The following is a 113,876-nucleotide window of genomic DNA, read 5'->3' on the forward strand; positions in this document are numbered from 1 at the left end:
ACATCGCTGACGGAGATATGGGTTACATCAATGAGCCATCGGGCATGCGGGGCGGGCCGAGCCCTGGCCAGGGCGTCTGCTACCCTGGCTAGGTCGTCATCGCTAAGGCAATGCGCTAGCGTTCCGGCAATGTCCCGCTCCACTGCAAGTTGCTGGGCAAGGGTGTGGCGGCACTGGACTTCGTTCACTTCTGCCGCGAGCCTATCCGCGCTCATGCCTTCATCAAGCACGATGCCGGTCGCGTCTTCGGCCAGCAGGCACAGCCATTCTCTTCCATCGCCCGTCTCGCCGATTTGAGCATATCCACCTAGACGATAACGATCGGATGCCTCCGTGGGGCCAGCTTCGGGAGGGGGCCCCGACCATATGACAGTACCTGGGCGGCGGCGCAAGTCGGACAGTTGGCGGGCTACGTTGCCCTGATCCATGTGGAAAACTGGTAGCGAAGACGCTTGCATCCCGCTCGGGTGGAGCGCTCGCTTTCGTGGCACGTGTGTTTCGATCGCCGTCAGGAAGCGAGCTGCCACGGAAGACCAAGTAAAGTGCGACGCGCGCTCAAGCCCGCTGCGACGTAGCCGCTCGGAGAGCTCGGCATCGGTCAGGACTGCTTGGATTCTTGCCGACATCGAGCCGGGGTTCGCGGCGTCGAAGAGAGCCTCTGAGTTACCGACGACCTCCGGAAGGCTGCACGCATCGTTGGCCAAGGTCGGGGCCCCACAGGCCATCGCCTCGAGCACTGGGAGGCCGAATCCTTCACTCTCGGATGGGAAGACAAAAACGGCGCACGCCTGGTAAAGTTGGACCAGATCCTCGTCGCTGACGAAGCCGGTGAAAATGACTTCCTCCGGACGCAGCCGAAGCCTGGACATCTCGGCAACGAATCGCGCTTCCACCGGAGGATCGATACGTCCAACAACGACAAGCGAATGACGTCGACGCAAGTCGTCCGGAAGCGATGCATATGATTCCACGAGAGCGAGGACGTTCTTTCGCTCATCGAATCCACCGCTGTACATGACATAAGGTCGTTCAATGCCGAACCGCTCCGCAACCCACTCTGCGTGACTCGTCCCGGTGGCTGCGGGTATAAATCGCTGGTCTACGCCCGCGCCGATCGTAACAATCCTGTCGGGCTCGATACCAAGTCGTTCGATGGCATCGGATCGTACCCACTCGGAAATAGCCAGCAAAACGTCGCATTGTCTGAGCGTAGCAATTCTACGCATATACCAATCACGCGCTCGTGACTTGCCCAGTTTTGCGGGGTTGTGAAGGGGTATGAGGTCGTATAGCGTGGCGACGGTGAGCGCCTTCGGCATCGCGTGAGGCACCAAGGCGTCGCTCGAAAAGCCCTCGACCACGCTGCCAAGCCAGACGACATCTGCATCTTGAGCATCCAGCGCGAAGGTGTAGACACGCTCAGCCGCGAGTCGTCGAGTGTCGTTAGCGGCATTGTCGGACGAGGTATTACGGATCGGCCCGAAGGAGCGCCTTTCTACCTGGAGGCCGGCTTCGGCAAGCATGTCGACAGCCCGATCAACGCCGTCTAGAGCCGCGTTGAACATCAGGCTGATGTCGTGCGAGTGCCAGCCCGCCTCCAAAGTCGCTCTGGCGGCCGCCAGGCAGTAACGACCGATACCGCGATGACGGCTGTCGGTCTGCACGCCCTGCATGTCGATCAGTACCTTCATTGCGGCGATTGGTGACGCATGCGGTCATATGCGCGGCGGCTCGCATCGGGCAGTCGGTTCGCATCGACGTCGAGCACGGCCTCCGGATGATTCGCCTTGGAGGCCGCTGTGCGGAGCTTCGCGTCGAGTGCGGGCATGCGATAAATGGCATCGACGATTAGGCGTTTAAGGGCAGGGCGACGCCCTAAGAAGTGCAGCAGATACCGCAGCGCACGTTGTGCGGTGAGCTTCATGCAACTCCCCCCTCAAGCGCTCGGAGTAGCGCATGCAGAGCGCGCTCCGTGGAGAAATGGCGGCGCACGTTGTCGAGCCCTGCATCTGAAAGTCGGATCCAAAGCGCCTCATCATGATAGGCGCGGTTGATCGCCTCGGCCATGCCTTCGGCGTGGTCCTCGATAAGGGCGTCCACGCCGTCACGCAGGTGCATTCCCTCTGCGGCCAAAGTCGTCAGAACAACCGGCAACCCGCGGCTCATGGCTTGGTTAACCTTTCCCTTGACCCCCGCGCCAAAGCGAAGCGGCGCGACCGAGATTCGCGTTGAGGCAAGCAGTGGAGTGAGGTCTTCCACGCGACCGTGCACCTGCATACCGTCGCACTCGATGGCGCTTCGGGTGGTGTCGTCGATATCGCCGACCACATGGAAAATAATCGTTGGATCGTTCGCTCGCACAAGGGGAAGCACGTTCGCCGCGAACCACCGCACCGCATCCTCATTGGGTGGATGACCGAAGCCACCGACGAACAACAGGCCGCTGCGCGACGCGAACGGCATCGACCGCCCGGCGACATCGTGAATATTGCTGACCAGTTCGACGCGCGACTGCGGTGCCTCCGTCGCGAGGATGTCACGCTCGTCGCCGCTTACTACAAGCGTGACATCGGCCTGTTCCACCATCGCGAGTTCGCGCCGCCGTGACCGTGCGGCTTGCCGTGCGAGCGCGGGGTTGGACGTCAGCGTGGCTGCTCGTTGCTCGCGTATGAAATGCAGGTCGACGGTATCGAACACGGCGCGCGCACGGGGAGCAAGCTGGCGCGTCAGCGCCAGATACTGGTCAGCCACGGGAAGGCGGCACAGCATCACGGCGTCCAGGGTCGCTCCGTGGGTGCGCATCCAGGATGCCGCATTGCCGCGGTGGACCGCCACACCCAAGGCAGCGAGCCTCGCGATGTCTCGCGGGGTCGCATCGTTATCATCCGCCGTGAAGTCGATGTACCAGCCATCCGCATTGAGCAGCCGGAAGATCTGGCACAGTCGCATGGAGCCGGAATCGCGCGTGGGATCGGGCGTCATGGTCTCGATGACGAGTATCCGTCGTGCGGGTTTGCCGGGGGCGGGCGGTTTCAGGGTGGCTGGTATCGCGTCGTCCGCCACGCCCGCGTCGGCGCGGTTCCGGGCGAGCATCGCCCGGCGCACGGTGCCGCGCCATCCACGAATGGCAATGCTTCCCTTCAGGCGCCGCAGCACATGTCCGATCCGCCGCAATTTCCAGCCAATATCCATCAAAGATTCTGATAATTCGGCCCGGACCCGCCCTCAGGCGTCACCCAGGTAATGATCTGATACGGGTCCTTGATATCGCACGTCTTGCAATGCACGCAGTTCGCCGAATTGATCTGCAGCCGCCTGCCGCCCTCATCCTGCACCATCTCGTAAACTCCCGCCGGGCAGAACTTCTCGCAAGGATTGCCATACTCGGTCGTGCACCGGTCGATGCAGATCGAGGTGTCGGCCACCTTGAGATGCACCGGCTGGTCCTCATCGTGCTCGGTCGCCGCGAAATACACGCTGGCGAGCCGGTCTCGCGGTGCCAGTGTGCGGTCGACATAGTCCTTCTTCGGGGTCTCGTACTGGCCGAGCTTGCCCAGCGACGACCAGTCCGCGTGGTTCTTCAGCGTCCACGGCGAGCGGCCGCCGGTGACGGTTTCCCACGCGGCGTTGATCAGGCCGAACCACAGGCCCTTGTTGAAGCCAGGGCGGATGTTGCGCACCTTCTTCAGTTCGGCGACGACCGCCGAGTCACGCAACGCCGCATCCCAGCCGGCGGGCGAGAGCTGCGATGCCACGAGATGTTCCGCGGCGAGCATGCCCGAGGCGATCGCCTGGTGCGTGCCCTTGATCTTGGGCACGTTGACCAGACCGGCGGAGTCGCCGATGAGGATCGCGCCCGGCATCTCCACCTTCGGCAGGGACTGCGCGCCACCTTCGACGATGGCGCGTGCGCCGGCGGAGACGATCGTGCCGCCCTCGAGCAGGCTCTTCACGTTCGGGTGGTGCTTGAACTGCTGGAACGCCTCGAACGGCGAGAATTTGGGGTCCGGATAATCGAGGCCGACGACGAAGCCGATGGCCACGCGGTCGTTGTCGAGGTGATAGAGGAAGCTGCCGCCGTACGTGTCGTTGGCGAGCGGCCAGCCGGCGGTGTGCACCACCTTGCCGGCTTCGCCGCGGCCGGGCTGCAGCTGCCACAGCTCCTTGATGCCGATGCCGTAGGTCTGCGGGTCGCTGTCCTTATCGAGGTCGAAGTGCCTGATCAGCGCCTTGCTGATGTGTCCGCGACAGCCTTCGGCCAGCACCGTGACCTTCGCGCGGATGTCGATGCCTTCGGTATAGCCGGGTTTGTGCGTGCCATCGCGTGCCACGCCCATGTCGCCGATGCGCACGCCGTTCACCGCGCCGCTCTCGTCGAACAGCGCCTCGGCGGCCGCATAGCCGGGAAAAACGTCGACGCCCAGCGCTTCCGCCTGAGGCGCCAGCCACGCGCAGAGTGCGCCGAGGCTGACGATGACGTTGCCGTGGTTGTTCATCTGCGGCGGCGTCACCGGCAGCTTGCTGCCCGAGGCGTGGTCGCGCAGCAGCCAGAACTCGTCCTTCGTCACCGGCACGCAGACCGGCGGGGGCGCCTTGCGCCATTCCGGTAGCAGGCGGTCGAGGGGCGCCGTCTCGATCACCGCGCCAGAGAGAATCTGCGCGCCGATCGTGGATGCCTTCTCGATCACGCAGACGGTGATCTCCGGATTGAGTTGTTTCGTACGCATCGCGAACGCGAGACCGGCGGGGCCGGCCCCGACGACGACGAGGTCGTATTCCATGGTTTCGCGTTCGCTCATGGCTGGCTCACTCAAACTCGGCTGGCTGGGGAGGGTTGACCTGGCATTGTCCGTTTTCGCCGCCAGAGGGGCAAATGGCGCGTTTCAAACACATTCGCGTCATTAAGCCTTGCATCACTTTCACATATCGCGTTCATAATCGTCCCCAGCGCAAGGAGAGTTCATGAATACGATGCCGCCGGTCGCCGATAACGACATGCGCCGCGCCACGCTACTGCAGATTCTGCACTGGCTGGCTATTGGAAGGGTCCAGCCCCAGGCCCTGTCCGACGTTTACCAGGACGCGATCGAGCGTCTGAACCCGCGTCTGAATGCTTTTTCCGATTACAGCGTTTCCCTGATCCAGGAGCAGTCGCTGGCCGCCGACCGGCGTCGCCGGGACGGTGTGATCGGTCGCCTCGACGGCATGCCGATCGCGATCAAGGACAATTTCGACGTCGCCGGCGTGCCGACGCGCGCGGGTATGCGGCGCCGCACCGTCGTACCGGAGGAGGATGCGCATGTCGTGGCGCGCCTGCGTGCCTCAGGCGCGGTGCTGCTTGGCAAGACCAATATGGATGAAGGCGCGCTCGGCCTTACCACGAACAACCCGTTTCATGGCGCGACGCACAATCCGCACCGGCTCGGTTACACGGCGGGCGGTTCGTCCGGCGGTGCGGCCGCGGCGGTGGCCTCCGGCATGGCCGTAGCCGCCATCGGCTCGGACAGCCTCGGTTCGATCCGCGTTCCTGCGAGCTACTGCGGCATCTACGCCCTCAAGCCGACGCACGGCGAAATTTCCGCGCGAGGCCTGGTACCGGCCGCGCGGCGGCTCGATGCGGTGGGCCTGCTGGCGCGCGGCGTCGACGACCTGACGGTCCTGCTGCAGACGCTCGCCGGCTATGACGCGGACGATCCGCGCTCGCGTCGCCGTCGTGTCGCGTTCTCGCCGCCGGACTGGGAGCCGGGCAACCTGCGTGCCGGTTTCCTGCCCGATCTGGCGGCGGTGGGCGTCGAGCGTGACGTGATCGACGTGTTCGAGGCCGCGCTGGCGCGCCTGCAGGGCGAGCTCGGTGAACGTCGCAGTGTCGACTTCTCCGACTGGGATTTCGCGAAGACGCGTCGTGCCGGCCTGCTGCTGATGGAAGCGGAGATGATCAACACCTTCGCCGCCGAGCTGGCCGATGAGGCCTACCCGGTCTCGAACGCTTTCCGCGACATGGTCGGTTTTGCGACGAAGAAATCCGCCGCTGAATACGCGGCGGCCGATCTCGTCCTGGACGCGGCGACGCTGAAGATGCGCCGTCTGTTCGCTCAGGTCGACGTCCTGGTGCTTCCGACCACGCCGCAGGGCGCGTTCCCGCTGGATGGCCCGGTCCCGGCGTCGCAGGCGGATCTGTGCGGCTTCGCCAGCCTGGCCGGTTGCCCCGCTGTCAGTATCCCCATGGGTACGTTGCCCAACGGCCTGCCCATCGGCATGCAGCTGATCGGCGCACGCGGTTCCGACCTGCGTCTGCTCGAACTGGCCGCTGTCTGCGCGTCGTCGCTGGATGCCGAGCCCACGTACCCGGTGGAGCCCGCCTGATTCCGGACTGGCAGCGTATCGATCTGCCCGGCGCCGACGTGACGTTTGCGCCGGCCTGGCTGCCGCGCGAGGAAGCCGACGCGCTGCTCGATGAGCTGCGTGACCGTCTGCCCTGGGAGGTTCACCGTATCCGCATGTTCGGGCGGGTCGTGGACTCGCCGCGACTCAGTGCCTGGATCGGCGACGAAGCGGCGACGTACCGCTACTCGGGGACGCGCTTCGCGCCGCGGCCCTGGACGCCGGCGTTACTCGCGTTGCGCGATCGCGTGGCGGCGGCGTGCGATGCGCCGTTCAACAGCGTGCTGGCGAATCTCTATCGCGATGGATCCGACCGGATGGGCTGGCACAGCGATGACGAGCCGGAGCTTGGCGCGGCACCGGTGATCGCCTCGGTCAGCCTGGGAGCGGAGCGTACGTTTCGTTTCCGGGCGAAGGCAGGGGGCGAGCCTGTCGCCATCGCGCTGCCGCATGGCGGCCTCTTACGGATGGGCGGAGAGACCCAGCGGCTCTATAAGCACGAGCTGCCGGTCAGGAAGCGGGTCGCGGGGGCTCGGCTCAATCTGACCTTTCGGAACATTGCCTAGCGTCGCCAACCGGGTTACCGATGCTCCTGCTCCCGGGAGGCCAACGTCCAGCTCACCACGTCCCGTGACACCTTATCCATCGCCCGCCCGAACGCCTCGACCACCTGCGGCACTTCTTTCCCGCTGACCGGCTCGTGCACTTCGAACCGTCGCGACGCGACGATCTGATGCTTCCGCGTACTGGCGAGAATCGCATCGAAGCGAATCACCACTTCCGGCGCGCCACCGACATATTCGGTCTGGAACGCGGCGAGCGACCCGCCCAGTTCGACGTCCGCGCCCAGATTGCTGTCATCGGTACTGATGGCTGAAACACGCCCGCTGTCCCGGAACGCATCCGCGAAGCGATCGCGAACCAGATGCGGCACGCTGTCCGCCCAGCGCGCTCCCGCGTACACCGTAATGGTGTTCGCTTCGGGCACTACCGCGATGCGCGCATTGTCCAGCGCGCGCGGTGCATTGGGTGAGGCGATACGTAGCGACCAGCTGACTGGCGTCGCCGCCGAGGCGGCGGGTCGTGCGCCGGGCGCCGCGGGTAACGTATAGATACGTGGCGTTTCCGCCTTCGGCAGGATCGAGCAGCCGGCCAGCAGGGCGATGAGCAGTGGAGCGGCGAAGCGGGCACGGCTCATGGCGTGAACTCCTTGGTCTTCTCGCGGCCGAACAGGTAGCCGCTGGGGTTTTCGTCGAGACGGCGGGTGATCGAGCGCAGCGAACCCAGCGTGTCGCGCAGCTCACGCAATGCCGGAGCGAGGTCGCCCAGACTGGCGGCGCCGCCATTGATCGCATCGGCGTTGTCATTGAGCAGGCGATCGACCGAGGCCATCGAATGCTCCAGTGACGCCATCGCCCGCTGCGCGCTCTCCAGCGTCGCCTTGCCCTGGCCTTCGACCAGACCGTTGGCGTTGTGCACCAGCGTGCGGCTCTCGGCGAGGGTGGCGCTCGCTTCCTGCGTCGTCGTATTCAGCTGCCTGATCAGCGAGCGGATGTCCTCACGCTCGTCGGCGATGACCGCGGTGGTCTTGTCCAGATGATCCAGCGTGCGCTCGATGCGCTGCACGTTGTCCTTCGACAGCAGATCCTTGGCCTGCGCGGCGGCCTGACTGATGTTGGTGATCAGGTCCTCGCCGCCGGCGAGGAGTCGCGCGAGCGGGGAAGGGTCGGCCATGATGACCGGCACTTCGCCGTCATGACCCACCAGCAGCGGGCTGCCGGGCGAACCGCCGGAAAGCTGGATGATGGCCACACCGGTCACACCCGTGACGGCCAGCTTGGCGTGCGTGTCCTTGCGCAACGGTGTGTCGCCGGTCAGGCGGACACGGGCGAGCACACGGCGCGGGTCTTCGGGATCCAGACGCAGCTGCGTGACATCGCCGAGGCGGATGCCGTTGTACTGCACCGCGCCGCCCTTCGACAGGCCGGTGACCGCCTCGTTGAACACGATGTCGTAATAGTTCCACTCCTGATCGGAGTGCGCCTTGGCCAGCCAGACCCCGAAGGCCAGGCCGAACAAGACGACGAGGACCGCGAACAGTCCTATCAAGACGTGGTGGGCACGCGTTTCCATGACTCAGTCCTTGCCTCGGTGGGCGGCGAGGGTGGCCGCGCGACCGCGCGGTCCGTTGAAATAGGCCTGGACCCAGGCGTCGTCGGTGCGGGCGACCTCATCGATCGGCGCCGCGGCGAGCACGCGCCGCTGCGACAACACGGCGACGCGGTCGCAGGTCGAATACAAGGTGTCCAGATCGTGGGTGACCAGAAAAACGGTGAGACCCAGCGCGTCGCGCAGGGTGACGAGGAGGCTGTCGAACGCCGCCGCGCTGATCGGGTCGAGTCCCGCGGTCGGCTCGTCGAGAAACAGGATCTCGGGATCCAGCGCCAGCGCGCGGGCCAGTGCCGCGCGCTTGATCATGCCGCCCGACAGTTGCGAGGGATACTTACGCCCCGCATCCACCGGCAGTCCGGACAAGGCCAGCTTGACGCCCGCCAGCCGCTGCGCGTCCAGGCGGTCGAGACCGGCGTGTTCGACGAGCGGGAGCGCGACGTTCTCGGCGACCGTCAGCGACGAGAACAGCGCGCCACTCTGGAACAGCACGCCGAAACGACGCTCCACGAGCGACCGCTTTTCCGCCGACAGCGAGAGCAGGTCTTCCCCGAAGACCCGTACTTCACCAGCAACCGGTCGCACGAGACCGACGATGGTCCGCAGCAGGACCGACTTGCCGGTACCCGATCCGCCGACGACGCCGATGATCTCGCCCCGGTAGACATCGAGGTCGAGGTTCTCGTGCACGGTCTGCGCGCCGAAGCGATTGACCAGGCCACGCACTTCGATGACGGTCTCGCGCGCGCTCACCAGCCCATCTCCATATAGAAGAGGGCGGCGAGGGCATCGAGCAGGATCACCACGAAGATGGACTGCACCACCGCCGAGGTGGTGTGCTCGCCGACGGACTGCGCACTGCCCGATACCTTGAAGCCCTCCATGCAGCCGATCACCCCGATCATGAAAGCGAAGACGGGCGCCTTGGCGATGCCGACCAGAAACTGGGTCAGCGATATGTCGGCCTGGAACATCGACAGGAACATCGACGGCGACATCTTCAGCACCGCCATGCAGACCACGCCGCCGCCGACGATGCCGGCGATCATGGCGATGAAGGTGAGCAGGGGCAGGGCGATCAGCAGGGCGAGCACGCGAGGCAGGACGAGGAGTTGGACCGGGTCCAGTCCCAGCGTGCGGATGGCGTCGATCTCTTCCCGCGCCTTCATCGAACCGATCTGCGCGGTGAAGGCGCTCGCGGTCCGGCCGGCAAGCAGGATCGAGGTCAGCAGGACGCCGAACTCGCGCAGGAAGGCGAAGCCGATCAGATCGACGGTGAAGATGCTGGCGCCGTAGCTGGCCAGCGCGGTCGAGCCGAGGAAGGCGACCACCGCACCGACCATGAAGGAAAGCAACGCCAGGATCGGTACCGCATCCAGACCGGTCTGCTCGATGTGCGACACCAGTGAGGTGACCCGCCAGCGCTTCGGCTGCCAGACGGTGGCGAGAAATCCCTGCAGGGTGATGCCGATGAAAGCCAGCAGCTTCGCGGTCTGTTTCCAGGAACCTTCGAGCGACCTGCCGATCCGCTCCAGTGCTTCGACGAAGCCGGCGTTGCGCTTGCGCTTCACGCCCTTGCAGTAGGTGTCGATGGCGTCGCCCACGGTCTTCAGCAGCGCGCGCCGCGCAGCGGGCAGGTCCTCATGCTGGGCCAGTTGCTGGGTGCGTGCGCTGCCGAGCAGTTCGGCGATGACGAAGGCACCGGAGGTGTCCATCGCGCCGAGCCGCGCGATGTCGACGGCGACCTCCGCCCCGATCGATCCAGCCAGTTCGTTGGCGCGACGCTGCAGGGCGGGATAGTGGGCGAGCGTCCAGTCGCCCGAGATCGACAGTCGTTCGCCCGCCGCGTCGCGGGTCAGGGTGGCGGAGCCGGGGGCGGGTGCCGTCGTCATGGAAGGAAGGCTACCTTAGTCCGGACGTGTTGCGCTGCGATTGGCCTTATCTGTCGTCGGACCGGATAATGCGGGGCTGTATCCCACCGCCATCCCCCGCAAGGTACTCCGATGACCGAAAAGACCGAACTCAACGCCACCCACCGTGAACTCGGTGCCCGCATGGTCGACTTCGGCGGCTGGGACATGCCGATCGCCTACGGCTCGCAGATCGAAGAACACCACGCCGTCCGCAAGGACGCCGGCATGTTCGACGTGTCGCACATGACGGTCGTCGACCTGACCGGCGAGCAGGTCCGTCCCTTTCTTCGCAAGCTGGTCGCCAACAATGTCGACAAGCTGGCCAAATCGGGCAAGGCGCTCTACACCTGCATGCTCGACGAGAACGGCGGTGTCATCGACGACCTCATCGTCTACTTCCTGCGCGAGGATTTTTTCCGTCTGGTCGTCAATGCGGCGACGCGCGTCAAGGATCTCGCGTGGATCACGAAGCAGGCGGCGGCCTTCGACGTCACCGTCCGTGAGCGCCCCGAGTTCGGCATGATCGCGGTGCAGGGTCCGAACGCCCGACAGAAGCTGATCGCACTGCTGCCCGAGGACGTCCGCGAGAAGGCGACGAAGCTGGGCAAGTTCGCCGCCATCGAGGTCGAAGGTCCCAACGGCATGCCGTTGTTCCTCGCCCGCACCGGTTACACGGGTGAAGACGGCTTCGAAGTCGTCGTACCGAACAGCCGCGTGGTCGAGCTGTGGAACCTGCTGCGCGAGGCGGGCGTCGCCCCGGCGGGTCTGGGTGCGCGCGACACCCTGCGCCTCGAAGCCGGCATGAATCTCTACGGTCAGGACATGGACGAAACGGTCACGCCATGGGAGGCCGCGTTGGCCTGGACGATCTCGTTCGACGAAGGCCGCGACTTCATCGGCCGCGCCGCGCTGGAGTCGCAGAAGGCTGACGGGGTGTCACGTGTCATGGTCGGTCTGGTGATGGACGAGAAGGGCGTGCTCCGTCACGGCCAGAAAGTTCTCACGGCGATTGGCGAGGGCGAGATTCTTTCCGGCGGCTTCGCACCGACGCTCGGCAAGTCGGTCGCTTTCGCCCGCATTCCGGTCGGCGAGCACGGCGACGTGCGCGTGGACATCCGCGGTCGCGAGATTCCGGTGCGCGTGGTCAGGTTCCCGTTCGTCCGTGACGGCCAGCCCATGCCCGGCATCGCCGACTGACGTACACATATATATATGTCAGCGTGCGGACGCCGCGCCCGGCTCCAGTGACAGGACGGCGTTGCCCGCTGCGCCGTTCTGCAGCAGATATTTGCGTTGCGGCTGGATGACGTAGAAGGTATCCACATGCGCGACGTCCTCGCCGGACGTGCGGTCATAGATGTGCAGCGTGACGTAGCCGCCGGTGAAGCGGCGCCAGTCCACCAACGGATAGGACCTGTCATACCAGGTCCTATCCCGCTTGACCCAGGGCAGGGGATGGACTTCGGTCCGCGGCTTGCCGTCCTGACCGGTCCCGGAAACCACGACAAAAATCGATGCCTCGCCGAGCGAATCGGGATGTTTGTCGTCGCGAAGCAGGATGCGCCGCAGCATGGTGGTGGCTTCCGGGGTTGGCGAATGACCGGTCGTCACGGCACGCGCGGTCGACGGTACGCTCGCGACGACGGTCAGCAGGAAAAGAAGAAACGTCGTGCCTGGTGGCAGGTGCATCGTTTTGCTCCATGGGAAGAAAGGCCGGGATGGCGTGCCACCCCGGCCTTCTCGTCAACGCTGGCGGACCTCGTAGGGCGCCAGGACCATTTTCACTTCGCCGCGGGCGCCGATCAGCGGAGCGTTCTTGCTGCCGTAATCGTGCCCGCGCTCCAGCACGTAGAACGAATCGATGTAGTCCGTGCTGTTTTCGAACCACGAACTCTCCATCGCGCCGAGTATCTTCTGACCGATCCTGGAGATGCCCGCCACGATGAGCGCGGGCGGAGCCGCCGGCGACACGACCAGCGCGGTGTCGCCCACCGCCTCCGTCAGGGCGGACGCAAGCTTCTGGAAGTTGACGTTGCCGTCGTCTTCAAAGAACTGCACGTTGACGTAGTTGGTGCCGAACTGTGTCCAGTTGATCAGGTCCTGTCTCGGCGTATACCAGCGCTTGTCGTGGTCGAGCCAGGGCATGTCCTGGGTGACGACGACGGGTTTACCGGCGGCATCGACGCCGGACACGACAGCAAACACCTCGGCATCGCCCTGAATGTTGGGCTCGTGATCCTTCTCCAGATAGATTTCCTTGAGGATGGTCAGCAACTCGCCCTTCGTTTCGCCAGCGTCAGCCCGGGCGAAGGTCGTCAGTCGACGACTTGACGAATCGCCACGCGCCGCCTCATTGAGTACGGCCATGCCTGCCTGCACAGCGGCGGTACCGTCGGTTTCCACCAGGAGCATGGGGATGTCGGGTGCCTGGTCGATCGCGAAGCTGTGTCGCTTACCCTCGGGATCGAACGCGACGACCTGTTTCTTGCCGGTCGAACCGTCGCTGGTCACGGCGGCGGTCCAGAAGCCGCGAAGACTCCTGGGTTGCGGATGTGCGCCCAGACCGTGGACACGCACGCTGGCGATATGGCCGAGCCTGCCCTCGAGGCCGCGCAGGTGGACGGCCTGTCGGTCGAGGTCGAGCATGTCGTCCACGACGTCCTGCTTGCCATCGGCGACCGCGGTCTGGGCGTAGTCGTTGAGAATTTCCGCCAATGGGGCCTTGCCGTTACCCAGATGGTCACGGATGGCGGTATCGAGGGCGGGCTGGTGGAGGATCGAGGCGAGGTCGCGTGCCAGTGCGACGCGTGCGTCGCCGGGGGAGGAAACGTCCGTCGCCATCAGCGACGGCGAGAGCGCGACGGCGATGAGGGCTGCAAGGCAGGTCATCCTGGTTTTCCGTGTCATAAGGTTCTCCATGGGGAATGGGGCGGGCGACGTCGGAGGTCGCCTTCGTGGTTCAGCTCGATTGGCCGAGCTGGTTGTCAGCGTATGCCCGCGTGTTCGCTCGCGCTGCGAGCGAAGCCTTAGGTTCACGTAGGGGAGTTCGTAGCCAGAGGGCAGGCGAACGCCCGCAGCCGCGCATTGCGCCCGCGTTTCTCCCAGACGCTTTCGCGAAACGCGCGGACCGGCGACAATTGGCCGTCGCACCAACGCACCCCCCGTCCCGAGACAACGAGGAACACCCCATGAGCGAAATCCCCGGCGATCTGAAATTTGCAAAAACCCACGAGTGGGTCCGCGTCGAACAGGACGGTACGGTCACCGTCGGCATCTCCGACCATGCGCAGGGCGCACTGGGCGATCTGGTCTACGTCGAGTTGCCGGAAGTGGGCAGCAGCGTGCAGGCCGGTCACGGCACGGCGGTCGTCGAGTCGGTCAAGGCCGCCTCCGATATCTACGCGCCGGTGTCGGGCGAAGTGATCGAGGTGAACACGGTACTTTCCGACAAGCCGGAAACGATCAACGAAGATGCGTACGAGGGTGGCTGGATCTTCAAACTGAAGATCGAAGACAAGAGCGAACTCGACGAGCTGATGACCGCGGACGAGTACGCCGAGCACGCCGAGAACGACGACCACTGATCGACTCGCCGACGCTTCACCCCGATGCCGGTCGTCTTCGACCGGCATTTTTTTGTCCGGGAGGGGTCTTCGGCGAAATTTTTTTTTCGCCTCAGTCGTGTTCCGTTCATCCCCGAAATTCGCCTCCCGATGGATGGTGACCGGAGCGACGACGTGCGCTGTCGCGGTGCGATGCGATTGCGGCGTTTCTTTTGAACGAACAAAAAAACGCCTTTATTTAAGGTGTTTTTTGAACCGCATAAGAGATGCGGTGTGTTTTGAATGGAAGTCCATTAGTGCCTTGCTAATGCCGAAGGTGCGTCGGGGATAAACCCGGTGGACTTCCCGATCGTCCGGTATGTGTCCGCAACGTCTTCAATTTAGAGCCAAAATTTATTGACAGCGGAAATGTTCAGGAATAGCTTTTGCGTCAATTGACGGGGAACCCGGAAATGGAAACAGGAAAATTCGTCAGGCCGTATGTGGAGCATGGTTCGAAAGCGGGTGCGGTACGCAAGATCACCGTCTCGATTCCGCTGCACATTCTCCGCCTGCTATCCGATGAACGTACTCGCCGCCAGGTGAACAATTTGAGGCACGCTACGAACAGCGACCTGCTGGTCGAAGCGTTCCTCCACGCTTTTACTGGGCAACCACTGCCAACTGATGAGGAGCTGAAGAGAACTATGGCCACTGCCAAGAAAGCCACTGCCAAGAAGTCCGCCGCCAAGAAAGCGACGAAGAAGTCCACCGTAAAGAAGACGGCCGCGCGCAAGTCGCCGGCGAAGAAGGCTTCGACCCGTAAGGTCGCGGTCAAGAAGGCTGCGACCCGCAAGTCGCCGGCCAAGAAGGCCACCGCCAAGAAGGCTGCGGTCAAGAAGGTCGCCCGCAAGGCGTCCACCCGTAAGGTCGCTGCCAAGAAGGCAGTCAAGAAGGCTTCCGTAAAGAAGGCTTCCGTCAAGAAGACCGCTCGCAAGGCTGCTCCGCGTAAGGCTGCCGCCCCGCGTAAGGCTGCCTCGAAGAAGGTCGCCACGGCGAAGGTCGTTCGCGCGACCAAGACCGCCAGGGCACCCCGGGCCGCCAAGGCCAAGTAAGCGTTACCTTCCAATAAGAAAGTACGTTTCCGAATTATCTCCCCGCGGTGCCCAGCGCGGGGAGACACTTCGAAACCTTGACCCCGGCTTGCCGGGGTTATTCATTGATGGGGTTCGCAGAATATCTCCCCCGGAAAAGCTCCTAGGGCGTCGCGCTGGATTCACGCGGCCATTACGGTTACCTTGTCGCCACATCGCGCTGCGGGGGACGGGGGGTCCGCCGCGTCAAGCCATCAGGGGGCGCGCGCCTTGCGGAGTCGTACGACCGCCATGGATAACCGTCCACCCTTTATCGATCGCCGCCAGCGTGGCGCGGTCAGTCCCGTGACGCTCGCCGTCATCGGCATCGTCGTCGCGCTCGCCGTTGCGGCCTGGTTCCTGATCGTCAAGCCTTACCGCGACGCCCGCGCCGCGGAGACGCCCGCGCCGGTAGCGGTGCAGAAGGCTGCCGCGACCGGCGTGGCCCCGCCGGCCAACGTCGATGCACTCAGCGTCGACCAGCTGCTGGCCGAAGCGCGTACCGCCATGAACGAGCAGCGCCTCGTCGCCCCGGCGGGCAACAATGCCTTCGAGTTCTATATGAAGGTGCTGCAGAAGCAGCCCGGCAACCCGGTCGCCGCGGATGCGCTGCGCGAGACCTTCTCCTACGGCTCAGCCGCGACGGAGCAGACGATCAACCAGCGCGACTTCAATGAAGCGCAGCGCGAGATCGACCTGCTCGCCAAGGCCGATCCCGAGAACTACACCCTGACCATCCTGCGTTCGAAGCTCGATGCACAGCGCAAGACGCTGGACCGCGAGCAGCAGCAGGCGGTCGATGCGCAGAAGGCTCAGCAGGTCGCGCAGCAGAATGCCGCCGCCACCCAGCGTCAGCAGGCCGAACAGGCCGAACAGGCCGCCGCGGCCATCGAGGCGCAGCGCGCGCAGGCCGCACGCGAGCAGGCGGCTCGTGTCGCTCAGGCGCAGCAGGCGGTGCCCGTCGCCGCACCCGTCGCACGACCGGCCGCCGCGCCGGCTGCCTCAGAGGGCGGGGCCATCAGCGATGCCGTCCTTATCCGTCAGGTCAACCCGCGCTATCCGACCGCCGCGATGCGTGCGAATCAGGAAGGCTGGGTCGACGTCGAGCTGACCGTCGGTCCCGACGGTCGCGTTGCGAACGTCAACGTGGTCGACGCTCAGCCGAAGCATATCTTCGACCGCTCCGCGATCGACGCCGTCAGCCGCTGGGAGTACAAGGCCGCCACACGCAACGGCGAACCGATGACCGTCACCCTGCGCCGCCGCCTGCAGTTCAACCTCGGCCGGTAAGTCACCACACCAGCCGCGCAAAGAAGAAACGGCCCCTCGGGGCCGTTTCTTTTGGGCTATAGGTCGTATGAAAACGATCACGGTCGCCGTAACCTGGTGAAAGCCCGGAAGCTGGAACCTCGTTTACTCCGGCTTCTTCTTTTTCTTCACCGCCTTGACCGGTGCCGCCTTCTTCACTGGCGCCGCCTTGCCTTTCGCTTTGGTTTTCGTGGCAGGCGCCGCCTTGGCCACCGGCGCCGTGCGCACGCTTCCTTCCACACCCGCCCAGTCGACGTGGTTGAGCCCAAGCAGGCTGTCGAACACCATCGGCATCAGACCCGCCGGGACCGGACCCGCACCGTTCCACATGGTCACGACGCCGGCGTGATACTTGGGAAAGAAGCCGATCATCGTGCGATAGCCAGAGACCGCGCCCGCATGGAAGATCAGGTCTTCATTGGCGTACTTGAATACGCGCCAGCCCAGCGCGTAGTGCGCGTCGGTGACACGCGCGCGTCGCCAGGGCAGCGAGTGAACTTCCGACGGCGTGGCCACCTCGGGCGCGTGCAGTACGTCCAGCGATGGCGTCGGCAGGACGTCCGGACGTCCGCCCATCTGGGCCATCAGCCACTGTTCCATGTCGCGCAGGCTGGCGTTGACGCCGGCGGCGGGGGCGACACGGTAGTAACTGTCGTTGGGCTCGTAGGGAATCCAGTTGTGCGGACCGCCGCGATGCGGGCGTGCCCAGCTCTTGCTGGCTTCGAGCGCGTCGCGGCCGTAGCTGGCGGTGGTCATGCCCAGCGGGGCGAAGATGCGGCGTTCGACCTGTCGAAAGAAATAATCGCCGGTGGTGGCGTAGATGACGTCGCCGATCATGCTGAAGGCGACGTTCTGGTAGCCGTAGCACGCGCCCACCTTGCAGGAGAGGTCCACCTCGTCCAGTTTGCGGACGAGCTCCTCGTAGGGAGCGTCGGCCTCGAGCATGTTGTCGTACGTGTTGCGCGGCAGACCGAGGCGCTGGCCGAGGATGTCGCGCACGGTCGCCTGCTGCGCCGCCTCCATGTCCTTGAGCTTGAAATACGGAATGGTGTCGATCAGCTTGGTGTCCCAGCTGAGAAAGCCTTCACGGACCAGCACGGCGGTGACGCCCGTGGCGAAGGCTTTCGACAGCGACGCCAGGCGGAACACGGTTTCCGGTGTGGCGGCTTCTTTCGTCTTCGCGTTGGCGTAGCCGATGGCGCGCTCGTACACGACCTTGTCGTCGACGATAACGGCGGTGACGATCGCGGGGGCGGCGTCGCGGGCTTCGGCCGCGTCCATCCAGCGGTTGTAGTTCTCGATCGTTTCCTTCACGCGCTCCGCAGGCAGCTTTTCCGACGTCGGGTCGACATGGACGACCGGGGGTTTCTGCGGCGGCTTCTGCGGCGGCGGAGCGGCGAGGGCGAAGGGGGCGGTGGCGGCGCAGGCGAGCGCACAGGCCAGCAGGGAGGCGGATCGAAACGACATGCTATTCTCGCGAAAGCGAGGCGTGACGGACACGCCGAAGGGAGGGAAACGTCATGGGATGGATCGTTTTTCTGATCATCGTCGCGGTCATTGTCGTGTACTTCATCGCTGTCTACAACGGACGGCAGACTTCACACAAACGACGACCCGGTTCCCCTTCACGATCCGGTGCCCGCGGCGAGCCGTGCTAGGCTTCTCGCGCATCCCGCCGACCCCGGACCCACCGTGAACGAACGTCGACCCTTCGCCAGGGACGAAGCGAGGACCCTCACGCTCTCCGTCATCGCCTTCTTCTTCGTGATGACGTCGTACTACGTGCTCCGTCCGGTGCGCGATCAGCTCGCTGGCGCGGCCGGATCGCAGTCGTTGCCGCAGTTCTACGCGATCGTCTTCGTGGTGATGCTGGCGCTGACACCGGTCTTCGGCTGGCTGGTCTCGCGATTTCCGCGCAAGCTGGTGATCGGCAGCAGCTACGTCTTCTTCGCCGCTTCGATGCTCGCGTTCATCCCGGCCTTCGTCGCCCAGGACCGCATCGGCGCGGTGGCGCTGGGGCGGATCTTCTTCGTCTGGGTCAGTGTGTTCAATCTCTTTGTCGTGTCGCTCTTCTGGAGCTTCATGGCGGATGTCTACCGCAGCCAGCAGGCGCGGCTGATGTTCCCGTTCATCGCGGCCGGTGGCATGGCGGGCGCGCTGCTCGGCCCCTTACTGACACGGCTGCTCGTCCAGCGCCTCGGTGTGCCCGCGATGCTCGTCGTCTCCGCGGCGTTCCTGCTGCTGGCGCTGGGCGCACTGCTCGCGCTCTCGGCACGGCGTGACCTGAACGATGAAAGCGAAGGCGCGCCGGTCGGCGGTTCGATCCTGCAAGGCGCGAAGGCGGCGTTCTTGCAGCCGTTCCTGCGGTACATGCTCGTGCTGATGCTGCTTGGCGACGGCATCGCCACCATGGGCTACACGCTGATGGCGGATTACACCAAGGGACATTTCGCCGACAACGCGGCACGCACGGCCTTCTATGCCGATCTCGATCTGTGGACCAATTGCTTCGGTGCCTTGCTGCAGCTGACGCTCACCCCGCTGATCATGCGCGGGCTGGGCGTGGTCTGGGCCATGGTTCTGCCGGCGCTCGTCAACATGGCGCTGCTGCTCGGCCTGTCGGCACTCGGACTCATCGACCTGCACGTCTTCGGCTGGACGGTGCCGGTGATCGCGATCGTGCTGGTCGGCTCGCGCGGCATGACCTACGGCATGACCAAGCCGGCGTCCGACGCGCTGTACACCCGCACGCCGCGCGAAGTGCGCTACAAGGGCAAGAACTTCATCGAGACCGCTGTCTGGCGCTTCGGCGATTTGGTGGTGACGTCGGGACTCGTCGCCATACGTGGCGCGGGTGTGGGCATCACGGCGATCGGCCTGACCGCCGCGGGTCTCGCCTGCGTGGCGGCCGAGATGGGCCGGCGTGCGGCGAAATCGCCCGACCTGCTACCCGAGCAACGCGACGACGCGACCCGGTCTAGCTCGTGATGTAGCTCTCCAGCTGATTGATGGTCTCGCGCTGTTCTGAGATCACGGCTTTGACCAGATCGCCGATGGACACGACGCCCACGAGCCTCGTGCCGTCGAGCACGGGCAGGTGGCGAAGTCGTCCGTCGGTGCACAGCCGCATGCATTCATCGACCGTGGCGTCGCTGGCGACCGTGATGACGCTGGCCGTCATGATCTCGGCCACTGGCGTGTCGCGCGACGATCGGTCCTTCAGGATGACCTTGCGCGCATAGTCGCGCTCGGAAACGATGCCGACCAGTTCACTGCCCTTGATGACCACGAGCGCGCCGACGTTCTTATCGGCCATTTGCTGGATAGCCTCGTAGACCGAGGCATCGGGTGCCACGGCGTAGACGGCTTTGCCCTTGCCTTCCAGGAGGTGCTTGACCTGCTGCATGCTCGACTCTCCGCTGCCGCGCGGCGTGCCGCCGCCAGGAGATCAGTCTACGCCGGGTGCGCGCGGGCGAGGGTAACGATCAGGTGAAGAGGGCGCGCCGCGACGCGACTCGACGTAGTAGATCGGCCGGCGCTTGGATTCGGCGTAGGTACGGCCGATGTACTCGCCGATGACGCCCAGAGCCAGCAGCTGGGCGCCGCCCAGAAAGAGGATCACCACCAGCAGTGTGGGGTAGCCGCGTACGGGGTCGCCCCAGATGCACACCTTGAGCAGCACCCATACGCCGTAGAGAAAGGCCAGGCCCGCGGCGGACACCCCGAGCCAGGTGGCGATACGCAGCGGTGCCGTGGAGAACGAGGTGATGCCCTCGACGGCGAGGTTGCCCAGGCGCCAGTAATTCCACTTGGTCGTACCGGCGTGGCGGGCGTCGCGGTGATAGACCACGGAGGTCTGCCGGTAGCCGATCCAGGCAAACAATCCCTTCATGAATCGCTGGCGCTCGCGCAGGCCGTGCAGTGCCTCGACCGCGCGGCGCGAGAGCAGGCGGAAGTCGCCCGTGTCGCGCGGAAGCGGTGTGTCGGCCACCCGTTCCATGACGCGGTAAAACGCCGCCGAGGTGAACTTCTTGAAGCGCGTCTCGCCGTCGCGCTCGCCGCGGGTCGCGTAGACGACGTCGAAGCCTTCGCGCCAGCGGGCGATGAGGGTGGGGATGAGCTCGGGGGGATCCTGCAGATCCGCATCGATCACGACGACCGCGTCGGCATCCGCGGCATCGAGACCGGCGGTCATGGCCGCCTCCTTGCCGAAGTTGCGCGACAAGCGCAGCGCGACGACGCGGGCATCCGCCCGGGCGATGCGCTCAATCAGCGACCAGGTCTCGTCGCGGCTGCCGTCGTCGATGTAGATCACGCGCGCGTCCGCGTCGAGCCCGTCGAGCACCGCGGCGATACGTGCGTGGAAGTCGTCGATGACCTGCGCTTCGTTATATGCCGGGACGACGATGGCCAGTGAATACGTCATGGTGGCGCTCAGCGTACGCGACCGGCGACGGGGGCCGGGCGAGTAAGGTAGGCCGGGCCGCCGAGCTGGCTCATCTGCTGCGAGATCCACGCCGCGCGCCGCTGGACGTAAGCGCTGGGCGCCTCGGCGTGGAAGCGGCGGGGATTGGGCAGGACGGCCGCAAGCCGGGCTGCCTGCGACATACCCAGGCGATCGGGCGTGGTGTGAAAGAACGTGTCGCTCGCGGCGCCCACACCGTAGATGCCGTCACCGAGCTCCACGATGTTCATGTACACCTCGAGGATGCGCTGCTTCGGCCACAAGGCCTCGATGAGCACGGTGAAATAGGCCTCGGCGCCCTTGCGCACGAAGCTGCGGCCGTTCCACAGAAACAGGTTCTTGGCGACCTGCTGGCTGATCGTGCTGGCCCCGCGCAGGCGCTTGCCCTCGTCGGCCGCGTCGATCGCGTCCTGGATGGCATCGACGTCGAAGCCGTGGTGATAGGGGAATTTCTGGTCTTCGCCAGCGACCATGGCCAGGCCGACCTGGGGCGATACGCGCTCCCATGGCACCCAGTGGTGACGATAGGTGAAGCCGCTCTCGCCGGTGACCAGCGCGGCCACCCGGCGCTCCATGATCATCGCGCTGGTCCACGGCGGCACGAAGCGCAGCACGAAGACCACCAGGACCGACAGTGCGACCCACGAGGCGATGAGCAGGCCGGCGAGATGGACGATGCGGCGGGGCAGCGAGCGGGGCGTCGGGCTCATGAGGGCACGCGGAAGGAGGATGGCGCAGTATAAAGGGCCTGTGCCCATGCAGGCTTGTCGCCGGGCCGACCCACCCCCATCTCCCGTCGGATCACCAGGAGGCCACCGTGACCGATTCGATCGTCGATACCCTTGCGTCCGAGGACGTGCTGCACCGCTTCCTGCTCGAGAAGGCGGGTGTGCGCGGCGTACTCGTGCGGCTCGGCGCCAGCTGGCAGGACATCGCCTCGCGCGTCGATTACTCCGCGGAGCTTCGCGACACGCTGGGGCAGGCCGTCGCGGCATCCGCGCTGCTGACCGGCAACGTCAAGTTCGAAGGCTCGCTGTCCCTGGAGTTCAAGAGTCAGGGCGCGCTGCGCCTCCTCTTCGCGGAATGCACCGACAAGGGCCGCCTCCGCGGGCTGGCGCGATTCGACGACGGCGACATGCCGGTGACGGACGGCAAGCTCGATCTGAGCGAGCTGCCCGACGCCGCGCTCGCCATCACCATCGGCCAGATCGACCGCGGCCGCTATCAGGGGCTGGTCGACCTCGACACGTCGTCCCTCGCCGAGGCGCTGGAGAACTACTTCCTGCGGTCGGAACAGCTGCCCGCGCGCATTCTTCTCGCGGCAGATGGCGTGCACGCGGTTGGCCTCATCCTGCAACCGGTAGCGGGAGAGGGCGGACACAGCGCCGCTGAACAGGACGACGACGCCTGGGAGCGTGTCGGTCACCTGACGGCGACGCTGAGCGCCAGCGAGATGCTGTCGACGCGGCCGGAGGAGCTGCTGTTCCGGCTCTATCACGAGGAAACCGTGCGCCTGTACGAGCCGAAGCCGCTCGCGTTTGGCTGCACGTGTTCACAGGAGCGCGTGGAAGGCATGTTACGCGCGCTGGGGCGCGACGAGGTCGAGGCGACCCTCGAGGATCGCGACGGCGAGATCGAGGTGATCTGCGAGTTCTGCGCCACGCGGTATGTGTTCGATCGCGTGGATGCCGAGCGTCTGCTCACGCAGGCCGAGACCCCTCCCGCCCCCTCGACGCTGCAGTAAACCGCGCTCAGGCATCCAGCGACAGTGGCGCTCCCAGCCACTTGCTCGCTGGCTGTGGCTGCGCGAACAGAAAACCCTGACCGAACCGGCAGCCGATACGCTGCAGTACCCGCATCTGCGATTCGGTTTCGATGCCTTCGGCGATCACCTGCATGCGCAGCGAGTCCGCCAGCGCCTGGATGGCCCGGACGACCGCCGTGCTATGCGCCTGATCGTCTTCCGCTGGAAGCTCGATGACAAACGAACGGTCGATCTTCAGCGTCTCGATCGGATACTGATGCAGATAGCTCAGTGACGAGTACCCGGTACCGAAGTCATCCAGCGCGATGCCGACACCGTGCTCGCGCAGGTGCTCGAGAATACGTTTGACCTGCGCCGGATTCTCCAGCAGCGCGCGCTCGGTCACCTCGACGCGGATACAGCGCGCGGGTACGCCGTGCTGTGCGAACAGGTCCAGCAACCGCTGATCGAGATCGGCCGAGCGGAAATGACTGCCCGACACGTTGATGCTGATGAAGCCCTCGTCGCGCGTAAGCGCACGGGCCTGCCGCGCCACCTGCTCGAAGATCTGCCAGTCGATCGCCTCCGAACAACCGGTGTCCTCGGCAACCGCGAGGAATTCGCCGGGCGGAAGCAAGCCGCGCTCGGGATGGCGCCAGCGCAGCAGCGCCTCATAGCCGACGACGCGTAAGGTCGCCAATTCGACGATCGGCTGGAAGAACGGCACGAACTCATTGCGGGTGATCGCCCGCCGGAGGTCGCCCTCGAGCTCGAGCAGCGAAAGCGCTTCACGGCGCAGGCGATCGTCGAAGACGGCGGCGCGATGGCGTCCCTCGTCCTTCGCGCGATACATGGCCGAATCGGCGTCGCGCAGCAGTTCTTCCGGTCGCGTGTATTCGGGCGTCGGCAGCGCGATACCGATGGATGCGGAGGTGAAGATCTCCTTCGCGCCCAGGCGGAAGGGTGTCTGCAACTGCGCGATGATGCGCTCCGCGATGTGCGTGGCCGCCTGCGGATCGGTGATGCCCTCGACCAGCACGGCGAACTCGTCGCCGCCCAGACGCGCGACGACATCGCGCGTCTTCAGGCAGGCACGCACGCGTCCGCCGACCTGGAAGAGAAGATCGTCGCCGACCAGATGACCGACCGAGTCGTTGATCACCTTGAAACGGTCGAGATCGATGAAGAGCACGGCGAACAGTTCGCCGGGGTTCTCGCGGTAATGGTTGAGCGCCTGCTCGAGTCGCTGCAGGAGCAGCGTGCGGTTGGGCAGGCCGGTAAGCGAGTCGTGCAGGGTTTCGTATTTCAGCCGGCGTTCGACGCGTTCGCGCTCGGCGATCTGCTCGCGCAGGTCACGGTTGGCCAGCGCCAGGGCACGGGTGCGCTCGGTGACGCGTCGCTCGAGGCTGGCGTAGGCCTGCTTCAGCGATTCGGTCGTGGCGTTGGCGATGTGGTAGCTGACGAACGTCAGCAATTCCTGGTCGCGCGCGCTGTACGTGTGTTCGGGCGAATAGCTCTGCACCGCGAGCACGCCCATCGACTTCTCGTTCCAGATCAGCGGAACGCCCAGCCAGTGCAGTGAGCGCGCGCCGCTGGTGGAAAGGACCTGGTCGCGATTGAGGCGGTCGATCTCGTCGCGATCGGCCAGCAGCGCCTTGCCGTTACGCAGCACGAATTCGGTGAGGCCACGCCCCAGCTCGCGCGGCTCGCGCACGCCATCGAGTTCGTCGACGGAGTAGGGGAAGGTCAGCTTGTTCTGGTCTTCCGAGAGCAGCGCGATATAGAAGTTGCGCGCGTAGAGCAGGCCGCCGATGACGCGATGCACGGCGGCATAGAAGTTCTCGATACTGTCCGACGTATTGGCCAGTTCGGCGATACGGAACAGGGCCGCCTGCAGGCGTTCGCCGCGCTGACGCTGCAGGACCTGCTGGCGCAGCACGCGGTTGGCCTCACGCAGGGCGGCGGTTCGCGTGGTCACGCGTCGTTCGAGTTCCTCGTGCGCCTGGCGTCGTTCGAGCGCCGTCTGCACGTGCTGCGCGACATAGGTAAGGAGTTCGCGGTCGTTTTCGCTGTAGTGCGTGTCGTCCCGGTAACTCTGCACCACCAGGGCGCCCACCACGTCGTCACCGCGCTTCATCGGTACGCCGAGCCAGTCGTCGCTGGGCGGGCCGATGGCCACGCGCGGACCCGGGAGGCTCTTTTCCAGCTCGGAGCTGGCGCCCATCATCGAACGCCCGCTCTGCAGCACGTGCCAGGTCAGGGAGTTCTCGATCGCGTCGATCAGGCGGATGCCTTCGGGATCCGGCGTGTCGTCGTCGACCGTATCGACGAAATACGGAAAGCGTACGGTCCGGTTCTGCGCGTCGTACAGGACGATGAAGAAGTTTTCGGCGTACATGAGGCTGCCCACGATGCTGTGCAGCGCACTCATCATGTCCTTCATGTTGTGCTCGGCACCCGCCTGCTCGGCGATGGCGTAGAGCGCGCGTTGCAGCCGTTCGGCCAGCGCCAGGCGCGAGATCGCCTCGTAAAGATTCGCGGTTTCCGCAAGCTGGCGTAGCCGGGCGGAGGCAAGCCTGCCCAGCCAGGACACCATGTCGATCGAGGCGGAGGCGTCGCGATCGTCGGTGCCGAAGCCCAGCGTCCGCCCTGACTGCGGGTCGACAGCGAGGTCGAGCGTGGTGCCGGCCGCCATCGGCGCGTCGTCGACGCGCAGCCAGGAGACCCGGGCGTCGGGCAGGAGGCAGCGCGCGAATGCCTCGCACTCGTCGCGGACCCCATCGGCATCGGCGGCTCTCAGCAGACGCTCGACGGCGTCATGCAGCGGCTCGACCTCCCCTGTGCCGGGTGTTTGCGATGTCGGGCTTTGGGATGGAGCTATGGTCATCGCCTGACGAAGATTCCGGTCGTGGTCGGGCCAGTCTATATGCGTTAACGCAACCGTGCGATGGCCCTTGCAGGTTGCCGAACCCGTTGCGCCCCACGCGCCGCGGTTCCCCCTGTCGTACTAAACGGCAGGTAATCTTTTTCCTGAACCTCGACCGCTCCGGGGTGTTAGTAAAAAGTAAAACGGGGTATAGTCGAGCCGTCCTCGTCGGGCTGAAGGCGGGGGCACGGGGAGGAAACCTTCAGCCGCTTACGACCAGACCCGACATGCGCCGATCCTTACTCACGTTGCTACTTCTGATGCCGCTCGCCGCGGCAGGTCAGAGTGCGTCGGTGGGTCCGGACGCCACGGCGTCCCGTCTGCTGGCCAAGCAGCCGGATGCCTACGCGCAGACGAGCCAGGGTTCCTTGCCGCTGTGGCGCGCCCCCGATGGCCGGATGCTCGCCGTCCAGGCCGACGATCGCGCCGATCCCAGCAAGCCGTTGGCCCTCCACGCGGTCGATGCCGGCCCTTTCCTGTCCAGTGGCCTGCAGTACGATCTCGGCCCGCGGCTCCAGGCCCACGCCAGTGTCAGCGGGCAGGGCTGGGCGAATTCGGCCGAATCCTGCGCCGCCGCGGCGCCGGGTGGGCTCGACAACCGTTGCTACACGCCGGGTGCGCCGCCGCGCATTGTCGGCAGCGAAGTCGGCGCGACCTACCGTGGCACGGGTTACAGCCTCGGTCTGGGCGTCGGTTCGAGCCGTCCGACGGGAGGTGGCGCGGCGCTCCCGCGTGTGCTGCCGGGCCTGTCGACCGCATCGGGCCTTCCCATCAGCGCCCTTTCGTCCAGCACCGAGCTCAATGCTCACGGCAGGGTCGATCTCGGTGCGCGCAGCGGTATAGACGTCGGCGCCAGCGTCGGTCGCATCCGCCTGCTGCCGGGCAATCTGCTGGGCATCGGTTCGGTCGACCAGAAAGCGCTGAGCTTCGGCGTCGACCGCGGTTCCGTGTCGGGCGCCATCACCGGCCGCACCATGCAGCCGGAAGCCAACATCGTGAATGGCCTGAACCCGGATCGCCGCTGGAGCGCGGTGGACCTCGGCGTCACCTTCCGCCTGCCATGGCGTGGCGAGCTCTCGGTCGGCGCACAGAACGTCTGGTCCTCGGGCAACGCCCCCGCGAGCCCGGCGGGCCCAGAGCCCGACTCCTCGCGAACGCCTTACGTCCAGTACCACCAGGACCTCTGAACGAACCCGCCGCAAGGCGGGTTCTTCGTTTATGGCGCTGCGGAGGGCAGCCCATCCGGTGGACGCCGGCCGTGCTGACGATCCCGCGGCGGCTGGTCGGCTGGCCGGCTTGGCGGCAATGGCTGGGCTCGGCTCGGCTTGCGCCATCGCGTTTGGCTTTGTCGCGGCGTGCGGTGTGGTCGGTAAGAGCCGGCGGGGGTGACCCTCGAGGCCACGCCTTCGGCGACCCCTCAGGGAAAGGCCGCTACCGCGGCCGTGTATCAATGGCCTTCGGCCGGGTCGGGCTTCGCCTGGGGGTTTTCGAGTCGGCTGTCCCTGCCTCCCCGAAAACGGCCGGTCATCCCTGACCGGCCCCGCCTGCGCGGCCTTGTCCAGTCGAAGCCCTCGCCTGCGGCTACCGGCCTCGAGGGTCACCCCCGCCGTCTCTTTGGTGTACCGAGGAGGGTTGGTGGTCGAGCGGGGTGTGGCTTCTTCGCTTCGTTGGCTTTTCGCGCGCAGGGCGCGCTCCTACAGGCCGCCATGTATCCCCCCATTGCGGTCGCCGTGCGGTAGGAGCGAACCCTGTTCGCGAACCCTCAGCCTCACTAAGGCGAACGAGGCGATGCGCTCAGGCAAGCGAGCGTTCCGATCCAACGAAGCGCACCGCCGCTCGACCCCACGCTGCCTCAGTCCCCGAAAGAGCCGGCGGGTGCCACCCTCGCGTCCGGTAGCCGCAGGCGAGGGCGCCGACTGGAAGAGGCCCGCAGGGGGCCGGTCAGGGATGACCGGCCGTTTTCGGGGAGGCAGGGACAGCCGACTCGAAAACCCCCAGTCGGAGCCCGACCCGGCCGAAGGCCATTGATACACGGCCGCGGTAGCGGCCTTTCCTTATGGGGTCGCCGCAGGCGTGGACGCGAGGGTGGCACCCGCCGGCTCTTCAACGCGACACCACACGCCGCAGTAAAACAAGCCGAGCCGTAAAACAACACCGCCCTTTACCGACAAACTCCGTCCTTCACCCATCGAAGCGCCTCAGCGCCCCTGGCCCCTCAACCGCACGTCGCCGCTGAACGACTCGACGTGAATGAAACCGTTGCCACCGCCCAGGGTGGTCTTCAGTTCCTTACCCGGACCATCGTCACCCTTGGACGGGCTGCCGAAGTCGCTGCGGATCTCGCCGCTGAAGGTCGAGGCCTCCAGCTTTGCCGAGGTGTCGGTCGGCAGCTGCAGCTGGACATCGCCACTCATCGAGTCGACGTTGATCTTGCCGTCGCGTGCCGGGCCACCGGTGACCTGGGTGTCGCCGGAGACCGTGCTGAAGCTCGCTTCCTTCCATGGACCACCACCGATCGTCATGCGGCCGGAGACCGTCTGGGCCTCGACGCGCTCCGTGACCTGAGGTGCCGTGATGTCGCCGGAGACGGTCTGCAGTTCGGCCTTTTCCGAACGGCCGGCGAGGTCGATCGTGCCGCTCACCGTCTGCATGCTGACGTTCGGCGATCGCAGGTTGGCGCGAATGCGACCGCTCACGGAGTTGATGTCGATCTTGCCGCCGTCGAGGCCGTCGACACTGACGGGGGCGCTCACGACATTGATATCGATGGAGACGCCGCGCGGCACGCGCACGTTGAGTACCGTGGGCTGCATGCGGGTGTCGTTGCCCCAGCTGAACCAGTTGCCTTTCTTCTCGTCGCCATCGACATGGATGTCGACGTTCTGGTCGTTGCCTTCGATCTCGAGCGGACGGGCGCCGTCGCCGAGCGTGCCGGAGACCTGCACCTGATTCTTGTCCCAGGCGGTCACCGTGACTTCGCCTTTGACGTTGTCGATGCTTACCTTCGCGGTCGGACGGATGTCTTTCGACAGGTTGATCGGTGTCGAGGCGAATGCCTGACCGATCGAGAGCGCCAGCAGCAGGGGAGTGAGGTAGAGCGTTTTCATAGCGGTTTGTCCTGGCTGTTCGCGTTAGCCGGCTTGCTTTTCAAAATTGCGCAGACGATCGCGCTGGCGTTCGGTACGTAGCAGCAGGCGCTGCAGCGCGGGAGAGTCGGGGGAGTCCTTCATGGCCTGAGTGAGCTCCATGTGGGCTGCGTCGAGTTCGACCGCCGCGCCGGACAGGCGCGGATCGGCCGGCTTCCAGGGCTGCGTCGTGCTGGCCATGCCATCGCTGCCGGTGGGCCTGGCCAGATGAAGGCCGACGCCGCCGCTCAGGACCGCGACACCGGCGATGGCGGCGGCCATCAGCCAGGGCTGTGCGCGACGCCGACGCGGCTGAGCGATTACGGGCGCTTCGCCGAGGCGGGCGTCGATATCGGCCCACAGGTCGCGATGCGGCGTGACCGGGCGGTTGAGCGAGCGCATCTGGCGCAGATAGTCGAGTTCGTTCATGGCGTCTCTCCCAGTGCGCGGCGGAGGAGCCCGCGCGCACGGTGTAACTGTGCTTTTGAAGACCCCACCGCCATGCCCAGCTCGATGGAGATCTCTTCGTGTTTCCAGCCTTCCACGTCGTGCAGTACGAGAACCGCACGGGCCCGCGGTGGCAATGCCGCGATGGCCTTTTCCAGCTCGTCGCGCTCGATGGCGCGGACGGGATTGTCGGTGGACGTGATGTCCGGCAGATGTTCGTCGTCCATGATGGTGACGGGGTCGGCGTTGCGGGCGCGTATGGACATGAGTGCGACGTTCACGGCCAGACGGTAGACCCAGGTGCCGAAGGCGCTTTCGAAGCGGAAGCTTTCCAGCTTCTGCCAGGCGCGGACGAAGGCCTCCTGGGTCAGGTCTTCCGCACGGGCGTGATCGAAGGCGGCCAGGCGCAGTACCGCGCCGTAGACCCGGTCGGCGTGCCGACGGTACAGCGTCTCGAAAGCCTTGCGGTCGCCACCGATCGCCGCGCGTACGACGTCGTCATCGGTCGATGCGACGGGCAGCTCAGGCTGCATGAAGGACGTGGCGGCGAGGCATAGGGCATTCATCTTGCCAGCTTGGATGCGGGCAAGGGGAAAACGGTTTAACGGGGGCGGCCACGCCGCCACCGCTGGAGCGCGCCCTGCGCGCGAAGGGCATGCCGTAGTCAGGCCGCGTCGGGGGCGGCCTTCGCGCGCGAGGCGCGCTCCTACAGGGCGCTGGCTCTAGGCCACATCGGTTTCCCGGGTCTCCATGGCTTTCTGCAAAGCCTCGCTGACGCGTACCCGCTCAGCCTTCAGCCGCGCCGGCATCCGCTCGCCGAACCCATCGAGATAAAGGTCGATCGCCCTGAGTTCTTCCGTCCAGCCCTCCAGATCGACGTGGAGCAGCGCGTCGAGCGTCGCGGGCGCCACGGTGAGTCCGTTGGTATTGAGTTCGGCCTTCGCGGGAACCACCCCGATCGGCGTCTCGACACCCTCGGCCTTGCCGGCGACCCGCTGAATCATCCAGTCCAGTACCCGCAGGTTCTCCCCATAACCGGGCCACATGAAACGCCCTTCGCCATCCTTGCGGAACCAGTTGACGTGGAAGATCCGCGGGAGTTTCGCGCCTGGTTTGTCGAACGAAAGCCAGTGCGCGAAGTAATCGGCGAAGTTGTAGCCGCAGAACGGCTTCATCGCCATGGAGTCCCGACGGAGCACGCCGACCGCACCGGTCGCCGCTGCCGTGGTTTCGGAGCCCATCGCCGCTCCGATCAGTACGCCGTGCGCCCAGTCTTTCGCTTCGAAGACCAGCGGCACCAGCGAGGGGCGACGTCCGCCGAAGACGATGGCCGAGATGGGTACGCCTGCCGCGTCCTCCGACTCCGGCGCCCAGCTCGGGCACTGCCTGGCGCCGACGGTGAAGCGCGAGTTGGGATGCGCGGCAGGGCCATTGGCATGATCGAACCCACGCCCTTGCCAGTCGGTCGCCGGCTCGCCGTCGCCGAGGCCTTCCCACCACGGCCGGTTGTCGGCGGTCAGCGCGACATTGGTGAAGATCGCATCGTGTCCCAGCGTCTCCAGCGCGGTCGGGTTCGTGCCCGCGCTCGTGCCCGGTGCGACACCGAAATACCCCGCCTCGGGATTGATCGCCCAGAGGCGCCCATCGGCACCCGGCGTCATCCAGCAGATATCGTCGCCGACGGTCCAGACCTTCCAGCCCGCCTTCCGGTAACCCTCGGCCGGAATCAGCATGGCCAGGTTGGTCTTGCCGCAGGCGGATGGGAACGCCGCGGCGATGTAGTGCTTCTCACCCTGCGGGTTCTCGATGCCGACGATAAGCATATGCTCGGCGAGCCAGCCTTCCTGACGTGCCTGATAGCTGGCGATGCGCAGGGCGTGGCATTTCTTGCCGAGCAGCGCATTGCCGCCGTAACCGGAGCCGATCGACTTGATCGAAAGCTCCTCGGGAAAATGCATGATGAAGCGGCGCTCCGGGTCCAGGTCGCCTGTCGAATGCAACCCTTTGACGAAGCGACCTTCGCGCTCGATCCGCGCCAGGGCAGGGGCGCCCATGCGCGTCATGATCCGCATGTTGGCGACGACGTACGGGCTGTCGGTGATCTCCACGCCGCAGCGGGACAGCGGCGAGTCGATCGGTCCCATGCAATAGGGAATTACATACATGACGCGCCCGCGCATGGCGCCGGCGAACAGGGCGTCGATCTTCGCGTGCGCGTCCGCAGGCGCCATCCAGTGATTGTTCGGACCGGCATCGTCTTCGTCCGGCGTGCAGACGAAGGTCAGGTGCTCGACGCGCGCGACGTCGGACGGATGCGAGCGATGCAGATAGCTGCGCGGGTTGGTCGCCTCGTTCAACGGCACGAGATCGCCGCTGGCAAGCATCGTCTGGATGAGGTCGGCGTATTCGCCTTCCGAGCCGTCACACCAGCGAACGGAGGCGGGGTCGGTCAGCCTTGCGACCTCGTCCACCCATCGGTTCAATGCTTCAAGAGAACTGCCGTTCGAACGCATCCGTTGTGGTCTCCAGGTAAAAGTCCCTGAAGACAGTAGTTTGCGCTTCGTGGTATTGGCAAGGCACGGCGCAACAAATCGAGCCGTACCCCTGTAGGAGCGCGCATCGTGCGCGACCCTCTCGCCTCAGTCGTTCACATGCGCCGGCGTCAACGTCGCAATCATGTGCTCGACATACGCATCGAACTCCTCATGACTCAGGCGCGGCAGACCCAGCGTGAAGTTGAGCTGCAGGAACCCGACATAGGCGGCATACGTCAGCCGTGCACGGTGCAGCGCCACCACGGGATCCAGGCCCGCTTCCTGATACAGCCGCGTGAGGAACTCCATACGCCGCTGCGACACGCGCGACATCACCGGCACCACCTGCGGATGATCCAGCGCTTTGAGCAGGGCCGCGTAGACGCGATGCGGCTGCATCTCGTGGGCCACGCGGCGAAAGAGCTCCGGAAAGCGCTTCAGCGGGTCAGGGATGCGCTCGATCTCGGCCAGCACCTCGCGTTCGCCGTACTCTTCCCAACGCTCCAGCGCGGCCTGAAGCAGGGCTTCGCGCGTGCGGAAGTGCCAGTAGAAGCTGCCTTTGGTCACGCCGAGCCGGCGCGCGAGCGCCTCGACGGCGAGGGCGCCGACGCCTTGCTCGGCGATAAGGGCCAGGGCGCCGTCTTCCCAGTCTTCGGCGGAGAGGCGGACTCGTTCGTTCTTGGCACCGTCGTTCATCGGCGCATGGTAGCGGAGCCGTCGCCGTTTGCAATCCGTGCCCTTCGGTGCATGCTGCATAAGACCTTGACTTGGCTGTTATTGCATGACCGTACGCGGGCGTATTGACGCACCCGGCGACCCGCTACATACTCCGCCGTATGGTTGCCGATCCCGTCCACGTCAGTTCCGCCAAGGCGAGTCTCGTCTCGATCGACGGGATCGTGCTCGCGACCGAGCGCTGGCCGGGCGAACGCTCGCCAGGACTGCTGTTCGCTCACGGCTTCGGGCAGACCCGGCACGCCTGGACCGGCGCGGCGCGTACGCTTGCGGCGCAGGGCTTCGATGCGACCACCTTCGACGCCCGGGGCCACGGCGAGAGCGAGCGCGTCCCGCGAGGCGAATACCACATGGAGCAGTTCGTCGGCGACCTGCTTGCGGTGGCCGGCGTGGCGACCTCGCCGGACGGCCGGCCTCCCGTCCTGGTCGGTGCCTCGATGGGCGGCCTGCTCGGCCTGATCGCGGCGGGCGAGTCCGGCGGTACGTCGCCGTTTTCGGCGCTGGTTCTCGTCGACATCACGCCCCGTTGGGAAACCGCCGGGGTCGAACGTATCCTCGGCTTCATGCGTGCGCAACCTGACGGTTTCGCGAGTTACGACGAGGCGGCCTCGGCCATCGAGGCGTACCTGCCGCAGCGCCGCGAGCGCAAGACGGAGTCGCAGCTGAAGCCGCTGCTGCGGCCGGGTAGCGACGGACGCCTGCGCTGGCACTGGGATCCGGCTCTGCTCGACGGCGTGGTGGCCGAAAGCGAGCGCTACCAGCCGCGGCTTTTCGAGGCCGCCGCCAACGTCGACGTCCCCGTGCTGCTGCTTTCCGGTACGCGCAGTGACGTCGTCTCCAGCCACACCGTGGAAGAATTCCTTCGCCTCGTGCCGCATGCGCGTCACGTGGCACTGCATGATGCGACCCATATGGTCGCCGGGGATGCGAACGACGCGTTCACCCGCGAGATCGCGCGCTTCATGTTCGAGCTTTGATCCACCGTTTCACGCATTGTCTATCCGCTGTTTCCACTGTTCGACTGTAACGAGGTGATTCCGATGTCTGCGATCCTGGTTGTGCTGGCGGCGCTCATCGCCTCCGGTGCCTGCGCTTACCACCGCACGTCCCTGAAGACGTGGGCCATCGCCACGGGTGTCACCATCGTCGTCGTCGGCTTGCTTGCCGGCGCGCCGGTGACCACCGTCGTGCTGCTCATCCTGCTGGCGCTCATCGCCGCGCCCCTGCTGATGGTGGATTTCCGCCGCAAGAAGATCAGCGCGCCGCTGCTGTCGATGTTCGCCAAGGTGACGCCGAAGCTGTCCGATACCGAACAGACCGCGCTCGAAGCCGGCACCGTCGGTTTCGAAGGCCAGCTGTTCTCCGGCAAGCCGGAATGGTCGGAACTGCTCCGCCAGCCGAAGCCGGAACTCTCGACCGAAGAGCAGGCCTTCCTCGACGGCCCCGTCGAAGAACTCTGCAGCATGATCGACGACTGGCAGATCACCCACGAACTGGCCGACCTGCCGCCGAACGTCTGGGAGTTCATCAAGAAGAACAAGTTCTTCGGCATGATCATTCCCAAGAGCTACGGCGGCCTGGGCTTCTCCGCGCTGGCTCACTCGGCCGTGCTGCAGAAGCTGTCCAGCATGTCGCAGACCGTCGCCTCCACCGTGGCCGTGCCCAATTCGCTCGGACCGGGCGAGCTGCTGATGCACTACGGCAGCGACGAGCAGAAAAATCATTACCTGCCGCGTCTGGCCGACGGCCGTGAAATCCCGTGCTTCGCGCTGACCGGCCCGTACGCAGGTTCGGACGCCACGTCGATTCCGGATTTCGGCATCGTCACCAAGGGCACGTGGAACGGCGAAGAAACCGTCGGCATCCGCCTCACCTTCGACAAGCGTTACATCACGCTTGCGCCGGTCGCGACCATCGTCGGTCTGGCCTTCCGCATGTACGACCCGGACAAGCTGCTGGGTGAGAAGGAAGACCTCGGGATCACGCTGGCGCTGCTGCCGCGCGAAACCCCGGGGCTGGAAATCGGTCGTCGCCATTTCCCGCTCAACACCCCGTTCCAGAACGGTCCGGTGCACGGCAAGGACATGTTCGTCCCGCTGTCCGTCCTCATCGGCGGTCCGCACATGGCTGGCCAGGGCTGGCGCATGCTGGTCGAGTGCCTGTCGGTGGGTCGCGCCATCTCGCTGCCGTCCAACGCCACGGGCGCGTCGCGCATGGCGGTCTCGGCGACGGGTTCCTATGCCCGTATGCGTAAGCAGTTCGGCCTCGCCATCGGCCGTTTCGAAGGTGTGGAGGAAGCACTCGCCCGTATCGGCGGCCTGACCTACGCCATGCAGGCGCTGTCGCGTGCCACGGCCGCGGCGGTCGACCGCGGTGAGAAGCCGGCCGTACCGTCGGCGATCGCGAAGTATCACGCCACGGAATGGTGCCGCCAGATCGCATCCGACGCGATGGACGTGCACGGCGGCAAGGGCGTCATCCTCGGTCCGAAGAACTATATGGGTCGCGGCTGGCAGTCGGTGCCCATCGCCATCACGGTGGAGGGCGCGAACATCATGACGCGCAGCCTGATGATCTTCGGTCAGGGTGCCATCCGCTGCCATCCTTATGTCCTGAAGGAAATGCAGGCCCTCGGCATCGCGGACTATCGCGAGCGTCTGAAGACCTTTGACAAGGCGCTGTTCGGTCACATCGGTTTCGGCTTCTCCAACGCGGTCCGCAGCTTCGTGCTGGGCATCACCGCGGCGAAGATCGGCGACACCGCGGGCGATGCGTATACCCGTCGCTACTACCGCAAGCTCAACCGTTACTCCGCCGCGCTGGCGCTTTGCGCCGACGTCGCCATGGGCGTGCTGGGTGGCAAGCTGAAGTTCAAGGAAAAGCTGTCGGCCCGTCTGGGTGACGTGCTTTCGTACCTCTACATCGCCAGCGCGATGCTCAAGCGCTACGAAGACACGGGCCGTCCGGAAGCGGATCGTCCGCTGCTGGCCTGGGCGTTCCACCAGTGCGTCTGGAACATGCAGATGGCGCTGGACGGCGTGATCCGCAACTTCCCGGTCCGCCCGGTAGCCTGGCTCCTGCGTGCGCTGGTGTTCCCGTTCGGTCGTCGCGAAGTGCCGCCGTCGGATCGCCTCGGCCGTCGCGTCGCCGCGCTGATCACGGCGCCCAGCGAAGCCCGCGATCGTCTGACCACGTGGAGCTACCTGACGCCAACGCAAAACAACACCGTCGGTCGCATGAACGCGCTGCTGCCGGACGTCATCGCCGCCGAGCCGGTGGAGCGCAAGTTCGTCAAGGCGCTCAAGGGTGGTCAGCTGAAGGCTCACACCTACAACGAGCAGCTCGCCGAAGCCGAGAAGCTGGGCGCCATCAACGCTGCGGAGCGCGATCTGCTGCAGCGTGTCCGTGACGGCGTCGCCGAGTTCATCTCGGTCGATGACTTCGACAGCGAACAGCTGCGTGCGAACGTGGTGCGCAATGCGGAAGCGATGAAGAAGGTGCGCGCGGCATAAGTCGTTCGCATCGCTTCACGGAAAAGGCCGCGAGGGATCGCGGCCTTTTTTTGTTTTGGTGGAAGCGGGCTCGGCTTTGCCCTCGCATTTGCCTCAAAGCATCGCCTTGCGGCAGGGGAGTCGCCGGCTCCCTTGCGTCAGCGCGCAAGTACGAAAGCGATGGCGCAGCCGAGCCCTTAGAGTCCCCGAATGATGCGATGTCGGGTCGCGAGCAGGCTCGCTCCTACACAGGACTGTGGCAACGCCTAGCTTTTGGCGCAGCCGTCCTGCAGCGCTTCGACTTCCTGCAAGCGCGCTTCGACATCGTCGCGAGTGTGCGCACGGAACAGGCGCGGCGCCGCACGCCGCAGCGCACGGCAGTCCAGCTGCGTCAGCCGGTCGCGGACCTGCAGCAATTGTCCCGGGTGCATGCTGAATTCCTCCAGCCCCATCGCCAGCAACAACGCGGTGAACTGCGTGTCGCCCGCGATTTCGCCGCACAGGCTTACCGGTTTTTTCGCGCGGCGGGCGCTGGCGATGACATGCGCGATGAGGCGCAGAAACGCTGGCTGCAGCGGATCGTAGATGCCGTCGAGCGCATCGTTGTTGCGATCGGCGGCGAGCACGTACTGGGCCAGATCGTTGGTGCCGATGGCGAGGAAGTCGGCTTTTTCGAGGATCGAGGTGACGCCGATGGCGGCGGCCGGCACTTCGATCATGGCACCGATATCGATGCGCTCAGGCAATTCCTGGCCGGAACGGGCGAGGTCTTCGCGTGCTTTCTTGATCAGCCGTCGCACCTCGGTCATTTCACCGAGGTGGGTGATCATCGGTACCAGGATGCGCACGGGGCCGTAACAGGCGGCACGCAGAATGGCGCGCAGCTGCACGCTGAAGATGTCGGGATAGCGCAGGGACAGACGAACGCCGCGTACGCCGAGTGCCGGGTTGTCTTCGCCGCGGATCGCGAGTCCGGCGGAGTCGGCCTTGTCGGCGCCGAGGTCGAGCGTCCGGATGGTGACCGGGAGGCCGCCCATGCCGAGGACGACGTCGCGATAGGCGACGAACTGTTCTTCTTCCGAAGGCAGGCCGCGCTGGCGCAGGAAGAGGAATTCCGAACGGTAGAGGCCGACGCCGTCGGCGCCGCGCGAGCGGGCGAGGGTGATGTCGCCGGCAAGCTCCGCGTTAGCGTAAAGGCGAACATGGGCACCGTCGCGGGTCAGCGTCGGCGCGGTTGCCAGCGCGGCGAGACGACGGCCCTCGGCGGCAGCCTGACGCTGCCATTGGCGGTAGCGGGCGAGATCCTGCGCGGTGGGATGGACGATGACTTCGCCGTGTTCGGCGTCGATCAGTACGAGGTCGTCGTCGTTGATCGTCGCCAGCGCGTCTTTCGTGCCGACCAGCATGGGCAGGTTGAAGCTGCGCGCGAGAATCGCGCTGTGCGAGTAGATGCTGCCGGCGCTGGCAATGACGCCGAGCATGCCCTGTCCCGCCATGCTGGCCATGTCCGCTGGCGCGACGGTATCGCTGACGATGATCTCGCCCACGCGGGCGGCCAGCTTGCGTTCTTCACGGCTGGACTGCTGGAGCAGAGCGGACATTACCCGGCCGATGACCTGGTCGATGTCTTCGCCGCGGCTTTTCAGGTAGGGGTCGTTCATGGCGTCGAACACCGCCGCGAGACGATCGCGCTGCATCTTGAGCGCGGCACTCGCGGTGTAGTGGCCGACGGCGACGAGTTCGTCAAGACCGCGCAGTAGCTCCTCGTCATCGAGCAGCAGACTATGCGCATCGATGAAATCGCCGACTTCGCGGGCCAGCGCGCCGTGCAGCTTGCCGCGCAGCTCACGCAACTCCGTGCGGGCGGTATCGATCGCCTTGTGCAGGCGCTCGATCTCGGGAGCGATTTCGTTGTCCTCGAGCATCCGCGTGTCGACGGCGTAGATGCTCGGCTGGACCAGACGCGCGCGACCGAGGGCCATGCCCCGGGCGGCTTGCGTGCCGGTCAGCACGTATCTCATGGGGGGCTCGTCCTGTGCGGCGGCATCATGGTTCAGGCACCCTCGTCGAATTTGCGGTCGAACAGATCGACCACGGCGTTGAGCGCGGCTTCTTCGTCTTCACCCTCGGCGCGCACGACGAGCGAGGTGCCCATGCCAGCGGCCAGCATCATGACGCCCATGATGCTCTGCGCGTTGACTTCACGGCCCTTGCTGATCAGCCATACCGTCGACCTGAACCCCGCCACCAGCTGTACGAGCTTGGCCGAAGCGCGAGCGTGCAGGCCCAGCCGGTTGGATACCACGATGTCCCGTTCAAGCATGGTCGATGAAGATCCCTCCGCGACCGCCAGCGGCCGCGATGTCGGCCAGTTCGGTCAGCGATTTTTCCGAATAGTTGAGGACACGAAGCAGCATCGGCAGGTTGAGGCCGGATACGCAACGCAGGTGGACGCCCAGCTCGGCCAGCGAGAGGCCGATATTGCACGGGGTGGCGCCGTAAAGGTCGGCGAGCACCAGTACGCCGTCGCCATGGTCGAGGTCGCGCGCATGCTTCGCGGTCAGCGTGCGCATGACGTCGGGGTCCGAACTGGGTGGAACCTCGACGGCATCGACTTCGAGTGGCAGCTTGGGCATGACGTGACGGGCCGCCGAAATCAGCGCCTTGCCGACGGCTTCGTGGGTCATGAGGAGGACGCCGACGCTCATCGCCCGGTTTCTCGCACTGGCATGGGCTGGGTCATGGCTCACTCTAGCTCGCGATGAAAGGTAAGTACGTTGCCGCGTTCCGAGCGGAAATGCTGGGCCAGCTTCTCGACCAGATAGACCGAACGGTGACGCCCGCCCGTGCAGCCGATCGAGACGGTGACATAGCTACGATCCTCGCCCTCGAAGCGCGGCAACCAGGTGTCGAGCCAGCGGGCGACGTCCGCATAGTACTCGCCCACGAGTGGATTCGCGTCGAGGAACTCGCGTACGGGGAGGTCGCGGCCCGAGAACGGGCGCAGCCGGGGGTCCCAGTGGGGGTTGGGCAGGCAGCGGGCGTCGAAGACGAAATCGGCGTCGGAGGGCAGGCCGCGGCGGTAGGCGAACGACTCGAAGAGCAGTGTCGTGCCATCCGAGGCGGCGGCGTACCCCGTGGCGAACAGCCGGCGTAGCTGATGGACGTTGAGGTCGCTGGAGTCGATGACCTTTTCCGCGATCGAGACCAGGGGCCGCAGCAGGCGACGTTCTTCGGCGATGGAATCGGCCAGCGACAGTTTTTCCGCCGCCAGCGGGTGACGGCGGCGGGTCTCGGAGTAGCGCTTGATCAGGACGTCGTCGCGACTGTCCAGGAAGATCAGATGGACGTGGACACCCGCTGTGGAAAGCTCGGACAACACGTGGGGCATGCGCGAGAGATCGATGCGCCGGTTGCGCACGTCGACGCCCACGGCGATGCGACGGCGCGGTCCATGCTCGCCCTGGCTGACGGCGGCGACGAGCTGGGGAATCAGCTCGGCGGGCATGTTGTCGACGCAGTAAAACTCGAGGTCTTCCAGCGCGCGCAGGGCGACCGTCTTGCCGCCGCCGGACATGCCGGTGAGGACGACCAGATGGATGGCGCCGGGTTCGACGATGGGGCTCATGGTTTCCTCGGTCACGTCGGTCACCATGGCGGCAGGCGACGCATCTGGTGCGCCTGACGGTCGATGAAGGTCTGTGCGGGATCGATGCCCTTGCTTTTGAGCACGTGATTGCGCACGGCCGCCTCGACCAGCACCGCGAGGTTGCGGCCGGGTGCGACGGGAATGGTGATCTTGGGGACGTCCACATCCAGCACGTTACGCCGGCTGACGTCGCCGGTGAGGCGGGTCATCGCGTCGATGTCTTCACCCGAGGTCAACGGCTTGAGGTGCACGACCAGACGCAGGTATTTCGATGGCTTGACCGCCGTATGGCCGAACATCTCGCGGATGTTGAGCACGCCCAGGCCGCGCACCTCGAGGAGGTCCTGCAGCAGCTCGGGGCAGGCGCCGTCGATGACGTCTGGCGCAATGAGGGTGAATTCGGTCGCGTCGTCGGCGACCAGGCGGTGGCCGCGACTGATGAGTTCCAGCGCCAGCTCGCTTTTGCCGGAGCCCGGGTCGCCGGTGATCAGCACGCCGATGGAGAACACCTCGAGGAATACGCCATGAAGCGTGACCCGGGGTGCGAGCGTGCGCGCCAGGTGGTACTGCAGATACGTGAGCAGCTCGTGCCCGCGCTTGGTGCTCTGCCACAACGGCGTGTCGGTTTCTTCCGCGACTTCGCGCAGATCGGACGGGATCGACTGGTCTTTCGTGACGATCAGCGCGGCCGGCTGGTAGGCGGCGATCTTGTGGATGACCTCCCAGCGCTGGCGCGATTCGAGGCCGTCGAGGTAGTTGAGCTCCTCCGTGCCGATGATCTGCACCTTGTTCGGGTAGATCACGTTGAGGTAACCGACCAGCGAAGGACGGCGGCTCTGCTTGGCATTGGGCTCGAGCACGCGGGCCTCGCCGCGCATGCCGGCGGCCCAGCGAAGCGCCATACGTTCGTAGACGCCGTCGAAGAGTTGTCTGGCGGTGAGCCGATCCACGCGGGTGATCCCTTTAGATAGCGAAGCCGGCGCGAGGGCGCCGGCTGGGCTATTGTGCCATCAACACGCGGGAGGAGGCCCGGCGGCGCGCGCGAGCGGCCGCCGGGCGCTCTCGTCAGTCGGTGCTGGCGACGCGCGCGTCGCGGCCTTCGGCGTTATGGTGATCCTTCAGCTTCTCTTTGTGCTTGCGAAGCTGGTCGGCGAGTTTGCCGATCATGGCGTCGATGGCGGAATAAAGCGTGTCGCCCTTGTTGTCGTCTTCCAGGCGGGCCACGCCTTCGCCATGGAGCCGGGTGCCGGCACAGTGCAGGGTGCCTCCGGCCTTGTGCTCGTTCTTATCGACGGAAAGGACCACGTCGAGGGCTTTGATATTGTCGAAAAGGCGTTCGAAGCGGCCGATTTGTTGTTCCACGCGCTCGCGCAGAGCGGGGGTGATATGGACGTGCTGGCCGCTGATCTGGATTTGCATGACGCCTCCTTCTTGCTGAGGGTGTCGCCTTATGGCGACGAGATCGGAACGGCGGGGTTGCCGCTCCTCAAGCCTGAATTGATGAGACCGTGGACCTCCGCCGGGGTTCCCCCCGATGTTTCTCAACCTGCGCGAACGCGTTCGCTGGAGCTGGGAATTCGCATCGCTTCACGGTACTTGGCCACCGTACGGCGTGCGACCTGAATTCCGCGTCGATGGAGCTCCTCGGCAAGCGCCTGGTCGGACAAGGGGCGGCGTGCGTCCTCGCCCGTGATCAGCTTGCGCAACATGGCCTGGATGGCGGTGGCGGATGCGCTGCCGCCGTCTTCGGTCGCCACGCCACTGGAAAAGAAATGCTTGAGTTCGAAGGTGCCGCGCGGCGTGTGCATGTATTTCCGGGTGGTGACCCGTGAAATCGTCGATTCGTGCATGCCGACTTCTTCGGCGACCTCACGCAACACCAGCGGATGCATGGCCTCGGGGCCGTAATCGAGGAAGGCGCTCTGGCGGCGGACAATGACTTCCGCGACCTTGGTCAGGGTTTCGGCGCGCGACTGCAGACTTTTCAGCAACCAGCGGGCTTCCTGCAGCTGGCCTTTCATCCAGGTGGCGTCGTCGCCGCGTGCGCGGGCGATGAGGTTGCAGTAATGCTGGTTCAGGCCGAGCCGGGGCTGCGCGTCGGGGTTGAGGCTGACCGTCCAGCGCCCCGCTTCCCGCCGCGCGTACACATCGGGCGCGACATATTCGACGGGCGTGGCATCCAGCGCGGCGCCCGGGCGCGGATCGAGGCTGCGGATCAGCGCCGCGGCGCTGGCCACCTCGTTCTCGGCGGCCTTGAGCCGACGGGCGATCTTGACGCTGTCGTTTCGCGCGAGGAGCTCCAGCTCTTCAAGGACGATACGGATCGCCAGGTCGCGGAACGGTGTTTCGGTCGAAAACTGCGAGAGCTGGCAGAGCAGACAGTCGCGCAGATCGAGGCTGGCGATGCCGGTGGGATCGAACCGCTGCACGCGCTGGCGTACCGCTTCGATCTCCTCGGCACTGGCCCGCAGTTCGGCGGGCAGCGCGACTTCCACCGCCTCGACTCCGTCGCGCAGGTAACCGTCCTCGTCCAGCGCGTGGATGATCGCGGTGGCGATCGCGTGGTCGCGTGGGGAGAACTGGGAAAGATTGAGCTGCCACTCCAGGTGCTGTTGGAGGCTTTCCGGCGCGGCGTTCTGCGGCTCGAAACCGTCTTCGTCACCACCGTTGGCACGCGATGGGGCGCCGGCGTAGTCACCCGCCTCGCCGTGGAAGCGATCGTCGTCCCACTCGGGGGCGAGTTCTTCGGACGGGGTGGCGGTGGACTCGTCCTCCTTCGAGGACTTGGCCGGGAGCTCCTGGCGGGAGGGGAACTCGGCGTCGAAACCGTTCTCGTCGGCGGCGTCGCCTTCGGCATCCGCGTCGGACTCCGCATCTTCGGCAAACTCAAGCAGCGGGTTGCTCTCCGCGATCTGGCGGAGTTCCGCTTCGAGCTCCAGCTGCGACAGCTGGAGCAGCCGAATGGCCTGCTGTAGCTGCGGCGTCAGCGTGAGCTGCTGATGCAGACGAAACTGAAGTCCGGGTTTCATGCCTTCGATGCGTGAGGTGTCGAATCCATCGTAACCCCTTGCGGCCTCCACAAACCAGCGGTCGGGTCGGCTAGCTCTTCCGGCCGGATTCGCGCGTCGGTCCGGACGGCCGGTGACGCGCTCTAGATGCGGAATTCACGACCCAGATACACCTCGCGCACCTTCTCATCGGCGAGGATGTGCTGAGGAGTGCCGCGAGAAAGCACTTCGCCGTCGTTGAGGATGTATGCGCGGTCGCAGATACCGAGCGTTTCCCGGACGTTGTGATCGGTGATCAGCACCCCGATGCCGCGTTCCTTGAGGTGTCGAACGATGCGCTGGATCTCGCCCACCGAGATGGGGTCGACGCCGGCGAACGGCTCATCGAGCAGCATGTAGCGCGGGCGTGCCGCCAGCGCCCGGGCGATCTCGACGCGGCGACGCTCGCCGCCGGACAGGCTGATGCCCTTCTGATCGGCGATGTGCGCGATCTTCAGTTCGTCGAGCAGGCTGTCGAGTTCGTCGTCGCGCTGCTTCTGCGTCATGCCGTCGCGCAGTTCGAGCACCGCCATGATGTTGTCCGACACGCTGAGGCGGCGAAAGACCGAGGCTTCCTGCGGCAGATATCCGATGCCGAGCTTGGCGCGCGCGTGCATGGGCAGGCCGGTGATGTCCTGCTGATCGAGCTTGATTACGCCCGCGTCGGCCTGGATCAGCCCGACCACCATGTAGAAGCAGGTCGTCTTGCCGGCGCCGTTGGGGCCGAGAAGGCCGACGACCTCACCTTCGCGAATGGAGAAGGCGAAGTCACGGACTACCTTGCGTGCGCGGAAGCGCTTCTGCAGGCCTTGGGCTGAAAGCATCGGGTCAGGGCTTCCTGGCAGGTGCGGCCGCAGCCGCCGGAGTGGGGCAGGCGCCGGCCGCCTTGGCGGGTGCGCCCGGCGTGGTGCTCTTCGGCTGGAAGGTCATGTGTACGGGTGCGGGACCGTTGCTTTCGCCCGTCATCGTGCTGTTCTGGGTGTTATAGGTGAGCTTGTCGCCATCGGCACTGCCCTTCGCCGGCTGGTTGACATGGGCACCGCCGGTCAGCACGGCAAAGTCCTTGTCGATCTTGTAGTCGATGTTGGAAGCCTTGCCGTCCATGGGCTGATCGCAGTCGTCCAGCTGATGGATGGTGGCGGGGCTGCCGTCGACGACCACCCGGTTGAGCTGGCTGTCGGCGTCGAAATAACCCGTCGCCTTGCTGCCGGTGATCTTCAGGGTGCCCTGGGTCAGGACGACGCTACCCGTCCAGATCACCTTGCCGTTGGGCTGCTGGGAACCATCGAACGACTTGGAGACGACGTCGGCCGGCTGGTTGCGATCGGACTGCTTGGCGGCGGCCGGCAGGCTGGCCACGAGCGCCAGGCCAAGCAGCGCAAGCAGCGCGTTAGCGCTTGGGCGGCAGATACGTGGTGTGGACTGCATCGAGAAGCTCCAGGTGCTTGGTATCGAGATTGGCGCGCATGCCAACGCCGTTCATTGTAGAGGTTCCCTGGACGATACGGGCCGCTTCGGCGGTCTCCAGGTAGTTCCGCTTGGGCCACGCGGTGACCTCGGAGGTGTCGATGCTGGCCGGCGGCGTCTGCGCGAAGGCAACGCGGTCCATATGCACCTTGCCCTGCAGCTTCAGCATGCTGCCGTCCTTGTTGACCCACCCGTACTGGGAATGCCCCTTCCACGGCGGCACGTCGACTTCCTTGGTCGATGGCAGCACGAAATCAGGCGCATTGATGTACAGCGAATCGTCACCCTCTCGGCGCTCCAGATGTGGCGCGATGAGCGTGAAGGCCAGCTTGCCCTGTTCGTTGTAGGAGTCGAGGTCGAAGTTGGTCAGAACGTAGCCCGAGCGCGGCGGACCGACGAAGTCCTGCAGCTTCTTCTCCGGCGCGACCCAGTAGTAGAGCAGTACGCTGGCGCCCAGCGCGACCAGGAGCATGCCGGCGATACCGCCGGTACTGCGGTCCTTGAGCAGATTGAAGGCGCTCACAGCCAGCGGTCCCGTTCGGCTTCGGCCTTGCCCTGGGCGGCGAGAATCATGTCGGCGACCTCGCGGGCGGCGCCGTAGCCGCCGGACAGCCGGGTGCGCCAGTGGGCGCGCTCGGCCACCCAGGGGTGGGCATTGGCCACGGCGACGGCCAGACCGGCGATACCCATGGCCGGCAGGTCCGGCAGATCGTCGCCGACAAAAGCGGCCTGGTCCGGCGTAAGGCGGAGGGCGTCGAGCAGGGCGGTCAGGCAGGCCCGTTTGTCCTTCTGGCCCTGATAGACGTGAGGAATACCCAGTTCTTCGGCGCGCAGCGATACCGGATGACTGATCCGCGCCGTGATGATCGCGACCTTGATGCCGTTTTCCTGAAGGCGTTTCAGGCCCAGACCGTCATGCACATGGAACACCTTGGTCTCGCGGCCGTCCTCGGCGTACCAGAGGCGGCCGTCCGTCAGGGTGCCATCCACGTCGAAGACGACGACGCGCACGCGGGCGGCGCGTTCGGCGATATCGGCGGGGATGTCGGTGTAGTGGGTGTAGGCCATGGGCATCGATATGGGGACGAAAAGGGCGCGCTCGAGGCGCGCCGGGACCGGGTCGTCAGACGACGCGGGCGCGGAGCAGGTCGTGGATGTTGAGCGCGCCGACCACCTGGCCGGAGGGGTCGGTGACCAGCAGCGCGTTGATCTGGTGTTTTTCCATCAGCTGGGCGGCTTCGACGGCCAGCTTGTCCGAGCCGATGGTCTTGGGGCCGCGGGTCATCAGCTGGCCGACGGTGGCGTTGCGCAGATCGACATCGTCGTCGTCGAGGGCGCGACGAAGATCGCCGTCGGTGAAGACACCCAGCAGACGTCCTTCGCCGTCCACCACGGCGGTCATGCCCAGGTGCTTGCGGGTCATCTCGACGAGGGCTTCGCTGACGGACGCTTCCACGCCGATGCGCGGCACGTCGTCACCCGTGTGCATGACATCGGCGATATGCAGCAACAGGCGGCGCCCCAGGCTGCCGGCCGGATGCGAGCGGGCGAAGTCGTCCGAGGTGAAACCACGGGCCTCGAGGAGGGCGACGGCGAGCGCGTCCCCCATGACCAGCGCCGCGGTCGTGCTGGAGGTCGGCGCCAGTCCGTGCGGACAGGCCTCCGATGGCACGTTGGCGTCGATGTTGACCTCCGCCTGACGTGCCAGCGAGGACTTCGGGTTGCCGGTGATCGCGATCAGCGGGATGCCCTGGCGTTTCACCGCCGGCAGAATGAAGAGGAGTTCGTCCGTCTCGCCGGAGTAGGAGATGCCCAGCAGGATGTCGTCCGGCTGGATCATGCCGAGGTCGCCGTGGCTGGCCTCGCCCGGATGCACGAAGAAGGACGGCGTACCCGTGGAGGCCAGTGTCGCGGCGATCTTGCGGGCGACATGGCCCGACTTGCCCATGCCGGAGACGACCACGCGTCCCTTGCAGGTCAGAATCATCTGACAGGCCCGGACGAAGGTGGCGTCGATCTTCGACTCCAGGGCACGGATAGCCGCGGCCTCGGTGACGATCACGGTGCGCGCGCTACGGACGATGGTATCGGCATTCACGACGGGATGATCGGCAGGCGGGGCGGTGCGGGCGTTCATGCGGCCTCGGAGGTCCGGGTGGTGGCTTCTGACCCGGGATGTCCATTTCTGCGACACCGGATTTCCATTACCATTACATATTCTCATTTTATCGTCGCTGCCATCGACCGGTGGTTCAGGGTCCGTTTCGGAACCCTCACGGCCGCGGCGACCCCCTCATCGGAGACTCCATGGACGCTGCGCGCATCCAGGCATTGATCGAAGCCGGCCTGCCCGGCGCCCTGGTGGACGTTCGCGGCGACGACGGCGTTCATTTCGAAGCCGACGTCATCTCGGAACAGTTCGCCGGCAAGTTGCCGCTCGCCCGTCATCGTCTCGTCTACGCGACGCTGGGCGACCTCATGGGCGGTGCGATTCACGCTCTGGGCCTCAAGACCCTTACCCCCGAAGAAGCCGCCGGCCGCCGCTGATCCAGCGCGCCGCCCGGCATTCCCGGTTCGTTCCCTTTCTCAAGGCACTCCCTTTCCATGGCCAAGATCCTGATCAGCGGCGGCCAGCCGCTCAACGGTGAGGTGAGCATCTCCGGCGCGAAAAACGCCGTGCTCCCCATCCTCGCCTCCTGCCTGCTTGCCGACGAACCGGTCAGCATCGGCAACGTGCCGCACCTGCATGACGTCACCACGTTCATCGAATTGCTCGGCCGCATGGGCGTGCGCGTCGTCCTCGACGACCGCATGAAGATGCACATCGACCCGCGTCCCGAAAATTCCTGCGTGGCCCCGTACGATCTGGTCCGCACCATGCGTGCGTCGATCCTCGTGCTCGGTCCGCTGGTGGCGCGCCATGGCAAGGCCGAGGTTTCGCTGCCCGGCGGCTGCGCCATCGGTTCGCGTCCGGTCGACCAGCACATCCGTGGCCTGCAGGCGCTGGGCGCCGAGATCACGGTCGAAAACGGCTTCATCAAGGCAAAGGCCGGTCGCCTCAAGGGCGCGCGCATCGTCATGGATATGGTCACCGTCACCGGTACCGAGAACATCCTGATGGCCGCCACCCTGGCGTCGGGCACGACGGTCATCGAGAACGCCGCGCAGGAGCCCGAAGTGGTCGACCTGGCCCACTGCCTGATGGCGATGGGCGCGAAGATCGACGGCGTCGGTACATCGACGCTGATCGTCGAAGGCGTCGAGCGCCTGCACGGCGCGCACTACGAAGTTCTGCCCGACCGTATCGAGACCGGCACCTTCCTGGTCGGCGCGGCGATGACAGGTGGCAAGGTCCGCGCCCGTGGCGCGCGCGCCGACACCATGGATGCCGTGCTGCAGAAGCTCGAGGAATCCGGCGCGCACATCAGCACCGGTCCGGACTGGATCGAGCTGGACATGCAGGGACGTCGTCCGAAGGCAGTCAATCTGGTGACCGCGCCGTATCCGGCGTTCCCGACCGACATGCAGGCGCAGTTCACCGCCCTCAACTGCGTCGCCGAGGGCGTAGGTGTCATCACCGAAACGGTTTTCGAAAACCGCTTCATGCATGCGCTGGAACTGCAGCGTCTGGGTGCCGACATCCGTCTCGAAGGCAACACGGCGATCATCACCGGCGTGCCGAAGATGACCGGCGCACCGATCATGGCCACCGACCTGCGTGCCTCGGCGTGCCTGGTGCTGGCCGGCCTGGTCGCCGAAGGCGATACGACGGTCGACCGCGTGTACCACATCGATCGCGGTTACGAGAATATCGAAGAGAAGCTCGGCGTCCTCGGCGCGCACATCCGCCGTCTGCCAGGCTGATCCACCTGTCCTACGCCTGCCAGGCTGGTACACCTGGTTGTAGGAGCGCGCCCTGCGCGCGATACGTTCTCGCAAAGAGCGTCGCGCGCAGGGCGCGCTCCTACAGTTGAGGTTTATTTACCCTCGAACTTCACCAGCTCGAGGGTCAGATCCCCGCCATCTTTCTGCGCCAGCTTTACCGGCACCGGATACTTCGCCGGCGCGTACCACGCGTTGAAGCCGCGGTCCGCATCGGTGCGATCCACCCGCACGGTATCGAACGAGCCGGCCGGGACCGTGATTTTTTCTTTGCCCGACACCTTGAACTGCTGGTTCTCGACGGCCTGCTTCACCGCCACGGGAAAGGCCGCTTCCTGCTTGCCGTCGCGCAGCGCGACGCCGAGCGCGAGAGGCAGGGTGTTGCGGTCGATCATGCCCGGCACGGCGGCGTAGCTGAAGCTCTTGCTGTTGTCCTGGACCTGCACGGTCGCTCCCTGAACCTTGATGTCGCGCGTCTTCTGCTTGAACGACGCGTCCATCTGGTAGTGGTAGCTGACCGCCTGCGGCACCTGCCCCGCCCAGGCAAAGCGCGAGGTCTCGGTGGCGTTGGCGCCGAGTGCCGCGGCGAGGCCGGCGGTGCCCTTGCTGGCGTTGGTGTATTCGAACTGGCCGTTGCCGGCCGACTTCAGCACGATGGTTGCTTCACCGAGCGGGCTGCCGCCCTGAAGGACGTTGTAGGTAGCCGTGAACGACTGCGGCACGGCTGCGGCGAACGCGGCGGCGGGCAGGGCGAGGGCCAGCGCGAAGCCGGCGCGGAGGATTGAGGTCTTCATGACACCCGATTCTAGCCGCGGTGGCTGAATGCGGGGCGACGGGGTGGCGAGCCGGGGATAGCCCGCGTGTCTGGAGAGCTCGCGCGCGGGGCGCGCTTCTACAGGTCGGTGAGGCGTAGGGGGCTCGTGAGCGGCAGACCATCGAAAATCGCGCCGCCCTCCCAGCGCAGTCGCCCGGACGCGATCGCCGCGACCACGGCCGGCAGCAGCTTGTGTTCTTCGACGAGCAGGCGCTCCGCCAGCGATATCTCCGTATCGCCCGGCAACACAGGGATGCGCGCCTGCGCCACGACGGGTCCGCCATCCAGCTCCGCGGTGACGAAATGCACGCTTGCCCCATGCTCCGCGTCGCCCGCCTCGAGGCACTGCCGGTGAGTATGCAGTCCACGGTATTTCGGGAGCAGTGAAGGGTGGACGTTGATCGCCCGACCTTCCCAGGCGGCGACCACGTCGGCGTCGACGATGCGCATATAGCCGGCCAGCACCAGCAGATCGGCGCCGCTGGCGGCGACATGGCCGAACAGTGCGCGGTCGAAGTCGGCACGCGTCGCGAAATCGCGGGGATGAAGCGAGACGGTGGGAATGCCCGCCTGGGCGGCGACAGTGAGCGCTCCGGCGCTGGCCTTGTCGCTGCCGACCAGCACGAATTCGACAGGCAACCGCGCCGCGATCAGCGCGGCGAGATTACTGCCGCGCCCGGAGGCGAGCGCGGCGACGCGCAGGGGCCGATCCACGAATGATCTCAGGCGATGTGAACGCGCTCGTCGCCGCTGGCGGCGACGACCGAGCCGATGGTCCACGTGTCCAGGCCGTGGCCGGCCAGCACGGCTTTCGCCACGTCGACCTGATCCTGAGCCAGCAGCACCGTGAAGCCGATGCCGCAGTTGAACGTGCGCCACATTTCGTCGCGGGTGACATTGCCTTCGCGCTGCAGCCACTGGAACACGGGCGGCATTTCCCACGACGACGCGTCGATCGACACGCCGAGGCCGTCGGGTACGACGCGGATGATGTTTTCCTTCAGGCCGCCACCGGTGATGTGTGCCATGCCATGCACGGCCACCTTTGCGATCAGCTCGAGGATCGGCTTGACGTAGATGGTGGTGGGCGCCATCAGCGCGTCGACCAGTCTGACGCCACCGATGTCGCTGTCCAGCGGCGAACCGGCGCGCTCGAGGATGCGGCGGATCAGCGAGTAACCATTGGAATGGGGGCCGGACGAGGCGACACCGAGAATGACGTCGCCGGCGACGATGGACGAGCCGTCGTTCATCGCGGCCTTTTCGACCGCGCCGACCGTGAAGCCGGCCAGGTCGTACTCGCCCGGCGGGTACATGTCCGGCATTTCAGCGGTTTCACCGCCGATCAGCGCGCAGCCGGCGAGTTCGCAGCCGCGGGCGATACCGCCGACGACGGACGCCGCGGTGTCGACGTCGAGCTTGCCGGTGGCGAAATAATCCAGAAAGAACAACGGTTCCGCGCCCTGTACCAGCACGTCGTTGACGCACATGCCGACCAGATCGATGCCGATCGTATCGTGGCGATCCAGCTGGTGAGCGAGCTTGAGCTTGGTGCCCACGCCATCGGTACCCGAGACCAGGACCGGCTCCTTGTAACGCCCGGAAAGGTCGAACAGGCCGCCGAAGCCGCCCAGTCCGCCCATGACTTCGGGGCGGAAAGTCCGCTTGACCATCGGCTTGATGCGCTCGACGAGCGCGTTGCCGGCATCGATGTCGACGCCTGCGTCGCGGTAGGTGAGGGAGCCCTGGTCGGAGGACATAAGCGGTTCCGGCGCGAATTGGAAACCCGGAATGATAGCAGCAAGCGGGCGCCCGGCCTTGCCCTGCACGCGCTTTGGATGGACGGCATGCCAAGGTTTGGGCAGACTTCCCGTCTTCACAAAGCGACGCCATACCATGCGCCCAGCCCGTCTCATCGTCTTCCTGACGCTCCTCGTGGCGACCTGCCTCGGCTCCGCCGTGGCGCAGACCTCCATTTATACGGTCACCGTACCGGTCGCCGACACCAGTGCCGCCGTGCGCGATCAGGCCTTCGCCAACGGCCTGACCCAGGTGCTGTCGCGGGCTTCCAACGGAGCGGACCCCCGGGGCAAGCCTGGCTACGCGGACGCGATGAAGCAGCCGGGCGGCATGGTTCAGCAGTACAAGTACGCTCGCACCGGCGGCGCCAATGGTGCGCCGCTGAGTCTGGACATCGTCTTCGACCCGGGCGCCATCCGCCGCATCCTCGCGGTCGGCGACTCGGCGGTGGCGGCGCCCAAGGCGCCGGTCCTGGTCGTCGCCCGCGACGCCAGCGGCAAGCTGCTCGGTCAGCAGGACCTGGTCCCGCTGGCGCAGATGGCCGACACGCGTGGCTATCAGATCGTTGTCCCCCGCGCCGACGCCATGCCCGACGCCAAGGCGCTGGCCAGTGGCGACCCCGCCGCGGTCGCGACGACGGCGCGCCAGTACAACACCGGCGTCGTGCTCGTCGGCAGCATCGGCGACGACCAGACCGACTGGACCCTGGTCTCGGCCGGCAAGACGACCAGCTGGAAGGACAGCGGTGAGGCACGCGCCGCACTGTTGAGCAACGGCGCCAACGCGATGGCCGACAAGCTGGACCGCCAGTTCGCATCGACGCAGGGCGGCAGCTCGTCCGGCAAGGTCTGGGTATCGGGTCTGCATTCGGCTTCCGATTACGCGGGCCTGTTGGCGACCTTCCAGAACGATCCGTCGATCAAGAGCGTGGCGCCGATTTCCGCGACGGCCGACGGCGTGCTGTTCAACATCAGCGCCGGTGCGCCACTGGCCCGCCTCGTCGCGGGCTACGCGTCCGCCGGCCATGTGCTGGTCGCCGACGCACACGCCGGTGCCGACCTCGCCGTGCGCTGGGTTCCCTGACCCGATGACCCACGACACTTCCCGCCGCTGGCAGATGCTGGCGATCTCGGCGGTCATCATCTTCGTGATCTGGCTGCTCGCGCCGGTGCTCATGCCTTTCGCGATCGCCGCGATGCTGGCTTATCTGGGCGATCCGCTCGCCGATCGCCTCCAGCGCCTCGGCATGGGGCGTTCGTGGGCGGTCAGCATCGTCTTCACCGTCATCTCGCTGGTGTTCGTCGGCGTCCTGCTCCTGCTGGTGCCGCTGATCGAGCACCAGTTCGAGAATCTGTCCGAGAACCTGCCGCGCTACGTGGACTGGGTGCGCACCACCGCGCTGCCGTGGATCCAGGTGCGCCTGCACCTGGACGCCAACGTCTTCGACACCGATCGCCTCCTGGCGACGGTACGCGAGCACATCGGGTCGGTCGGCAGCATCGCCGCCAAGGCGATGACCAAGATCACGCAGTCGGGCATGGGCATCGTCACCTGGCTGACCAATGTCGTGCTGATTCCGGTCGTGGCGTTCTACCTGCTGCGCGACTGGGACACGATGATCGCGCACATTCAGCGCCTGCTGCCGCGCTCCATCGAGCCGACGGTCGTTCGCCTGGCGCGCGAGTCGGATCAGGTGCTCGGCGCGTTCGTCCGCGGCCAGTTGCTGGTCATGCTGGCGCTTGGCGTTTTCTACGGCCTGGGCCTGACCCTGGTCGGCATCTCGATCGGTCCCCTGATCGGCATGGTCGCCGGCCTGCTCAGCTTCGTGCCGTACCTGGGTTTCATGATCGGTTTCGTCGCGGCCCTGATCGCGGCTCTGGTCCAGTACGGGGACTGGACGCACGTGATCCTGGTCGGCGTCGTCTTCACCATCGGACAGTTGCTCGAGGGCTACGTCCTGGTGCCGCGTCTGGTCGGTGGCAAGATCGGCCTGCATCCGGTCGCGGTGATCTTCGCCGTGCTGGCGGGCGGTCACCTGTTCGGCTTCCTCGGTGTGCTGCTCGCGCTGCCGGCCGCGTCCGTCGTCGTCGTGTTGCTCCGCTATGTCTTCGCCCGTTACCGCGAGAGCGACCTCTACAAGGAGCCGGCCGCGCAGACCCCGATGGCACAGAAGCTCGATGTCGATGTGGCGGTCGACGTGAAGGTCAAGCCGCGCCCGGATAACCCGATTCTGCCTCGCGCTCCCGGTCCATGAGTACTCAGCTTCCCCTCGCGCTGCGCTGGCCCAGGCGCCAGCGTTTCGAGCACTTCCATGCCGGCGAGAACGCCGCGGCGGTCGACGCCGTGCGCGCCGCGGCCGTGGATGCGGCGGCGCCGTGGGTTTTCATGGCCGGTCCGCTGGGCAGTGGCCGCACGCATCTGCTGATCGCCGCCTGTCAGGCGGCGATCGATGTCGGGCGTACGGCGCAGTACCTGCCGCTGGCGGGCCTGCGCGGATCGCGTGCGGATGCCATTCGCGGCATGGCCGGCAGCGACGTGCTGGCCATCGACGACATCGATTCGGTCGCTGGCGAGGCGGACGCGGAGCACGCGCTGTTCGATACGTTCAACCGTTACCGCGCGGAGGGCGCGACGCTGTTGTTTTCGGCATCGGGTGCGCCCGTGTCGCTCGACATCGCGCTGCCGGATCTTCGTTCGCGACTGGGCTCGCTGACCCAGGCTCTGCTGAAGCCACTGGGCGACATGGAGCGCCGGGTTGTGCTGCGCGAGCAGGCGGGGGCTCGCGGCATCGAGCTGGACGACGTCGTCCTGGACTGGTTGTTCGCGCACCACGCGCGCGACCTGGGTACCTTGCTCGATCTGCTCGATACCCTGGATCGCGCGTCACTCGCCGCACAGCGACGCGTGACCGTGCCGTTTCTGCGTAACCTGCTGAAGAACGACTAGACGTCGATCTCGCGGATCAACTCGCGTCTCGCCGGATCGTTTTCGCGAACGCCGTACACCTTCAGCTTCTTCGACTCCGGCCAGTGCTCTACGATGAGATAGGTACGCTGCGATGCCGATCCGCTGAGAAACACGGGTGGCGCGCCAAAGCCACCGCTGTAATAGCCCATGCGCCCGTGGTAATGACCCGCAAACACCGCTGCGACACGATGGGTCGCCAGCATCGCCTGTAAGGGCGTGGGCGCGCGAGACCCGGTCGAGAACTCGTCGGGCTTGTGCACGTGCACCAGCAGAAAGTCGTAAGCACCCGGCGTGCTCCATCTGGGGAGGTGTCGAGTAAGCCATGGCGTGCTCGGTGTCACCTCGTAGCGATAGCCTGCCGGGCCAGCACCCCAGTTGATCGTTGCGGCATAGCCCGGCGAATTGTTGAGTTGCAGGTTGAGCACCTGCTCCCAGCCGTCCGGCGTGAACGCGTACGACCAGCTCCCTTCCTTGCGTAGGCCAGTGAACAGGCCGCCCGCGAACGCCGCGTAATCGAAGTCGGTCACGCGTCCGTTCTGCCGGTGGCGACGAACGTGCTGCGCGAGATTGTCGAGGGCGTCGATCGCACAGTGTGTCAGGGCCGAGCACACGAAGTTGGTGAGGTTGTTCTGGTAATCGTGGTTGCCGAGCCCATAGTAGACTTCGTCGCCCAGCAGACCGAGCAGGTCATGGATCTTCTCCTGCTCACTTGGGGCGGCCTGGGACGTCAGGTCGCCGTTGACGATCACCGGAATGTGCTGCCCTGGATAGTTGCGCCGGAAAGCCGCGATGCTTTCGTACTGTTCGCGTATGAGCGCCTCGGCGAGTGTCTTGTCGGCGAGGTCGGAGTGTTCGCCGTCATCGGTGGCCGGTGTCCAGGGGTACTGTGGATCCGAGGTGATCACCATGATCCGTGGTGTTTCCGCGTAAGCGCCACTGCTGGTGAAGGCCAGGCATAGCGCGGCTGCCTGCAAAGGCACACGCGTGAGAAGGTTGCGCATGGAAGCCGTGGTAATGGCGAGCGCGGCCGCGATGCGGCCAGGGAGTATGGTTTGCACGGTACGTTTCCTTGTGCGTCGTGGGCGGCTGCGAACGTCCCGTTCGCGACGACAAGGTAAGACGGTGAAGTCTGAGCGTCTGTCAGGCTTGGTGAGGCAGCGGCGAGGAGAAGGCCTCGCCGCTTGTAGGGTTTCGCCGCGTGGGGCGTTAAACCCCGAGCAGGCGCGCCGTGGCGTTGGCCTTAATTACGTCGGTCATGGCGGCAGCCACCTTGTGGTTGCCAGCGATGATGTTGCCGCTCTCCGGCAGGCCTTCCTTGCCGCCGAAGTCGCCATAGACGCCACCGGCCTCGCGCACCAGCAGAGCACCCGCGGCGATGTCCCACACGTTGAGCGACGGCTCGAAGAAACCGTCCAGGCGGCCCGCGGCGACGTAGGCCAGATCCAGTGCGGCCGAACCCATCCGGCGGATGTCTTCGGCTTCCTTGAGGAGCTCGCCGGTCATGGCCAGCTGGGCGTCGAGGTGGTTGCGCGCGCGGTAGGGATAACCCGTGGCGAGCAGCGAGCCGGCGAGGCCTTCACGCTTGCCGACGCGGATGCGGCGGTCGTTGAGGTAGGCGCCGTCGCCCTTGCTCGCGGTGAACAGTTCGTCGCGCAGCGGATCGAAGACCACGCCATAGACCGGCTCGCCCTTTTCCACCAGCGCGATGGACACGCAGAAGTGGGGGATGCCACGCAGGTAATTGTGGGTGCCGTCGAGCGGATCGATGACCCAGACAAGCGGTCCCTTGCCGATCTGCCCCGACTCCTCGCCGAGAATGGCGTGGGTGGGGTAGGCGCGGCGAAGTTCCTTCACGATCTCGGCTTCGGCGAGGCGGTCGACCTCGGACGCGAAGTCCATCCGTTGCTTTTCGACGACCGCGAGGCCCTCGATGCGATTCATGTAGCGCAGGATGATGTTTCCTGCGGAGCGCGCGGCGCGCGCCGCGACGTTGACGGCGGGTCTTGGCATGGGGATCGACTTGTCAAAAGAACGGGAGATCGCGGTCGGGCCGCGTCGGTCGGTGAGTTTAACACCGGCTCGCCCTATGCCCAAGTCGTTGCCGTTGTAGACTTTCCGGTCCTACATCCAGCACGCCCGTCGCCCATGGCCCTCTCCGAGCTCCACGACCGCCTCCGTTTCGTCCTTGTCCGCACCTCGCACTCGGGCAATATCGGCTCGGCCGCGCGCGCCATGCGCACCATGGGTTTCGACCGCCTGACCCTGGTCGCCCCCCAACGGTTCCCCGATCCGGAAGCCACGGCCCTGGCCGCGGGTGCCGACGACGTGCTCGGCCAGGCCGCGATCCACGACGATCTGGTGGCCGGCCTGGCCGGCGCCACCTTTTCGCTGGGCCTGTCGGCTCGGCGTCGCGGGGTCAATCTTCCGGAACTGGATCCTCGCGAAGGCGCCGCCCAGGCGATCGCCGCCGCCCGCCGCGGCGAGCAGGTGGCCCTGGTTTTCGGCAACGAGCGCACGGGACTGGAGAATGACGAGCTCGCCCGCTGCCACGCGATGGTCCGCATTCCCAGTGTCGACGACTTCAGTTCGCTGAATCTGTCGCAGGCGGTGCAGGTGGTCGCTTATGAACTGCGTACGGCCCTGCTGGCCGACGAACAGCCGGTCGTGGCGCAGGCCGAGCCCGATCCGGACGAGATCCCCGCCGACGCCGAGCAGCTCGAGCGGTTCTTCACGCACCTGGGCGAGATGCTCGACGATATCGAGTTCCACAAGGGGCGTTCCCCGACCACGATCATGCTGAAACTGCGCAAGCTGTTCCTGCGCGCCCGTCCTGAATTGCGGGAACTGCGCATTCTTCACGGGATTCTGGCCGATGCGCAGCGCATGGCCGGTATCGCGCACAAGCGCGACGGCTAAAACAGGTCGCGGAAGAAACCGAGCAGCGCCCGGCTGAACGTGGCCGAAGCGATGACGATGATCGCTGTGGTTGCCCAGACGGCGACCAGCAGGACGCCGTCCCTTTCGACAAGCGCGAACGCGAAGGCGATCAGCATGGCGCCGAATACGTAGTTGGTGAACGGGATCGGCAGCGCGAGCAACAGGCCGATCAGCAGCATGATCGCGCCCGAGACGAACGTGAAGGGGCGTCGTGTGAGCCGCTGCGCCCGTGGCTTGCAGAGCTTTTCCAGGCGGCGTGTCACCGGCTCGATACGGTCGAGGAACCGGAGGAGTCCTTCCCGTGACATCGTCCGGCGACGCAGAAAACCCGGGACCCACGGCTGCTCCAGGCCGATGAGCATCTCCAGGCCGAGCGCCACCACCAGTACGCCCATCACACCCCCGATCCCCAGCGGTACCGGGATGAAGTTGGGAATGGCGAGCAACAGGAGCAGAAAACCGAACGCGCGCCGTTTCAGTGGCTCCAGCACCTGGTCTACCGTGACCCGTTCCCCCGGCGTCGACAGCAGCGCCGTGCGAAGCAGGGCGGCGGTCTTTTCCTCGCGGGGCTCGTCAGCGGTCATGGCGCGTCGACGACGGACTCTTCGCTGCTTGCCGTGCTGACCAGCACCTTGTCGATCCTCGCCCCGTCCATGTCGACGACTTCGAAGCGGTTGCCCTGCCAGGTGAATGACTCGCCGGCGTGCGGGATGCGCCCGAACTGGGTGGTGATCATGCCCGCCACGGTGCGGAAATCGTGCTCTTCCTCGTTGGGCAGCCGGTCGATCTGCAGCAGGTCGCGCAGGTCGTCGGCGGGCAGACCGCCGTCGATCAGCCAGCTGCCGTCGTCACGGCGAACGATCGGGCCCTCGTGCTCGGTGTCGTCCGCGGCGGGCGCGGTGGCACCAACCACGGCCGTCAGCAGATCGTTGAGGGTCACCATGCCTTCGATGTCGCCGTACTCGTCCACGGCCAGCGCCAGCTCCGTGTCCGCATCGCGGAAGGCTTCGAGCAGGTCCAGTGCGCGGGCGGTGCCCGGGACGAAGAGCGGCCGGGCGATATGGGCGAACAGGTCGAAGTCGCCGCGCTCGAACGAGCCGATCAGCGTCTTCACTTCGACCGTGCCGACGACGTCGGTTTCGTCGTTCCGGTAGACCGGGTAGCGCGAGAACTGCGACTCGCGCAGGACCTCGAGGTTCTCCTCCCGGGGCGCCGCGATGTCGAGCCAGGCGATCTTCATGCGCGGGGTCATGACCGAGCCCACCGTGCGGTCGCCCAGGCGCAGAACGCGGTTGACCATGTTGCGTTCGTCGCTGTCGAGGATCCCTTGCTCGGCGCTTTCGGCGACCAGCAGGCGGATTTCCTCTTCGGTCGCCGCCGAATGGCCGCCGGCCCGGTTCAGTCGCAGCACGTGCAGGATGCCGCTCGACAGGTGGTTGAGCAGCCAGACCATCGGCAATGTGATCCGCGAGATCACCAGCATGGGGACCGCGATCTGGCAGGCAATGCGCTCGGGGGCTGTCAGCGCCGCGCGCTTGGGCACCAGTTCGCCGATGACGATCTGGACCAGCGACATATAGATGAAGCCGAGCAGCCAGCCGGCCGCGCGAGCGTAAGGCTCCAGCCAGCCCGGGCCACCGCCGTGCAGGAGGGCGGTGAAGTGCTCGCCCAGCTGATCGCCCGCGATCGCGCCTGTGACGAGGATGATCAGGGTCATGCCGACCTGCACCGTCGACAGGAAGCGCTCCGGCGATTCAGCCAGTTGCAGCGCCACCCGGGCGCGGCGGCTTTCCCGGGCCATGGCCTTGAGCCGGCTTTTACGCGAAGCGACAACCGACATCTCCGACAAGGCGAAGAACGCGTTGGCCAGGGAGAGGACGAGGACGAGCAGAAGTTCGGTGGGCATCGAGGCTTATATAGCAGACCAGCCTGTGCAGGGCACCGGTAGAAGCCATCTGAGCGGTGTAGCCGGGGAGGAGGAGCACACGATCCCGCCCTCCGGTAACATTAGCGTCACAAACCCCCAGTTCCCCCAGGCGACGCCATGTTTTCTCTCCAGACGATCTTCGGTAAGGGCGACAAGTTCTACGGTCTGCTCGAAGCCAGTGCGGAGGCGGCGCGCGAAAGCGCCCGCGCCATGCACGAACTGGTCACCAAGACCGACCGCACGCCGGTCATGGCCGCTTTCAGCACGGCGCGCGCCCGCGAGAAGGCCCTCCACGGGCAGATCGGCGAGGAACTGGTCAACACCTTCGTCACCGCGCTGGACCGGGAAGACATCGAGGCGCTCAATTCAGCGCTGTACAAGATTCCCAAGACCATCGAGAAGTTCGCCGAACGCTATGTCATCGTCGCCGAACGCCTCCATGGCATCGACTTCGCTCAGCGCGCCGCCCTGCTCGAGCGCTCGGCCGAGGTGGTCGTCCAGATGATCGGGCAACTGCGTCATGGCCTGAAGATCGACCCGGTGAAGAAGCTTCGCGACCAGCTCCAGGCGCTGGAATCCGAGGCCGACCGCCTGCTGCTGGATCCCTACCGCACGCTGTATGCCGAAGGCTCGGATCCGCTCAAGGCGATTCTCGCCAAGGACCTGTTCGAGCTGGTGGAGAAAGCGGTGGACAAGTGCCGCGACGTCGGCAACGTCGTCTACTCCATCGTGCTCAAGAACTCCTGACGGCGGCCGCCCCATGAGCATGGTTATCGCGGTCGTCCTGATCGCCCTCGCGTTCACCTATATCAACGGCTTCCACGACACGGCGAACTCCATCGCCACCGTGGTGGCGACCAAGGTGCTGACGCCCGGCCAGGCCGTGCTGCTGGCGGCCGTCACCAACCTCGCAGGCGCCCTGTGGGGCACCGCCGTGGCGGCGACGATCGCCTCGGGCCTGGTGGACACCGGCGTGGTCGACGTCGGTTCGCACCTGCTGATCAGCGCGCTGCTCGGAGCGACCATCTGGAACCTCATTACCTGGTGGCTCGGCCTGCCGTCCAGTTCGAGTCACGCGCTGGTCGGCGGACTGTGCGGCGCCGCGCTGGCCGCGTCCGACGGCAACCTTCATTCGATCATCTGGTGGCAGGGTGGCGAGCACTGGTGGCTGGGCAAGGGCGTGGTGCCGAAGGTCATCGTGCCGATGATCGTGTCGCCTTTCCTGGGCTTCGTCATTGGTTTCCTGCTGATGGGCGCCCTCTACGCGTTGCTAGGATTCTTTTCACGACAGAAGGGACCGCTGCATCGTTTTGGTCGCACCCCGTTCGTGAACAGCTTCTTCGGTAAGGCGCAGATTCTCTCGGCCAGCGCCATGGGTCTGTCTCATGGCATGAACGACGCCCAGAAGAGCATGGGCATCATTGCCCTGGCCCTGGCCGGTGCCACGGCGGCGGGGCAGTTCGATCATCTGCCGGCGCTGTTGCACTTCCTGCGTATTCCGCACGATCCGGCGGCGCCCGGCGGCTTTCCGATCCCGGTCTGGGTGAAGGTGGTCTGCGCGCTGACGATGGCCGGCGGCACCGCCGGCGGTGGCTGGCGCATCATCAAGACGCTGGGCCACAAGATGGTCAAGCTGCACCCGATCAATGGTTTCGCCGCCGAAGGCAGTTCGGCGGCGGTCATTCTCACGGCGTCGATGCTGGGCGTGCCGGTCTCCACGACGCACAACGTGTCCGCCTCGATCATGGGCGTGGGCGCGGCCAAGCGGTTCAATGCGATCCGCTGGTCGGTGGTCGAGCGGATGGTATGGGCCTGGATCCTGACGTTGCCGATCACGGCGGCGCTGGGGTACGCCCTGGTGAAGCTCGGCCGCTTGTTTTTCTGATGCGCGTGCCGGACTGATCGCCCGCAGGGCGCCCTCTTACAGGGCGTCCGCCTCGCCGTTCACCACCTGCTCGAGCTGGTCGCCGGTGGCGCCCAGTTCCTCGACGATCCGTGCCAGCTCGCGCTCGTCCAGGTAGTCGTAGGGACGGTTCTCGCAGAGATGCAGGTAGGGCGATCCGTCGAGATCCGCCTCCGCCAGGTAGCCCGTGCGCTGCTCCCAGTTGAAGCGAAGGCAGCGTCGCGCATCGACGCCCGAGAGTGGTCCGATCGGCGTGGACAACCTCAGGAAGCGCTGGCCCTCGGCGTCTTCCAGTTCGGCCAGATAGATGCCCTGATGCCTGCCATCGGGCAGCTCCAGGTCGAAGCTGATCAGGTATGGCTCATTGTGGCGGAGCTTGTGGATGCCGCCGACATGGGAGCGAATCGCTTCGAAGTGCCGCATGGTCGCCTTGTGAATCTGTCCGGGGACCACCGATGGTACGCTCAACGCCTCTTCCGAACATGCACGAAACGACCATGGCCGATGAACTCGACGACGACGAGGCCCGCGCCCTCCGGGCGACGCGGATCATCGAAACGGTCGCCGCCATTCCGCGTGGGAGGGTCGCCAGTTATGGCGCGATCGCGGCTCGCGCCGGGTATCCCGGACGCGCCAGACTGATCGGCCGGGTGCTCGGCGATGCGCCCGACCGGATGAAGCTACCCTGGCACCGCGTGCTTCGCGCGGACGGCCGCATCGGGATACCCGTGGGAACGCAGGGTTATCGCGAGCAGTGTCGGCTGCTCAAGGCCGAGGGCGTCACCGTGAAGGACGGCCGCGTACCCATGAGCGCGTTCGGTCTGGACCACGACCTCGACCGTGCGATCTGGGGCGGCTGAGCGCGATCAGCGGTAGCTGACCTCGACCAGTTCCCAGGTTTCCCCGGGTCGGCGTTGCATCGCGTAGTCCAGAAGGTCGGCGTGCACGGACGTCAGTGCGGACATCTCACGCAAAACACGGACGGTTGCGGTGGCGGCGCGGTCCGGTGGACAGTCGGGGCGTTCCGCGCGCATTCCGCATGTCCGTTCGACAACGCGGCCTTCGAAGCGGATACCGCCTTGCTGCGCCCGGGCCGGGAGGGCGCTGGCGAACAGGCTGACCGCGACGGCGGCGGAAAGGGCTATGGCAGTGTTCATGTGGCGCTCCCCCTCGGGCGATGTGGCTTCATTAGGTGCCCGTCCGCTACCCGGGGACATCACCTTCTTCCGTTAACGGCGTGGGCCTACCGAGGCTTGAGGCGCAGGTAAAGGCCGATCCGGCACGTCCGTTTGTTAGCATGTGCGGATGCAGTCCCAGGCCCTAGATCTCCTTCACTCCGTTTTCGGTTACCCCGAGTTCCGCGGCCAGCAGCAGGCCATCGTCGAGGAGGTCGCCGGCGGCGCCGACGCCCTCGTCCTGATGCCCACCGGCGGCGGCAAGTCGCTGTGCTTCCAGATTCCGGCGCTGATGCGGTATGGCACAGGCATCGTGGTTTCACCACTGATCGCGCTGATGCAGGACCAGGTCGATGCGCTGACGGAAGCCGGCGTCAAGGCGCGTTACCTGAATTCCAGTCTCGACGCCGCCACTCAGCGCGAGATCGAGGAGCTCCTGCTCGCCGGCGAACTCGACATGCTGTACGTCGCGCCCGAGCGGCTGCTCACGGGCCGCTTCCTCGGCCTGCTGGATCGCATTCCCATTGCCTTGTTCGCTATCGACGAGGCCCATTGCGTCTCGCAGTGGGGACACGATTTTCGTCCCGAATACCGCGAACTCGCGATCCTGCACGAGCGCTTTCCGGAAGTACCGCGCATCGCGCTCACCGCGACGGCCGACGAGCGCACCCGCGAAGAAATCGTCGAGCGCCTCGGCCTGCACCACGCGCGCCGTTTCGTTTCCAGCTTCGACCGGCCGAACATCCGTTATCGCGTGGCACCACGGCAGAACGCACGGCGCCAGTTGCTCGATTTTCTCGACGCCCATCGGGGCGAAGCCGGTGTCATCTATTGCCTCAGCCGCCGCAAGGTCGATGAGACCGCCGCCTGGCTGGCCGAAGCGGGCGTGGACGCGCTTCCGTATCACGCCGGTCTGGATGGCGAAGTACGCCAGCGCCACCAGCAGCGCTTCCTGCGCGAAGACGGCATCGTCATGGTCGCCACCGTCGCGTTCGGCATGGGCATCGACAAGCCGGACGTCCGCTTCGTCGCCCACCTCGATCTGCCGCGCAGCATGGAAGGCTACTACCAGGAGACCGGCCGTGCCGGTCGTGACGGCCTGCCGGCGGAAGCCTGGATGATTTACGGCCTGGGCGATGTCGTGACCATGAGTCAGATGATTTCCCAGTCGGACTCGGGCGACGACCGCAAGCGTGTGGAGCGCCTCAAGCTCGACTCGCTGCTCGGTTATGCCGAGGCCACACGCTGCCGTCGCCAGCTTCTGCTGGAGGCGTTCGCCGAGGTGTATCCCGAGCCCTGTGGCAACTGCGACAACTGCCTGGTGCCGCCCAGGACCTGGGATGCCACGACCGCGGCGCAGAAGGCGATGTCATGCATCTATCGCAGCGGTCAGCGTTATGGCGCCGGCCATCTGATCGAGATCCTGCGCGGCGAGGCGGGTGAGCGGGTACGCGATCTCGGTCACGACAAGCTGAGCGTGTTCGGTATCGGCGCGGACATGGATGCAACGCAGTGGCGCTCGGTGTTCCGCCAGCTGCTGGCTGCGGGCCTGGTCGAAGCGGATCCCGAAGGCTTCGGTACGCTGCGTTTGTCGAAGGAAAGCGGACCCGTCCTGAAAAGCGAGCGCAAGGTGTGGCTGCGCGAGGACGCACGGCCGTCGAAGGGCAAGCGCAACTCGCGTCCGTCGCCTGCCGTCGCCGGCGGCTCCCTGGGCATCGAAGAGATCGAGATGCCGTTGTGGAACGAACTGCGTCGCGTCCGCGCGGAACTGGCAAAGGCGCATGGGGTGCCGGCATACGTCATTTTCCATGATGCGACTTTGCTGGCGATGTTGCGGGCGCTGCCGGAGAACGAGGACGAACTGGGGTCGATCAGTGGTGTCGGCGAGAACAAGCTGAAGCGTTACGGGAAGGATTTTCTGGCGGTGTTGAATGGCCCCGGCTGACCCGTAGGAGCGCGCCCCGCGCGCGAAAAGCCGACAACGCGATGACGCGGCACCACCCATCGCGCGCAAGGCGCGCTCCTACCTGCGCGGGTGCGATTGAGATTATCCTCAAGTCCTCGCCGCGATTGAAAAAAATGGCTGGAAACGCTTGCGTGCACGCCGCGCGATCCCCAACTCTATGGGGATTGCCCGACATCGATACGTTCGTCTGATCGACGTGACGAGACGAGGGTGCATGCCCAGGAGATGCCCATGCACGACGCCACGCCACTCATCGCCACCATCGTCGGTGGCCTCGTACTCGCCTTTATCTTTGGCGCCATCGCTCACCGATTGCGACTTCCGGTGCTGGCCGGTTACCTCGTCGCCGGTGTGGTCGCCGGGCCGTTCACCCCGGGCTATGTAGCCGACGCGGGCATCGCTCAGGAGCTCGCCGACCTCGGCGTGATCCTGCTGATGTTCGGCGTGGGTCTGCACTTCTCGCTCAAGGACCTGCTCGCGGTGAAGGCGATTTCCATCCCCGGCGCCGCGGTGCAGATGGGCGTGGCGACCGGCCTTGGCATGCTGCTTGGCTGGGGTCTTGGCTGGCCGGTGGCGCAGGGCTTCGTCTTCGGTCTGGCGCTTTCCGTCGCCAGTACGGTGGTGCTGCTCCGTGCGATGGAAGAACGTCGCCTGCTCGACAGCGATCGCGGACGTATCGCCGTCGGCTGGCTGATCGTCGAAGACCTTGCCATGGTGCTGGCGCTGGTCCTGCTGCCCGCCATCGGCGGCTTCCTCGGTGCGGAGCAGGGCGATCACCCGCCGAGCATGATGGCGCTGGCCGAGACCGTGGCCTGGACCATCGGCAAGGTCATCGTGTTCGTGGCGCTGATGCTGATCGTCGGGAAGCGCGTGATCCCATGGACGTTGCAGGCCGTCTCCGGCACCGGCTCGCGTGAACTCTTCCGTCTGGCCGTTCTCGCCATCGCCCTCGGTATCGCCTTCGGCGCGGCGCATCTGTTCGACGTCTCCTTCGAACTCGGCGCGTTCTTCGCCGGCATGATGATGGGCGAGTCCAAGCTCTCGCAGCAGGCCGCGGAAGAAACGCTGCCGCTGCGCGACGCTTTCGCGGTGCTGTTCTTCGTTTCCATCGGCATGCTGTTCAACCCGCATATCCTCGTCGAGCAGCCGTGGATCGTCCTCGCCGCCTGCCTGATCATCATCATCGGCAAGTCGGTCGCCGCCTTCGCCATCGTTCGTGCATTCGGTCGCCCGAAGAAGACCGCGCTGACCATCGCGACCAGTCTCGCCCAGATCGGCGAGTTCTCTTTCATCCTGGCGGGGCTCGGCGTATCCCTGCATCTGCTCAGCGAGGAGGCGCGCGACATTCTGCTCGCCGCGGCCATCGTCTCGATTCTGGTCAATCCGCTGCTGTTCGGTGCGCTCGACAGGTGGATCGCGCGGCATGACCGCGATGCGCCGGACGAGCACACCGATCCATCGCTGGCGGGTCACACCGTGCTGGTCGGGTTCGGCCGGGTAGGTCGCCGCGTGTTCGCCGAGTTGCAGTCCACGGGTACGCGTACGCTCGTGATCGAGACCGACGAGGACGCCGTGCGCGAACTGCGCGAGCAGCACGGTGCCGAGATCGTCATCGGCAATGCGGCCGCCGCGCTCGTGCTGGCCGAGGCCAACCTCGCCGGTGCGCGATCCCTGATCGTGGCGGTATCGGATCCCTTCGAAGGGGGGCAGGTGGTACGTGCGGCGCGTGCGTTGCGCCCCGACCTGCCGATCGTCGCGCGTGCCCATTCGCAAGAATGTGTGGCTCACATGGATGGCATGGGTGCCACACAGGTCATCTACGGCGAGCAGGAAGTGGCCCACAGCATGTTCAACGCGTCGCTCCCGCAGCGGGCGCCATCGGGGCACTGAAGCCGGCCTCGGATACGTCGTTCTAACGCGTCGCTGGCTACCGTAAAAGGGACTACCGGCTGGCGACGAGGACACGATGGCATCCCGGATCGAAGACTACGCGATGCTCGGCAACTGCCGCAGCGCGGCGCTGGTGGCGAAGGACGGATCGATCGACTGGCTGTGCCTGCCGCGTTTCGACTCCGCCGCCTGCTTCGCCGCCTTGCTGGGTAACGAGAACAACGGGCGCTGGCGCATCGCCCCCGCCGACCCGGATGCCACGGTCCGGCGCGGCTACGTCGACGGCTCCCTGATCCTCGAAACGGAATGGCGCACAGCCACCGGTGTCGCCCGCGTGATCGACTTCATGCCGTTCGCCGGTGATCAGGTCGGGGTGACACGCATCGTCGAGGGCGTCGAAGGCCGGGTCGATTTCGAGGCCGTGCTGACCATCCGCTTCGACTACGGCAACGCCATGCCCTGGGTGACGCGGGTCGACGAGCGGACGGTGACGGCGGTCGCCGGGCCGGACATGCTGGTCGTCCGCAGTCCCGTCTCGGTCGAAGGGGAAGGGATGCACAGCGTGGCCCGCTTCGCCGTGTCCAGGGGTGATTCCATTCCCTTCGTGATGGCTTGGGGACCGTCGCATCTGCCCCCTCCCGAAGCAATCGATCCTTGCGACGCGCTGGAGAAGTCGCTGGCCTTCTGGGAAGACTGGTCGGGGCGCTGCAATGGCGCCGGCGAGTGGAGTGAGATCGTCCGCCGCTCGCTGGTCGTCCTCAAAGGCCTGAGCTATCTTCCCACCGGCGGCATCGTGGCCGCGCCCACCACGTCGCTGCCGGAACAATTCGGCGGCGAGCGTAACTGGGATTACCGGTTCTGCTGGGCCCGCGACGCCACCTTCGTCCTCTCCGCGCTGGTCAACGCGGGCTACCACGATGAAGCCAGCGCCTGGCGCGACTGGGTGCGTCGCGCGGTGGCCGGGTCGCCGGACCAGCTCCAGGTGCTCTACGGGATCGCCGGTGAGCGCCGCCTCGAGGAATACGAACTCGACTGGCTGGACGGTTACGAGGGCGCAAAGCCGGTACGCGTGGGCAACGCGGCTTCGAACCAGTTCCAGCTCGACATCTTCGGCGAGCTGGTGGGTGCGTTCTCCCACGCGGTGAAGCACGGTGTCGCGATGCAGCCCGAGGCCGACGAGGTGCAGAACGTCTTCCTCGAGCATCTCGCCAGCATCTGGCGCCATCCCGACGAAGGCATCTGGGAAATCCGCGGCGAGCCGCGCCACTTCGTCCATTCGAAGGTCATGGCGTGGCTGGCCTTCCAGCGGGCTTCCGAACAAAACCGCGAAGGCCGTGACCCGGCATTTTCGCAGCGATGGCGCACCATCGCCGATGAGGTCAAGGCCGACATCCTCGCCAAAGGCGTGGATCCCGAGCGCGGTTGCTTCGTGCAGTCGTATGGCTCCAGAGAACTCGATGCCAGCCTGCTGATCGTCACCCTCACCGATTTCCTGCCGCGTGACGATCCCCGGATCGTCGCGACGGTGCGGGCCATCGAAGAGGATCTGCTGGTCGATGGGTTCGTACGCCGCTACGACACACGCAGCGGCGTCGACGGGCTGCCGCCGGGCGAGGGCGAGTTCCTGCCGTGCAGTTTCTGGCTGGTGGAAAACTATGTCCTGCTGGGGCGCCTGGACGAGGCGCGCGAGCTTTTCGTGCGTCTGATCGGCCTCACGAACGACCTCGGACTGCTCGCGGAGGAGTACGATCCACGGTCGAAACGGCTGTTGGGCAATTTCCCACAAGCCTTTTCGCACGTCGCGTTGATTAATGCCGCCTTTAGCCTGGCGCATGGTTACAGCGCGACCGCCGACATCCACGCCACCCCCGAAGCCCAACATCCCCAAGGAGTCCGTGCATGAGCCCCGCCCCCACGAAGCGCGTTACCTCGCGCGCTCACCCGGCCGACCCGTGTACCGTCGTGATTTTCGGCGCCGCCGGTGATCTCACCAGCCGCCTCGTCGTTCCCGCGCTCTACAACATGCGCCGCACCGGACTGCTGTCCGATAACTTCTCGATCATCGGCTTCAACCACGGCAAGATGACCGACAACGCCTGGCGCAAGAGCCTGCACACGTCGCTCGAGAAGTACGTCAGCAATGGCGGCGGCAAGCTCGACGAAGAGGCCTGGGGCTGGCTGAGCTCTCAGATGACCTACCACGCGGGCGACTTCGACGATCTGTCGGCGTTCCAGAGCCTGGCGGTCAAGCTGCGCGATGCCGAGAAGCGTCGCGGCACCCGGGGCAACGTGCTGTTCTACCTCGCCACGCCCGAGCGCTTCTTCGGCGACGTGATCGAACAGCTGCGAAACGCCGGCCTCGTGGACGACGGCGGTGCCGACGGCGAGTTCTGGCGCCGCGTCATCATCGAAAAGCCATTCGGCCACGATCTCGCCTCGGCGCACGCGCTGAACGAGCGCATCCTCAAGGTGCTGCGCGAAGACCAGATCTATCGCATCGACCACTTCCTCGGCAAGGAGACGGTGCAGAACATCATGGCGTTCCGTTTCGCCAACGGCCTGTTCGAGCCGATCTGGAACCGCGACCGCATCGACCACGTGCAGATCACCGTGGCCGAGACCGTCGGTGTCGAGCGTCGTGGCTCGTTCTACGAGCAGACCGGCGCGCTGCGCGACATGGTGCCCAATCATCTGTTCCAGCTGCTGGCGATGGTCGCGATGGAGCCGCCGACCTCCTTTGACGCGGAAGCCGTACGTACGCGCAAGGCGGAAACCATCGAAGCCATCCGTCCGATCCAGCCGGAAGACGCCGTCCGCGGCCAGTACGGTCCGGGCGCGGTGAACAACGAACTGGCCACGTCGTACCGCGACGAGCCCAACGTCGCGCCGGACTCGGTCACCGAGACCTTCGTCGCCATGAAGCTGTCGATCGACACCTGGCGCTGGTCGGGCGTGCCGTTCTATCTGCGCACCGGCAAGCACATGGGTCGTCGCACGACGGAAATCGCCATCCGCTTCAAGTCCGCGCCCTTCGCCCCGTTCCGTGGCACGGGCATGGATGCGTTCGGTCCCGACTGGCTCGTACTGCAGATCCAGCCGGATGAAGGCATCTCGCTGCAGTTCGACGTCAAGCGTCCCGGCCCGCGCGTGGAACTCGCGCCGGTGCGGATGGACTTCAAGTACGCGGACTGGTTCCGCGCCGAGCCGAACGTGGGCTACGAAACGCTGCTGTATGACTGCATGACCGGTGACGCCACGCTGTTCCAGCGCGCCGACATGGTCGAAGCCTGCTGGCGCGCGGTGCAGCCGATTCTCGACGACTGGGCGCAGCGCACGCCGGCGGACTTCCCGAACTATGCGTCGGGCAGCGCGGGTCCGGCCTCGTCGGACACGCTCCTGGCCATGGGCGGTCGCTCGTGGCGTCCGCTGAACTCGGCGGCTGAGCTCAACGCGCGTCGTACGGCCAAGCCGAAGTCGGACGTGTTGCCTTCGTCGACGAAGTCGGCGGAAGGTCGCGCCACGAAGAAGCGTGCGGCGGCGAAGAAGTCGTTGCGTGCGACGTCGGTGAAGAAGACGGCGCCTGCGCGCAAGTCGGCGGCGGTGGCAAAGGCGCCGGCGAAGAAGACCGTCTCCGCGCGCAAGGTCGCGGTCAAAAAGGCGACGGCGAAAAAAGCGCCCGCAAAGCGGGTGGTCGCCGCGCGTAAGGCGTCGCCCACCCGGGCGGCGACTGCGAAGCGACCACGTAAGCAGTAAACCGACGTCATCACGAGCCCCGGTCAATCCGGGGCTTTTTTTGCTCAGTCGTGCTTGTCGTGATCGTGGTGCGCAGGCGGCGCGTGATCTTCGTGCCGGGGTTGCGGATGCTGCGCGGCTTGCTGCTGGTGCTGCTGAGGCGCGGGACGCTCACGTGGTGGTTCGCTGCGTTGCTGCGGCAGAGGCTCACGCTGCGGCCGCGGCTCCCGCTCGACCTGCGGTTCCCGCTGAGCCTGCGGGCGGGCTTCCTGCTGGAACGCCGGTTCCGGACGCCTCGGCTGCTCGACGCGAGGTGTCGGGGCCGGTCGCGACGCTTCCGCGGAGTGTTGGAACGCAGCGGGTCGTGCCGCTTCGGCGGCTTGCGCATGACGGTCGTCGAAGGGTTGCGGACGGGCGCCGACGGCATGCACGTTGGCGACGCGCGGGTCTTCGTGCTGCATGGCGTGAATGGGCGGCTGTTGCTCAGGCCGGGCGAAAGCCTGCGGCGCTGACGGGCCCGGCCGCGCCTGAGGCGGAAGCGCCGGTCGTTCGTTCGCTGCGGTCGGATGCGCCATGGCGGCCGTGAAGTTCGGGCGCTGCATGTGGTCGAAGTCGGGACGCTGCGGCGCTCGCTGCTGAGCCTGGGGTGGCGCATTGTGAATCGCGACGTTGTCGTTGTCGTGGCGGTTGTCGATGTTCACCGGACGATTGACGTAGGTGTTGTTGACGGTGCGGTTGATCGTGGTGCGATTCACGACATAGGGGTGGTTGTCGTAGACCACGGCGGGACGACCGCGATAGTCGCCCCGCGGCCCACGTCCCCACGCGGTGTTCCACTCGTTCCAGCCGCCGTGCGGACGGTCGTAATGATCGTGCGAGGCGAACAGCTGTCCCACCAGGATGCCCGCGCCGAAGGACACCAGTCCGGCGGTGACGACGTCGCCACGCGTGGCGGGCGCTTCGTACCAGTGCGTGCGGTACACGCGGGAGTACACCGGTTCGCCGTAAACCACGTCGGGGTCGTACTGCGGCACGTAGACCACATCGGATTGCGCCTGCTCGATGACGATCGTGCGGGCGGGCGCGGGAACGATCGAGGCCACGCTCGCAGCTTCGTCCACGGGTGGCGCCTCGTCGACCTGGACGACCTGCTGCGACGAACTCTTCAGAGAACCATGCGACCGTGCGCGGTCGCGCATCACCTGGATCGCATTCAGTACGTCGGTCGGCTCGTTGGCGTAAGCGTCGCCGAGCGCGGCGGTCCAGTCGCGGTTGTTCGCCAGTTGATCGAGCACGGCGGGGAAGGCCACGAGGGACTTCACGCTTGGATCCCACGGTTGAGCGTCGGCGGCGTCGATGAGCGCTCCGCCGTTGAGGTTGCGATTGCTGTCCAGGAAACCGCGTGCGGCATCGACCTGATCGGGATGCGTCGAGCCGGCGAGTGTGAGTGCGACCAACTTGTCAGGGAACAGGGCGATGGGCGACACCAGCGCGTAAAGCTGGTCGGCCGTAGGACGCGCATAGCCGGGATCGGCCGTAGCCTGTGCGGCGCTTTCTGGCACTGCCGGCGCGCTGGCAGCGGCGGACGCCTCGTCGGGCGGCGTGCGGTTGCAGGCGCCGAGCGCGGCGACCAGCGAGGCGGAAAGCAGGGTGGTGCGGACGAGGTGCAGACTCACGCGCTTCATGGGAGGTCCTTGCAGAAAATCGGGGGGCCGACGTGTCGCCAGCAGATTCGTTCCGGAAGGGTGACTGGTCGCTGTCTGTCGCCGGTTCGATGCGCGGTTGCGAGGAACCCGTTCATGCGCCCGTCGGTCTTCGCGAGAAACTGCGGGTTTAACTGGTGTTTTCCGCAAAGTCGCGCGCTTGAATCGTCCAAATTCGCGGTCCAGCGATCCTGCCGACCTGTGAAATCCGTCGCATTTCTGGTTGCAGTGCAGCAAAGCGACGCCATTGCGTCGACCGCGCGCGGCGCCGAACGTTCCGTTCGATAAAAACCGCGTCACAGCGCCGTTTCTCGTGACCGCGACCCGGCCTGAAAAGCGCATGGATCGATCCAAATGATTCTTGAGATATACCGCAGTGCAGTATTTTCGTCATTCGGTTAAATGCTTTTAAGACAAAGACTTGTGCTCATTTGTATGACTTTAGATCGAGTTAAAAAAGCGGTTGACAACGTTGTCAGCGGCCCCTAAAAATCCGCTCGGTAATACCGTTGCAATCGCGATATGAGCGCGATCAGCGCAGGGCCGGAAGGCGGCGCATCGGCGACAGGGCGCAGGGCAGAAAGAAATCCGGCGATACGCATGACGATCAACGCGGGCAATAGCCCGCGCGGTGTCGTGCGTCTCGCGAAAACACCAGGCATTCCTCAGGAGAACGATGTGAACCCCCGCATCAGCGTACTTTCCATGGCTATCCTCGCCGGCCTCTTGGCCACCGGCAACGCGATCGCACAGGACGCGGCTTCCCCCGCCCCGGCCGCCAGCACGACGAAGAAGACCGATGCCGCCAAGCCGGCCGACCCGAACGCCAACCCGCAGGACGCCGCCAACCTGGGCGCCGTGACGGTCACCGGCATTCGCGCCAGCCTGCAGCAGTCGCTCGACCTGAAACGCAACGCCGACTCCATCGTCGACGCCATCTCGGCCGAAGACGTGGGCAAATTCCCGGACACCAACGTGGCCGAATCGCTCTCGCATCTGCCCGGTATCAGCGTCGACCGCAACTTCGGCGAAGGCGACAAGGTCAGCATCCTGGGTACCGATCCGGCGCTCAACCGCCTGCTGCTCAACGGCCAGACCGTCGCCTCGACCAACTGGACGTCCGATCCGAACAATCCCGACAGCCGCTCGTTCAACTACAGCCTGCTGACCTCGGAAATCATCGGTAATGCGCAGGTCTACAAGACGCCGCAGGCGAACATCGACGAGGGCTCGATTGGCGGTACCGTCATCGTCAACACGCGTCGTCCGCTGGATCTCAAGGCCAACACGCTGACCGGTACCGTGAGCTACGGTTACAACGATCGCGCGGACAAGGGCAAGCCGAACGCGTCGGTGCTTTACAGCTGGAAGAACCAGGACAACACCTTCGGCGTGCTCGGCTCCATCATGCACTCCGACAAGATCATCGACCGCCAGGGCACCGAAGTCTTCGGCTACCAGCGCGTCAACGATCCGACCGATACCAACCCGGACCACCAGTTCAATCCGGCCGTGGTGTCGCCGAACCAGCAGGGCGTCTACCCGACCGCCGTCAATACCGCGTGGTTCCAGCAGCGCCGCAAGCGCGACGGCGTGTCGACCGGTCTGCAGTGGAAGCCGAACGACGCGTTCGAGCTGAACTTCACCGGCCTCTACGTCACCGAGAAGTTCAACAACTTCAACCAGAGCCATTACGGCGAATGGTCCGGTTCGGCGGCGAATGCGACGGCACTCGGTTTCCAGAACGGTGTCGCGACCACGGGTAGCTACGACGCGAACACGTCGACCTATCTGGACGGTTACGAGCGCGATTCGACGGTGAACACCGGTGTGGCCAACCTTCGCGCCGACTGGTTCGGTGACGGCTGGACGGCGTCGAGCCAGGTCGGTTACACCGGCTCCACCGGCGGTTCGGATGGCATCTGGAACATGCAGTTCCAGAACTTCGGCGGCTTCAATTACGCGCTCGACGGCGAGCATCCGCAGATCAACTACAACAGCCCGGACAACCCGTCCGCCGCGCTCGCTCACGGTGCCGGTTACAGCTACGCACCTAGCTACGACCGCGAACGTTACTTCCAGTTCGACTTCTCGCACGACGTCGCCTGGGGTCCGCTGAACCAGATCTCGGTCGGCATCAAGGCGACCAATCATCTGGATGGTCAGGACGCATACACGGCCAACATTCCGGCCACGGCTTACGCCGGCACCAGCCTCGCCGACCTTGCCAACGGCGGCACGCCGGGCGGCTACCTCGACGGGCTGGACTCGGCCGGCAACATGGGCAACTGGACCACGATCGATCCGGGCCTGATGAAGGCCTATGTGTCGAGTCTGGTCACGAACACGTCGCTCGACCCGAAAGCCACGTACAGCATCGCCGAGCAGAACCGCGCGTTCTACGTGCAGGGCGACTTCGCTGGCGACGGTTATCGCGGCAACATCGGTGCGCGCTACTTCCGCACGCGTGACACGGTGGACGGTTACAACAGCATCGGTAACGGCAATTACGCCGCGGTGAACAAGCGCAGCGCGTATCACGACTGGCTGCCGTCGTTCAACATCGCGTTCGACGCCGCCGAAGACGTGACGCTGCGTTTCGCCGCGGCCAAGGCCATCGCGCGTCCGCGTTATCAGCAAATGACCCCGTACGTGGCACTGGACGACCGTACCCTGACCGGCTCCGCAGGCAACATCGACCTCAAGCCGTACAAGTCGACCAACTACGACGCTTCGGCCGAGTGGTACTTCTCGGAAAACAGCGTGCTGTCCGCTGAGCTGTTCTACCGTCGCATCTCGGGCTACATCCTCAACACCAACGTCGCCCAGACGCAGTACAACCTGACCGAGCAGCACGACGACGTGTACCAGATGCAGGTGCCGACCAATGCAGGCGTGGCCAAGGTCAAGGGAGCCTCGCTGACCTACCAGCAGAACTTCGCGTATGGCTTCGGCATGCTGGCGAACTACACCTACTCCGACGCGGACACCAGCAACGATTTCCCGCTGCCGTACAACTCGAAGAATTCGTTCAACCTGTCGCCGTTCTTCGAGCAGGGTCCGTGGAGCGCGCGCCTGACCTATAGCTGGCGTTCGTCGTACTTCACGTCGATCGCCCAGCTACAGTCGCAGCAGATCACGGGCATCTTCCGTGAACTGGACGCGACGGTGGGTTATCAGCTAAATGACCATATCCGCCTTTCGCTCGACGCCACCAACCTGCTGGACGAGACGTATATGGTCTACAACAACACGCCGGCTCAGCCGCTCAACGCATACAAGAACGGCCGCACCTACATGGTGACGATGGGCTTCAAGCTGTGACGCCCCGCGCGTCGCTGGCACTGGCGGCCTGGCTAGTCGTCGGCGCCGCCGGCGCGGCCACGCCGACGGAGAGAGACCTCTCCGTCGGCTGGCAATTCCGTCTGTCCCATACCGCCACGCCGGCGGGAGCCAACCCTGCTGGCGAACCCTCAGCCCAGCTGAAACGACTTAGGCAATGCACGTCATCGTGCGAGCGGCTGGATGAGTGGCAACCCGCCACCGTCCCCGGCGCGATCCAGACCGACCTGCTCGCCCGGAAGAACATCCCCGACCCGTTCTGGCGCGACAACGAGGCCAGCCTCCAATGGATCGGCCTCTCCGACTGGGACTACCAGCTCAGCTTCGATGTCGACGCGGCCACGCTCAGGCGCGGTCACGTCGATCTCGTTTTCGACGGCCTCGACACCTTCGCCGAGGTCAGCCTCAACGGTAAGAAGCTGCTCTCGGCGGACAACATGTTCCGCCGCTGGCGCCTGCCGGTGAAGAACACCCTGCACGCGGGAAGCAATACGCTCACCGTGCACCTGCAGTCCCCCATCGCACGCGTGCAGCCGTGGCTGCTGAAGCAGCCGTATGCGTTGCCGGGCGAATTCGATTCGTCCTTCGGCGATGAGCCGAAGGGTAAGCAGACCTCCAACTACGTCCGCAAAGCTAACTACCAGTACGGCTGGGACTGGGGTCCGCGTTACGTCACGCTCGGTATCTGGCGCCCCGTGCGCCTGGAAAGCTGGGATGACCTCCGCGTCGCCGACTTCCATATCGCTCAGACCGAGGTCGAAGCGGACGTGGCCAGGTTGGACGCGCAACTCGACGTGCGTGCCGACAAGGCGGGCGCGGTCACCCTCAAGGTCGAGTGGACCGGGCCGGACGGCAAGACCGGTAGCGAACAGCGTGAGGTCGCCCTGAAGGCCGGCGAGAACCACGTCGGGGTGCCGCTGAGCATCGACCATCCGCAACGCTGGTGGCCGGTCGGCTACGGCGAACCGAATCTCTACCGGTTCCACGCCAGCGTCGACTCCGGCGGATCGACGGTTGCCGGGGCCGATCGCGAGACCGGCCTGCGCAAGGTCGAGCTGCGTCGCGATAAGGACCAGTGGGGCAGGGGCTTCGCCTTTGTCGTCAACGGCGTGCCGGTCTTCGCCAAGGGCGCCAACCTGATTCCATACGATGCGTTCCCTTCGCGCGTCTCCAGCGAGCGGCTGGAAGCCATCCTTCGATCCGCGAAGGACGCCAACATGAACATGTTGCGCATGTGGGGCGGCGGCACCTACCAGGACGACGCGTTCTACGCGGCGGCTGACCGTCTGGGTGTGATGATCTGGCAGGACTTCATGTTCGGCGGCGCGGTGACGCCGTACGACGATGCGTTCCGCGAGAGCACCCGCATCGAAGCCGAGGAGCAGGTCACGCGCCTGCGCGATCACCCCTCGATCGTACTCTGGGCCGGTAACAACGAAGTGCAGACGGGCTGGGAGGAATGGCCCGATCGCATCGACTTCCAGAAATTCGTCAACGCCGATGAAGTGAAGAAGGTCGAAGACGGCATGCGTACGATCTTCGACAAGACGCTGCGCAAGGTCGTGTCGGATCTGTCGCCGCAGGTGCCGTACTGGGCCAGCTCGCCGAGCACGGACTTCGACGGTCCGGCCAATGTCGAGACCGACGGCGACATGCATTACTGGAAAGTGTGGTCGGGTTCTGAGCCTATCTCGCACTACCTCGACATCACGCCGCGCTTCCAGTCCGAATATGGTCTGCAGTCCTTCCCGGTGATGGCCACGATCAAGGCCTTCGCCCAGCCGGACGACATGCAGCCGGAGTCGAAGGTGATGCGCGCGCACCAGAAGTTCGCCAACGGCGACGGCAACCAGCGTCTGTTGCTGTACATCCGCCAGGAGTACGGCGAACCGAAGGATTTCCCGTCGTTCGTCTACCTCAGTCAGGTCATGCAGGCCGAAGGGATCGAACTGGCCGCCGAGCACCTGCGCAGCGCCCGCCCGCGCAACATGGGTACGTTGTACTGGCAGTTGAACGATGTGTGGCCGGGCGCGTCCTGGGCCAGCGTCGACTACTTCAACCGCTGGAAGGCGCTGCAGTTCCACGCGAAGCGTTTCTATGCGCCGGTGGATGTCGTGCCGCTGCGTCGTGATGGTAAGACGGATGTCTTCGCCGTGTCCGACCGCACGAGCGACTTCGACGCCGTCCTGCGCACTCGTGTCTACGACATGGGCGGCAAGCTGCTGCGGGAGACCCGTATTCCTGTGCACGCGACGGCGCTGTCCAGCACCCGGGCGGCGACCGTGGACGATGCGACGCTGCTCAAGGGCGCCGATCCGCGCAAGACGGTCGCCGCCTTCGATCTGCTGGAGGATGGCAAGCCCGCGGCGCATCACCTCCTGTATTTCGGCGCCGCCCGGACGCTGGCATTGCCCACGCCGGAGCTGACCACGTCACTGCATGATGGCGCACACGGCCTGGTGCTGACGGTGAGCGCGAAACGTCTTGCCCGCGCGGTCTGGGTCGATACGGGCGATATCGACGTCCGTCTTTCGCAGAACGCGTTCGACCTGTTGCCCGGTGAAAGCATCGACATCGAGGTCGATGGCAGCACCGATACCGAAGCCCTTCGCCGGGCGATTACCGTTCGCTCGCTCGTCGATGCCCTGAAGGAGACCACGCCGTGAATCCCTCCCGTCGCAATGTGATGAAATGGCTTTCGCTCGCACCGGGCGTCGCGATGATGGGGGGCATGAGCATGGGCGCCGCCGCTGCGTCGCGCTTCACCAGTCAGCGTCCACCGGTGGGCAAGCGCAAGTTCACCAGTGATGCGGTGGAACACCTCATCGCCGCGACGAAGAAGAAAATCGCCGATCCCGAGCTCGCCTGGATCTTCGAGAACTGCTTCCCGAACACGCTGGACACCACGGTCGAGCTCGGCCGCCTGGACGGCTACGAAGATACCTTCGTGGTGACCGGCGATATCGACGCCATATGGCTGCGTGACTCGTCCGCGCAGGTCTGGCCTTATCTTCCGCTGACCCCGAAAGACGAGGGGCTGCGCAAGCTGTTTCGTGGCCTGATCCGCCGCCAGGCACGCTGCATACTCATCGACCCCTATGCCAACGCGTTCCTGCCCGATACCAAGGGCAAGAGCAAGATGGACTGGGCGCAGGCCGACATCACCGACATGCGTCCCGGCGTGGCCGAGCGCAAATGGGAGATCGATTCGCTCTGCTACCCCGTACGCCTTGCACATGGCTACTGGCAGACCACGGGCGACCGCGAGCCGTTCGACGAATCGTGGCGCGCCGCCACACGCAGTATCGTGACGACCTTCCGCGAACAGCAGCGCAAGGACGGTCACGGCCCGTACCAGTTTCAGCGCCCGTCGCCGAAGCCGACCGAGAGCCAGTTCCTCGATGGCTACGGTCAGCCGACGCGTCCGGTCGGCATGATCCACGCCATGTTCCGCCCTTCGGACGATGCGACGGTCTATCCGTTCAACATCCCCGGCAACCTGTTCGCGGTGGTGACGCTGCGTCGCCTTGCACAGATGCACGGCACGTTGTTCGGTGACCAGGCGTTCGCCAGCGAGGCCAATGCGCTGGCCGATGAGGTCGAGGAGGCAGTCGAAAAGTACGGCGTGATGCACGACGGCCAGGACGATTTCTGGGCCTACGAAGTCGACGGCTATGGCAACCAGTTGTTCATGGACGACGCCAACGTGCCCAGCCTGCTCGCGCTGCCGTACCTGGAGAGCGCGAAGCATGATGCTCGCTATGCACGCACGCGTCAGCGCGTCTGGAGCACGGCCAATCCGTATTTCTTCAAGGGTACGGCCGGTGAAGGCATCGGCGGTCCGCATGAAGGTCTGCGTATGATCTGGCCGATGTCGATCATGATGAAGGCCTTCACGACGGATGACGCGGCTGAAATCCGCCAGTGCCTGCACTGGCTCAAGACCACGCACAACGGTACTGGCTTCATGCACGAAGCCTTCGATCAGGATGATCCGAAGAAGTTCACGCGAGCCTGGTTCGCGTGGGCCAACACCCTTTTCGGCGAGCTGATCGTTCATCTCGCCGACAAGCACCCCGACACCCTGCGTCGCGTCTGACGCGACATCCGAGCTGGAGCGATTCATGGTCAACCGTCGACGTTTTCTGCAAGGGATGGCTGCCTTCACCGCCATCGGTCAGCTAGGCTCCCTCACCGCGCTGGCCGGTGGCGTACAAGAAAGCCTGAAAACGCCACCATCCGGCGGCGGCACCGTCGGTGACAGCGTCTTGCGTTACGTCGACGTCTTCGTCGGCACGGGCGGTCACGGTCACACCTATCCCGGTGCCACCCGACCGTTCGGCATGGTCCAGCTGAGCCCGGACACGTACAACGCGCAGTGGGATGGTTCGTCCGGTTACCACCAGGGCGACGGCTCGATCATGGGCTTCTCGCACACCCACCTGAGCGGTACCGGTGCGGCCGACATGCTCGATTTCCTGGTCATGCCCTCGATGGGCCCCGTGCTGCTGCAGCCTGGCGACCGCGATTTCGACGGCGTCAATTACGTGTCGCGCTTCGATGCGAAGAAGCAGGGCGACGGTAAGCCCGAGAAGGGCTATCGCAGTGGCGTAAAGGGTTACCGCTCGCACTACACCGGCGAGCAGGCCCACCCGGGTTACTACCGCGCCAAGCTCACCCGCTTCGACATCCTCGCCGAACTGACCGCGACGCTGCGCGCCGGCATCCATCGTTATACGTTCGGCAAGGAAGGCGACGCGCACATCCTGTTCGATCTGGCGCATGGCTACGGCGATGCGATGGACAAGCCCGCCAACGTGACCGATGCCGAGCTGACCCTGGTCGGTAACGACACGCTGGTCGGCGGTCGTCGCGTATGGCAATGGGCCTCCGGCCGGGTGATCTACTTCGCGATGAAGCTGTCGCGTCCCGCCGCCAGCGTCACGTTGTATGACGAGGACAAGGCGCTGCCCAAGGGGTCGACGACGGCGAAGGGCAATCACCTCAAGGCCGCGTTGCACTTCGACAAGGCCTCATCCGAGCCCCTGCTGGTCAAGGTCGGTATCTCCGGCGTGGACATCGACGGCGCGATGCGCAACCTGGACAACGAGATTCCCGGCTGGGACTTCGACGGTGTTCGTGCGTCGGCCGAGGCCGAGTGGATCCAGGAACTGTCGAAGATCCGCATCGAATCGTCGTCGGACAAGATCAAGCGGACGTTCTACAGCTCGCTGTATCACACGATGCTGGCGCCCACGGTTTTCAGCGACTTCGACGGGCGCTATCGTGGCATGGACAAGGCCGTGCACACGTTGCCTGAGGGGCGGCACAACTACAGCACGTACTCACTGTGGGATACCTATCGGGCCGAGCACCCGTTGTTCACGCTCTACCAGTCCGATCGCGTACCCGACCTGGTCGACGGTCTGGTCCGTCTCGCGGTGGAAAGCCCCAGTGGCGCGCCGGTCTGGCCGCTGCAGGGGATCGAGACGGTCTGCATGATCGGTTATCACTCCGCCGTGGTCGTAGCGGAGGCGCAGGCCAAGGGCTTCAAGGGTATCGATTATGCCAAGGCCTGGCCGGTGTTCCAGCGTCGTGCCATGCAGGACGATTACTTCGGCCTGACGTACTACCGCAAGCTCGGCTTCATTCCCAGCGACAAGGAAGGCGAGGCCGCCAGCAAGACGCTCGAGTACGCGTACGACGACTGGGCGGTAGCGCACATGGCCGACGCTCTGGGTCACGCCGACGAGGCGAAGCTGCTGCGCAAGCGCTCGCAGAATTACGTCAACGTGTTCGACAAGGACATGCAGTTCGTTCGTCCGCGTGCGGAAGACGGCTCATGGCTGCAGCCGTTCGATCCCATCGCCATCGGGCATTCGAAGCGCTGGCGCGATTTCACCGAGTCCAATGCCTGGCAGGCTACGTTCCTCAATCAGCACGATCTGTACAACTACATGCGGCTGTTCGGTGGTGAGCAGGCGTTCGAGGCCAAGCTCGACGGTTTGTTCAATGCCGATCCCACGCTGCCGGAAAACGCGCCGCCGGATATCGCCGGCATGGTGGGCCAGTACGCCTTTGGCAACGAACCGGGGCACCACATGCCCTACCTGTACGCTTACACCGGTTCGCACCACAAGACCCAGGCGCGCGTGCGCATGCTGCTCGAGACCATGTACCTGCCGGAGCCCGATGGCCTTCCGGGCAACGAAGACTGTGGCCAGATGAGCGCGTGGTACATCATGAGCTCGATGGGTCTGTATGCCGTGGATCCCGTCAGCACCCACTACGTTTTCGGCAGCCCGCTGCTCGATCGTGCGGAAGTGCAGGTGGGTGCGGGCCGCACGCTGGTGATCGAGGCGAAAGACAACGGACCCGGGCGCCCGTATATCCAGTCGGTGTCGTGGAACGGCAAGCCGTGGACGAAGAGCTGGATCGCCCACAAGGACCTCGAGGCGGGCGGCACGCTGAGCTTCGCGATGGGGGATAAGCCCAACGTCGAATTCGGCAAGGCCCTTGCGGACCGCCCACCATCCTTCGGTAGCGCCCCCAGCGCGTAAGGTTTTGCCGCTAACGGCGGGAGCGACCGTGATGGCGATGGGGTGCTTGTGGAAGCGCCCCATGTCATCCGTAATCTTCACGTATGTATAGACGTCCAAACCGCAAAGTGTGACACCTGCACCGAAACATCCCGCGCCATGGGTCCACCATCGAACGACCCTACAACGCAGGAGTCACGCTCATGCAGCCATCGAAGCGCTTCGGCGCTCGCGCGCTCATCATCGCCTCGCTCGTCGCCGCGGGGCCCACATTTGCCGACACGGTGAACTCGTATCAGCAGAACGGTTACACGCTTACCGTGACCGACAAGAATTCGGGCATCGCGCAGTCCACCGTCGATACCATGATAAGCACCTTCTTCACGATCTATCCCAAAGAAGCGGCCGACTTCAATCCGAATACGTCGAAGACGGTGAACATCGTCCTCGATCCGTCCTACGACGGCGTGGCCGCGACGGCTAATGCGACCGAGACGTACGGCGCGGCGTACATGATCGCGAATCCGAACGACACCGATACGGTCACACATGAGTCGATGCATATCGTGCAGGACTATGGGCAGCAGAATATTCCCGGATGGCTGGTCGAGGGTATCGCGGATTACGCGCGTAACCGCTATGGGGTGAACAACGCGGCCGCGGGCTGGTCGCTACCCGATTACGCCCCCGGGCAGAACTACACCGACAGCTACCGCATCACCGCCCGGTTCCTCGTGTGGGTCGAGGAGCATCACGCGGGAACCGTGCAGGGTCTTGACGCGGCGTTGCGCGGGCGGTCGTACACCGACCTGACCTGGGCACAGCTGACGGGCGCGGATGTCGATACGTTATGGGCGCAGTACACCGCGTCGCCTGGCATCTGACCCCATTCACGGCGGCTAGACCCCGGTAACGACACTCTCCTCGCGCCGGAAGGGCCGGCGGGGGAGGGTTCAGACATGTCTTACGCCGGGCGTATGTATCTTCGACTGTTCATGCCGAGCCTTCTCGCCTTCGGTACGGGATCGTTGGCCGCTGGCGTGACCCGGGCCGCCCAGCAGGCGCCGGGCGATTTTGGACTGGTGTCTCTTTATTCCAATCTGCCCGCCTGGCTCTTCGCCGGCGGTCTTTTCGTGGCCGTCGGCTCGGCTGCCATCCAGTTGCTGAGGCTGCGCCTCTGGGACCGCGGCGTCATCGCGGGTTGCTACGTCTGCGGCTGCCTGCTGGCGTCTCCGCGGGCGGCACGCCGCGGGCTTGGGACGACGCGCGAATGCATGGGTTGCGGCAAGGTGCATGGCACCAACCACCGGCTGCTGCCGACCGTGGTGCCGCTGGCGGTGGCCGTTAAGGACGGTGCCAGCGCGCCGGTCAGGAGCGTACGTTCGTTACCGTGATGCGGTGACCCACCCGCTCCAGCAGCGCGCGAAGCGCTTCGGCGTCCTCCACACGGGTGTCATCCTCCAGGGACAGCCATAGCGTGTCGCCGGAAAGGCCATGCACTTTCTCATTGAATTCGACCTCGATGGCGAGCTTGCCACCGGGCTGGACGACCGATACCCGGAAATTACGTGACTGCACGCGCTGGTTACCCCTGGTGAACTGGCTGTCTGTGTGTCCGGTGCATTTTAGCGGGCCCGGCGAGGAAAATGCTGTTCGCGTACGGTGACGCGTGACCCACGACACGTTCACCCGCCCACGACGGCGCCTCCTTGTAAATCCATGGCACGAGGAGAAGCCCTATGCTGCAACTGAATCCGCCGCTGCCCATGAATACGCCGAAAGGCGAGGGATTTGCCCATTTCCTGCTCGACTATGGCCCGGAGTCCGATCTGTACTGGACGGTGTTCATCACGGCCACGGGTGAGATCTGGACATTCGCCAATCGCGAAGTCCGCGCTTCCAAGAACATCACACTGGGGCGCACCTCGCCATCCGTACCGCGTCAGGCCCCGCCGCGTCGCCAGGCGGAAGGCCGGGAACCGGGCGTGCTCCCCTTCGCCGTGGCTGACGCTCCGGTCTGACGCCCTCGTCCGCACGGCATAGATCGTGTGGTGATCTGTGCCCCGGTCGATACCGATGTCACATTGGACCTGCAGGGTGCGCCACTCCGGCGCGGTGCCCGACAGGGGGCGTGATGCAAACGGATCAACGGTTGCCTGCCATCGTGATGGGGCGTGGCCCCACCGCACTGGGCATTCTGCGCAGCCTTCATCTGGCCGGCATCCCTGCCTATGTCGCGTGTCCGCCGGACGACATCGTCACGCGATCGCGCTATTTCAGGGCGTTACCCGGCTGTCTGGGCTGGGACGGTAGTCCGGGGCCGCAAGCCATCGAGGCACTGGCGGCACTGCCGCTGGCCCGGGCCGTGATCATCCCGGGTGCCGACGATGCCGCGCTGTGGCTCGCCGATCTTCCGCACAGCGTGCTCGGCTGGCGTTTCCTTGCAAGCACCGCGCGACGTGATGCGCAGGCCCTGCTTCAGGACAAGTCACTGTTTGCCGGCTATCTGGCGGCGATCCATGTGCCACATCCGCGCACCTTCCGTCTGGCCGACGCAGCGGACGTGGAGGCGATTCCGTTCGAAACCCTGGACCGGGTCTTCCTCAAGCCGGTCAATTCGCAGAAATTCAGTGATGTCACGGGCGTCAAAGGCGTCTGGGTGCAAGGACGGAGCGCATTGCGTGATGCCTGGGCCCGGTTCCACGCGCAGGGGTTTCGCGTCATGGCGCAGGAGTACGTTCCCGGCCCACCCAGCGAACATTTCTTCATCGACGGGTTTCGTGACGGGCAGGGCGCGTATACCGGGCTCTTCGCCCGTCGTCGCCGCCGGATGTCGCCTCCGGACTTCGGCAACAGTTCGTGCTCTCAGGCCGTGCCGCTCGCGATCGTGCCGGACGCGGTGCGCAGCACCTGTCGCGTCCTCGATGGACTGGACTACCGGGGCATCTTCAGCGCGGAGTTCAAGCGCGATGCGCGCGACGGCGCGTTCCGCCTGATCGAGGTGAATACGCGCGCCTGGACCTATGTGGAGTTCGCGGCGCGCAGCGGCGTCAACGTCTGCGAAATGGCCTGGCAAGACGCGCAGGGCCTGCCGGTGAAACGCGCGACGCGTGCCTATCGCGACGGCGTCGCCTGCGTGGACCTGTATCACGATATCGCCAGCATTCGTTCTACCCCGGCGGCCAGGCATCCGGGCTGGATCCGCCTGCTGATGGAGTGGGTCGGTGCTGATCTGCACGTGTTCCGCCGCGACGATCCATGGCCTGCATGGCATTTCATCCGCGGCCTGCTGCGTAAACGGTTCGGTTTGTCAGTCGGCCCTGCCGAGCGGGGCGGCGACATCTTCGAGGGACCGTCGCTCGGCGGCGATGCCAAGTAACCACGCGGCTGCCGCCCCGATCAGCATCAGCGAAGCACCCAGCGCGTAGCCCCAGCCGATGGACATGCGCTCGCCACTGCCGATGAGGCGGCCGAACAGCCACGGGCCGGCGACGCCGCCGAGTGCCGTGCCGAAGGCGTAGAACAGGGCGATGGCCAGGGCGCGCAACTCCAGTGGGAAGCTCTCGCTGACGGTGAGGTAGGCCGAGCTAGCGGCCGCGGAGGCGAAGAAAAACACGATGCTCCAGGCGATCGTCTGCGTTCGCGCGTCGAGGTGGCCGTGGACGAAGAGCCAGGCGGTGACGAACAGCAGCAGTCCGGACAGTGCATAGGTCGCCACGATCATCGTCCGCCGGCCCAGCGTGTCGAACAGCCGTCCGAGCAGGAGCGGGCCGAGGAAATTACCGGCGGCGAATGGCAGCAGATAGAGACCGACATCCGCATCGGCCACGCCGTAAAAGCGGCCGAGCACCAGCGCATAGGTGAAGAAGATCGCGTTGTAGAAGAACGCCTGCGTGGCCATCAGTACCAGGCCCAGCACGGTCCGCTTCGGATAGACACGGAACAATGTACGGGCAACGTCCGCAAGGGTCAGTCCGCGCGGACGCAGACGCAACCGTGGCAGCGGTTCGGAAGGGGGAGCGACGTCGAGGCGCTTCTCGATGTCGGCGACCACGGCCTCGGCCTCCTCGATGCGACCATGAAGCATCAGCCAGCGCGGGCTCTCCGGAATCCAGTGCCGCAGGAAAAGAATGCCCAGGCCCAGCACGGCACCCAACCCGAAGGTCAGTCGCCAGCCGATCTCGGCCGATACCCAGCCCATGTCGAGCAGGCCTACGGCGGCGAGCGCGCCCAGTGCGGCGCCGATCCAGAAACTGCCATTGATGACCAGATCCGTGTGGCCACGATAGCGTGCCGGAATCAGTTCCTGGATCGCCGAGTTGATGGCGGCGTACTCGCCGCCGATGCCCGCGCCGGTCAGCGCGCGGAAGATCACGAAGGTGAGGAAGTCCGGTGAGAAGGCCGTAGCGGCCGTGGCCGTCAGATACAGGCCCAGCGTCACCGTGAACAGCTTCTTCCGCCCGAGCCGGTCGGTAAGCCACCCGAAGAAAAGCGCGCCCAGCACGGCACCGACGAGATAAAGGCTGCCCGCCAGTCCCACCTGACCGTCGGTGAGGTGGAGGACCGGGCTGGATTTGAGCGCACCGGCGATCGAGCCGGTAATGGTCACCTCGAGCCCGTCGAGCACCCAGGTGATCCCGAGGCCAACGGCCACCAGGGTATGAAAGCGCCCCCAGCGCAGCCGGTCGAGCCGCGCGGGAACATCGGTCTCGACGATACCGTCGGGGAGCGTGGCCTTGGGATCCATGCTCCGACCGTACGAGGCAGGAAGTGGTCATTCCGTCAGCGCGGCACGCGGTACCCGCCCGGCCTGCCGTGCGGCGACAGGGTCAGCTGCCACAACTGGTCGCGGCGGCTGCGGAAGACACCGGCGGAGCAGCCCAGGTAGAAATTCCACATCCGGCGGAATCGCTCGTCGTAACGTGAGGCCAGTTTTGGCCAGGCCGCCTCCACGTTGGCACGCCATGCCATCAGCGTGCGGTCATAGTCCGCGCCGAAATTGTGCCAGTCCTCCACGATGAAAAGCCCCTCGAGCGCGCCAGCCACCTGGCTCATCGAGGGAATCACCGAATTGGGAAAGATGTACTTGTCGATCCATGGGTCCGGCCGTCCCGGTGCGCCGTTGCTGCCGATGGTGTGCAGCAGAACGAGGCCATCCTTGCGCAGGCAGCGTCGGGCCACTTCGAACCACGTGCGGTAGTTCTTGCCGCCGACGTGCTCGAACATGCCGACCGAAAGGATCGCGTCGAAAGGCTCGTCGAGGTCGCGGTAGTCCTGCAGGCGGATCTCGACCGGCAGGCCGTGGCATAGCTCACGGGCGTAGGCGGCCTGCTCCTTCGAAACGGTCACGCCCACCCCGCTGACGCCGTAGCGCTCGGCGGCGAACTTCAGTGCCTCGCCCCAGCCGCAGCCGATGTCTAGGATGCGCTGGCCGGGCCGCAGGGCCAGCTTTCGGCAGATCAGGTCGAGCTTCGCTTCCTGCGCGTCATCCAGATTGTCGGCGTGCGCCCAATAGGCACAGGAATACACCATGCGTTTGCCAAGCATCGCCTCGAAGAGATCGTTACCCAGGTCGTAATGACGTCGTCCGACGTCCCAGGCGTGCGCGCCCCGCTGGCGGTTGATCAGCCGCGCCCTGAGATGCGTCATCAGGGTGTCCAGCGTGAGCACCGACTCGTCGAGGTGCGACGACAGCACGCGAGCGAAAAAAGCGGGCAGGTCGCCGACATCCCACCAGCCATCCATATAGGCCTCGCCAAAACCGAGCGTACCGTGGGCGAAGACACGCGCGTAGGTGCGCTCGTCGTGGATCACCAGGTCGGTCGGGCGTTGTCCGCCGAGCGTGATGCCTGCTTTTTGCAGGAGGATCTGTGCGCGTGCCTTGAGGGAAGAAACATCGTGAGTCATCGATGGAACTCCTTTGGATCCTCGTCAAACGTGGCGAAGCACTCCGCGGGCGATCGCCAGCCCGGCAACCGTCAGCCCGATCGAACCTATCAGGTGCAGTGCGACATGCGCGGCGAACCAGGCGTATTGCTGCCGCAGCAGCAACCCGGTGGATTCCGCCGAGAACGTCGAGAACGTGGTGAGCCCGCCGAGAAAGCCGGTGGCGATGAGCAGACGCAGTTCAACCGGCAACGTCTGGAAGTGGTCGAACACGCCGAGCGTGACGCCCATCAGCAGGCCGCCGGCCAGATTGGCGCAAAGCGTCCCGAGCGGGATGTTGGGAACGAGGGCATTGAGCGCCACGGCCAGCCACCAGCGCAGCAGGCTGCCCACGGCGCCGCCGATCCCCACAGCAAGAAATCCGCTATAGCCCATGTGACCCTCGATGCGATGTGGCGGTTCGATTATGGGGCTTTGCGGTGAGCCGGGCGAGGGGATCGGAGGCTTGCCGCTATACTGATCGTTCCCCTGAACGCCATGGCCGCTCCCATGACCTCCGCGACGCGCGACCCGAGGCGCTACCTGCCGTTTCTGCTGGCCGCTCTGTCGATGATCGGGCCGTTCTCGATCGATGCGATCTTTCCGGGCTTCCCGGACATCGGCCGCGACTTCGGGGTGGGCGCCGTCGCTCTCCAGCAGTTGCTGAGCGTCTACCTGCTGGCATATGCGGTCATGAGTCTGTTCCACGGCGCGTTGTCGGACGCCTATGGCCGTAAGCCCGTGATCGTCATCGCGATGGCTGTCTACACCGTGGCGTCCGTCGGTGCGGCCCTGGCGCCGAGCTTCAGCTTCCTGCTGGGTTGCCGCATCCTGCAGGGTCTTTGCGGCGGCGCCGGCATCGTCGTGGGTCGGGCCGTCGTGCGTGACACCATGCACGGCGAAGAAGCCCAGCGCATGATGTCCAAGGTGATGATGATCTTCGGCGTGGCGCCGGCCATCGCGCCTATCGTCGGCGCGTGGCTGCTGGGCATCGATGGCTGGCGCGGCATCTTCTGGGCGCTGACCGGCTTCACGACGTTGCTGACCCTGGGCGTCTCGTATTTCCTGGTCGAGTCGCATCCGCCTGCGCATCGCACGGTATTTCGTCCGCGACCGCTGTTGCGCGGCTATAGGGCGATCCTCAGCGACCTGCCGTTCTGGCCACTGGCGATCGCGGCGTCGGTCAATTTCTCCGGTTTGTTTCTCTATATCGCGTCGGCGCCGCATCTGATTCGCGACCTGCTGGGTCTGGGCGCGAGCGGGTTTCCGTGGCTGTTCGTGCCGGTGGTCAGCGGTATGGTTGCCGGTGCCTTCGTTTCAGGGCGCGTGGCGGGAAGGGCCAGCGCGGCCCGCACCGTGTCATGGGGCTATGCGTCGATGCTGTCGTCGTGCGCGTTGAACCTGATCCTGGCGGTGACGCTGGATCACCCACGGGTGCCGTGGTCGACGCTGCCGCTGGCTCTGTATGGGTGCGGGGTCCAGTTGGCCTTCCCGACGCTGACGTTGGTGTTGCTGGACCGTTTTCCTGAGCAGCGCGGCGGCGTGTCATCGGTCCAGGCGTTCGGAAGTCTGATCCTCACGGCTCTCGTGGCCGGCGTGCTTTCGCCGGCGCTGTCCGACAACATGCTGACTCTTGCCATCGGCGCCACAACGATCTGCCTGATCGGTCTCGCGGCGTGGATGTGGTACGTCTCGCTGGAGCGCCGCCGCCTGGCGCGTGCGAAGGCCGGGGCGGCGTCGAGCGTGGTTTCGCAGATCGAGCGCAACGAACCGGGCTGAGTATCGGCCCGGCGGCAAAATGGGGGAGAGCACGTTCAGCCTCGTGCCGCGTCCAGTACATTCGCCACTTCCGCATGGCCTGTGGACCTCAACAATACGGCGACGACGGCGAAAGCCGAGCCCAGGATCATCGCGAGGCCGGCGAGAGCCATTAGCGCCAGCTGAAGCTTTGTCGGGACCGCTGACAGTGTCTGGTGGATAGATGAAAAGTTGGCATCCATTTTCTGGTAGACAGCAGCGAAGCCCGCATCCATTTTCTGGTAGACGGCAGCGAACTGCTGATCGACAGCAGCGAAGCCCGCATCCATTTTCTGGTAGACGGCAGCGAACTGCTGATCGACAGCAGCGAAGCCCGCATCCATTTTCTGGTAGACGGCAACGAACTGCTGATCGACAGCAGCGAACCCCGCATCCATTTTCTGGTAGACGGCAACGAACTGCTGATCGACAGCAGCGAAGCCCGCATCCATTTTCTGGTAGACGGCAACGAACTGCTGATCGACAGCAGTGAAGCCCGCATCCATTTTCTGGTAGACGGCAGCGAACTGCTGATCGACAGCAGCGAACCCCGCATCCATTTTCTCGTAGACAGCAACGAATTTCTGGTCGACGGCAGCAAACCCAGCGTCCATTCTCTGTTGGGTGGAAGCGAATTCCGCGTCCATTTTCTGGCCGATGGATCCGAATCCCGCGTCGCTCGATTGTTCTATGACGGTGAGTCTCTTATCTATCGAATGGAGCTGGTCCTTGATGGCGCGCGTGTCGCCCCGCATCTCATCCAGGTCGCGGCGAATGAACTGGCTGTCGGTTTCCAGGCGGTCGATTCTTTTTCCGATATCGCCACCGTGAGACGACGTAGCAGCTGCGACGCCGCCCGTGTTGCCGCGAGCGGGGGGAGTCTCCCGTGGACCGGGGATGACGTACTTCATCGTTGTTTCTCCATTGCCGACAGGCTCACGCACCTCGAAACCCCGCGGATGTCTCCGCGGTAACGTCGGGCGATGCCTGATCCAAGGCTAAGGGAGCCGATCCGCCTTTAGAATCGGATAAATCTGAAAAAAGCGCCTGGTTTGTGCCAGTTAGTCGACAGGCAGTCCGCGGTCACGGAGAAACGCGCGCGCTTCAGGCGCGTCCTGCTCGAACCATGCGAGCGTGGAGCCCAGACGATAGGTGTAACCCCAGCGATCCATGTCTTCCATGATGCGTGCACTGCCTACCGAGGGAAGGTGTCCGCCGAGCACGATCTGCAGGTAGCAGGTGGCGTCCTCTTCCTCGATGGAATCCGTCGCATCGGTGTGGACGAGCGCACGCTTGTCCTCCGGCAGCACGATGAGGTGGCAGGCTTCGTGGAGGAGGGAGTGGACCGGGGTGTCGGTGCGCGCGTAGACCGTCGTGCCGATGATGCCGGCTTCGGTGTCGCCCCAGTAACTGCCCGGTATGGCTTCGCCGAGGGAGACCTCGACGAGGCTGAGGCCGAACCCTTTCAGCAGCTGGCGCGGTTCGTCGAAACCGATGTCGCCGACGCGGAGGACCGCGTCGGCGGGATCGGCCGGACTCATATCGCGGACTTGCCGTCCGGCAAGGCGACGGAGAGTTCGAGTACTTCGTGGCCGCTGTCACGTTCGAGCGTCACGTTGACTGCCTCGACGTCGACGTTGACGTACTTGCGGATCACTTCGAGCAGCTCGTTGCGCAGCAGCGGCAGGTAGTCGGGACCGCCGCGCGTCGAGCGCTCCTGGGCGACGATGATGCGCAGACGCTCTTTGGCGACGCCGGCGCTCGGTTCGGGTTTACGCTTCAGGAAATCGAGGATACCCATGCTCAGCCTCCGAACACGCGCTTGAGGAAGCCCTTCTTGACCGGCTCGAGGAAGCGAAGCGGACGCTCTTCGCCCAGAATGCGCGCGACGGTGTCCTTATAGGCCGCACCGGCGTTCGAGTTGTCATCCAGGATGACCGGCACGCCCGCGTTGGACGCGGCGAGCACGTTCTCCGATTCCGGGATGACGCCGACGACGTTGATACCGAGGATTTCCTCGACGTCCTTCACGCTGAGCATCTCACCGGCTTCGACCCGGTTCGGGTTGTAGCGCGTGAGCAGGAGGTGCTGTTTGATCGGTGCCTCGCCCTTTTCCGCACGACGGGTCTTGCTCGAAAGCAGGCCGAGGATGCGGTCGGAGTCTCGGACCGAGGAGACTTCCGGATTGACGACCACGACGGCATGGTCGGCGAAGTACATCGCCAGGTGCGCGCCCTTTTCGATGCCGGCGGGGGAGTCGCAGACGACGAAGTCGAAGTTTTCCTTCGTGAGTTCGTCGAGGACCTTCTCCACGCCTTCCTGAGTCAGGGCGTCCTTGTCGCGCGTCTGCGAGGCGGCGAGCACGAAGAGGTTTTCGTGGCGCTTGTCCTTGATCAGCGACTGCTTGAGCGTGGCTTCGCCGTGAACGACATTGACGAAGTCGTAAACCACGCGCCGCTCGCAGCCCATGATCAGGTCGAGATTGCGCAGGCCGACGTCGAAGTCGATGACGGCGACTTTCTTGCCCTGCATGGCGAGGCCGGTGGCGAGGGAGGCGCTGGTGGTGGTCTTGCCGACTCCGCCCTTGCCGGAGGTGACGACGATAATTTCTGTCAAGAGATGTCTCCGAGTGTTGCTGCGACGGACGGCATCAGAGCCGTGCGACCATGAGTTTTCCACTGTCGAGCCAGCACTGAACGGCCTGGCCCTCGAATTCTTTGGGCATGTCTTCAAACACGCGGTAGTGACCGGCGATAGCCACCAGCTCGGCACGGAAATCCGAGCAGAAGATGCGCGCCGACTCGTCGCCCTGTGCCCCGGCCATGGCACGGCCGCGCAGGCTGCCGTAGACATGGATGGAGCCATCGGCGATGACTTCCGCGCCATTGGCGACGGCAGCCATGACCACGAGATCGCGGTCGCGGGCGTATATCTGCTGGCCGGAGCGCACGGCGCTGCCGATGTGCTGCTGGGCTGTCGTGGCGCCGCCGGTGTCTTCGTCGTTATCCAGCGGAGCGCGGGCCGGTTCGGCGCGGCCCGGTGCGGGCGGCGCGACCTGCACGGCGGCATCGCCCGACGCGGGTTCGTACTGGGCACGGAACTTGGCGATAAGCGGGAGATTCATGCGCTCGGCGAGCGCTTCGGTCTCCGCGGTTCCGTAAGCAATGCCGACGGGCAGCATGCCCGCGCTGCGGATGGCTTCGAGCAGCGCGTCGACCATGCCGTCGTCCGGCAGCTTCGGCAGGTGTGAGAGGTCGAGGACCACCGCGGCGCGGTTGAACATCTGCGGCGCGGAGCGCACGCGGCGTTCGAGTTCTTCGACCAGCGCGGCGGCATCGACCCGGCGCAGGCGCACGCAGGCGATACCGACCTGGCCGAAGCGGAGGTCGCAGGCGGCTTCGAGGGATTCGGCGCGGGCGTTCATGCGCGTACTCCTGCGGCATCCGCCGGGCGTTGCCGCTCGCCCAGCCATGCGAGGGCGGGCAGGCCGTCCTGCTCGAGGTAACGCTCGCGCACGAACGGGAAACTGGGCAGTTCGCGGGCGAGCAGACTCACCTTCGGGCCGGTCTCCCCCATTTTTTGCTGACCGACTTCCTGGAAGCCCATGGTGCCGTGGAACAGCACGGTCTGGTCGTCGCGGGGTTCAAGGAAGACTTCGCAGGTCAAAAGCGGCACACGTACCTCGGCATAACTTTGTACATCGCAGTAGAAAATGCGGCCCAGACCATGCCCGCGCGATTCGGATGCGATCACGATGCGATCGATATACACGAAGCTTTCGTAATGGGCCTGGAACCAGCGGAAATTGGGGCTGGTGTAGTCGGCGTCCTGGCGCATGGCGATCAGGAAGCCGAGGATGCGACCGTCCTGTTCGGCCACGCGGAAGTAATGCGCGATGTCGTACAGGTAGCGCAGGCGGGACATGTCCGTGGCGAGAATGCCGGTGCCTGCCTCGTTATTGAGTGCGAGCACGGCATCCAGGTCGTGCTCGCGCACGTCGCGGATGGCAAGGGCCATTCGTTGCTCCGCTTGAGTGTTCTTGGAAAGCGACCCCCAGGCCGCCGAATGCGCGGCATTATGGCATGCCCGCGACTCGCCGGGGAGCGCGACGCGGATGTAAAACCGTTGTAAAGCCAACGCTTGCCGCCTGCCGGAGCGTGACTTCTATCAGGTGGTGGGCGGCGCGCGAGGCCCTATGATGAGGCCATGTCCAAGCTTCAGTTCAATCACGTCCGGCTGCTGCGGTACGCCACCTATCTGGCCTACCTCTGCGCGGGCCTCCCGCTGTCGATCCAGCGCGCCGGTAACCAGCCGGGCCAGATCGGCGACATGGCCTTGCTGGCCTGGATCGCGTGCTACCTCGTCTTTGGCGTCGTCTACTGGCTCCTGACCCGCCAGCTGGGTTCGCGCGTGGACGGTTTCACGCGCGTCGCCGTCCTGCTGATCCTGACCGGCACCGCGCTCGCCGTGGGAGGGCTGAGCAAGAGCGGCGTCAGTGCGCTCCTGCTGGTGATCGTCGCCGCTGTGGTTCCCTGGATCATCAGCCTGCCCCTGGCGATGGCCTGGATGGTGCTGGCGCACGTCGCCCTGATACCCCTGTTCTATGCCGCGGTCGGCTGGTCGCTGGTCGCCTCGGTCATGCAGGCGGTCCTCTATTTCGGGTTCTCGGCCCTGATGTTCATCGCCTCGCTGATCGCCAGCCAGCAGGCGGACGAGCGCGAGGAATTGCGCCATCTGAACGCGGAGCTACGCGCGACCCGCGCGCTCCTGGCCGAGTCGACCCGCATCGCGGAGCGCATGCGCATCGCGCGCGACCTGCACGATCTGGTCGGTCACCACCTCACGGCGCTCAGCCTCAACCTCGAGGTCGCGAGCCACCTGACCAACGACACGGCCCGCGAGCATGTGCTGAAGGCGCAGAAAACCGCCAAGCAGCTGTTGGCGGACGTGCGGGAGGTGGTCAGCGAGTTGCGTCAGGACGACGCCATCGACCTCACCCAGGCCCTGCGCAGTCTCACGGAAGGCGTGCCGGGGCTGGCCGTACACCTGAGCGTCCCGCCGCGTTTCGGCGTGGAGGATCCGCGTCGGGCGCAGATGCTGTTGCGTTGCGCCCAGGAGATCCTCACCAATACGGTCCGTCACGCCAACGCTCGCAATCTCTGGCTGACCTTCCGTCACACCGGACCGGACGAACTCTGTCTGGACGCGCGCGACGATGGTCGCGGCAGTACCCAGTTCCAGCCGGGCAACGGCCTGAACGGCATGCGCGAGCGTCTCGCCGAATTCGGCGGGACGGTCACCTTCGGGGGTGGGATGCAGGGCGGATTCGCCCTGACCGCCCGCCTGCCGCTGGGTGAGGAGCCCACGCTGGCCCACGCCCCGGCTCGTCACACGCTGGAGGTCACGGATGACGCCGAGGCCCTCCCGCGTGCCACACTTTCCGTTCCTTCCGAGGACCACCCATGATTTCCGTCTGCCTCGTTGACGATCAGAACCTGGTGCGCCAGGGCATCCGCTCCTTGCTGGACCTCGCCGGCGATATCCGTGTCGTGGCGGAATGCGCCGACGGCGCCCAGGCGGTGCAGACGATCCCCCAGGTACGGCCGGACGTGGTCCTGCTCGATCTGCGCATGCCAAACATGAGCGGCCTGGAGGTCCTGCAGACCCTGGGTGGCCGCAATGAGCTCCCGCCGACGATCATCCTGACCACCTTCGACGACGACCAGCTGGTGTTGTCCGGCCTGAAGGCCGGCGCCCGTGGCTATCTGTTGAAAGACGTGTCGCTCGATCAGCTCGTCGAGGCCGTGCGCACCGTCTCCGCCGGCGGTTCGCTGGTGGCGCCCATGGTCACCCAGCGCCTGCTGGCCGGCGTGGGTCGCATCCAGAACCAGTTTTCCAGCCTCGAGCAGCCGGATCCGCTGACCGAACGCGAGACCGAGATCCTGCGACTGCTGTCGGGCGGCTACAGCAACAAGGAAATCGCCAATTCCCTGCGGGTCGCCGAGGGGACGGTGAAAAACCATGTGTCCAACATCCTTTCCAAACTGGGCGTCCGGGACCGCACGCGCGCCGTATTGAAGGCGCTGGAGCTCGGGATCGTCTGAGCCCGACTCGACCGGGCGGCATCGTCCGGGAGCTTCCGGCCGAAAATCCGCTTGTGCAGGCTTGCGAAAAAGGGCAGGGGACCCAATGGCGTTCCCTGTCGTGAGCAGCTACCATCGGCTCTTTCGGCGCTGGCGAACCCCAAGCCACGGCCGATTCTTCAGGGGTGACCATGCGGCGTCCATGGCCGTGTGCGGAGCCTGTTCGTAAGACGTTCGGAGAACCGTGGAATGACGCGTCTGTTAGAATTTATCGTTGCCCTCGTCATCGTCGCCGTATTGGGCGTCGTTGTCGGGCTGGCTATGCCCTCGGCCGGACACGTCGAGCGCGAAATGCTGATCAGCAAGGACTTGCGCCAGGTTTACGACGTTTTCAGCAACTTCCGTCGTTTCCCTGACTACACCGTCCTTCGCTCCTTCGATCCCAAGGTCCAGTTCGAGCTTTCGGGCAAGGCTTACGGTCCGGGTGCCAAGATCGCCTGGAAGGCCGACGACAAGAAGGTCGGTGACGGCTCGCTCGAGATCGCCTCGATCGATCCGGATTTCTCCAAGGTGTCCGATGCCGGCAAGGGCACCATCGTCTGGAACGTCGACAACGCCTGGCGCGGTAACGACAAGAAGTTCACCATCAACCTCGAGCGCACTGGCCGCAGCCAGAAGCTCGTCAAGGTCAAGTGGGCTTACGACGTCGACTACGGCTTCAACCTGGTCAACCGCTTCTCCAACCTCTATATCCACGGCGATCCGGACGCGCTGATTCAGTTCAGCCTGTCCAACCTTCAGAACCTGATGGCTGCGATCCCGAACATCGACTACAGCAAGATGGTTCCGGCCATCGCCGACCAGCCGGCCAAGCCGATCCTCTTCGTGTCGACCACGGCCCCGCGCACCCTCGACGACGTCGACACCGCGTCGGACAAGGCCTGGGGCGAACTGCAGGCCGCGGCGAAGAAGCTGGGCGTGAACATCGTCAGCCCGCGCATCACCTTCACCACGAACTGGGGCGACCAGAACTATACGTTCGACGTCGCCGCCGAGATCGACGCCACCACGCTGAAGATCAACGGTCAGGACGTCGAACTGACGGCCGCCCAGCGTCCGTCGCTCGACGCCGCCGCTCCGGCCGCCGCCTCGACGGCCGCCGCTCCGGCCGCTGCCGATTCGGCCGCGCCGGGTAGCAAGGACAAGCTCGGCCGCGTCATCGTCGACGGCAACGTCAAGGCTGTTCTCGCCTTCGGTGGCAAGGCGCTCAAGGCGGAGTGGAACGGCACCGGTGCCGGCCTGCCGCAGACGCGTCAGATGCTCGAAGCCTACTCGCAGACCCATGGTTACAAGTTCGACGACGTCACCTTCCGTCCCTACGACATCCAGGTGAAGGCGCCGACCAACAACCACGGTACGATCGAGGGTTACGACGAGCAGAAGTTCGAGATCTACCTGCCGCTGCAGGGCGACAACATTCCGGAGCAGACTCCGGAACAGGAAGCCGGCCTGAAGCAGCCGGGCCTGGAAGAATCGGCTCCGGCCGGCTCGTCCTCCGCCCCCGCTCCGGCGGGTACCGCTGCGGCTCCGGCCGAAGCGGGCACCGCGCCGACGATGGCCCAGTAAGCCTCGTAAGCCATGCGACACGAAGAGCCCCGGTAACCCCGGGGCTTTTTTATGCGTTAATTGTCGTCAATGATCGAGACCGACCGACTGACCCGTTGCTATGGCCCGCTGATCGCGGTGGATGCCCTTTCCCTGCGTGCCGAACCGGGCCAGGTGCTGGGGCTGCTCGGCCCCAATGGCGCCGGGAAGTCCACGGCCATGCGCATGATCGCGGGGTTCCTCACGCCGACGTCCGGCACCGCCCGCGTCTGTGGCCACGACGTCCGCAAGGAGCCCCTGTCGGCCAAGCGCGCCCTGGGCTACCTGCCGGAGGGTGCGCCCAGCTATGGCGAAATGACGGTCCGTGAGTTCCTTACGTTCATCGTCAGGGTTCGTGGCCTGGACCGCGACATCGCGTATCGGCGCTTCGATGAGGTCGTCGCCCGTCTCGAACTGGAAGACGTGCTGGAGCAGACCATCGGTACCCTGTCCAAGGGCCTGCGTCGCCGGGTCGGCCTCGCGCAGGCGATCCTGCACGATCCTCCGGTACTGATGCTCGACGAACCGACGGACGGCCTGGATCCCAACCAGAAGCATTCCGTGCGCATGCTCATCGATGCCATGGCGCGGGAGCGCACCATCCTGATTTCCACGCATCTGCTCGAAGAGGTGCACGCTTTGTGCAATCGCGTCGCGATCATCGCCAACGGCAAGCTCCTCGCCGACGCGACACCGGCCGAGCTGGAGGCGCGCTCGCGGTATCACGGTGCCGTTTCCTTCAGCGCGCAGGGCAGTGCGGTGTCCCGCGAGATGCTTGCGCGCATTCCGGGCGCGTCGATGGTGGAAGTGGATCCGCTGGATGGGCGGGTCACCGTGTTCCCGAAACCGGGGCAGCCGATCCTCGACGAGGTGCAGGCGCTTCTTCGCACGCAGAACCTGCGGGTTTCGGAGATTCAGCTGGAGCAGGGCAGGCTGGACGAAGTCTTCCGGCAGATCACGACGCAGCCGCGCGGAGGCCACGCATGAGCGCCGTCACCGCCATCGCGCGCCGCGAGTTGTGGGGCTACTTCGTGACGCCTGTGGCCTACGTCTTCATGGTCATCTTCCTGGTGCTGGCCGGAACGCTGACGTTTTACAGCGGCGATTTCTACGATCGCGGCCTGGCCGACCTGCAGCCTTTCTTCGACATGCATCCCTGGCTGTACCTCGTGCTGGTGCCCGCCGTGACCATGTCGATGTGGGCCGAGGAACGGGCGTCCGGCACGCTCGAACTGCTGTTCTCGCTGCCGGTGTCGATTTCGCAGGCCGTGCTGGGCAAGTTCCTGGCCGCCTGGGCCTTCATCGGTGTTTGTCTGGTCCTGACCTTTCCGATCTGGATCACGGTGAATTACCTCGGGGATCCCGACAACGGGGTGATCCTCGCCGGCTACGTCGGTAGCTGGCTGATGGCCGGTGCGTTCATCGCCATCGGGGCGTGCATGTCCACCGCTACCCGGAGCCAGATCGTCGCGTTCATCCTGACCGCATCGGTGTGCTTCCTCCTGCTCCTGGTCGGACAGCCCCAGGTGCTCGATTTTTTCCAGGACTCGGTGCCGCCGAAGCTGATCGGCGCCATGGGGCAGCTGAGCATGGCGCGACACGCCAACGCTATCGCCCGCGGGGTACTCGATCTGCGCGACCTGGTGTACTTCTTCGCCACCATCGTCGCCTGGCTCGGCGCGAGTGTCGTGGTACTCGACCTGAAGAGGACGCGCTGAGATGGCCCGTCGCTTCAGGATCACCCGTTCGTTGCGCCTGCGCGCGGCACTGGTGGCGATCGCCGTGCTTTTCCTTGCGGCGGTGGCGATCAGTTCGATGTCGTTGCGCACGGCACGCGTCGACCTCACGGCCGACCGTATCTACACCCTGACGCCGGGCACGCTGCAGATCGTCGATGCCCTGCGCAAGCCGCTGACTGTCACGCTGTATTTCTCCGACCACGCCACGCGCGATCTTCCGCAGTTGCGCAGCTACGAGCAGCGTGTGCAGGAGATGCTGCGAGAGATCGCGGTTCGCGCCCATGGCCGGGTACGGTTCCGCGTCATCGACCCGGTGCCTTATTCCGACGATGAAGACGCTGCCGAAGGCTACGGGCTGACGCCTGCCACCGGTGGCAGCAATGGCGAGCGCGTGTTCTTCGGTCTCGTCGGCATGGACGGGACCGGTGAAGTGCCGCCCCAGGCGATCCCGTTCTTCGACCCCGCGCGCGAGTCGTTTGTCGAATACGACATCGCCAAACTGCTCTATGAGCTTGGCATGCCGCAGAAGCCGAAACTCGGGGTGGTGAGCTCGCTGCCGGTGGAAGGCAATCCGGTGATCGGAGAAGCGCCGTGGACACTGTTCCATCAGCTGGACCAGATCGCGGACGTCACGACGATCGATCCCGAGGGACTCACCCACATCGATCCGTCGATCAAGGTGTTGCTGCTGGTCCATCCCAAGCGTCTGTCGGACGACGCGCAGTATGCGATCGACCAGTACGTGCTGCGCGGCGGACACCTTGTCGTCTTCGTCGATCCCGACTCGGAAATGGATAGCGCGCCCCTGATCGATCCGCGGGGGACGGTGGACGATCACGACTCCGATCTGCATCGTCTGTTCGAGGCCTGGGGCGTGGTCTTCGACCCGACTCAGGTCGTGCTGGACCGTTCGCATGCGCTGACGATCGACCTCAACGGCAACAATATCGGCCATCCGGCGATGCTCGGGCTGGGGACGCAGGACCTCAATCACGACGATGTGGTGACGGCGAGCCTGCAGCGCGTGAATTTCTCGACAGCGGGCCACTTCGAGCTTGCGCAGGACACGAAGGCGCGATTGGTACCTCTGGTGCAGACGTCCGACGAGGCGGCTGTTGTCGCCGCGCAGCGCGTGCGCGATGCCGCGAACGATCCGACCACCCTCATGGAGAACTACGAGCCCAGTCACGAGCGCTACGTCCTGGCTGCGCGGCTGCGCGACACCTTCCACACGGCGTTCCCCGAACGTGCGGGAAAGGGGCATCTCGACCAGGCGGCCGGCCCCGGCGAGATCGTGCTCGTCGCCGACACCGACCTGCTTTCGGATCGCTTGTGGATCGACGTGCAGCCGTTGCTTGGGCAGCAGCAGCTGACGCCGTTTGCCAATAACGGCGACTTCGTCTCGAACATCGTCGACAACCTTGGCGGGTCCACCGCCTTGCTGTCCATTCGTGGACGGGTCAACGCGCAGCGGCCGTTCACCCGGGTGCGCGCGCTGCAGGCCGCGGCGGACCGCAAGTTCCTGACGAAGAAACGCGAGCTGGAGAACGAGCTCTACGATACCCAGCGGCGTCTGGCCGAACTGCAGCCCAGCAAGGGTGGGAGTGGCGGTACGGCCACCGCGGAGCAGCGGCGCGAGGTCGAGCAGTATCTTCAGCGCAAACTCGCGATCGGTAAGGAGCTGCGCGACGTGCAGCACCAGCTCAACGCCGAGATCGACGCGCTGGGCCTGCGCCTGAAGTTCATCAACATCGTGCTCGTCCCGGGGCTGGTTGCGCTCATCGGCCTGATCTACGGCTGGCGCCGTACCCGTCGCGGTCGCCGCGCGGCCTGACGGTGGCCGCCGGCGCGCTGAAGTGGATCGTGCCCTGGGAGTTCTCCTGGGTCTTCGTGATCGTGTTCGTCGCGACGGCGCTGCTGTATGCGGCGGGGTGCCGGCGACTGCGGGTGTCGATGGCGCGCAAGGCGGCGTTCTGGGTCGGTATGGCGATGATCTACGTCGCGCTGCATACCTACTTCGACTACTTCGCGGAGCACGAGTTTTTCATGCACCGCATCCAGCAAGTGCTTCTCCATCATCTGGCGCCCTTGCTGATCATCGCCTCCTATCCGGGAACGGTGCTGCGGGCCGGCCTTCCGCCGACGTGGCGCGTCCGGCTGCGTCGCGCCGGGCGTTCGCCGGTATCGCGCGCACTGTCGGCGATACTGCTACACCCGGCCGTCGTCACGCTCCTTTTTGTCGCGCTGATCGTCGTCTGGCTGATTCCCGACATGCAGACGCTCGCCATGCTGGACTGGCGCATCTACCGCGCGATGAACTGGTCGATGGTGCTGTCCGGCCTGGCCTACTGGTGGCTGGTGCTCGACCACCGGCCGAAGCCACCCGGTCGCATGTCGCCCGGATGGCGCGTGTTGTCACCCGGAATCACGATGACGCCGCAGATCGTCGCCGGCGCCATCGTCACCTTCTCGAAGACCGATCTCTACCCGATCTTCGAGATCTGCGGTCGCGCGTTCACGCTCAACGTGCTGACGGGTCAGCTGATCGGAGGAGTGATCATGTGGGTGCCCGCGGCGATGATCGAATCCGCGGGCGGCCTGCTCGCGATGCGCCAGTGGCTGCGCCTCTCGCGCGCCGGGCGCCTGCCACGACGGGCGCCCGTGCGTCGCGTGGCGGCGCGTCAGTAGACCTTCGCCACCTTGTCCGCCTTGGCGGTGACCTTGTCCTTCTTCGGCTTGCCCTTCAGCGGCGGCAACTCGATTTCCTCATTGGGCACGAGCTGATCGGGGATCTGGTCGAGCAGATGGCGGATCAGATTGAGCCGCCCGGTTTTCTGATCGTTGAAGTCGGCCACGAACCACGGCGCGTCGGCCGTGTGCGTGCGCTGGATCATCGCGTCACGCAGGTCGCCCGTCTCGGCGTATTTCTCCCGTCCCTTGAGGTCGACGGGTGACAGCTTCCAGCGTTTCAACGGATCTTCCGCGCGCTCGGCGAAGCGCTCCTCCTGCTCCTGCTGATCCACGGAAAGCCAGTACTTGAGCAGGATGATGCCGTCGTCGGTCAGCAGTTTCTCGAAGGCCGGGCAGGCTTTCATGAAAGCGTCGTACTGCTCGTCGGTACAGAAGCCCATCACCGGCTCGACGACGGCGCGGTTGTACCAGCTGCGGTCGAACAGGACCAGCTCGCCCGCCGATGGCAGGTGTGCCACGTAGCGCTGGAAGTACCACTGGGTCTGTTCGTCCTGCGACGGCTTGCCCAGGGCGACGACGCGCGCGGCGCGGGTGTCGAGCTTGTCGGTGATGGCCTTGATGGTGCCGCCCTTGCCGGCGGCATCGCGGCCTTCGAAGAGGACGACCATGCGTTTGCCGGTGCGGCGCAGCCATCGGGTCAGGCCGATCAGTTCGATCTGCAGGGCTTCGAGGTCGTGTTCGTAGGCTTTCTTCTTTTTCTTGCCCATCGGTTCGTTCCACGCGGGGAGGGTGACCGATTGTGGGGCAGAAAATGTCATCCCGCCGTCAGACTTTGTAACTCGTCGGCCTGCGCCTCGCGGGTCAGCGTATCGATCAGCTCGTCCATATCGCCCTGCAGTACCTCGGTGAGCCGGTACAGCGTGAGGTTGACGCGGTGATCGGTGATCCGGCCCTGCGGGAAGTTATAGGTGCGGATGCGCTGGCTGCGATCGCCCGAGCCGACCTGCAGGCGGCGGGATTCGGCCTGCGCGGCACTCTGCTTGCTCCGCTCCGCGTCCAGAAGGCGGGCCTTGAGCAGGCTCATCGCCCGGGCGCGGTTCTTGTGCTGGCTGCGCTCGTCCTGGCATTCGACCACCGTCCCCGTCGGCAGATGGGTGATGCGGATGGCCGAGTCCGTTTTGTTCACATGCTGGCCACCGGCGCCGGAGGCCCGGAAGGTGTCGACCTTGAGGTCGCCGTCGCGGATTTCGATCTCGTCGATGTCGTCCTGCTCGGGCAGGATCGCGACGGTCGCCGCCGAGGTGTGGATACGGCCCTGCGACTCGGTTTCGGGCACACGCTGCACGCGATGGGTGCCCGATTCGAACTTCAGCTTCGAATAGGCGCCGCGGCCCTCGATACGGGCGACGATTTCCTTGTACCCGCCATGCTCCCCGTCGTTCGCGCTGAGGATCTCGACGTGCCAGCGCTGTCGCTCCGCATAGCGGGCGTACATGCGGAAAAGGTCACCGGCGAAGATGGCCGCCTCGTCGCCGCCGGTGCCGGCGCGTACTTCGAGAAAGAGATTGCCCTCGTCACGCGGGTCCTTCGGCAGCAGGAGGATCTGCAGCTCGCCATCCAGCTCGGTCAGGCGGCCCTCGATCCGCTCGATATCGTCCGCGGCCATGTCGCGCATCTCGGGATCGTCGAGCATGGCTCGGGTCTCTGCCAGCTCGCGCTGGGCCTCGTCGTGCTCCCGCAGCGACAGGGCGACAGGCTCGAGCTGGGCGTACTCCCTCGAAAGATCGCGAAAGCGCTGGTTGTCGGCGAGGGCGTCCGGCTGCGCGAGCAGGCGGCCGACTTCCTCGTGACGTTCGGCGAGGGCTTCGAGTTTGCGGCGGATCGAGGGAGTCATCAAAGGCACGACAGAGGGCTATAGCCCGACATCATGCGGAAACGTCGTCGTCCGGGTCCAGTCCATACAGCCGGCCGGCGGCGTGAAGCAGGTCCAGATCGCCTGATAGGGCGGCATCGCGCAGGCGTGCGCTGGGTGCGTGCAGCAGCTTGTTGGTCAGGGTATTGGCCAGGAACGCGAGGGCTTCTTCCGCGGGACGTCCTCTGGCCAGCATGGCCTGCGCCTTGGCCAGCACTTCGTCGCGCTGCGTCTCGGCCGCGAGGCGCATGTCCACGGCAGGGTTACGCAGGGTGAGTGCGCGGCGCCAGGACATGTAGCGTTCGACCTGGAGGTCGATGATGGCGTCGGCTTCGCGGGCCGCCATTTCGCGGGACCGGCGGTTCTCGTCGATGACCTGTTTCAGGTCGTCGATGCCGTAGAGGTACACGTCGTCGAGCTGCGCCACCTCCGCCTCGATATCGCGTGGCACGGCGATATCGACCATGAACATCGGACGGCGGCGGCGGGCGGCGATGGCATCGGTAACCATCGCCTTCGTCACCACCGGCAGCCGCGAGGCCGTCGAGGTGATCACGATGTCGGCCTCGGCCAGGTGGCGGGGCAGGTCGGCCAGTGAGATGGCATAGCCGCTGTAGCGGCTGGCGAGTTCCTGGGCGTTCTCGAGGGTGCGGTTGGCCACGATCAGCCGGCGCACCTTCTTGTCGGTCAGATGGCGCGCCGCCAGTTCGATCGTCTCGCCCGCGCCGATCAGCAGGACGCAGGCCTGACGCAGATCTGTGAAGACCTGTTCGGCCAGGCGCACCGCCGTGTAGGCGACGGAGACCGTGTGTGCACCGATACGGGTGTCCGTCCGGACCCGCTTGGCCACCGCGAAGGTGTGCTGGAGCAGGCGTTCCATCGGGGCGCGCAGCGACTGGGCGGTGCGGGCATGCTGGTAGGCATCCTTGACCTGGCCGAGGATCTGCGGCTCGCCCAGCACCATGGAGTCGAGTCCGGTCGCCACCCGGAACATGTGGCGCACCGCGTCGTGTTCGTCATGGCGGTAGAGGAACTCGTCCAGCCGTTGCGGGGTCAGACGATGCTGTCGGGACAGCCACTGGCCGGGTACCCCCTCGAAACCCTCGGTCACACTGCAGTACAGCTCGGTACGGTTGCAGGTGGAGAGGATCATCGCCTCTTCGACACCGGGTTGCCGGACAAGCTCATCGAGCGCCTCCGGCGTTGCCGTGGCGTCGAATGCCACCTGCTCACGCAGGCTGACCGGCGCGGTGAGGTGATTGAGCCCGAGGGCGATGAGTGGCATGACGGGCTGGAGTCGGCTTCGGTGGCGTCGGCTAAGCTAAGGGCGCATTGTGCGCTCACAAGGGCCGGGCTTATTGCATCGGCTATCGGACGAAATCGGAGAGTAGTGTGCTGAGCGGTCGGTCCAAGTTCAAGCGAGTGCGTCAATATGTGGTCGTCGGTGCCCTCGCGGCCCTTTCCGGTTGCGCCACGGCGCCGCGGACCGCGCCCCAGGCCGTACGCACGGGCGTTCAACCCCTCGACCGGCTTCAGGTGGCGATTCTGCCCCCCGAACGCGACCTTCAGGCACAACTGATGGCGGGCGACTTCGCCCTTGCCGCCAACGATCTCAAGGCGGCGTCGGACGCTTACGGCCGCGCGGCCCAGCTGGGCGACGACCCCCGTGTGGCTGCCCGGGCGACCGAGCTGGCCCTGGCCGTGCATGACCAGGACGCCGCCGCGAAAGCGCTGGATCGCTGGGCCAGGCTCGGCGCGAAGCCGCTCGAGCTTGCCGAATCCCGCGCGCGGATGGCTCTGGATCGCGGCGATACCGCCGAGGCGCAGCGTCAGATGGAGATCATGGTCGGCACCGGCGACCCCGATGCCTGGCGCGAATTCGGCCGCACCCTGGTCACCGCCCGGGATGCCGCCCAGGCCGGGCAGCTGCTCGAGCGCATCGCCACGCCGCAGCGGCTTCCCAACGACTCCGCCGCCTGGCTGGCCATGGCCGAGCTGGGCGAAAACCTGGGTCGGCATGACTACGCGAAAACGATCGGGGAGGGCGCGCAGGCCCGTTTCCACGACGCCACCACCTACGGCTGGGCGGCGCAGCAGAAATTCCGCGCGGGCGACAAGGAAGGCGCGAAGCGGCTGTTCGCCAAGGCGGTCGCCAGGGACCCGAAAAACACGCACCTCCGTCTGGCCTACGCCACGTTGCTGGCGCAGGGCAATGACGAGAAGTCCGCCGCCCGCGTGCTCGCCGGGGGAACCCAGGACGTCGACACCTACCTGATGCGGATGACGCTCGCCGCGCGTGCCAGCGACAAGGCGGCCGAGGGCAAGCTCTATGACGAGATCCGCCGGCAACCGGATGACGTACAGGCCGATAACGCCTTCGCCCTCGGACAGCTGGCCGAACTGCTGGGCAAGCAGGAAGACGCCCTGGACTGGTATGCCGCGGTCGGGGACGACGATCCGCGCATCTTCGATGCGTCCGTCCGCAGCGCCGTCATCCTGCATTTGCAGGGCAAGGACGACGACGCGCACGAGATCGTGGCTGAGCTGCAGACCCAGTACGCCGATCGCCCCGATCAGCTGCGCAAGGCGTTCGCCCTCGACGGCGAGCTCTACATGGATGCGCGTCGGTTCGACGCGGCGGTCAACGCCTATGACAAGGCCTTGCAGGTCAAGGCCGATGACACCGACATGCTGTATTCGCGCGGGCTCGCCAACGCCGAGGCCGGCAAGATCGATCAGGCCGTGGCCGACTTTCGCAAGGTCCTCGAGCTGAAGCCCGGCGACATCGAGGCGAGCAATGCGCTGGGTTACACCCTCGCCGACAACGACCGCGATCTGCCGGAAGCCCAGAATCTGATCCAGGCCGCCCGTGCCGCGCGACCCGACGATCCGTCCGTAGCCGACTCGTGGGGCTGGCTGAAATACCGGCAAGGGCAGCTGGACCAGGCCGAGACCACCCTGCGTGGCGCCTGGACACAGCACAAGGACGGCGACATCGGCGTGCACCTCGCCGAAGTCCTGTGGACACGGGGCGAGCACGATGAGGCACGTAAGGTGCTCAACGAAGTGCGCCGCCTCGACCCGAAAAACGCGGCGCTGCGGAAGACCGAACAAAAGCTGCGTCCGTAGGCCGCGTCCGCCCCGATCGCGCGCATGGCGCGCTCCTGCAGAAGATCCCGTATTCATGCGCCAGACCGCCAGAACGCTCCTTGCCGCACTGCCCCTGTTGCTCCTTACCGCCTGCGCGACCACTCGCGCTCCCGTGCGCAACGTGGGCGACGCCGCCACGCTGGGCATGCAGGAAGAGCGCGAACGCAGTCTCGCCGATACCGACCACTGGACCCTGCAGGGCAAGTTGTCGGTTTCCGACGGCAAGGACAGCAACTCCGGCAGCCTCACGTGGCGTCAGGACGGTGAGCGCTACGAGTTCACGGTGCGTGGGCCGATCACCGGCCGCACGTTCCGCCTGACCGGTGGCCCCGATGGTGCCGATCTCGAAGGCCTCGACGGCGGTACCCGTCATGGCGCCGACGCCGAGTCGCTCATGGCGAGCACGGTAGGCTGGCAGATCCCTCTGGGCGAACTGAAGCGCTGGGCCCTGGGGCTGCGCGCCGATACGGGGCCAGCCGAGATGACGTTTGGCGCCGACCGCTTGCCGTCACGTCTCATCCAGGACGGCTGGACCGTCGACTACAAGACATGGGACGCCACGCGTCAGCCGGCCATGCCCGCCCGCGTCTTCGCCGAGAAGGCGCCATACAAGGTGCGCTTGGCGATCGAGGACTGGTCCTTCGCGAAATAGGTGGCCGCTATACTCGGCGCCCCGTGCACATCCGGCTCCCGCGATGAACTTTGAGATCACCCGCGCCGTCGCGGATCACGCCGAGCGGCTGTGCGACATCGAGCGTGCCGCCGTGGCGTTGTTCCGTGGACATCCGGCGTGGCCGTCGTATTCGTCCATGGCCTTGCCGCGCGAGATCGTCCACGAACTGATCTCCCGGGGGCGTGTCTGGGTCGCCACGGTGGATGACGAGGTCGTCGGTTTCGTCTGCCTCGAGACCGATGGGCGCCCGGACGCGATCGGCATCGCTGAAATCGACGTGCTTCCCGCTTTCGGTGGCCAGGGCATCGGTGCGGCGCTGCTGGAGCATGCCTGTCGGTGGGCGCGCGAGGCCGGCTTCCGTCGCGTCGATCTGGGCACGCTGGCCGACGTGCCGTGGAATGCGCCTTTCTACGCGAAGCATGGCTTCGTGGTGGTCGACAAGCACGCGCCCGGCTTCGCCCGGGCACTCGAACGCGATCGCGAGAACGGTTTCCCCGATCACCTGCGCGTGTTCATGAGTCGCGACCTGGCCCCGCTGGCGCCGGGCGACTGGACGGTCTGGCCGGCCCCGGCCAAGCTCAATCTTTTTCTGCGGATCGTCGGCCGTCTCGACAACGGTTACCACGCCTTGCAGACGGTGTTCCGCCTGCTGGACTGGGGCGACGAGGTTCGCCTGCGCGTGCGCCACGATGGAAGGATCGCGCGTCCGACCCCGGTGGCGGGCGTCCCCGAGGACGCCGATCTGACGGTTCGCGCGGCGCGCCTCCTGGCCGCCGAGACCGGCACCGTCCTGGGCGCCGACATCGAGGTGTTCAAGCGGATACCCATGGGCGGCGGTCTCGGCGGGGGCAGTTCCGATGCCGCGACCGTCCTGGTGGGCCTGAACGCCTTGTGGAAAACGGGCCTGGATGAAGACGCCCTGGCGGCCCTGGCGGTCCGCCTCGGTGCCGACGTGCCAGTCTTCGTCAGGGGCCGCTCCGCCTGGGCCGAGGGCGTGGGCGAGCAGCTGACGCCTATCCGTCTGCCCCGCCGCTGGTACGTCGTCGTCGATCCCCGCGAGCATGTGCCCACCGCGGCACTTTTTGCCGCGCCCGAATTGACACGTCATGCCCCTCAGGCGACAATTTCGGCCTTTGTTTCCGGGGATTCCGCGGAGAACGCCTTCGAGCCTGTGGTTCGCGCGCGTCACCCGCGGGTGGCGGCGGCACTGGACTGGCTGGGCGGCTTCGGTCGCGCGCGGCTTTCCGGCAGCGGCGGTTGCATTTTTCTCGAAACAAGAACCCACGAGGCGGCGCTCGGCATCGCCTCACGCTGTCCCGCGGGCTTCGTCGCCCACGTGGCGGTGGGCGTCGATCCTTCCCCGCTCCTGGTGACGCGGGACCGGATCGACGCTGCTCAAGGACACATGTCGTAAGGACGGGAAGGGCCGCGGGCTGCGGCAAAGCCAAGGTGGGCCGGATGGCTCGCCGGAACGAATTGTTGGGGCGTCGCCAAGCTGGTTAAGGCACGGGATTTTGATTCCCGCATGCGCAGGTTCGAATCCTGCCGCCCCAGCCACCTCGCGGTGGCACATAGCCGATACCCACCCATCTCACGCCAGGAGTTCCTCCGTGGACACGTCCACCCCGATGTTGTTTACCGGCAATGCGCACCGTGCGCTCGCCGACGATGTCGCCGCGCGGCTCGGCATCCCGCTCGGCAAGGCCCTCATCGGCCGGTTCAGCGATGGCGAGGCGCAGATCGAGATCGAAGAAAACGTCCGTAAGCAGGAGGTCTTCGTCATTCAGCCGACGGGTGCCCCCAGCGCGGAGAATCTGTTCGACCTGCTGGTCATGATCGACGCGCTCAAGCGCGCATCGGCCGGCAGCGTCACCGCGGTCATGCCGTATTTCGGCTATGCCCGCCAGGATCGTCGCCCGCGCTCGTCGCGCGTGCCGATCACGGCCAAGCTGGCCGCCAAGATGATCGCGACCGCCGGCGCCGACCGCGTGCTGACGATCGACCTCCATGCCGACCAGATCCAGGGCTTCTTCGATATTCCGGTCGACAACGTGTACGCCTCGCCGGTACTGCTGGCGGACATCTGGCGCCATCACAGCATGGACGACCTGATCGTGGTCAGCCCCGACGTCGGTGGCGTGGTGCGCGCGCGTGCGCTCGCCAAGCGCCTGGACGACGCCGATCTCGCGATCATCGACAAGCGCCGGCCCAAGGCGAACGTGGCCACGGTCATGAACATCATCGGCGACGTCGAAGGCAAGACCTGCATTCTGGTCGACGACATCGTCGATACCGCCGGCACCCTGTGCGCCGCCGCGGCCGCGCTGAAGGAAAAGGGCGCCCGCAAGGTCGTCGCCTACTGCGTCCATCCGGTGCTGTCGGGCGCCGCGATCACCAACATCGAAGGCTCCTCGCTCGACCAGCTGGTGGTCACCAATACGCTGCCGTTGCGCGACAACGCCCGTAACTGTGCGAAAATCCGTCAGTTGTCGGTCGCGGAACTGCTTGCGGAGACCATCCGCCGGATCGCCTTCGGTGAATCGGTCAGTTCGCTCTATATCGACTAAGTATCTGATTTTTCGGGCTTCCCTGGTCGCGGGGAAGCCCTTTACCACCGCCGTGAGGCGGTTTACTTGAGGCAACACCATGGCTACCAATCATCAGCTCACCGCCACGAGCCGCAAGATCGAAGGGAAGGGTGCGAGCCGCCGCCTTCGTACCGCGGGTTACGTGCCGGCTATCGTCTACGGCGCCAACGAGGCTCCGCAGGCTATCCAGGTTCTCCACAACGACGTGCTGCTCGGCTCGCGCTTCGAGTCGTTCTACTCCTCGGTCATCGACCTCACGGTCGACGGCAAGAAGCAGAAGGTCCTGATCAAGGACTGGCAGAAGCACCCGTTCCGTCAGCTCATGCTGCACATGGACTTCCTGCGCGTTAACGAGAACGAGGCCGTCAAGGTCGCCGTGCCCATCCACTTCCTCAACCAGGAAAAGTCGCCGGCTGGCAAGACCTCGGGTCTGGTCATCTCGCACAACCTGACGGAAGTCGTGGTTTCGTGCCTGCCGAAGCACCTGCCGGAGTTCATCGAACTCGACCTGGCCACGCTCGACGCCGGCTCGATCATCCACCTGTCCGACCTCAAGCTGCCGGCCAACGTGGAAATCCCGGAACTGGCCCTGGGCAAGGAACACGACGTCGCCGTCGTGACCGTCGCCTCGATCCAGGAAGAAGTCGATCCGGAAGCGCCGGCCGCTGAAGGCGACGCTTCGACCGAAGACAAGAAGTAATCGGCGGCGGTCCGCGCGCTCCGGCGCCGCGGGCCGCACCCGCTTCGGTCTATGGCGACACTTCGTCTTATCGTCGGCCTCGGTAACCCCGGGGCCGAATACGTCAGGACCCGGCACAATGCCGGGTTCTGGTGTGTCGACGCCCTGGCCATGGACCAGGGGGAGCGTTGGACCTTCGACGGCAAGCTGCATGGCGAGACCTGCAAGCTGCGTATCGGTGGCGAGACCGTCTGGCTGCTCAAGCCCGCGACATTCATGAACAAGAGTGGCATCGCCGTCGCGTCGGCGCTGCGCTACTACAAGATCGCGCCGGAAGAGTGCCTCGTCGCCCACGACGAACTGGACCTCCCGCCTGGCACCGTCCGCATGAAGTTCGATGGTGGCCACGGCGGCCAGAACGGCTTGCGTGACATCGTGGCCCACCTCGGGCACGGCAAGTTTCACCGCCTGCGGGTCGGCATCGGCCACCCCGGGCACAAGGACAAGGTCACCCCGTGGGTGCTCGGTCGTCCCAACGCGGCCGACGAGGACGCCATCATGCACGGCATCGGGCGCGCGTTCGACGTGCTGCCGCTGGCGCTGGATGGCAAGTTCGAAGAGGCGATGAAGCGCCTGCACACGGTCGCCTGACCGCACCAATTACCTTTACCGGACCAAGATCGCCATGGGCATCAAATGCGGCATCGTCGGCCTGCCTAACGTCGGCAAGTCCACCCTTTTCAATGCGCTGACCAAGGCGGGCATCGCCGCCGCCAACTTCCCGTTCTGCACGATCGAGCCGAACACCGGCATCGTCCCCGTGCCCGACCTGCGCCTGACCGCGCTGGCCGGCATCGTGAAGCCGCAGCGCGTCATTCCCACCACCATGGAATTCGTCGACATCGCCGGTCTCGTGGCGGGCGCGTCGAAGGGCGAGGGTCTGGGCAACAAGTTCCTCGCGCACATCCGCGAGACCGACGCCATCGCGCACGTCGTACGCTGCTTTGAAGACGGCAACGTCATTCATGTGGCGAACAAGGTGGACCCGATCGCCGATATCGAGACCATCGATACCGAGCTGGCGCTGGCCGATCTCGAGGCCGTGCTGAAGGCGCTCGACCGCGCCACCCGTTCGGCCAAGGCCAACGACAAGGACGCGATCGCGAAGAAACCGGTGCTGGAGAAGCTCCGCGTCGCGCTCGATCAGGGCAAGTCGGCCCGTGCGGCTGGTCTCGATGCCGAGGAAAAAGCCCTCGTCCGCGACATGTTCCTGATCACGATGAAGCCGCTGATGTACATCGCCAACGTGGCGGAAGACGGCTTCGAGAACAATCCGCACCTCGACGCCGTGCGTGCGCGTGCTGTGGAAGAGGGTGCCGAGGTCGTGCCCATCTGCGCCGCCATCGAAGAAGAGCTCTCTCAGCTCGAAGACGCCGATCGCGACGAGTTCCTTAAGGATCTCGGCCTCGAAGAGCCGGGCCTCAACCGCGTCATCCGCGCAGGCTACACGCTGCTCGGCCTGCAGACGTATTTCACCGCCGGCGAAAAGGAAGTCCGTGCCTGGCAGGTCCGCGCCGGTTCCACCGCGCCGCAGGCGGCCGGCGTCATCCATACTGATTTCGAGCGTGGTTTCATTCGCGCCGAAACGGTGGGCTACGACGACTTCATCAAGTTCAACGGCGAGCAGGGTGCGAAGGAAGCCGGGCGTCTTCGTCTCGAGGGTAAGGAATACCTGGTGAAGGAAGGCGACATTCTGCACTTCCGCTTCAACGTCTGATTCCGGCTGTTCATCGGTGATAACGAGAGGCCTCGCTCACGCGAGGCCTTTTTTTCGCGCCGCGCAATTCAATCGCTTGCAATTCAATATCCACAACCCTACATTCAGGGCATGAGCAGGAAATCCCTTCCGGAAGGCGTCGAAGCCCCGCGTACCCTCGACGGGCAGCTGTGCTTTTCGCTGTATTCCGCGAACCTCGCGATGGGGAAGCTCTACCGCCAGCTACTGGCAAAGCTGGACCTTACCTACCCGCAATACCTCGTCATGCTCGTGCTGTGGGAGCGCGACGGCATCACCGTGTCGGAACTGGGCGACCGGCTGTTTCTCGACTCGGCCACGCTTACCCCGCTGCTGAAGCGATTGCAGGCAGCGGGCCACGTGGTGCGCACGCGCGGTACGCGCGATGAGCGGCAGGTCCTCGTCACGCTCACCGACGAAGGCAGGGCGTTGCGCGAGAAAACCGGGCATGTTCCCGTCGACGTGTTCTGCGCGACCGGTTGCGAGATCGATGAGCTCGTCGGTCTGAAGGCGCAGCTGGAAACGCTGCGCGCGAGCCTGATCGATACCGCGAAGAGCGGCTAACGGACCTCAGCCGGTGATCTGCCGCTGCATGTGATCCAGGTACTGATCCAGTTCGGCCACGCTGGCGAATACTTCCGCCACCGGCACCGCTTTCACGATCTCGAAAACCTTCTTCACCTGCGGCTGTGGGTTCAGCAGCAACGTGCGGCCGGCACGATCCTGCATCTGTTTGCGTAGCTGCGCGAGGCTGCGCAGGCCGGCGCTGCTGATGTAATCGAGCGCGGACAGATCGATGATCAGCGTGCCCCCGTTGTCCACGAGCGGGGTGATATCGCGCAGTGCGTCGTCGAATTCGCCGAAGGTCGCCGCATCGAGGCGGCCTTCCAGCCACACGGTGCTGCGGTCGGTGGTCGGGGATTCACTGCGAACGATCAGGGTCATGGGGCAGGCTCGTCGGACAGGGATGGATCGAAGCGGATGACGACACGGTTGCCGTGTTCGTCGCGTGCATAGTGGAAATCGCTGGCGATGCTGCGTGCAAGATGCAAGCCGAGTCCGCCGATGTCGCGCAGGGCGATATCGCCAGGGAGTTCCGGCGGTTCCGGTTCCAGCGGATCGAAGGGCATGGCATCGTCGCGCAGCTCGAGTCGGACCATGTCGTTGCCGATGTCCAGCTGAATCTCGATGCTGCCGTCGCGCCCGTCGGGATAGCCATGACGGACCGTATTCACCAGCAGCTCTTCGAGCACGAGGCGGACGTCCGTGCGACAGGCGGGATCGACGTCGCCGCGTTCGAGCGCGCTCCCGGCGCGGTCGAGGGCAAGAAACACGTCCTCGAGACGATTAGGAATGCGCAACCGCATCGAGGCGGACTCCTTTCACCCCGGCGTCGTGCCAGGTCAGCGCGAGCAGTGCGATGTCGTCGTAAGCGGGGGCGCCCTCGACATAAGCGTCGACGTCGTTCAGAACGCCGGTGACGAGCGCCTCCGGTGTCGCGCCTTCGCCGATGCGCGAGACGCTGTCGAGCAAGGCATCCGCGCCATAAAGGCGCTGATTGCCTGCGTGCGCTTCGCTGACGCCATCGGTGTACATGATTACGGTGTCGCCCCCCAGCAGTGTCATCACCCGCACAGGGTAGCGCGCTTCGCGATCGAGGCCGAGGGCGGGGCCGGTTTCGACGTCGACGAGGATGGCGCTTCCGCCGGCGTGCAGTACGGGCTGTTCGTGCCCGGCGCTGGCCATGCTGAGCATCCCGGTTTCGGTCTCCACGACACCGCATAGCAGGGTGACGAACATGCAGGTGTCGTTGCCCTTGCACAGCTCACGGTTGAGCGCGGCGAGGATGTCGCTCGGCGACCGTGCGTGCGTGGCGATGGTGCGCGCGAGAGTGATCGTCCGCGCCATGAACAGGGCGGCCGGCACGCCCTTGTCGGAGACGTCGCCGACCATGACGCAGACGTGCTTCGCGCCGAGCGCGAAATACGTGTACAGATCGCCGCCCACCGCACTGGCCGGGCGCAGCGCGGCAAACAGCTCGATACGACCGTCCGCGGCGAGCCAGCGCGGTTCCGGGATGAGGGCAAGCTGGATCTGGCGGGCGATCTCCAGCTCGCTGGCGATACGCTCCTGCTCACGGGCGGTGCGCTTCGCGGTATCGATATGGCCCGCGAGCTGATGCCGCATATGGTCGAAGGCCCGGGTGAGGCGACCTACCTCGTCGTTCCGCCGGACGTCGGGCAGGGCGAAATCCAGGTCGCCTCGCGCCACGTTTTCCGCGCGCTCGGCCAGGACGCCCAACGGGGCCATGAGGCGGCGTGTCACGATCAGTGCGATGAGCGACACCCCGGCGAGCGCCAGCAGTCCCAGCAGGATGTCCACCATGTAGGTGCGCCGGAGGTCGGCCAGCACGGCGCGCTCAGGCATGCTCAGTCCGAAGATCCAGCCGGTCCCACGAATCGGTACGTAGTAGACCCAGACGGGCTCGCTCACGCGCGCGCCCATCTCGGGCGTCAGGCGTACCGGGTTCTTTCCCGTCGCCATGGC

Annotated in this window: 106 protein-coding genes and 1 tRNA gene (2 of these 107 only partly in view); 49 read left to right on the forward strand and 58 right to left on the reverse strand. The window is 65.5% G+C overall.

Annotated elements, in window-relative coordinates; all coding sequences use genetic code 11:
* The 4 genes in view from FA87_RS19710 to FA87_RS03590 are tightly spaced (each overlapping or abutting the next) and all read right to left on the reverse strand, a layout consistent with a single transcriptional unit that may run on beyond the window.
* Positions 1-1,691 carry the 5' portion of a glycosyltransferase family 1 protein gene (locus FA87_RS19710; RefSeq protein ID WP_052191127.1) on the reverse strand. 1,099 nt of this gene lie to the left of the window's left edge, so only the first 1,691 of its 2,790 coding nucleotides appear in the window; the start codon lies at positions 1,689-1,691; the stop codon falls past the left edge of the window.
* Positions 1,688-1,924 carry a hypothetical protein gene (locus FA87_RS03580; RefSeq protein WP_043692478.1) on the reverse strand — a complete coding sequence of 79 codons (237 nt, stop codon included), beginning with the start codon at positions 1,922-1,924 and terminating at the stop codon, positions 1,688-1,690. Before FA87_RS03580 ends, FA87_RS19710 begins: the two co-directional genes overlap by 4 nt.
* Positions 1,921-3,192, reverse strand: coding sequence for a glycosyltransferase (locus FA87_RS03585; RefSeq protein WP_052191128.1), 1,272 nt, complete (start codon positions 3,190-3,192; stop codon positions 1,921-1,923). Before FA87_RS03585 ends, FA87_RS03580 begins: the two co-directional genes overlap by 4 nt.
* A complete protein-coding gene (locus FA87_RS03590; protein ID WP_043692481.1) occupies positions 3,192-4,799 on the reverse strand; it encodes an electron transfer flavoprotein-ubiquinone oxidoreductase in 1,608 nt (535 codons plus the stop codon). Before FA87_RS03590 ends, FA87_RS03585 begins: the two co-directional genes overlap by 1 nt.
* 163 nt (positions 4,800-4,962) lie before the next feature.
* Between FA87_RS03590 and FA87_RS03595 the strand changes: the two genes are divergently transcribed.
* Complete coding sequence (locus FA87_RS03595; protein WP_043692484.1) at positions 4,963-6,363, forward strand: amidase; 1,401 nt, start codon at positions 4,963-4,965, stop codon at positions 6,361-6,363.
* 38 nt (positions 6,364-6,401) lie between these two features.
* On the forward strand, positions 6,402-6,947 hold the full coding sequence (locus FA87_RS03600) for an alpha-ketoglutarate-dependent dioxygenase AlkB (RefSeq protein WP_239708959.1): 546 nt from the start codon (positions 6,402-6,404) through the stop codon (positions 6,945-6,947).
* 14 nt (positions 6,948-6,961) lie between these two features.
* Here FA87_RS03600 and FA87_RS03605 read toward each other — a convergent pair whose 3' ends face one another.
* The 4 genes from FA87_RS03605 to FA87_RS03620 are packed head-to-tail and all read right to left on the reverse strand — an operon-like array spanning position 6,962 to position 10,442.
* On the reverse strand, positions 6,962-7,579 hold the full coding sequence (locus FA87_RS03605) for an ABC-type transport auxiliary lipoprotein family protein (protein WP_036115718.1): 618 nt from the start codon (positions 7,577-7,579) through the stop codon (positions 6,962-6,964).
* Positions 7,576-8,514 carry an MlaD family protein gene (locus tag FA87_RS03610; RefSeq protein WP_043692487.1) on the reverse strand — a complete coding sequence of 313 codons (939 nt, stop codon included), beginning with the start codon at positions 8,512-8,514 and terminating at the stop codon, positions 7,576-7,578. Before FA87_RS03610 ends, FA87_RS03605 begins: the two co-directional genes overlap by 4 nt.
* 3 nt (positions 8,515-8,517) lie before the next feature.
* Positions 8,518-9,303 carry an ATP-binding cassette domain-containing protein gene (locus tag FA87_RS03615; protein ID WP_239708962.1) on the reverse strand — a complete coding sequence of 262 codons (786 nt, stop codon included), beginning with the start codon at positions 9,301-9,303 and terminating at the stop codon, positions 8,518-8,520.
* Positions 9,300-10,442: an MlaE family lipid ABC transporter permease subunit gene (locus FA87_RS03620; protein WP_043692493.1), complete on the reverse strand. Its 1,143-nt coding sequence runs from the start codon at positions 10,440-10,442 to the stop codon at positions 9,300-9,302. Before FA87_RS03620 ends, FA87_RS03615 begins: the two co-directional genes overlap by 4 nt.
* Before the next feature lie 111 nt (positions 10,443-10,553).
* On the opposite strand from FA87_RS03620, the gene gcvT reads away from it, so the two are divergent.
* The gene (gene gcvT / locus FA87_RS03625) at positions 10,554-11,660 is read left to right on the forward strand and encodes a glycine cleavage system aminomethyltransferase GcvT (RefSeq protein ID WP_043692496.1); all 1,107 of its coding nucleotides are present in this window, start codon (positions 10,554-10,556) and stop codon (positions 11,658-11,660) included.
* 18 nt (positions 11,661-11,678) lie between these two features.
* On the opposite strand, the gene FA87_RS03630 is transcribed toward gcvT, so the two are convergent.
* On the reverse strand, positions 11,679-12,152 hold the full coding sequence (locus FA87_RS03630) for a DUF3103 family protein (RefSeq protein ID WP_043692498.1): 474 nt from the start codon (positions 12,150-12,152) through the stop codon (positions 11,679-11,681).
* A 54-nt stretch (positions 12,153-12,206) separates the two neighbouring features.
* The gene (locus FA87_RS19715) at positions 12,207-13,352 is read right to left on the reverse strand and encodes a DUF3103 family protein (RefSeq protein WP_052191129.1); all 1,146 of its coding nucleotides are present in this window, start codon (positions 13,350-13,352) and stop codon (positions 12,207-12,209) included.
* Between the two features lie 299 nt (positions 13,353-13,651).
* Between FA87_RS19715 and gcvH the strand changes: the two genes are divergently transcribed.
* The 3 genes from gcvH to FA87_RS03650 all read left to right on the forward strand — a co-directional run bounded on the left by gcvH (position 13,652) and on the right by FA87_RS03650 (position 16,428).
* On the forward strand, positions 13,652-14,047 hold the full coding sequence (gene gcvH, locus FA87_RS03640; RefSeq protein WP_043692501.1) for a glycine cleavage system protein GcvH: 396 nt from the start codon (positions 13,652-13,654) through the stop codon (positions 14,045-14,047).
* Between the two features lie 404 nt (positions 14,048-14,451).
* Positions 14,452-15,120 carry a met regulon transcriptional regulator MetJ gene (gene metJ, locus FA87_RS21375; protein ID WP_345775629.1) on the forward strand — a complete coding sequence of 223 codons (669 nt, stop codon included), beginning with the start codon at positions 14,452-14,454 and terminating at the stop codon, positions 15,118-15,120.
* 270 nt (positions 15,121-15,390) lie between these two features.
* Positions 15,391-16,428: an energy transducer TonB gene (locus FA87_RS03650; RefSeq protein WP_043692507.1), complete on the forward strand. Its 1,038-nt coding sequence runs from the start codon at positions 15,391-15,393 to the stop codon at positions 16,426-16,428.
* Between the two features lie 123 nt (positions 16,429-16,551).
* Here the strand turns inward: FA87_RS03650 and FA87_RS03655 are convergent, their stop codons facing one another.
* The gene (locus tag FA87_RS03655) at positions 16,552-17,913 is read right to left on the reverse strand and encodes a serine hydrolase domain-containing protein (RefSeq protein WP_052191130.1); all 1,362 of its coding nucleotides are present in this window, start codon (positions 17,911-17,913) and stop codon (positions 16,552-16,554) included.
* A 225-nt stretch (positions 17,914-18,138) separates the two neighbouring features.
* Between FA87_RS03655 and FA87_RS03660 the strand changes: the two genes are divergently transcribed.
* Positions 18,139-19,434 (forward strand): MFS transporter, encoded by a 1,296-nt coding sequence (locus tag FA87_RS03660; RefSeq protein ID WP_081996455.1) that lies wholly within the window; start codon positions 18,139-18,141, stop codon positions 19,432-19,434.
* Here the strand turns inward: FA87_RS03660 and FA87_RS03665 are convergent.
* The 3 genes from FA87_RS03665 to mtgA are packed head-to-tail and all read right to left on the reverse strand — an operon-like array spanning position 19,424 to position 21,621.
* Positions 19,424-19,852 carry a CBS domain-containing protein gene (locus tag FA87_RS03665; RefSeq protein ID WP_036115694.1) on the reverse strand — a complete coding sequence of 143 codons (429 nt, stop codon included), beginning with the start codon at positions 19,850-19,852 and terminating at the stop codon, positions 19,424-19,426. The genes FA87_RS03660 and FA87_RS03665 overlap by 11 nt on opposite strands.
* 42 nt (positions 19,853-19,894) lie before the next feature.
* Positions 19,895-20,872 (reverse strand): glycosyltransferase family 2 protein, encoded by a 978-nt coding sequence (locus tag FA87_RS03670; RefSeq protein WP_052191131.1) that lies wholly within the window; start codon positions 20,870-20,872, stop codon positions 19,895-19,897.
* A gap of 8 nt (positions 20,873-20,880) precedes the next feature.
* The gene (mtgA, locus tag FA87_RS03675; protein WP_043697334.1) at positions 20,881-21,621 is read right to left on the reverse strand and encodes a monofunctional biosynthetic peptidoglycan transglycosylase; all 741 of its coding nucleotides are present in this window, start codon (positions 21,619-21,621) and stop codon (positions 20,881-20,883) included.
* A gap of 107 nt (positions 21,622-21,728) precedes the next feature.
* Here mtgA and FA87_RS03680 point away from each other — a divergent pair, with 107 nt between their 5' ends.
* Entirely contained in the window at positions 21,729-22,655 is a 927-nt protein-coding gene (locus FA87_RS03680) for an Hsp33 family molecular chaperone HslO (protein WP_239708965.1), read from the forward strand.
* Between the two features lie 7 nt (positions 22,656-22,662).
* Here FA87_RS03680 and FA87_RS03685 read toward each other — a convergent pair whose 3' ends face one another.
* Complete coding sequence (locus FA87_RS03685) at positions 22,663-25,542, reverse strand: EAL domain-containing protein (RefSeq protein ID WP_043692510.1); 2,880 nt, start codon at positions 25,540-25,542, stop codon at positions 22,663-22,665.
* A gap of 266 nt (positions 25,543-25,808) precedes the next feature.
* Between FA87_RS03685 and FA87_RS03690 the strand changes: the two genes are divergently transcribed.
* The gene (locus FA87_RS03690; RefSeq protein WP_043692512.1) at positions 25,809-26,768 is read left to right on the forward strand and encodes a hypothetical protein; all 960 of its coding nucleotides are present in this window, start codon (positions 25,809-25,811) and stop codon (positions 26,766-26,768) included.
* A gap of 1,011 nt (positions 26,769-27,779) precedes the next feature.
* Here the strand turns inward: FA87_RS03690 and FA87_RS03695 are convergent.
* The 5 genes from FA87_RS03695 to FA87_RS03715 all read right to left on the reverse strand — a co-directional run bounded on the left by FA87_RS03695 (position 27,780) and on the right by FA87_RS03715 (position 32,383).
* A complete protein-coding gene (locus FA87_RS03695) occupies positions 27,780-28,688 on the reverse strand; it encodes a DUF4097 family beta strand repeat-containing protein (RefSeq protein ID WP_043692515.1) in 909 nt (302 codons plus the stop codon).
* A gap of 24 nt (positions 28,689-28,712) precedes the next feature.
* Positions 28,713-29,135 (reverse strand): hypothetical protein, encoded by a 423-nt coding sequence (locus tag FA87_RS03700; protein ID WP_043692517.1) that lies wholly within the window; start codon positions 29,133-29,135, stop codon positions 28,713-28,715.
* Entirely contained in the window at positions 29,132-29,686 is a 555-nt protein-coding gene (locus FA87_RS03705) for a sigma-70 family RNA polymerase sigma factor (RefSeq protein ID WP_036115678.1), read from the reverse strand. The genes FA87_RS03700 and FA87_RS03705 overlap by 4 nt, the downstream gene beginning before the upstream one ends.
* Before the next feature lie 189 nt (positions 29,687-29,875).
* On the reverse strand, positions 29,876-31,666 hold the full coding sequence (locus FA87_RS03710; RefSeq protein WP_043692521.1) for a phosphoenolpyruvate carboxykinase (GTP): 1,791 nt from the start codon (positions 31,664-31,666) through the stop codon (positions 29,876-29,878).
* A gap of 126 nt (positions 31,667-31,792) precedes the next feature.
* A complete protein-coding gene (locus FA87_RS03715; RefSeq protein WP_036115672.1) occupies positions 31,793-32,383 on the reverse strand; it encodes a TetR/AcrR family transcriptional regulator in 591 nt (196 codons plus the stop codon).
* Positions 32,384-32,523: 140 nt separating this feature from the next.
* Between FA87_RS03715 and FA87_RS03720 the strand changes: the two genes are divergently transcribed.
* Positions 32,524-33,399, forward strand: coding sequence for an alpha/beta hydrolase (locus FA87_RS03720; protein WP_043697337.1), 876 nt, complete (start codon positions 32,524-32,526; stop codon positions 33,397-33,399).
* A gap of 63 nt (positions 33,400-33,462) precedes the next feature.
* Positions 33,463-35,934, forward strand: a complete 2,472-nt coding sequence (locus FA87_RS03725) for an acyl-CoA dehydrogenase (RefSeq protein WP_043692524.1) — start codon at positions 33,463-33,465, stop codon at positions 35,932-35,934.
* A gap of 245 nt (positions 35,935-36,179) precedes the next feature.
* Here FA87_RS03725 and ptsP read toward each other — a convergent pair whose 3' ends face one another.
* From ptsP to FA87_RS03785, 12 genes are all read right to left on the reverse strand, one after another.
* Positions 36,180-37,934 (reverse strand): phosphoenolpyruvate--protein phosphotransferase, encoded by a 1,755-nt coding sequence (ptsP, locus tag FA87_RS03730; protein WP_043692526.1) that lies wholly within the window; start codon positions 37,932-37,934, stop codon positions 36,180-36,182.
* A 32-nt stretch (positions 37,935-37,966) separates the two neighbouring features.
* Positions 37,967-38,236, reverse strand: a complete 270-nt coding sequence (locus tag FA87_RS03735) for an HPr family phosphocarrier protein (RefSeq protein ID WP_036115664.1) — start codon at positions 38,234-38,236, stop codon at positions 37,967-37,969.
* Positions 38,229-38,621: a PTS fructose IIA component family protein gene (locus FA87_RS03740; RefSeq protein WP_043692529.1), complete on the reverse strand. Its 393-nt coding sequence runs from the start codon at positions 38,619-38,621 to the stop codon at positions 38,229-38,231. Before FA87_RS03740 ends, FA87_RS03735 begins: the two co-directional genes overlap by 8 nt.
* A 38-nt stretch (positions 38,622-38,659) precedes the next feature.
* A complete protein-coding gene (rapZ, locus tag FA87_RS03745) occupies positions 38,660-39,556 on the reverse strand; it encodes an RNase adapter RapZ (protein ID WP_036118312.1) in 897 nt (298 codons plus the stop codon).
* Positions 39,557-39,561: 5 nt separating this feature from the next.
* The gene (gene hprK / locus FA87_RS03750; protein WP_036115660.1) at positions 39,562-40,512 is read right to left on the reverse strand and encodes an HPr(Ser) kinase/phosphatase; all 951 of its coding nucleotides are present in this window, start codon (positions 40,510-40,512) and stop codon (positions 39,562-39,564) included.
* 115 nt (positions 40,513-40,627) lie between these two features.
* Positions 40,628-40,981, reverse strand: a complete 354-nt coding sequence (raiA, locus tag FA87_RS03755) for a ribosome-associated translation inhibitor RaiA (protein ID WP_036115658.1) — start codon at positions 40,979-40,981, stop codon at positions 40,628-40,630.
* A gap of 122 nt (positions 40,982-41,103) precedes the next feature.
* Positions 41,104-42,591 carry an RNA polymerase factor sigma-54 gene (locus FA87_RS03760; RefSeq protein ID WP_036118310.1) on the reverse strand — a complete coding sequence of 496 codons (1,488 nt, stop codon included), beginning with the start codon at positions 42,589-42,591 and terminating at the stop codon, positions 41,104-41,106.
* 122 nt (positions 42,592-42,713) lie between these two features.
* Positions 42,714-43,433, reverse strand: coding sequence for an LPS export ABC transporter ATP-binding protein (gene lptB, locus FA87_RS03765; RefSeq protein ID WP_036115655.1), 720 nt, complete (start codon positions 43,431-43,433; stop codon positions 42,714-42,716).
* A gap of 4 nt (positions 43,434-43,437) precedes the next feature.
* The gene (gene lptA / locus FA87_RS03770) at positions 43,438-44,037 is read right to left on the reverse strand and encodes a lipopolysaccharide transport periplasmic protein LptA (RefSeq protein WP_052191132.1); all 600 of its coding nucleotides are present in this window, start codon (positions 44,035-44,037) and stop codon (positions 43,438-43,440) included.
* Complete coding sequence (gene lptC / locus FA87_RS03775) at positions 44,000-44,599, reverse strand: LPS export ABC transporter periplasmic protein LptC (protein ID WP_239708968.1); 600 nt, start codon at positions 44,597-44,599, stop codon at positions 44,000-44,002. The genes lptA and lptC overlap by 38 nt, the downstream gene beginning before the upstream one ends.
* Complete coding sequence (locus tag FA87_RS03780; RefSeq protein ID WP_036115653.1) at positions 44,596-45,144, reverse strand: HAD-IIIA family hydrolase; 549 nt, start codon at positions 45,142-45,144, stop codon at positions 44,596-44,598. Before FA87_RS03780 ends, lptC begins: the two co-directional genes overlap by 4 nt.
* Before the next feature lie 55 nt (positions 45,145-45,199).
* Entirely contained in the window at positions 45,200-46,213 is a 1,014-nt protein-coding gene (locus FA87_RS03785) for a KpsF/GutQ family sugar-phosphate isomerase (RefSeq protein ID WP_036115650.1), read from the reverse strand.
* Between the two features lie 170 nt (positions 46,214-46,383).
* On the opposite strand from FA87_RS03785, the gene FA87_RS03790 reads away from it, so the two are divergent.
* On the forward strand, positions 46,384-46,623 hold the full coding sequence (locus FA87_RS03790) for a BolA/IbaG family iron-sulfur metabolism protein (protein ID WP_036115647.1): 240 nt from the start codon (positions 46,384-46,386) through the stop codon (positions 46,621-46,623).
* 57 nt (positions 46,624-46,680) lie between these two features.
* The gene (gene murA / locus FA87_RS03795) at positions 46,681-47,940 is read left to right on the forward strand and encodes a UDP-N-acetylglucosamine 1-carboxyvinyltransferase (protein WP_036115645.1); all 1,260 of its coding nucleotides are present in this window, start codon (positions 46,681-46,683) and stop codon (positions 47,938-47,940) included.
* Positions 47,941-48,053: 113 nt separating this feature from the next.
* On the opposite strand, the gene FA87_RS03800 is transcribed toward murA, so the two are convergent.
* The 3 genes from FA87_RS03800 to purM form a co-directional block, all read right to left on the reverse strand.
* Entirely contained in the window at positions 48,054-48,752 is a 699-nt protein-coding gene (locus FA87_RS03800; protein WP_036115642.1) for a DUF3108 domain-containing protein, read from the reverse strand.
* 98 nt (positions 48,753-48,850) lie between these two features.
* Complete coding sequence (gene purN, locus FA87_RS03805) at positions 48,851-49,486, reverse strand: phosphoribosylglycinamide formyltransferase (protein ID WP_043692533.1); 636 nt, start codon at positions 49,484-49,486, stop codon at positions 48,851-48,853.
* 8 nt (positions 49,487-49,494) lie between these two features.
* Positions 49,495-50,532 (reverse strand): phosphoribosylformylglycinamidine cyclo-ligase, encoded by a 1,038-nt coding sequence (gene purM / locus FA87_RS03810; RefSeq protein WP_043697342.1) that lies wholly within the window; start codon positions 50,530-50,532, stop codon positions 49,495-49,497.
* Positions 50,533-50,668: 136 nt separating this feature from the next.
* Between purM and FA87_RS03815 the strand changes: the two genes are divergently transcribed.
* Genes FA87_RS03815 through hda form a run of 3 tightly spaced genes read left to right on the forward strand, consistent with a single transcriptional unit; the run spans position 50,669 to position 53,518 of the window.
* The gene (locus FA87_RS03815) at positions 50,669-51,655 is read left to right on the forward strand and encodes a DUF2066 domain-containing protein (RefSeq protein ID WP_036115635.1); all 987 of its coding nucleotides are present in this window, start codon (positions 50,669-50,671) and stop codon (positions 51,653-51,655) included.
* 4 nt (positions 51,656-51,659) lie between these two features.
* Positions 51,660-52,826 (forward strand): AI-2E family transporter, encoded by a 1,167-nt coding sequence (locus tag FA87_RS03820; RefSeq protein ID WP_043692535.1) that lies wholly within the window; start codon positions 51,660-51,662, stop codon positions 52,824-52,826.
* Positions 52,823-53,518: a DnaA regulatory inactivator Hda gene (hda, locus tag FA87_RS03825; protein ID WP_043692538.1), complete on the forward strand. Its 696-nt coding sequence runs from the start codon at positions 52,823-52,825 to the stop codon at positions 53,516-53,518. The genes FA87_RS03820 and hda overlap by 4 nt, the downstream gene beginning before the upstream one ends.
* Here the strand turns inward: hda and FA87_RS03830 are convergent.
* Together FA87_RS03830 and FA87_RS03835 are read right to left on the reverse strand one after the other, a co-directional pair.
* Positions 53,515-54,597, reverse strand: a complete 1,083-nt coding sequence (locus FA87_RS03830) for a metallophosphoesterase (RefSeq protein WP_043692541.1) — start codon at positions 54,595-54,597, stop codon at positions 53,515-53,517. The two genes, hda and FA87_RS03830, sit on opposite strands and share 4 nt — an antisense overlap.
* A 148-nt stretch (positions 54,598-54,745) precedes the next feature.
* Positions 54,746-55,549: an inositol monophosphatase family protein gene (locus FA87_RS03835; protein ID WP_043692544.1), complete on the reverse strand. Its 804-nt coding sequence runs from the start codon at positions 55,547-55,549 to the stop codon at positions 54,746-54,748.
* Positions 55,550-55,684: 135 nt separating this feature from the next.
* On the opposite strand from FA87_RS03835, the gene FA87_RS03840 reads away from it, so the two are divergent.
* A complete protein-coding gene (locus FA87_RS03840; protein ID WP_043692546.1) occupies positions 55,685-56,455 on the forward strand; it encodes an RNA methyltransferase in 771 nt (256 codons plus the stop codon).
* Here the strand turns inward: FA87_RS03840 and FA87_RS03845 are convergent.
* Complete coding sequence (locus tag FA87_RS03845) at positions 56,452-57,060, reverse strand: exopolysaccharide biosynthesis protein (protein ID WP_051943933.1); 609 nt, start codon at positions 57,058-57,060, stop codon at positions 56,452-56,454. The two genes, FA87_RS03840 and FA87_RS03845, sit on opposite strands and share 4 nt — an antisense overlap.
* Entirely contained in the window at positions 57,057-58,382 is a 1,326-nt protein-coding gene (locus tag FA87_RS03850; RefSeq protein WP_043692548.1) for a hemolysin family protein, read from the reverse strand. The genes FA87_RS03845 and FA87_RS03850 overlap by 4 nt, the downstream gene beginning before the upstream one ends.
* A 138-nt stretch (positions 58,383-58,520) precedes the next feature.
* Between FA87_RS03850 and FA87_RS03855 the strand changes: the two genes are divergently transcribed.
* Positions 58,521-59,150 (forward strand): hypothetical protein, encoded by a 630-nt coding sequence (locus FA87_RS03855; RefSeq protein WP_036115617.1) that lies wholly within the window; start codon positions 58,521-58,523, stop codon positions 59,148-59,150.
* 13 nt (positions 59,151-59,163) lie between these two features.
* Positions 59,164-60,288, forward strand: coding sequence for an inorganic phosphate transporter (locus FA87_RS03860; protein WP_036115614.1), 1,125 nt, complete (start codon positions 59,164-59,166; stop codon positions 60,286-60,288).
* A 36-nt stretch (positions 60,289-60,324) separates the two neighbouring features.
* On the opposite strand, the gene FA87_RS03865 is transcribed toward FA87_RS03860, so the two are convergent.
* Positions 60,325-60,729 carry a hypothetical protein gene (locus FA87_RS03865; RefSeq protein WP_036118298.1) on the reverse strand — a complete coding sequence of 135 codons (405 nt, stop codon included), beginning with the start codon at positions 60,727-60,729 and terminating at the stop codon, positions 60,325-60,327.
* A gap of 74 nt (positions 60,730-60,803) precedes the next feature.
* On the opposite strand from FA87_RS03865, the gene FA87_RS03870 reads away from it, so the two are divergent.
* A complete protein-coding gene (locus FA87_RS03870) occupies positions 60,804-61,166 on the forward strand; it encodes an MGMT family protein (RefSeq protein WP_052191487.1) in 363 nt (120 codons plus the stop codon).
* A 6-nt stretch (positions 61,167-61,172) separates the two neighbouring features.
* Here the strand turns inward: FA87_RS03870 and FA87_RS03875 are convergent, their stop codons facing one another.
* On the reverse strand, positions 61,173-61,463 hold the full coding sequence (locus FA87_RS03875) for a hypothetical protein (protein ID WP_043692555.1): 291 nt from the start codon (positions 61,461-61,463) through the stop codon (positions 61,173-61,175).
* 148 nt (positions 61,464-61,611) lie between these two features.
* Here FA87_RS03875 and recQ point away from each other — a divergent pair, with 148 nt between their 5' ends.
* The 4 genes from recQ (at position 61,612) to zwf (ending at position 69,090) form a co-directional block, all read left to right on the forward strand.
* Complete coding sequence (recQ, locus tag FA87_RS03880; RefSeq protein ID WP_043692558.1) at positions 61,612-63,426, forward strand: DNA helicase RecQ; 1,815 nt, start codon at positions 61,612-61,614, stop codon at positions 63,424-63,426.
* 252 nt (positions 63,427-63,678) lie between these two features.
* Positions 63,679-65,337 carry a YbaL family putative K(+) efflux transporter gene (ybaL, locus tag FA87_RS03885; protein WP_197062360.1) on the forward strand — a complete coding sequence of 553 codons (1,659 nt, stop codon included), beginning with the start codon at positions 63,679-63,681 and terminating at the stop codon, positions 65,335-65,337.
* 76 nt (positions 65,338-65,413) lie between these two features.
* On the forward strand, positions 65,414-67,240 hold the full coding sequence (locus tag FA87_RS03890) for a glycoside hydrolase family 15 protein (protein ID WP_052191133.1): 1,827 nt from the start codon (positions 65,414-65,416) through the stop codon (positions 67,238-67,240).
* Complete coding sequence (zwf, locus tag FA87_RS03895; RefSeq protein WP_052191134.1) at positions 67,237-69,090, forward strand: glucose-6-phosphate dehydrogenase; 1,854 nt, start codon at positions 67,237-67,239, stop codon at positions 69,088-69,090. The genes FA87_RS03890 and zwf overlap by 4 nt, the downstream gene beginning before the upstream one ends.
* Positions 69,091-69,134: 44 nt before the next feature.
* Here the strand turns inward: zwf and FA87_RS03900 are convergent, their stop codons facing one another.
* Positions 69,135-70,754 (reverse strand): DUF3300 domain-containing protein, encoded by a 1,620-nt coding sequence (locus FA87_RS03900; protein WP_043692564.1) that lies wholly within the window; start codon positions 70,752-70,754, stop codon positions 69,135-69,137.
* A 723-nt stretch (positions 70,755-71,477) separates the two neighbouring features.
* On the opposite strand from FA87_RS03900, the gene FA87_RS03905 reads away from it, so the two are divergent.
* From FA87_RS03905 to FA87_RS03930, 6 genes are all read left to right on the forward strand, one after another.
* On the forward strand, positions 71,478-74,096 hold the full coding sequence (locus tag FA87_RS03905; RefSeq protein WP_081996673.1) for a TonB-dependent receptor: 2,619 nt from the start codon (positions 71,478-71,480) through the stop codon (positions 74,094-74,096).
* Positions 74,093-76,780, forward strand: a complete 2,688-nt coding sequence (locus tag FA87_RS03910) for a glycoside hydrolase family 2 protein (RefSeq protein ID WP_052191136.1) — start codon at positions 74,093-74,095, stop codon at positions 76,778-76,780. The genes FA87_RS03905 and FA87_RS03910 overlap by 4 nt, the downstream gene beginning before the upstream one ends.
* Before the next feature lie 53 nt (positions 76,781-76,833).
* Positions 76,834-78,213 carry a glycoside hydrolase family 125 protein gene (locus FA87_RS03915; protein WP_052191488.1) on the forward strand — a complete coding sequence of 460 codons (1,380 nt, stop codon included), beginning with the start codon at positions 76,834-76,836 and terminating at the stop codon, positions 78,211-78,213.
* Positions 78,214-78,238: 25 nt separating this feature from the next.
* Positions 78,239-80,674 carry a GH92 family glycosyl hydrolase gene (locus FA87_RS03920; RefSeq protein ID WP_036115601.1) on the forward strand — a complete coding sequence of 812 codons (2,436 nt, stop codon included), beginning with the start codon at positions 78,239-78,241 and terminating at the stop codon, positions 80,672-80,674.
* Between the two features lie 182 nt (positions 80,675-80,856).
* Entirely contained in the window at positions 80,857-81,537 is a 681-nt protein-coding gene (locus tag FA87_RS03925; protein WP_043692570.1) for a basic secretory protein-like protein, read from the forward strand.
* Between the two features lie 75 nt (positions 81,538-81,612).
* Positions 81,613-82,047, forward strand: coding sequence for a hypothetical protein (locus tag FA87_RS03930; RefSeq protein ID WP_043692572.1), 435 nt, complete (start codon positions 81,613-81,615; stop codon positions 82,045-82,047).
* Here FA87_RS03930 and FA87_RS03935 read toward each other — a convergent pair.
* Entirely contained in the window at positions 82,022-82,231 is a 210-nt protein-coding gene (locus FA87_RS03935) for a hypothetical protein (RefSeq protein ID WP_036115595.1), read from the reverse strand. The two genes, FA87_RS03930 and FA87_RS03935, sit on opposite strands and share 26 nt — an antisense overlap.
* A 161-nt stretch (positions 82,232-82,392) precedes the next feature.
* On the opposite strand from FA87_RS03935, the gene FA87_RS03940 reads away from it, so the two are divergent.
* Both FA87_RS03940 and FA87_RS03945 read left to right on the forward strand, forming a co-directional pair.
* Positions 82,393-82,674 carry a hypothetical protein gene (locus tag FA87_RS03940; protein WP_197056550.1) on the forward strand — a complete coding sequence of 94 codons (282 nt, stop codon included), beginning with the start codon at positions 82,393-82,395 and terminating at the stop codon, positions 82,672-82,674.
* Positions 82,675-82,787: 113 nt separating this feature from the next.
* Complete coding sequence (locus tag FA87_RS03945; protein ID WP_156128491.1) at positions 82,788-84,032, forward strand: hypothetical protein; 1,245 nt, start codon at positions 82,788-82,790, stop codon at positions 84,030-84,032.
* On the opposite strand, the gene FA87_RS03950 is transcribed toward FA87_RS03945, so the two are convergent.
* From FA87_RS03950 to crcB, 3 genes are read right to left on the reverse strand one after another with little or no spacing between them, the layout of a single operon-like run.
* Entirely contained in the window at positions 83,964-85,400 is a 1,437-nt protein-coding gene (locus tag FA87_RS03950; RefSeq protein WP_043692583.1) for an MFS transporter, read from the reverse strand. The genes FA87_RS03945 and FA87_RS03950 overlap by 69 nt on opposite strands.
* Positions 85,401-85,435: 35 nt before the next feature.
* A complete protein-coding gene (gene cfa, locus FA87_RS03955; protein ID WP_036115586.1) occupies positions 85,436-86,560 on the reverse strand; it encodes a cyclopropane fatty acyl phospholipid synthase in 1,125 nt (374 codons plus the stop codon).
* A gap of 24 nt (positions 86,561-86,584) precedes the next feature.
* A complete protein-coding gene (gene crcB / locus FA87_RS03960; RefSeq protein ID WP_036115584.1) occupies positions 86,585-86,974 on the reverse strand; it encodes a fluoride efflux transporter CrcB in 390 nt (129 codons plus the stop codon).
* A gap of 114 nt (positions 86,975-87,088) precedes the next feature.
* On the opposite strand from crcB, the gene FA87_RS03965 reads away from it, so the two are divergent.
* Positions 87,089-88,357, forward strand: coding sequence for a multidrug effflux MFS transporter (locus FA87_RS03965; RefSeq protein WP_043697357.1), 1,269 nt, complete (start codon positions 87,089-87,091; stop codon positions 88,355-88,357).
* Positions 88,358-88,392: 35 nt separating this feature from the next.
* Here the strand turns inward: FA87_RS03965 and FA87_RS03970 are convergent, their stop codons facing one another.
* From FA87_RS03970 to FA87_RS03995, 6 genes are all read right to left on the reverse strand, one after another.
* Positions 88,393-89,286, reverse strand: a complete 894-nt coding sequence (locus FA87_RS03970) for a hypothetical protein (RefSeq protein WP_043692586.1) — start codon at positions 89,284-89,286, stop codon at positions 88,393-88,395.
* Positions 89,287-89,436: 150 nt separating this feature from the next.
* Positions 89,437-89,916: a hypothetical protein gene (locus FA87_RS03975; protein WP_036115581.1), complete on the reverse strand. Its 480-nt coding sequence runs from the start codon at positions 89,914-89,916 to the stop codon at positions 89,437-89,439.
* The gene (gene minE, locus FA87_RS03980; protein WP_036115579.1) at positions 89,913-90,176 is read right to left on the reverse strand and encodes a cell division topological specificity factor MinE; all 264 of its coding nucleotides are present in this window, start codon (positions 90,174-90,176) and stop codon (positions 89,913-89,915) included. The genes FA87_RS03975 and minE overlap by 4 nt, the downstream gene beginning before the upstream one ends.
* A 2-nt stretch (positions 90,177-90,178) precedes the next feature.
* Positions 90,179-90,991, reverse strand: coding sequence for a septum site-determining protein MinD (gene minD / locus FA87_RS03985; protein WP_036115578.1), 813 nt, complete (start codon positions 90,989-90,991; stop codon positions 90,179-90,181).
* A 34-nt stretch (positions 90,992-91,025) separates the two neighbouring features.
* Complete coding sequence (gene minC, locus FA87_RS03990) at positions 91,026-91,799, reverse strand: septum site-determining protein MinC (protein ID WP_043692589.1); 774 nt, start codon at positions 91,797-91,799, stop codon at positions 91,026-91,028.
* Positions 91,796-92,392: a GNAT family N-acetyltransferase gene (locus FA87_RS03995; RefSeq protein WP_043692592.1), complete on the reverse strand. Its 597-nt coding sequence runs from the start codon at positions 92,390-92,392 to the stop codon at positions 91,796-91,798. The genes minC and FA87_RS03995 overlap by 4 nt, the downstream gene beginning before the upstream one ends.
* Before the next feature lie 189 nt (positions 92,393-92,581).
* Between FA87_RS03995 and FA87_RS04000 the strand changes: the two genes are divergently transcribed.
* From FA87_RS04000 to FA87_RS04030, 7 genes are all read left to right on the forward strand, one after another.
* Positions 92,582-93,841, forward strand: a complete 1,260-nt coding sequence (locus tag FA87_RS04000) for a sensor histidine kinase (protein ID WP_081996457.1) — start codon at positions 92,582-92,584, stop codon at positions 93,839-93,841.
* Positions 93,838-94,479, forward strand: coding sequence for a response regulator transcription factor (locus tag FA87_RS04005; RefSeq protein ID WP_036115573.1), 642 nt, complete (start codon positions 93,838-93,840; stop codon positions 94,477-94,479). The genes FA87_RS04000 and FA87_RS04005 overlap by 4 nt, the downstream gene beginning before the upstream one ends.
* Before the next feature lie 228 nt (positions 94,480-94,707).
* Positions 94,708-96,084, forward strand: a complete 1,377-nt coding sequence (locus FA87_RS04010) for a polyketide cyclase (RefSeq protein ID WP_036115570.1) — start codon at positions 94,708-94,710, stop codon at positions 96,082-96,084.
* Between the two features lie 69 nt (positions 96,085-96,153).
* Positions 96,154-97,089 (forward strand): ABC transporter ATP-binding protein, encoded by a 936-nt coding sequence (locus FA87_RS04015; protein WP_043692595.1) that lies wholly within the window; start codon positions 96,154-96,156, stop codon positions 97,087-97,089.
* On the forward strand, positions 97,086-97,820 hold the full coding sequence (locus FA87_RS04020) for an ABC transporter permease subunit (protein WP_036115567.1): 735 nt from the start codon (positions 97,086-97,088) through the stop codon (positions 97,818-97,820). Before FA87_RS04015 ends, FA87_RS04020 begins: the two co-directional genes overlap by 4 nt.
* Before the next feature lies 1 nt (position 97,821).
* Entirely contained in the window at positions 97,822-99,675 is a 1,854-nt protein-coding gene (locus FA87_RS04025) for a Gldg family protein (protein WP_036115562.1), read from the forward strand.
* Between the two features lie 2 nt (positions 99,676-99,677).
* Positions 99,678-100,529, forward strand: coding sequence for a cytochrome c oxidase assembly protein (locus tag FA87_RS04030; protein ID WP_036115559.1), 852 nt, complete (start codon positions 99,678-99,680; stop codon positions 100,527-100,529).
* Here the strand turns inward: FA87_RS04030 and ppk2 are convergent.
* Genes ppk2 through hemA form a run of 3 tightly spaced genes read right to left on the reverse strand, consistent with a single transcriptional unit; the run spans position 100,523 to position 103,729 of the window.
* A complete protein-coding gene (gene ppk2, locus FA87_RS04035) occupies positions 100,523-101,299 on the reverse strand; it encodes a polyphosphate kinase 2 (RefSeq protein ID WP_036115555.1) in 777 nt (258 codons plus the stop codon). The genes FA87_RS04030 and ppk2 overlap by 7 nt on opposite strands.
* 47 nt (positions 101,300-101,346) lie before the next feature.
* Complete coding sequence (gene prfA, locus FA87_RS04040; protein WP_036115553.1) at positions 101,347-102,426, reverse strand: peptide chain release factor 1; 1,080 nt, start codon at positions 102,424-102,426, stop codon at positions 101,347-101,349.
* A 31-nt stretch (positions 102,427-102,457) separates the two neighbouring features.
* Positions 102,458-103,729, reverse strand: coding sequence for a glutamyl-tRNA reductase (hemA, locus tag FA87_RS04045; protein WP_036115550.1), 1,272 nt, complete (start codon positions 103,727-103,729; stop codon positions 102,458-102,460).
* Between the two features lie 251 nt (positions 103,730-103,980).
* On the opposite strand from hemA, the gene FA87_RS04050 reads away from it, so the two are divergent.
* The 9 genes from FA87_RS04050 (at position 103,981) to FA87_RS04090 (ending at position 111,893) form a co-directional block, all read left to right on the forward strand.
* Entirely contained in the window at positions 103,981-105,573 is a 1,593-nt protein-coding gene (locus tag FA87_RS04050) for a tetratricopeptide repeat protein (protein ID WP_239708970.1), read from the forward strand.
* Between the two features lie 55 nt (positions 105,574-105,628).
* On the forward strand, positions 105,629-106,246 hold the full coding sequence (lolB, locus tag FA87_RS04055) for a lipoprotein insertase outer membrane protein LolB (RefSeq protein WP_043692598.1): 618 nt from the start codon (positions 105,629-105,631) through the stop codon (positions 106,244-106,246).
* A 43-nt stretch (positions 106,247-106,289) separates the two neighbouring features.
* The gene (gene ispE / locus FA87_RS04060) at positions 106,290-107,681 is read left to right on the forward strand and encodes a 4-(cytidine 5'-diphospho)-2-C-methyl-D-erythritol kinase (RefSeq protein WP_043692600.1); all 1,392 of its coding nucleotides are present in this window, start codon (positions 106,290-106,292) and stop codon (positions 107,679-107,681) included.
* Between the two features lie 66 nt (positions 107,682-107,747).
* Positions 107,748-107,824 (forward strand) — tRNA-Gln (locus tag FA87_RS04065).
* Between the two features lie 71 nt (positions 107,825-107,895).
* Positions 107,896-108,834 carry a ribose-phosphate diphosphokinase gene (locus tag FA87_RS04070; RefSeq protein WP_036118253.1) on the forward strand — a complete coding sequence of 313 codons (939 nt, stop codon included), beginning with the start codon at positions 107,896-107,898 and terminating at the stop codon, positions 108,832-108,834.
* Between the two features lie 79 nt (positions 108,835-108,913).
* A complete protein-coding gene (locus tag FA87_RS04075; protein ID WP_036115544.1) occupies positions 108,914-109,555 on the forward strand; it encodes a 50S ribosomal protein L25/general stress protein Ctc in 642 nt (213 codons plus the stop codon).
* Between the two features lie 51 nt (positions 109,556-109,606).
* Complete coding sequence (gene pth / locus FA87_RS04080) at positions 109,607-110,185, forward strand: aminoacyl-tRNA hydrolase (RefSeq protein ID WP_036115540.1); 579 nt, start codon at positions 109,607-109,609, stop codon at positions 110,183-110,185.
* Between the two features lie 34 nt (positions 110,186-110,219).
* Positions 110,220-111,311 (forward strand): redox-regulated ATPase YchF, encoded by a 1,092-nt coding sequence (ychF, locus tag FA87_RS04085; protein ID WP_036115538.1) that lies wholly within the window; start codon positions 110,220-110,222, stop codon positions 111,309-111,311.
* A 111-nt stretch (positions 111,312-111,422) separates the two neighbouring features.
* Positions 111,423-111,893, forward strand: coding sequence for a MarR family transcriptional regulator (locus tag FA87_RS04090; RefSeq protein ID WP_036115536.1), 471 nt, complete (start codon positions 111,423-111,425; stop codon positions 111,891-111,893).
* A 6-nt stretch (positions 111,894-111,899) separates the two neighbouring features.
* Here the strand turns inward: FA87_RS04090 and FA87_RS04095 are convergent, their stop codons facing one another.
* The 3 genes in view from FA87_RS04095 to FA87_RS19720 are tightly spaced (each overlapping or abutting the next) and all read right to left on the reverse strand, a layout consistent with a single transcriptional unit that may run on beyond the window.
* Positions 111,900-112,274 (reverse strand): STAS domain-containing protein, encoded by a 375-nt coding sequence (locus FA87_RS04095; protein WP_036115534.1) that lies wholly within the window; start codon positions 112,272-112,274, stop codon positions 111,900-111,902.
* Positions 112,271-112,696, reverse strand: coding sequence for an ATP-binding protein (locus tag FA87_RS04100; protein WP_052191137.1), 426 nt, complete (start codon positions 112,694-112,696; stop codon positions 112,271-112,273). The genes FA87_RS04095 and FA87_RS04100 overlap by 4 nt, the downstream gene beginning before the upstream one ends.
* A protein-coding gene (locus FA87_RS19720; protein WP_052191138.1) for a SpoIIE family protein phosphatase crosses the window boundary here: on the reverse strand, positions 112,677-113,876 show its 3' portion. The gene runs 717 nt beyond the window's last position; 1,200 of the gene's 1,917 nt are visible here — the last part of the coding sequence; the start codon falls outside the window, past its right edge — the gene reads right to left on this strand; it ends in the stop codon at positions 112,677-112,679. Before FA87_RS19720 ends, FA87_RS04100 begins: the two co-directional genes overlap by 20 nt.

This window comes from Luteibacter sp. 9133, assembly GCF_000800155.1.
Classification (GTDB): domain Bacteria; phylum Pseudomonadota; class Gammaproteobacteria; order Xanthomonadales; family Rhodanobacteraceae; genus Luteibacter; species Luteibacter mycovicinus.

Coding starts and splice junctions, on each gene's coding strand:
- hemA (WP_036115550.1), bottom strand. CDS start 103,729: ATGCCACTCATCGCCCTCGGGCTCAATCACCTCACCGCGCCGGTCAGC.
- FA87_RS03970 (WP_043692586.1), bottom strand. CDS start 89,286: ATGAAGTACGTCATCCCCGGTCCACGGGAGACTCCCCCCGCTCGCGGC.
- FA87_RS03940 (WP_197056550.1), top strand. CDS start 82,393: ATGCTGCAACTGAATCCGCCGCTGCCCATGAATACGCCGAAAGGCGAG.
- FA87_RS03740 (WP_043692529.1), bottom strand. CDS start 38,621: ATGAGCGTCGGCGTCCTCCTCATGACCCACGAAGCCGTCGGCAAGGCG.
- FA87_RS03580 (WP_043692478.1), bottom strand. CDS start 1,924: ATGAAGCTCACCGCACAACGTGCGCTGCGGTATCTGCTGCACTTCTTA.
- FA87_RS19715 (WP_052191129.1), bottom strand. CDS start 13,352: ATGACCTGCCTTGCAGCCCTCATCGCCGTCGCGCTCTCGCCGTCGCTG.
- raiA (WP_036115658.1), bottom strand. CDS start 40,981: ATGCAAATCCAGATCAGCGGCCAGCACGTCCATATCACCCCCGCTCTG.
- recQ (WP_043692558.1), top strand. CDS start 61,612: ATGCAGTCCCAGGCCCTAGATCTCCTTCACTCCGTTTTCGGTTACCCC.
- FA87_RS03695 (WP_043692515.1), bottom strand. CDS start 28,688: ATGAAAACGCTCTACCTCACTCCCCTGCTGCTGGCGCTCTCGATCGGT.
- ychF (WP_036115538.1), top strand. CDS start 110,220: ATGGGCATCAAATGCGGCATCGTCGGCCTGCCTAACGTCGGCAAGTCC.
- FA87_RS03850 (WP_043692548.1), bottom strand. CDS start 58,382: ATGCCCACCGAACTTCTGCTCGTCCTCGTCCTCTCCCTGGCCAACGCG.
- FA87_RS04075 (WP_036115544.1), top strand. CDS start 108,914: ATGGCTACCAATCATCAGCTCACCGCCACGAGCCGCAAGATCGAAGGG.
- FA87_RS03780 (WP_036115653.1), bottom strand. CDS start 45,144: ATGGCCTACACCCACTACACCGACATCCCCGCCGATATCGCCGAACGC.
- FA87_RS03785 (WP_036115650.1), bottom strand. CDS start 46,213: ATGAACGCCCGCACCGCCCCGCCTGCCGATCATCCCGTCGTGAATGCC.
- mtgA (WP_043697334.1), bottom strand. CDS start 21,621: ATGAGCCCGACGCCCCGCTCGCTGCCCCGCCGCATCGTCCATCTCGCC.
- FA87_RS04010 (WP_036115570.1), top strand. CDS start 94,708: ATGACGCGTCTGTTAGAATTTATCGTTGCCCTCGTCATCGTCGCCGTA.
- ppk2 (WP_036115555.1), bottom strand. CDS start 101,299: ATGGGCAAGAAAAAGAAGAAAGCCTACGAACACGACCTCGAAGCCCTG.
- FA87_RS03665 (WP_036115694.1), bottom strand. CDS start 19,852: ATGCAGCAGGTCAAGCACCTCCTGGAAGGCAAGGGCAAAGCCGTCTAC.
- gcvH (WP_043692501.1), top strand. CDS start 13,652: ATGAGCGAAATCCCCGGCGATCTGAAATTTGCAAAAACCCACGAGTGG.
- FA87_RS03655 (WP_052191130.1), bottom strand. CDS start 17,913: ATGTCGTTTCGATCCGCCTCCCTGCTGGCCTGTGCGCTCGCCTGCGCC.
- lolB (WP_043692598.1), top strand. CDS start 105,629: ATGCGCCAGACCGCCAGAACGCTCCTTGCCGCACTGCCCCTGTTGCTC.
- FA87_RS03725 (WP_043692524.1), top strand. CDS start 33,463: ATGTCTGCGATCCTGGTTGTGCTGGCGGCGCTCATCGCCTCCGGTGCC.
- purM (WP_043697342.1), bottom strand. CDS start 50,532: ATGTCCTCCGACCAGGGCTCCCTCACCTACCGCGACGCAGGCGTCGAC.
- FA87_RS04070 (WP_036118253.1), top strand. CDS start 107,896: ATGTTGTTTACCGGCAATGCGCACCGTGCGCTCGCCGACGATGTCGCC.
- FA87_RS04090 (WP_036115536.1), top strand. CDS start 111,423: ATGAGCAGGAAATCCCTTCCGGAAGGCGTCGAAGCCCCGCGTACCCTC.
- FA87_RS03710 (WP_043692521.1), bottom strand. CDS start 31,666: ATGCGTTCGAACGGCAGTTCTCTTGAAGCATTGAACCGATGGGTGGAC.
- FA87_RS03620 (WP_043692493.1), bottom strand. CDS start 10,442: ATGACGACGGCACCCGCCCCCGGCTCCGCCACCCTGACCCGCGACGCG.
- pth (WP_036115540.1), top strand. CDS start 109,607: ATGGCGACACTTCGTCTTATCGTCGGCCTCGGTAACCCCGGGGCCGAA.
- FA87_RS03800 (WP_036115642.1), bottom strand. CDS start 48,752: ATGAAGACCTCAATCCTCCGCGCCGGCTTCGCGCTGGCCCTCGCCCTG.
- FA87_RS03865 (WP_036118298.1), bottom strand. CDS start 60,729: ATGCGGCACTTCGAAGCGATTCGCTCCCATGTCGGCGGCATCCACAAG.
- FA87_RS03920 (WP_036115601.1), top strand. CDS start 78,239: ATGGTCAACCGTCGACGTTTTCTGCAAGGGATGGCTGCCTTCACCGCC.
- gcvT (WP_043692496.1), top strand. CDS start 10,554: ATGACCGAAAAGACCGAACTCAACGCCACCCACCGTGAACTCGGTGCC.
- prfA (WP_036115553.1), bottom strand. CDS start 102,426: ATGACTCCCTCGATCCGCCGCAAACTCGAAGCCCTCGCCGAACGTCAC.
- FA87_RS03670 (WP_052191131.1), bottom strand. CDS start 20,872: ATGACGTATTCACTGGCCATCGTCGTCCCGGCATATAACGAAGCGCAG.
- crcB (WP_036115584.1), bottom strand. CDS start 86,974: ATGGGCTATAGCGGATTTCTTGCTGTGGGGATCGGCGGCGCCGTGGGC.
- FA87_RS03605 (WP_036115718.1), bottom strand. CDS start 7,579: ATGAGCCGTGCCCGCTTCGCCGCTCCACTGCTCATCGCCCTGCTGGCC.
- ispE (WP_043692600.1), top strand. CDS start 106,290: ATGAACTTTGAGATCACCCGCGCCGTCGCGGATCACGCCGAGCGGCTG.
- lptA (WP_052191132.1), bottom strand. CDS start 44,037: ATGCAGTCCACACCACGTATCTGCCGCCCAAGCGCTAACGCGCTGCTT.
- FA87_RS03590 (WP_043692481.1), bottom strand. CDS start 4,799: ATGAGCGAACGCGAAACCATGGAATACGACCTCGTCGTCGTCGGGGCC.
- ybaL (WP_197062360.1), top strand. CDS start 63,679: ATGCACGACGCCACGCCACTCATCGCCACCATCGTCGGTGGCCTCGTA.
- cfa (WP_036115586.1), bottom strand. CDS start 86,560: ATGACTCACGATGTTTCTTCCCTCAAGGCACGCGCACAGATCCTCCTG.
- FA87_RS03585 (WP_052191128.1), bottom strand. CDS start 3,192: ATGGATATTGGCTGGAAATTGCGGCGGATCGGACATGTGCTGCGGCGC.
- FA87_RS03855 (WP_036115617.1), top strand. CDS start 58,521: ATGTTTTCTCTCCAGACGATCTTCGGTAAGGGCGACAAGTTCTACGGT.
- FA87_RS03820 (WP_043692535.1), top strand. CDS start 51,660: ATGACCCACGACACTTCCCGCCGCTGGCAGATGCTGGCGATCTCGGCG.
- murA (WP_036115645.1), top strand. CDS start 46,681: ATGGCCAAGATCCTGATCAGCGGCGGCCAGCCGCTCAACGGTGAGGTG.
- FA87_RS03705 (WP_036115678.1), bottom strand. CDS start 29,686: ATGCAGCCTGAGCTGCCCGTCGCATCGACCGATGACGACGTCGTACGC.
- FA87_RS04100 (WP_052191137.1), bottom strand. CDS start 112,696: ATGCGGTTGCGCATTCCTAATCGTCTCGAGGACGTGTTTCTTGCCCTC.
- FA87_RS03815 (WP_036115635.1), top strand. CDS start 50,669: ATGCGCCCAGCCCGTCTCATCGTCTTCCTGACGCTCCTCGTGGCGACC.
- FA87_RS03700 (WP_043692517.1), bottom strand. CDS start 29,135: ATGAACGAACTCGACTATCTGCGCCAGATGCGCTCGCTCAACCGCCCG.
- FA87_RS03685 (WP_043692510.1), bottom strand. CDS start 25,542: ATGACCATAGCTCCATCCCAAAGCCCGACATCGCAAACACCCGGCACA.
- FA87_RS03930 (WP_043692572.1), top strand. CDS start 81,613: ATGTCTTACGCCGGGCGTATGTATCTTCGACTGTTCATGCCGAGCCTT.
- FA87_RS03860 (WP_036115614.1), top strand. CDS start 59,164: ATGAGCATGGTTATCGCGGTCGTCCTGATCGCCCTCGCGTTCACCTAT.
- FA87_RS03735 (WP_036115664.1), bottom strand. CDS start 38,236: ATGCTTGAACGGGACATCGTGGTATCCAACCGGCTGGGCCTGCACGCT.
- minC (WP_043692589.1), bottom strand. CDS start 91,799: ATGAACGCCCGCGCCGAATCCCTCGAAGCCGCCTGCGACCTCCGCTTC.
- FA87_RS04005 (WP_036115573.1), top strand. CDS start 93,838: ATGATTTCCGTCTGCCTCGTTGACGATCAGAACCTGGTGCGCCAGGGC.
- FA87_RS03915 (WP_052191488.1), top strand. CDS start 76,834: ATGATGGGGGGCATGAGCATGGGCGCCGCCGCTGCGTCGCGCTTCACC.
- FA87_RS04015 (WP_043692595.1), top strand. CDS start 96,154: ATGATCGAGACCGACCGACTGACCCGTTGCTATGGCCCGCTGATCGCG.
- FA87_RS03945 (WP_156128491.1), top strand. CDS start 82,788: ATGCAAACGGATCAACGGTTGCCTGCCATCGTGATGGGGCGTGGCCCC.
- FA87_RS03630 (WP_043692498.1), bottom strand. CDS start 12,152: ATGCACCTGCCACCAGGCACGACGTTTCTTCTTTTCCTGCTGACCGTC.
- FA87_RS03690 (WP_043692512.1), top strand. CDS start 25,809: ATGCGCCGATCCTTACTCACGTTGCTACTTCTGATGCCGCTCGCCGCG.
- FA87_RS03720 (WP_043697337.1), top strand. CDS start 32,524: ATGGTTGCCGATCCCGTCCACGTCAGTTCCGCCAAGGCGAGTCTCGTC.
- FA87_RS03715 (WP_036115672.1), bottom strand. CDS start 32,383: ATGAACGACGGTGCCAAGAACGAACGAGTCCGCCTCTCCGCCGAAGAC.
- FA87_RS03790 (WP_036115647.1), top strand. CDS start 46,384: ATGGACGCTGCGCGCATCCAGGCATTGATCGAAGCCGGCCTGCCCGGC.
- FA87_RS03965 (WP_043697357.1), top strand. CDS start 87,089: ATGACCTCCGCGACGCGCGACCCGAGGCGCTACCTGCCGTTTCTGCTG.
- FA87_RS04020 (WP_036115567.1), top strand. CDS start 97,086: ATGAGCGCCGTCACCGCCATCGCGCGCCGCGAGTTGTGGGGCTACTTC.
- hda (WP_043692538.1), top strand. CDS start 52,823: ATGAGTACTCAGCTTCCCCTCGCGCTGCGCTGGCCCAGGCGCCAGCGT.
- FA87_RS03925 (WP_043692570.1), top strand. CDS start 80,857: ATGCAGCCATCGAAGCGCTTCGGCGCTCGCGCGCTCATCATCGCCTCG.
- FA87_RS03950 (WP_043692583.1), bottom strand. CDS start 85,400: ATGGATCCCAAGGCCACGCTCCCCGACGGTATCGTCGAGACCGATGTT.
- lptB (WP_036115655.1), bottom strand. CDS start 43,433: ATGCTTTCAGCCCAAGGCCTGCAGAAGCGCTTCCGCGCACGCAAGGTA.
- FA87_RS03870 (WP_052191487.1), top strand. CDS start 60,804: ATGGCCGATGAACTCGACGACGACGAGGCCCGCGCCCTCCGGGCGACG.
- FA87_RS03875 (WP_043692555.1), bottom strand. CDS start 61,463: ATGAACACTGCCATAGCCCTTTCCGCCGCCGTCGCGGTCAGCCTGTTC.
- FA87_RS03650 (WP_043692507.1), top strand. CDS start 15,391: ATGGATAACCGTCCACCCTTTATCGATCGCCGCCAGCGTGGCGCGGTC.
- FA87_RS03975 (WP_036115581.1), bottom strand. CDS start 89,916: ATGAGTCCGGCCGATCCCGCCGACGCGGTCCTCCGCGTCGGCGACATC.
- FA87_RS03900 (WP_043692564.1), bottom strand. CDS start 70,754: ATGAAGCGCGTGAGTCTGCACCTCGTCCGCACCACCCTGCTTTCCGCC.
- FA87_RS04095 (WP_036115534.1), bottom strand. CDS start 112,274: ATGACCCTGATCGTTCGCAGTGAATCCCCGACCACCGACCGCAGCACC.
- FA87_RS03835 (WP_043692544.1), bottom strand. CDS start 55,549: ATGCCAAGACCCGCCGTCAACGTCGCGGCGCGCGCCGCGCGCTCCGCA.
- ptsP (WP_043692526.1), bottom strand. CDS start 37,934: ATGAGATACGTGCTGACCGGCACGCAAGCCGCCCGGGGCATGGCCCTC.
- FA87_RS04000 (WP_081996457.1), top strand. CDS start 92,582: ATGTCCAAGCTTCAGTTCAATCACGTCCGGCTGCTGCGGTACGCCACC.
- minE (WP_036115579.1), bottom strand. CDS start 90,176: ATGGGTATCCTCGATTTCCTGAAGCGTAAACCCGAACCGAGCGCCGGC.
- FA87_RS03760 (WP_036118310.1), bottom strand. CDS start 42,591: ATGAAACCCGGACTTCAGTTTCGTCTGCATCAGCAGCTCACGCTGACG.
- FA87_RS03595 (WP_043692484.1), top strand. CDS start 4,963: ATGAATACGATGCCGCCGGTCGCCGATAACGACATGCGCCGCGCCACG.
- zwf (WP_052191134.1), top strand. CDS start 67,237: ATGAGCCCCGCCCCCACGAAGCGCGTTACCTCGCGCGCTCACCCGGCC.
- FA87_RS03610 (WP_043692487.1), bottom strand. CDS start 8,514: ATGGAAACGCGTGCCCACCACGTCTTGATAGGACTGTTCGCGGTCCTC.
- FA87_RS03995 (WP_043692592.1), bottom strand. CDS start 92,392: ATGGCCCTTGCCATCCGCGACGTGCGCGAGCACGACCTGGATGCCGTG.
- FA87_RS03845 (WP_051943933.1), bottom strand. CDS start 57,060: ATGACCGCTGACGAGCCCCGCGAGGAAAAGACCGCCGCCCTGCTTCGC.
- FA87_RS03840 (WP_043692546.1), top strand. CDS start 55,685: ATGGCCCTCTCCGAGCTCCACGACCGCCTCCGTTTCGTCCTTGTCCGC.
- FA87_RS03890 (WP_052191133.1), top strand. CDS start 65,414: ATGGCATCCCGGATCGAAGACTACGCGATGCTCGGCAACTGCCGCAGC.
- FA87_RS04025 (WP_036115562.1), top strand. CDS start 97,822: ATGGCCCGTCGCTTCAGGATCACCCGTTCGTTGCGCCTGCGCGCGGCA.
- FA87_RS03905 (WP_081996673.1), top strand. CDS start 71,478: ATGGCTATCCTCGCCGGCCTCTTGGCCACCGGCAACGCGATCGCACAG.